Annotated in this window: 101 protein-coding genes, 1 tRNA gene, 1 pseudogene and 2 riboswitches (1 of these 105 running past the window's edge); of the genes and pseudogenes, 62 read left to right on the top strand and 41 right to left on the bottom strand. The window is 44.7% G+C overall.

All coding sequences use genetic code 11. The features are described 5' to 3' along the window. Positions 1-687, top strand: partial view of a hypothetical protein gene (locus L4D12_RS12205; RefSeq protein ID WP_428448119.1) — the 3' portion only. 174 nt of this gene lie to the left of the window's left edge; 687 of the gene's 861 nt are visible here — the last part of the coding sequence; its start codon lies beyond the left edge, outside the window; it ends in the stop codon at positions 685-687. 93 nt (positions 688-780) lie between these two features. Here the strand turns inward: L4D12_RS12205 and L4D12_RS12200 are convergent, their stop codons facing one another. The 4 genes from L4D12_RS12200 to L4D12_RS12185 are packed head-to-tail and all read right to left on the bottom strand — an operon-like array spanning position 781 to position 5,881. After that, entirely contained in the window at positions 781-2,478 is a 1,698-nt protein-coding gene (locus L4D12_RS12200; protein WP_428448118.1) for a hypothetical protein, read from the bottom strand. Between the two features lie 6 nt (positions 2,479-2,484). Then, positions 2,485-3,057: an ECF-type sigma factor gene (locus L4D12_RS12195; protein WP_428448117.1), complete on the bottom strand. Its 573-nt coding sequence runs from the start codon at positions 3,055-3,057 to the stop codon at positions 2,485-2,487. Next, a complete protein-coding gene (locus tag L4D12_RS12190) occupies positions 3,057-4,523 on the bottom strand; it encodes a chromosome partitioning protein ParA (protein ID WP_428448116.1) in 1,467 nt (488 codons plus the stop codon). Before L4D12_RS12190 ends, L4D12_RS12195 begins: the two co-directional genes overlap by 1 nt. A 20-nt stretch (positions 4,524-4,543) precedes the next feature. After that, positions 4,544-5,881, bottom strand: a complete 1,338-nt coding sequence (locus L4D12_RS12185; protein ID WP_428448115.1) for a serine/threonine protein kinase — start codon at positions 5,879-5,881, stop codon at positions 4,544-4,546. Positions 5,882-6,354: 473 nt separating this feature from the next. Between L4D12_RS12185 and L4D12_RS12180 the strand changes: the two genes are divergently transcribed. Next, positions 6,355-7,611 (top strand): NRAMP family divalent metal transporter, encoded by a 1,257-nt coding sequence (locus L4D12_RS12180; RefSeq protein WP_428448114.1) that lies wholly within the window; start codon positions 6,355-6,357, stop codon positions 7,609-7,611. Positions 7,612-7,968: 357 nt separating this feature from the next. Continuing rightward, positions 7,969-8,628, top strand: a complete 660-nt coding sequence (locus tag L4D12_RS12175; protein WP_428448113.1) for a Bax inhibitor-1 family protein — start codon at positions 7,969-7,971, stop codon at positions 8,626-8,628. A 98-nt stretch (positions 8,629-8,726) separates the two neighbouring features. On the opposite strand, the gene L4D12_RS12170 is transcribed toward L4D12_RS12175, so the two are convergent. Further along, positions 8,727-10,310: a Na+/H+ antiporter NhaC family protein gene (locus tag L4D12_RS12170; RefSeq protein ID WP_428448112.1), complete on the bottom strand. Its 1,584-nt coding sequence runs from the start codon at positions 10,308-10,310 to the stop codon at positions 8,727-8,729. 83 nt (positions 10,311-10,393) lie between these two features. Further along, positions 10,394-10,566, bottom strand: a riboswitch (Lysine riboswitch). 190 nt (positions 10,567-10,756) lie between these two features. Here L4D12_RS12170 and L4D12_RS12165 point away from each other — a divergent pair. The 9 genes from L4D12_RS12165 (at position 10,757) to chbG (ending at position 22,337) form a co-directional block, all read left to right on the top strand. After that, on the top strand, positions 10,757-12,679 hold the full coding sequence (locus tag L4D12_RS12165; RefSeq protein ID WP_428448126.1) for a BCCT family transporter: 1,923 nt from the start codon (positions 10,757-10,759) through the stop codon (positions 12,677-12,679). A gap of 221 nt (positions 12,680-12,900) precedes the next feature. Further along, complete coding sequence (locus tag L4D12_RS12160) at positions 12,901-13,905, top strand: LacI family DNA-binding transcriptional regulator (protein ID WP_428448111.1); 1,005 nt, start codon at positions 12,901-12,903, stop codon at positions 13,903-13,905. 303 nt (positions 13,906-14,208) lie between these two features. After that, a complete protein-coding gene (locus tag L4D12_RS12155) occupies positions 14,209-14,532 on the top strand; it encodes a PTS sugar transporter subunit IIB (RefSeq protein WP_428448110.1) in 324 nt (107 codons plus the stop codon). Positions 14,533-14,536: 4 nt separating this feature from the next. Next, positions 14,537-15,871, top strand: coding sequence for a PTS sugar transporter subunit IIC (locus L4D12_RS12150; RefSeq protein ID WP_428448109.1), 1,335 nt, complete (start codon positions 14,537-14,539; stop codon positions 15,869-15,871). Beyond that, positions 15,872-16,276, top strand: coding sequence for a PTS lactose/cellobiose transporter subunit IIA (locus L4D12_RS12145; protein ID WP_428448108.1), 405 nt, complete (start codon positions 15,872-15,874; stop codon positions 16,274-16,276). It abuts the gene before it with no gap. Continuing rightward, positions 16,257-17,138, top strand: coding sequence for a DUF7916 family protein (locus tag L4D12_RS12140; RefSeq protein WP_428448107.1), 882 nt, complete (start codon positions 16,257-16,259; stop codon positions 17,136-17,138). Before L4D12_RS12145 ends, L4D12_RS12140 begins: the two co-directional genes overlap by 20 nt. 160 nt (positions 17,139-17,298) lie before the next feature. Then, a complete protein-coding gene (locus L4D12_RS12135) occupies positions 17,299-20,079 on the top strand; it encodes a beta-N-acetylhexosaminidase (protein ID WP_428448106.1) in 2,781 nt (926 codons plus the stop codon). Positions 20,080-20,228: 149 nt separating this feature from the next. Continuing rightward, entirely contained in the window at positions 20,229-21,536 is a 1,308-nt protein-coding gene (locus L4D12_RS12130; RefSeq protein ID WP_428448105.1) for a 6-phospho-beta-glucosidase, read from the top strand. Between the two features lie 63 nt (positions 21,537-21,599). Further along, entirely contained in the window at positions 21,600-22,337 is a 738-nt protein-coding gene (gene chbG / locus L4D12_RS12125) for a chitin disaccharide deacetylase (protein WP_428448104.1), read from the top strand. 132 nt (positions 22,338-22,469) lie between these two features. Here chbG and L4D12_RS12120 read toward each other — a convergent pair whose 3' ends face one another. From L4D12_RS12120 to L4D12_RS12100, 5 genes are all read right to left on the bottom strand, one after another. Then, positions 22,470-23,429, bottom strand: a complete 960-nt coding sequence (locus L4D12_RS12120) for a DMT family transporter (protein ID WP_428448103.1) — start codon at positions 23,427-23,429, stop codon at positions 22,470-22,472. A gap of 53 nt (positions 23,430-23,482) precedes the next feature. Next, positions 23,483-24,658, bottom strand: a complete 1,176-nt coding sequence (locus L4D12_RS12115) for a UxaA family hydrolase (RefSeq protein WP_428448102.1) — start codon at positions 24,656-24,658, stop codon at positions 23,483-23,485. Next, entirely contained in the window at positions 24,658-24,987 is a 330-nt protein-coding gene (locus tag L4D12_RS12110) for a UxaA family hydrolase (RefSeq protein WP_428448101.1), read from the bottom strand. Before L4D12_RS12110 ends, L4D12_RS12115 begins: the two co-directional genes overlap by 1 nt. 386 nt (positions 24,988-25,373) lie before the next feature. Beyond that, the gene (locus tag L4D12_RS12105) at positions 25,374-25,823 is read right to left on the bottom strand and encodes a hypothetical protein (RefSeq protein ID WP_428448100.1); all 450 of its coding nucleotides are present in this window, start codon (positions 25,821-25,823) and stop codon (positions 25,374-25,376) included. A gap of 40 nt (positions 25,824-25,863) precedes the next feature. Beyond that, entirely contained in the window at positions 25,864-26,601 is a 738-nt protein-coding gene (locus L4D12_RS12100; protein ID WP_428448099.1) for a hypothetical protein, read from the bottom strand. 330 nt (positions 26,602-26,931) lie between these two features. Here L4D12_RS12100 and L4D12_RS12095 point away from each other — a divergent pair, with 330 nt between their 5' ends. Next, positions 26,932-30,234 carry a mechanosensitive ion channel domain-containing protein gene (locus L4D12_RS12095; protein ID WP_428448125.1) on the top strand — a complete coding sequence of 1,101 codons (3,303 nt, stop codon included), beginning with the start codon at positions 26,932-26,934 and terminating at the stop codon, positions 30,232-30,234. 36 nt (positions 30,235-30,270) lie between these two features. Here the strand turns inward: L4D12_RS12095 and L4D12_RS12090 are convergent, their stop codons facing one another. Then, positions 30,271-30,921, bottom strand: a complete 651-nt coding sequence (locus L4D12_RS12090; protein ID WP_428448098.1) for a GntR family transcriptional regulator — start codon at positions 30,919-30,921, stop codon at positions 30,271-30,273. A gap of 284 nt (positions 30,922-31,205) precedes the next feature. Between L4D12_RS12090 and L4D12_RS12085 the strand changes: the two genes are divergently transcribed. From L4D12_RS12085 to L4D12_RS11985, 21 genes are all read left to right on the top strand, one after another. After that, positions 31,206-32,219, top strand: coding sequence for a glycosyltransferase family 4 protein (locus L4D12_RS12085; RefSeq protein WP_428448097.1), 1,014 nt, complete (start codon positions 31,206-31,208; stop codon positions 32,217-32,219). A gap of 20 nt (positions 32,220-32,239) precedes the next feature. After that, on the top strand, positions 32,240-33,625 hold the full coding sequence (locus L4D12_RS12080) for an O-antigen ligase family protein (RefSeq protein WP_428448096.1): 1,386 nt from the start codon (positions 32,240-32,242) through the stop codon (positions 33,623-33,625). 194 nt (positions 33,626-33,819) lie between these two features. After that, complete coding sequence (locus L4D12_RS12075) at positions 33,820-34,536, top strand: acyltransferase (RefSeq protein ID WP_428448095.1); 717 nt, start codon at positions 33,820-33,822, stop codon at positions 34,534-34,536. A 9-nt stretch (positions 34,537-34,545) separates the two neighbouring features. Continuing rightward, positions 34,546-35,700, top strand: coding sequence for a glycosyltransferase (locus tag L4D12_RS12070; RefSeq protein WP_428448094.1), 1,155 nt, complete (start codon positions 34,546-34,548; stop codon positions 35,698-35,700). Continuing rightward, entirely contained in the window at positions 35,697-37,142 is a 1,446-nt protein-coding gene (locus L4D12_RS12065) for a GumC family protein (RefSeq protein WP_428448093.1), read from the top strand. The genes L4D12_RS12070 and L4D12_RS12065 overlap by 4 nt, the downstream gene beginning before the upstream one ends. After that, positions 37,139-38,224: a glycosyltransferase gene (locus L4D12_RS12060; RefSeq protein WP_428448092.1), complete on the top strand. Its 1,086-nt coding sequence runs from the start codon at positions 37,139-37,141 to the stop codon at positions 38,222-38,224. Before L4D12_RS12065 ends, L4D12_RS12060 begins: the two co-directional genes overlap by 4 nt. Before the next feature lie 42 nt (positions 38,225-38,266). Further along, positions 38,267-39,463 (top strand): glycosyltransferase family 2 protein, encoded by a 1,197-nt coding sequence (locus L4D12_RS12055; RefSeq protein WP_428448091.1) that lies wholly within the window; start codon positions 38,267-38,269, stop codon positions 39,461-39,463. Between the two features lie 55 nt (positions 39,464-39,518). Then, on the top strand, positions 39,519-40,157 hold the full coding sequence (locus L4D12_RS12050; protein ID WP_428448090.1) for a sugar transferase: 639 nt from the start codon (positions 39,519-39,521) through the stop codon (positions 40,155-40,157). 208 nt (positions 40,158-40,365) lie between these two features. Further along, entirely contained in the window at positions 40,366-40,674 is a 309-nt protein-coding gene (locus tag L4D12_RS12045) for an STAS domain-containing protein (RefSeq protein ID WP_428448089.1), read from the top strand. A gap of 68 nt (positions 40,675-40,742) precedes the next feature. Next, entirely contained in the window at positions 40,743-41,576 is an 834-nt protein-coding gene (locus L4D12_RS12040; protein WP_428448088.1) for an OmpA family protein, read from the top strand. Between the two features lie 11 nt (positions 41,577-41,587). After that, entirely contained in the window at positions 41,588-43,702 is a 2,115-nt protein-coding gene (locus tag L4D12_RS12035) for an SLBB domain-containing protein (RefSeq protein WP_428448087.1), read from the top strand. Continuing rightward, positions 43,702-44,460, top strand: coding sequence for a P-loop NTPase family protein (locus L4D12_RS12030; RefSeq protein WP_428448086.1), 759 nt, complete (start codon positions 43,702-43,704; stop codon positions 44,458-44,460). Before L4D12_RS12035 ends, L4D12_RS12030 begins: the two co-directional genes overlap by 1 nt. A gap of 30 nt (positions 44,461-44,490) precedes the next feature. Continuing rightward, complete coding sequence (locus L4D12_RS12025; RefSeq protein WP_428448085.1) at positions 44,491-45,366, top strand: phosphate/phosphite/phosphonate ABC transporter substrate-binding protein; 876 nt, start codon at positions 44,491-44,493, stop codon at positions 45,364-45,366. A 91-nt stretch (positions 45,367-45,457) separates the two neighbouring features. Continuing rightward, positions 45,458-48,520: a PAS domain S-box protein gene (locus L4D12_RS12020; protein ID WP_428448084.1), complete on the top strand. Its 3,063-nt coding sequence runs from the start codon at positions 45,458-45,460 to the stop codon at positions 48,518-48,520. After that, positions 48,517-50,082 carry a SpoIIE family protein phosphatase gene (locus tag L4D12_RS12015; protein ID WP_428448083.1) on the top strand — a complete coding sequence of 522 codons (1,566 nt, stop codon included), beginning with the start codon at positions 48,517-48,519 and terminating at the stop codon, positions 50,080-50,082. Before L4D12_RS12020 ends, L4D12_RS12015 begins: the two co-directional genes overlap by 4 nt. A 182-nt stretch (positions 50,083-50,264) precedes the next feature. After that, entirely contained in the window at positions 50,265-50,627 is a 363-nt protein-coding gene (locus tag L4D12_RS12010) for a helix-turn-helix domain-containing protein (protein ID WP_428448082.1), read from the top strand. Positions 50,628-50,946: 319 nt separating this feature from the next. Next, positions 50,947-51,261 carry a hypothetical protein gene (locus L4D12_RS12005; protein WP_428448081.1) on the top strand — a complete coding sequence of 105 codons (315 nt, stop codon included), beginning with the start codon at positions 50,947-50,949 and terminating at the stop codon, positions 51,259-51,261. 118 nt (positions 51,262-51,379) lie between these two features. After that, complete coding sequence (locus L4D12_RS12000; protein WP_428448080.1) at positions 51,380-52,375, top strand: dihydroxyacetone kinase subunit DhaK; 996 nt, start codon at positions 51,380-51,382, stop codon at positions 52,373-52,375. Between the two features lie 119 nt (positions 52,376-52,494). Then, on the top strand, positions 52,495-53,148 hold the full coding sequence (locus tag L4D12_RS11995) for a DAK2 domain-containing protein (protein ID WP_428448079.1): 654 nt from the start codon (positions 52,495-52,497) through the stop codon (positions 53,146-53,148). Between the two features lie 15 nt (positions 53,149-53,163). Next, positions 53,164-54,051 carry a 3-hydroxy-5-phosphonooxypentane-2,4-dione thiolase gene (gene lsrF, locus L4D12_RS11990; RefSeq protein WP_428448078.1) on the top strand — a complete coding sequence of 296 codons (888 nt, stop codon included), beginning with the start codon at positions 53,164-53,166 and terminating at the stop codon, positions 54,049-54,051. A gap of 11 nt (positions 54,052-54,062) precedes the next feature. Further along, a complete protein-coding gene (locus L4D12_RS11985; RefSeq protein WP_428448077.1) occupies positions 54,063-54,596 on the top strand; it encodes a DUF1097 domain-containing protein in 534 nt (177 codons plus the stop codon). A 154-nt stretch (positions 54,597-54,750) separates the two neighbouring features. On the opposite strand, the gene L4D12_RS11980 is transcribed toward L4D12_RS11985, so the two are convergent. The 4 genes from L4D12_RS11980 to L4D12_RS11965 all read right to left on the bottom strand — a co-directional run bounded on the left by L4D12_RS11980 (position 54,751) and on the right by L4D12_RS11965 (position 63,313). Next, the gene (locus L4D12_RS11980; protein ID WP_428448076.1) at positions 54,751-55,455 is read right to left on the bottom strand and encodes a phospholipase D-like domain-containing protein; all 705 of its coding nucleotides are present in this window, start codon (positions 55,453-55,455) and stop codon (positions 54,751-54,753) included. Between the two features lies 1 nt (position 55,456). Next, a complete protein-coding gene (locus L4D12_RS11975) occupies positions 55,457-60,406 on the bottom strand; it encodes a DNA repair ATPase (protein WP_428448075.1) in 4,950 nt (1,649 codons plus the stop codon). A 76-nt stretch (positions 60,407-60,482) separates the two neighbouring features. Further along, positions 60,483-62,615, bottom strand: a complete 2,133-nt coding sequence (locus L4D12_RS11970; RefSeq protein ID WP_428448074.1) for a peptidase — start codon at positions 62,613-62,615, stop codon at positions 60,483-60,485. 86 nt (positions 62,616-62,701) lie between these two features. Then, positions 62,702-63,313 (bottom strand): DUF1449 domain-containing protein, encoded by a 612-nt coding sequence (locus L4D12_RS11965; protein WP_428448073.1) that lies wholly within the window; start codon positions 63,311-63,313, stop codon positions 62,702-62,704. Positions 63,314-63,792: 479 nt separating this feature from the next. On the opposite strand from L4D12_RS11965, the gene L4D12_RS11960 reads away from it, so the two are divergent. Together L4D12_RS11960 and L4D12_RS11955 are read left to right on the top strand one after the other, a co-directional pair. Next, on the top strand, positions 63,793-64,182 hold the full coding sequence (locus L4D12_RS11960) for a hypothetical protein (protein WP_428448072.1): 390 nt from the start codon (positions 63,793-63,795) through the stop codon (positions 64,180-64,182). Positions 64,183-64,196: 14 nt separating this feature from the next. Beyond that, entirely contained in the window at positions 64,197-64,985 is a 789-nt protein-coding gene (locus tag L4D12_RS11955) for an ATP adenylyltransferase family protein (RefSeq protein WP_428448071.1), read from the top strand. Positions 64,986-65,152: 167 nt separating this feature from the next. Here L4D12_RS11955 and L4D12_RS11950 read toward each other — a convergent pair whose 3' ends face one another. The 8 genes from L4D12_RS11950 to L4D12_RS11915 all read right to left on the bottom strand — a co-directional run bounded on the left by L4D12_RS11950 (position 65,153) and on the right by L4D12_RS11915 (position 74,430). Continuing rightward, entirely contained in the window at positions 65,153-65,803 is a 651-nt protein-coding gene (locus tag L4D12_RS11950; protein WP_428448070.1) for a helix-turn-helix domain-containing protein, read from the bottom strand. A gap of 545 nt (positions 65,804-66,348) precedes the next feature. Next, on the bottom strand, positions 66,349-67,359 hold the full coding sequence (locus L4D12_RS11945) for an ornithine carbamoyltransferase (RefSeq protein WP_428448069.1): 1,011 nt from the start codon (positions 67,357-67,359) through the stop codon (positions 66,349-66,351). Positions 67,360-67,486: 127 nt separating this feature from the next. After that, positions 67,487-68,398: a carbamate kinase gene (gene arcC, locus L4D12_RS11940; RefSeq protein ID WP_428448068.1), complete on the bottom strand. Its 912-nt coding sequence runs from the start codon at positions 68,396-68,398 to the stop codon at positions 67,487-67,489. Positions 68,399-68,473: 75 nt separating this feature from the next. After that, positions 68,474-69,694, bottom strand: coding sequence for an arginine deiminase (arcA, locus tag L4D12_RS11935; protein WP_428448067.1), 1,221 nt, complete (start codon positions 69,692-69,694; stop codon positions 68,474-68,476). Between the two features lie 385 nt (positions 69,695-70,079). Continuing rightward, positions 70,080-71,540 (bottom strand): sodium:solute symporter family protein, encoded by a 1,461-nt coding sequence (locus L4D12_RS11930; protein WP_428448066.1) that lies wholly within the window; start codon positions 71,538-71,540, stop codon positions 70,080-70,082. A gap of 14 nt (positions 71,541-71,554) precedes the next feature. Beyond that, a complete protein-coding gene (locus tag L4D12_RS11925; protein WP_428448065.1) occupies positions 71,555-72,496 on the bottom strand; it encodes a DMT family transporter in 942 nt (313 codons plus the stop codon). Continuing rightward, positions 72,497-72,646, bottom strand: a complete 150-nt coding sequence (locus tag L4D12_RS11920) for a hypothetical protein (RefSeq protein WP_428448064.1) — start codon at positions 72,644-72,646, stop codon at positions 72,497-72,499. It lies immediately after the preceding gene. 551 nt (positions 72,647-73,197) lie between these two features. Next, a complete protein-coding gene (locus L4D12_RS11915; RefSeq protein WP_428448063.1) occupies positions 73,198-74,430 on the bottom strand; it encodes a serine/threonine protein kinase in 1,233 nt (410 codons plus the stop codon). 675 nt (positions 74,431-75,105) lie between these two features. Here L4D12_RS11915 and L4D12_RS11910 point away from each other — a divergent pair. From L4D12_RS11910 to L4D12_RS11900, 3 genes are all read left to right on the top strand, one after another. Beyond that, entirely contained in the window at positions 75,106-76,767 is a 1,662-nt protein-coding gene (locus tag L4D12_RS11910; RefSeq protein ID WP_428448062.1) for a cache domain-containing protein, read from the top strand. Between the two features lie 140 nt (positions 76,768-76,907). Next, entirely contained in the window at positions 76,908-77,186 is a 279-nt protein-coding gene (locus L4D12_RS11905; protein WP_428448061.1) for a hypothetical protein, read from the top strand. A 149-nt stretch (positions 77,187-77,335) separates the two neighbouring features. Beyond that, positions 77,336-78,547 carry a sugar efflux transporter gene (locus L4D12_RS11900; protein WP_428448060.1) on the top strand — a complete coding sequence of 404 codons (1,212 nt, stop codon included), beginning with the start codon at positions 77,336-77,338 and terminating at the stop codon, positions 78,545-78,547. Positions 78,548-78,659: 112 nt separating this feature from the next. Here L4D12_RS11900 and L4D12_RS11895 read toward each other — a convergent pair whose 3' ends face one another. After that, the gene (locus L4D12_RS11895) at positions 78,660-79,046 is read right to left on the bottom strand and encodes a DUF2541 family protein (RefSeq protein WP_428448059.1); all 387 of its coding nucleotides are present in this window, start codon (positions 79,044-79,046) and stop codon (positions 78,660-78,662) included. A 303-nt stretch (positions 79,047-79,349) separates the two neighbouring features. On the opposite strand from L4D12_RS11895, the gene L4D12_RS11890 reads away from it, so the two are divergent. Continuing rightward, the gene (locus tag L4D12_RS11890; RefSeq protein ID WP_428448058.1) at positions 79,350-79,820 is read left to right on the top strand and encodes a GNAT family N-acetyltransferase; all 471 of its coding nucleotides are present in this window, start codon (positions 79,350-79,352) and stop codon (positions 79,818-79,820) included. 73 nt (positions 79,821-79,893) lie between these two features. Here the strand turns inward: L4D12_RS11890 and L4D12_RS11885 are convergent, their stop codons facing one another. Beyond that, entirely contained in the window at positions 79,894-80,079 is a 186-nt protein-coding gene (locus L4D12_RS11885) for a hypothetical protein (RefSeq protein ID WP_428448057.1), read from the bottom strand. A 322-nt stretch (positions 80,080-80,401) separates the two neighbouring features. Between L4D12_RS11885 and L4D12_RS11880 the strand changes: the two genes are divergently transcribed. Next, positions 80,402-81,322: a DUF808 domain-containing protein gene (locus L4D12_RS11880; protein ID WP_428448056.1), complete on the top strand. Its 921-nt coding sequence runs from the start codon at positions 80,402-80,404 to the stop codon at positions 81,320-81,322. Positions 81,323-81,398: 76 nt separating this feature from the next. Here L4D12_RS11880 and L4D12_RS11875 read toward each other — a convergent pair whose 3' ends face one another. The 10 genes from L4D12_RS11875 to L4D12_RS11830 all read right to left on the bottom strand — a co-directional run bounded on the left by L4D12_RS11875 (position 81,399) and on the right by L4D12_RS11830 (position 90,600). Beyond that, positions 81,399-82,058, bottom strand: coding sequence for a DUF799 domain-containing protein (locus L4D12_RS11875; protein ID WP_428448055.1), 660 nt, complete (start codon positions 82,056-82,058; stop codon positions 81,399-81,401). Positions 82,059-82,061: 3 nt separating this feature from the next. Then, positions 82,062-82,409, bottom strand: coding sequence for a DUF4810 domain-containing protein (locus L4D12_RS11870; protein ID WP_428448054.1), 348 nt, complete (start codon positions 82,407-82,409; stop codon positions 82,062-82,064). After that, positions 82,406-82,729, bottom strand: coding sequence for a hypothetical protein (locus tag L4D12_RS11865; protein ID WP_428448053.1), 324 nt, complete (start codon positions 82,727-82,729; stop codon positions 82,406-82,408). The genes L4D12_RS11870 and L4D12_RS11865 overlap by 4 nt, the downstream gene beginning before the upstream one ends. Positions 82,730-82,731: 2 nt before the next feature. After that, entirely contained in the window at positions 82,732-83,709 is a 978-nt protein-coding gene (locus L4D12_RS11860) for a CsgG/HfaB family protein (RefSeq protein WP_428448052.1), read from the bottom strand. A gap of 267 nt (positions 83,710-83,976) precedes the next feature. Next, the gene (locus L4D12_RS11855) at positions 83,977-84,723 is read right to left on the bottom strand and encodes an ABC transporter ATP-binding protein (protein ID WP_428448051.1); all 747 of its coding nucleotides are present in this window, start codon (positions 84,721-84,723) and stop codon (positions 83,977-83,979) included. Beyond that, the gene (locus tag L4D12_RS11850) at positions 84,723-85,769 is read right to left on the bottom strand and encodes a FecCD family ABC transporter permease (protein ID WP_428448050.1); all 1,047 of its coding nucleotides are present in this window, start codon (positions 85,767-85,769) and stop codon (positions 84,723-84,725) included. Before L4D12_RS11850 ends, L4D12_RS11855 begins: the two co-directional genes overlap by 1 nt. Next, positions 85,769-86,935: a TroA family protein gene (locus L4D12_RS11845; RefSeq protein ID WP_428448049.1), complete on the bottom strand. Its 1,167-nt coding sequence runs from the start codon at positions 86,933-86,935 to the stop codon at positions 85,769-85,771. Before L4D12_RS11845 ends, L4D12_RS11850 begins: the two co-directional genes overlap by 1 nt. Positions 86,936-87,196: 261 nt before the next feature. Next, positions 87,197-89,686, bottom strand: coding sequence for a phosphoenolpyruvate--protein phosphotransferase (gene ptsP, locus L4D12_RS11840; protein WP_428448048.1), 2,490 nt, complete (start codon positions 89,684-89,686; stop codon positions 87,197-87,199). A gap of 15 nt (positions 89,687-89,701) precedes the next feature. Continuing rightward, positions 89,702-90,013, bottom strand: a complete 312-nt coding sequence (locus tag L4D12_RS11835) for a PTS fructose transporter subunit IIB (protein ID WP_428448047.1) — start codon at positions 90,011-90,013, stop codon at positions 89,702-89,704. A gap of 224 nt (positions 90,014-90,237) precedes the next feature. After that, on the bottom strand, positions 90,238-90,600 hold the full coding sequence (locus L4D12_RS11830) for a hypothetical protein (protein WP_428448046.1): 363 nt from the start codon (positions 90,598-90,600) through the stop codon (positions 90,238-90,240). Positions 90,601-90,845: 245 nt separating this feature from the next. On the opposite strand from L4D12_RS11830, the gene L4D12_RS11825 reads away from it, so the two are divergent. From L4D12_RS11825 to thiE, 8 genes and pseudogenes are all read left to right on the top strand, one after another. Beyond that, positions 90,846-91,355, top strand: coding sequence for a M23 family metallopeptidase (locus L4D12_RS11825; protein ID WP_428448045.1), 510 nt, complete (start codon positions 90,846-90,848; stop codon positions 91,353-91,355). 91 nt (positions 91,356-91,446) lie between these two features. After that, a riboswitch (TPP riboswitch) is annotated at positions 91,447-91,546 on the top strand. Between the two features lie 74 nt (positions 91,547-91,620). Next, positions 91,621-92,484 (top strand): bifunctional hydroxymethylpyrimidine kinase/phosphomethylpyrimidine kinase, encoded by an 864-nt coding sequence (thiD, locus tag L4D12_RS11820; RefSeq protein ID WP_428448044.1) that lies wholly within the window; start codon positions 91,621-91,623, stop codon positions 92,482-92,484. Continuing rightward, on the top strand, positions 92,474-93,229 hold the full coding sequence (locus L4D12_RS11815; protein ID WP_428448043.1) for an ABC transporter ATP-binding protein: 756 nt from the start codon (positions 92,474-92,476) through the stop codon (positions 93,227-93,229). The genes thiD and L4D12_RS11815 overlap by 11 nt, the downstream gene beginning before the upstream one ends. A gap of 115 nt (positions 93,230-93,344) precedes the next feature. Further along, positions 93,345-94,067, top strand: a pseudogene (locus L4D12_RS11810) (ABC transporter permease); the annotation flags it as partial. 18 nt (positions 94,068-94,085) lie between these two features. Continuing rightward, positions 94,086-95,090, top strand: a complete 1,005-nt coding sequence (locus tag L4D12_RS11805) for an ABC transporter substrate-binding protein (protein ID WP_428448042.1) — start codon at positions 94,086-94,088, stop codon at positions 95,088-95,090. 15 nt (positions 95,091-95,105) lie between these two features. Next, positions 95,106-95,789, top strand: a complete 684-nt coding sequence (gene tenA / locus L4D12_RS11800; protein WP_428448041.1) for a thiaminase II — start codon at positions 95,106-95,108, stop codon at positions 95,787-95,789. Beyond that, on the top strand, positions 95,780-96,580 hold the full coding sequence (gene thiM / locus L4D12_RS11795; protein ID WP_428448040.1) for a hydroxyethylthiazole kinase: 801 nt from the start codon (positions 95,780-95,782) through the stop codon (positions 96,578-96,580). The genes tenA and thiM overlap by 10 nt, the downstream gene beginning before the upstream one ends. Before the next feature lie 66 nt (positions 96,581-96,646). After that, positions 96,647-97,264: a thiamine phosphate synthase gene (gene thiE, locus L4D12_RS11790; RefSeq protein ID WP_428448039.1), complete on the top strand. Its 618-nt coding sequence runs from the start codon at positions 96,647-96,649 to the stop codon at positions 97,262-97,264. A 143-nt stretch (positions 97,265-97,407) separates the two neighbouring features. Here the strand turns inward: thiE and L4D12_RS11785 are convergent, their stop codons facing one another. Then, on the bottom strand, positions 97,408-97,656 hold the full coding sequence (locus tag L4D12_RS11785; protein ID WP_428448038.1) for a hypothetical protein: 249 nt from the start codon (positions 97,654-97,656) through the stop codon (positions 97,408-97,410). A 279-nt stretch (positions 97,657-97,935) separates the two neighbouring features. Between L4D12_RS11785 and L4D12_RS11780 the strand changes: the two genes are divergently transcribed. The 5 genes from L4D12_RS11780 (at position 97,936) to L4D12_RS11760 (ending at position 103,215) form a co-directional block, all read left to right on the top strand. Next, positions 97,936-98,532: a LysE family translocator gene (locus tag L4D12_RS11780; protein WP_428448037.1), complete on the top strand. Its 597-nt coding sequence runs from the start codon at positions 97,936-97,938 to the stop codon at positions 98,530-98,532. 17 nt (positions 98,533-98,549) lie between these two features. Continuing rightward, positions 98,550-99,368, top strand: coding sequence for an AraC family transcriptional regulator (locus L4D12_RS11775; protein WP_428448036.1), 819 nt, complete (start codon positions 98,550-98,552; stop codon positions 99,366-99,368). Positions 99,369-99,715: 347 nt separating this feature from the next. Continuing rightward, positions 99,716-100,138 carry an Hsp20 family protein gene (locus tag L4D12_RS11770; protein WP_428448035.1) on the top strand — a complete coding sequence of 141 codons (423 nt, stop codon included), beginning with the start codon at positions 99,716-99,718 and terminating at the stop codon, positions 100,136-100,138. Positions 100,139-100,312: 174 nt separating this feature from the next. Next, positions 100,313-102,205 carry a molecular chaperone DnaK gene (gene dnaK / locus L4D12_RS11765; protein WP_428448034.1) on the top strand — a complete coding sequence of 631 codons (1,893 nt, stop codon included), beginning with the start codon at positions 100,313-100,315 and terminating at the stop codon, positions 102,203-102,205. A 107-nt stretch (positions 102,206-102,312) separates the two neighbouring features. Next, on the top strand, positions 102,313-103,215 hold the full coding sequence (locus L4D12_RS11760) for a DnaJ C-terminal domain-containing protein (RefSeq protein WP_428448033.1): 903 nt from the start codon (positions 102,313-102,315) through the stop codon (positions 103,213-103,215). Between the two features lie 98 nt (positions 103,216-103,313). Here L4D12_RS11760 and L4D12_RS11755 read toward each other — a convergent pair whose 3' ends face one another. Continuing rightward, entirely contained in the window at positions 103,314-103,922 is a 609-nt protein-coding gene (locus L4D12_RS11755; RefSeq protein WP_428448032.1) for a TetR/AcrR family transcriptional regulator, read from the bottom strand. A gap of 109 nt (positions 103,923-104,031) precedes the next feature. Here L4D12_RS11755 and L4D12_RS11750 point away from each other — a divergent pair, with 109 nt between their 5' ends. From L4D12_RS11750 to L4D12_RS11730, 5 genes are all read left to right on the top strand, one after another. After that, positions 104,032-104,565, top strand: coding sequence for a dihydrofolate reductase family protein (locus tag L4D12_RS11750; RefSeq protein ID WP_428448031.1), 534 nt, complete (start codon positions 104,032-104,034; stop codon positions 104,563-104,565). Between the two features lie 242 nt (positions 104,566-104,807). Next, on the top strand, positions 104,808-105,752 hold the full coding sequence (gene melR, locus L4D12_RS11745; protein ID WP_428448030.1) for a transcriptional regulator MelR: 945 nt from the start codon (positions 104,808-104,810) through the stop codon (positions 105,750-105,752). A gap of 86 nt (positions 105,753-105,838) precedes the next feature. Then, on the top strand, positions 105,839-106,672 hold the full coding sequence (locus L4D12_RS11740) for a helix-turn-helix domain-containing protein (RefSeq protein ID WP_428448029.1): 834 nt from the start codon (positions 105,839-105,841) through the stop codon (positions 106,670-106,672). Between the two features lie 5 nt (positions 106,673-106,677). Next, positions 106,678-107,160 carry a GNAT family N-acetyltransferase gene (locus L4D12_RS11735; RefSeq protein WP_428448028.1) on the top strand — a complete coding sequence of 161 codons (483 nt, stop codon included), beginning with the start codon at positions 106,678-106,680 and terminating at the stop codon, positions 107,158-107,160. A 628-nt stretch (positions 107,161-107,788) separates the two neighbouring features. Further along, the gene (locus L4D12_RS11730; protein WP_428448027.1) at positions 107,789-108,454 is read left to right on the top strand and encodes a hypothetical protein; all 666 of its coding nucleotides are present in this window, start codon (positions 107,789-107,791) and stop codon (positions 108,452-108,454) included. 303 nt (positions 108,455-108,757) lie between these two features. Here the strand turns inward: L4D12_RS11730 and tyrS are convergent, their stop codons facing one another. Both tyrS and L4D12_RS11720 read right to left on the bottom strand, forming a co-directional pair. Next, complete coding sequence (gene tyrS, locus L4D12_RS11725; RefSeq protein WP_428448026.1) at positions 108,758-109,942, bottom strand: tyrosine--tRNA ligase; 1,185 nt, start codon at positions 109,940-109,942, stop codon at positions 108,758-108,760. Between the two features lie 129 nt (positions 109,943-110,071). Continuing rightward, positions 110,072-110,512 carry a PACE efflux transporter gene (locus L4D12_RS11720; protein ID WP_428448025.1) on the bottom strand — a complete coding sequence of 147 codons (441 nt, stop codon included), beginning with the start codon at positions 110,510-110,512 and terminating at the stop codon, positions 110,072-110,074. Positions 110,513-110,647: 135 nt separating this feature from the next. On the opposite strand from L4D12_RS11720, the gene L4D12_RS11715 reads away from it, so the two are divergent. Continuing rightward, complete coding sequence (locus tag L4D12_RS11715; RefSeq protein WP_428448024.1) at positions 110,648-111,538, top strand: LysR family transcriptional regulator; 891 nt, start codon at positions 110,648-110,650, stop codon at positions 111,536-111,538. 69 nt (positions 111,539-111,607) lie between these two features. Here the strand turns inward: L4D12_RS11715 and glsA are convergent, their stop codons facing one another. Together glsA and gadC are read right to left on the bottom strand one after the other, a co-directional pair. Next, a complete protein-coding gene (glsA, locus tag L4D12_RS11710; protein ID WP_428448023.1) occupies positions 111,608-112,555 on the bottom strand; it encodes a glutaminase A in 948 nt (315 codons plus the stop codon). 32 nt (positions 112,556-112,587) lie between these two features. Continuing rightward, entirely contained in the window at positions 112,588-114,108 is a 1,521-nt protein-coding gene (gene gadC, locus L4D12_RS11705; protein WP_428448022.1) for a glutamine/gamma-aminobutyrate antiporter GadC, read from the bottom strand. Positions 114,109-114,413: 305 nt separating this feature from the next. Between gadC and L4D12_RS11700 the strand changes: the two genes are divergently transcribed. After that, positions 114,414-115,112 (top strand): DUF4336 domain-containing protein, encoded by a 699-nt coding sequence (locus L4D12_RS11700; protein WP_428448021.1) that lies wholly within the window; start codon positions 114,414-114,416, stop codon positions 115,110-115,112. A 112-nt stretch (positions 115,113-115,224) separates the two neighbouring features. Next, a tRNA-Ser gene (locus tag L4D12_RS11695) sits at positions 115,225-115,315 on the top strand. Positions 115,316-115,343 lie beyond the last annotated feature (28 nt).

The raw sequence follows: 115,343 nt of genomic DNA, 5'->3' as shown, positions 1-115,343 counted from the left end.
TTGCTCAATACCGGCGGTCTTTATCGGATCAATGAGACTTTTGATTTTTCGATTGATGCCTTGGCCACGTTTTCACCAATGAGCACCTCAGAGTCTTGGAAAGACGGATCGGGGCAGGTCTATCAACGCAATCAATTTGAATACTCAAAGGCTGCCACCAATATTTTGCTTCATTATAAGTGGCGAGATAATTGGCGGTTTGTGGCTGGCCCATCGCTGACATATCAAACTTATACTCGCTATGGATTGCAAGGAGTGAATGGTTATGAAAACGCAGTATTCCGTGAAGGGGATACGTGGGAAGAAAAGTCGACCGATATTTTTGTCGATGCAGGTATCGCTTACGACAGCGGGTCATTGTTCAATGATGAAAAATGGCGCTTAAGTGGCCGACTTATTGCGGGGGTGCCAATCTGGAGTGTGACGAAAAATACCAAGTTTAAAGATACCACTTTTGATGATTTTGGTTTTCGTACAACGCTAGAAGGAACGCTCAGTTATGAGGTGATGAAGGGGTTACACCTAGGTTGGTACCTGATGGCAGGGTACGAATATCGGGCAGAGGCTGACCCTCAGAAAGTCACGTTTATTGACAATGATGGTAAGCCGCAACAAGGTTTAGCATGGTTGCCTGAAGCCCATATCTATACGCTCAATACGGGGATACAGGCACTATGGAGTTTTTGATACCGCTCTATGTATAACTCGTAAAGCATCATGGCTAGTCAGCAATAAGGGCATATATCGTCCCCTTATTGCTGGCTGATTCTGTGGTTAGTGCTATATGCCATCCGTCGCGAGTGGGCTGTTATAGTGTAAATTAATTTTAAACGTTTCGACGAGAGCGGCATATTCAGGTTTAGGCTTGAGTACGTAGCTGTATATTTCACCGGGAACAAAAAAATCATAGTTTTGATATTCCAAGTTCATATAAACATAGTTTTTCTTCCAGCCTGGATGAAAAGCCTCACCGCAGTCTATGGGGGCATTGTTAGTTGGGCTCACCGACGTGGAAATAATGTCACCGGTTTCCCCGACACCGGCTAAAACCGAACTCTGCCAGTAACGCAGTAGCTGATCACAACTGAGGTTGATCGTGGATGATTGCAGATTAAGATCTGAATCGAAACGGGTATAAGGGAGAGGCTGGCCATAATCAAAGATGTAATTACCAGCAATACCATGTACATAGCTACCATCAGGCTGTGGGAAGAGGTAGTCAAACATTTGCATCTGAAAGGCTGATTCACCGGTTTTAACGTTGAGTCTGGCTTCCATTGCCGATTTGTTTTTCTGTAGGGTATAGCTTTCAATGTGCTTACCATCATAGACGGTTGTAAATAGATTTTTTACGCCGAGTTGTTGTGATGAATCATATTCTTTTTTTACGACCCAGCGTTGCGGCGCATTGAGTTGTGATGTGGTGCTTGTGATCACAACATCATTATTTTTTGTGATGGTATATTGGCCAATCTCTTGTAGTTGAACATCCATCGGGCAGTGCGTTTTATTGTCAGCTGAGGCAAAGTAGACGATACCATGACGTAGTTGCCATGCTTCGCAATAGACAACGTCATAGTTGTAGTAAACCCCGGCGAGATATGGACCGGCTTCTAGTCGATACAGTGTGTCACCGACAAGAGGATGGCGTTCGTCGCTTGGCAGATGTTCGATAGGATCCAATTTGAATCTGGCTTTCACCCAAGCGGCATCGTCACTACCGTGGTGGTTGTCTCTTGCTTCAATAACCAACTCAGGTTGCGCGGTAGACGTTGTTGGAACGCCTTGGATATTGAGCAGAGGGCTGTTAATAACGTGCATACCTGCAATGGAAATAGCAGCTCGTGTCGTTAACGGATCGCCATCCGGATCGTCAAATAAGGCATCGATAGGGAGACGGTAATAGGCTGGCATATCTTGCGTAAAGGCCCATTTGTCGACCATGGATTGCAGTTGTCGCTGGATCTCAGCATTGACCCTTGGCGGTTGATTTTCACCTCCTGCTCCGTACTTGATCGCTTCTAATCGTACTTCAATATTATCGGCGGATGGCCGTTCTGCACCTGCAATGGTTGCCGTGTGTTGCGCCTGAGAGCGTGGCTGCTGGTGGGTCGCGGGTTGTTGCCGTTCTGAGGCTTGATTAGGTGCTGTACTGTCGTCTTGTTGCTGTAAATCTTCATCAGTTAATGATGATTCAAACGAATGACTAACCTCTGCGACAGGCTGATGGTTTTCCGTTTTGGAGACCACTTCAATGGTCGTCTGGGTTGTTGTTTTGACTGATGTGTGAGCACTCACCTTAGACCACGATGAGGGGGCTGAAGTGATAATGTTACCCGTCGTTGGCACCGGTAAGGATTGCGCGTGTTCAGACAATGGCGTCGCTGCTTCGCTGTAGGCATGGATGGCCCATCCCCCGCCAGCCGCTAGCGCTAACAAGGCCAGAGCTTTCCGATATAGTTTATTGGATTTTTGCATCGGAAATTATGCCATCCGCGATTGTAGCCAGCTGCGTGAGAACTTGAGGTCCTTTTCAATCAGGCTGGCACTGCATTCAAGCAATTCGCTGATCTCTTGGTTCTGCATTCCCATCAGGTATTTCAATTTCAGCGCACTTGATTGGCGTGGGTAGCGTACACTGAAGCTATCCAAGGCTTTGTCCATAATGATGAGCTGCTCAAATTGATCATCACTGGATTGATGGACAATGGTCAGTTGTTGCCGCTTTTGGGCTTGGAGTGTACGGGCATTGTCGATCAATATTTGACGCATGACCTTGGCGGCCATCAGGAAAAATGAACGCCTATCATGAATGTCATGTAATTCACTATTCGAAATTTTAAGGTAAGCATCGTGGATCAGTGCGGTGGTGCTATTCACACTGTCGGTCAGGACTTGATTATCAATACCATATTTCTCGGCGCTGCGAGCCCTTTCTTGTTCAGCAATTTTACGTAACTGCAGGTAAGCAAATTGATACAACTGACTTTCCGCCAATTTATCGCCGGCTTGCCAGTGCTGGATGATTTGGGTGAGATGGGATGATGATGGACGCATTATTGATCTCCAGCGACTTTTTTAAACTCTGATATGGCGTAAGTATTGATATCGTCAGAACCGTTAGTGTTCGGGGTAATGGTTTGCTGATAACGGTATAAGATACCTTGATCCCAGTGCTGGCCAGCGGGTAAGTATTCCCACGTTGTGTAGTGGGCGGGTTGCCCGAGTGGGTACCAACGCACGGTAACATTCATTTGTGCTAATTGGACATATGACGTTGAATTTTTTACCCACCACATATCAGCATATTCAGTTGTGACATTCCGGTTATAGGCTAATAGATCGGTTGGACAACTATCACCATTCAGGGGGGCTTGAAAAATCGTATGATCTTTTATCTGTAAGCAACTTTCCAGTATGTCTGTTTGTTGGTAAGTCGTTTGTTGCCATATGCCATTGTAATCAATCTGGCGGCCTTTATTTTCTGGATAGGTAAACCAGATCATTTCATTTTTATTGGCGTGTTGTATGCCAGCTTTAGGCCCTAATCCCTGTACTTTTTCCATGAAGAGCTGTGTCGTAGGGTCGAAACTAATGGCCATGGTGCGGTATTTCCAATCGCCTTCATCATCATGATCTTCCACGGCAAAGCCATTAAGATCGCTGCGTGTACATCCTGTCATACTGCATGCAGCCATACTCAACCAGTCATCAAAATTGGAGATAGGTTCTTTAATAACAGAGGTTATCGACTTATTTCGATCTAAATAGCAGCTATTAAAATAGTCACCAATGCTGGGATATTCGATCAGGTGAGTTGGGGTGATTTTATAACTAATTTCACCAATTGGCGTGTTATAAACAGGGCGGTCAATATACCTGAGATCAAGCACGCAAGCGCGTCCGAGGTGATTTTTTTTCTTGATAATGATATTTCGCAGTTTCACGTTGAGGGGAGAATAGATGACTTCATCAGAGGTAAAGTGGTGCTCGATATAATGTTGGCTCTGATTGAGGTGATCGACTGCCTCTTGGGTAGAAACCAGATCAAACGTTAACGAGTCTTTGATGCTATCAAGCACATTGAGATCGAGGCGGCGTAATTGTTGTTGAAAGGCAGGATCAGAGAGCATTTTACTGACCAGTTCAATCTCGGCTCTGTCTTGTGGGGTGTTATCCAGCGACAACAATAGCCGTGTCATATTGATGCTACGGCTGGGTGTTGAGGATGATAACGTAGGAGTGATCACCTCTTGTCCGGATAGCTGGGTGAGTAGATAGCTGTGCTCGTTGGTGCCGAGGAAGAAGCTGACGACATCCCCCGGATTATAGTGAAATGCCCCTTTGTCGGTGAATCCTTGTAAGTTAGAGCTGGTTTTATAGTACAACCCGGTTACTGGGGAATCGATAAAATAGCCAGTTTGAGGCAGCGGTGCGGTAGCTTTTTCCGTTGTCGGCGCGGCGGCGTGAGCGTGCTGTGCCAGTGAGCAGAATAGCAGTGTCGTGATGAGTTGTATTTTCATGTTTTTCGATGTTCCAGAACTTAAGCTTTAACGGGATCTTGAGTATTTGACTGCATGGGTACATCATGATTGGAATGATGCTGTGGTTTAGGTGTCATCATGATCAGCAGTAATCGCTGCTTAATATGCTTAGGGAGATCAGGGTTAGACAATATTCGCCGACGTGACAGTTCTAGCATCGCCCCAACGGATTTTAACGCGACATCACTTCCCTTGGCATGGAACATCATGCTGGTGACTTCAAACATCATATTTTCAGCAATGATTTTCTCTTCAGCCAATCGCTTGTTTTTTGCGGTTAAGGTGGCGGCGAAAACCATTACAGAGACCAGTAATAATGAGATCAAAAAAGAGGGGACTGGTCGACGCTGAATGAGTTTGCGGGTGCAATAAAACACTAAATGCTGTTTGGCTGATATTGGACGGCACAGTAAAACATGATCAATGTCTTGGCGTAGTTCGCTGACACTGGCATAGCGTTGGCTGGCTTGATGTTTTGTTGCTTTGACGATCACTGTGTGAATGTCTCCTGTTACGTCAGGAAAGAGCAATGCGAGAATTTTACCGAGTGAATAAAGGTCACTTTGCTGGGTGAGGAAATCGCCCGATTTTTGCTCTGGGCTGGCGAAATGCTCGCTAAATGCGACTAAACGGGCAGCAGGGGAGTCACTATTGAGATAGCCTGCCTGGGTCAGGTTAAAGTCCAGTAGTTTCGGGTGGTGGTCGTTATCCACTAGAATATTTTCTGGTTTGATATCGGCGTGTAAGATCTGATTTTGGTGTGCATGCTCAATCGCCTGACAGATCTGCTTAAATAGCGTCAGTTTTTCTGTTGCTGTGAGTGCATTGTCTTCGATAAAGCGATCGAGTGTCGTACCATCGACATGCTCCATGACGGTGTAGACGCAACCTTGATATTCTCCGCCATCGAAAACTTTCGCAATGCAAGGGTGATTGAGGCGTGCTAATAACTGCGCTTCAGCAAAGAGCGCATGCTTTCCCAATACCTGCGTGAGCGTGGGTTGGATAAATTTTATCGCCAACTGTTGCTCAAAGGTTTTATCAGCCCGATAGGCAGCATACACAACGCCCATCCCGCCTCGTCCTAACTCATGAGCTAGTTGATATTTGTCAATAGCATGATGGCTGAAATCAAGATCGTCATCGGTGGCGAGTTGAGCATGAAATCCCAAGAGTCCGGTGAAGGGTTGATCGGTATCAACGGCAAGCAAAGGCAATAGCTGCTGATATACCTCGGGATTGTCTGCTTGCAGCGTGATTAAAAACGCATGTTTTTCTGCGTCATCAAGATCAAGCAAATGATAGAACACTTGGGTGGAGGTAGAGTCTAATTGCACAGGTTACTACTTATTTTTTTGCTGTAGTGTAATCATAACCAGACATATTCCTGTGAGCAATGTCACATAATTTTTTGTGTAAAAAATTATTCTTTTTATTGGCTATTTTTGCAGCAACACATTGGTTTATTTGAAGAAAAATCGATATTTACCTGAGCGAAACGCAGCAAAGTTGTCCCGTTGATTCGGTAACATTGCCTTTAATATCGAGAGTCAGTATCTCCTTACTGAAATGCATGGTTGACAGTTATGAAAGGATGAAGCGGCGTGCGACCATGGATAACTATTTCCCTTACAACGGATGTTTATTGTTGACAGCTGTTGGCTAAGTCATTAATATCCGCGCCCAGCAAACGATTGCTACCGACAGACTAACTGTTGGTGAGATGTTCCGCCTGCCACATATCAGCTGATCCCGGTCAGTTGTTTTTCTTTTTTATAAAAGAGAGAGACAACATTTTTGGGGAATTGGCATGACCGTTAGCACAACATCCAGCTGTACAATATCAGCATCAAACACTGCATCCACACACGAATCAAAATCAACAACGTGGCAGAATAAAGCCATTTTAAGTGTCGCCTTTTTGATGGCTACGACTTCTGTTGGTCCTGGCTTCCTTACCCAAACAGCTGTTTTCACAAATATTTATAAAGTTGACATGGCATTCCCAGTATTTGCCTCGATGTTTATCACCTTCGGTATTGTGATGAACTTGTGGCGTATTGTGGGTGTTTCAGGTCTGCGTATTCAAGATATCGCTAATAAGATGGCGCCGGGGATGGGCTATTTTATCGGGATCTTGCTGGCGTTGGGTGCAGTGGCGTTCAACTTTGGTAATGTCAGTGGTTCAGCATTAGGTATCAATGTGCTTACCGGGGTTGATACGACCTGGGGTGCACTATTTACCGGAGTTGTTGGCAGTTTGCTGTTTGTGGTTCACAACGCTTCCAAGCGTATGGATCAGATGGCGCGCTATCTGGGTTTGTTCATGATTGTTCTTATCGCTTATGTGGCGATGACCAGCTTACCCCCTCTTGGTGAAACGCTGGTGGCAGCGGTAATGCCGACGGATATGGGCAGCCTGCTTCTACCAACCCTGACGATTGTTGGTGGCGCAGTAGGTGGTTACTACACGGGCGCTCAGCGTCTTGTCGATATCGGCCTGCAAGGTGAAGATAACGTAGGTGTAATCAAAAAAGCGGCGTGGGCAGGTATCTCTATTGCGGTCGTGATCCGTATCCTGCTGTTCTTGGCGGTGTTTGGGGTGATTGCAACTGGTGCTGTGTTGAATGGCTCCAACCCGGCAGCTGACGCCTTTCGTCACGGTGCGGGTGATGTAGGTTACTTCATCTTTGGCCTAGTATTGTTCGTTGCCTCTATCACGTCAGTAGTGGGTAACTCTTACATGGCTATCTCGCTGATCAAAACCTTGTTCCCAGTCGTAGCACGCAATGAGAAAGCATGGTGTGTCGGCTTTATCGTGCTGACCAGCCTGGGTACGGTATTCATGAACATGCCGATTCTGCTACTGATGCTGGCTGGTTTGGTGAACAGCATTATTCTGCCAATCGTACTGGGTATTGTATTGGCTGCAACCCGCCGTAAAGACATTGTCGGTGACTATAAGCATCCGATGTACTTGTCTGCGATTGGCGCACTGATTGTGGTGGTAATGGCGGCAGCAAGCTTCAGCAATATCGGTAACTTCATGAGTAAGTTTATCGGCTAATCGCAACACCTGATATAGCCTAAACACAAGAGTAAAAGCCGTCAACATGACGGCTTTTTGTGTTTTTGAATGGCTTGAGAGTATTTTATCCATGACACCCATATTTTTGTGATATTTTTGTGCTTTCCAGCCCTCTATCTTAGAGATTTCAAATGGGTGTCATGTTTGACTAGTGTTCTAACAAATAAACCAGATTCTCTTTAGCATGAATAAACCTGTTTCTTCGCTGAGGTAACTTGGGTATCTCTCGCAAATTGCCAATGTAGAGGATGATATTGGGAATAGAGTCATTATCTCCTTATTCTACGGTGGTAATATTTTGTCATATTTGCCGTTTTGTTAGGGAGAATACAAACAATGCTGGAATCAAATGTTTTTGATCGAACCGACTCTGACGAGCCAGAAATTAGTGCCAGACTGTATAACTTAACCATTGGCGCGGTGTTGTGCTGGGGGTTTGGGGTTAACTGGTGGATGGTATCAGCAATTTCGGTTGATACTGTACTTTCGGTATCACCGTGGGTGTTTTTTATCAGCTACTTTGCCAGCTGCCTATTTGGTGTTTATCTATTTAGCTCGTCTGATAGCCCCTTGATAAGTTTTGTTGGTTACAATTTTGTCGTGGTGCCGTTTGGTTTTGTTATCAATGTTGTTGTTTCCAACTATGACCCCGGCCTGGTGTTAGAGGCAATTAAAGTCACGGGCTTTGTTACCGGGTGTATGATGCTATTGGGAACCTTATTTCCAGCCTTTTTCAACCGTATCGCTGGCACTTTATGTATTTCATTATTAATGGTGCTATTGATTGAACTGTTCCAGATTTTTGTTTTGGGTATTCATCAAGCATGGATTGACTGGGTTATTGTGTTCATCTTCTGTGGTTACATTGGCTACGATTGGGGGCGGGCAAATCAGATCCCGAAAACATTCGATAACGCGGTAGACAGTGCCGCTGCGTTGTATATGGATATTATCAATTTATTCCTGCGGATCTTACGCATGATGGGGCGTAAGTAGGATCTAATACGGGTCTTTCGCAAAATGAAACGCTAGAGACACATCAAGCACCCAATGGGTGCTTGATGTGTTTTGGAGCGAAGGTTTTTACTGGAGCGTTATTTTGCTTCAGCCATGTCCATAATTGGTTGGTTCTTACGCATTGCAAACATGCAGAATCCGATAAACCATACGCCGCTGACAGCAAGGCCCGCCCATGCAGAGTGGGTGTAACCAATTGCGATATAGCCAAGTAGTGCACCAAAGGCAACAGATACCGCATAAGGTAGCTGAGTCAGTACGTGATCCATATGGTGACAACCTGCGCCTGTCGCAGACAAAATACTGGTACTTGAGATTGGTGAACTGTGGTCACCAAATACCGCACCTGCCAGTACAGCAGATAGCATAGGTAGTAACATGCTGATATCACTAGCTGCAGCAATGTCGCCTGCTAGCGGTAGCATGATGCCGAAGGTGCCCCAGCTTGTGCCAGTTGCAAATGCCATTGCACAAGACAGAACGAAGATAACAGCAGGCAGCATTTCAATTGGGATGTTGCCATTTGCCATCGAAGCCAGGTACATACCGGTTTCCATGTCACGTACCACACCACCGATAGTCCAGGCAAAGAACAGAATCACGATAGCAGGCAGCATCGCGCTGATCCCTTGGGGTGCGGCTTTAAGCCAGGTTTTAGCACTGAGTTTCAAGCGTAGTGCGAGTGCAATAGAAACGACTAAGCTACAGATTGCACCATATACCAATGATGAACCGACGTTAGTGTTTTCGAATGAGCCAATAACGCTGAACTCAAGGCCTTTCGCAGCCAGTACAGTTGCACCTGATTCGATCATGAAATAGACCGTCGCTGCAGTTAGCGTCAGGATAGGGAGTACCATATCAATCATGCTACCGTTGCTGCCTTCAGGTGTTTCGATATCAAGACCCGTTGGACGGCCACGAGACTCATCCCATAGTTTACCTTCCAGCGCCCACTCTTCGTGCTTACGCATTGGGCCAATATCAAGTTGGAATGCAATGACACATAGCACCATAACCAGCGTAAATACCGCATATAGGTTCATCGGTACCATCTCGACGAACGCAGCGATTGGGCTCTGGTCTGTCACGTTATGTGCCACCATGATCCCGCCAATCAGGGCGATGATATAAGCTCCCCAAGACGAAATAGGCATGAGTACACAAACTGGTGCTGCTGTTGAGTCCAACAAATACGCCAGTTTAGCGCGAGAAATTTGGAAACGGTCGGTAACTGGGCGACAAATAGCACCTACAGACAGGCTATGGAAAAAGTCGTCGATAAAAAAGATGAATACCATCAAACCTGTTAGCGATTTAGCACTGCGTCGATCTTTGCAGCGTACGGCTGCCCAGTCGGCAAAGGCTTGTGTCGCGCCAGAGGCACTCATCAGGCTGATCAATGCGCCTAGCAATAACATGAAAATGATCATATTAACGTTATCGCTGTTCAGGCTGCCGTTAGACCATACAATGCTAAGGACTTTCTCTGAAAGGTATTTTAGTGCGCCAACAGGTGAATAATCGGTCAGCATAAAGGCACCGGAAACGATACCTGCACCTAGTGATAATAGGACACGACGTGTTGTAACAGCGAGGATAACCGCTAACACTGGCGGGAGAATTGACCAAGCGGAATCTGAATAATGGATGAGGTTCATGATCTCTGTACACCTACAAAATAAGGTGGAGATCTACCGAAAAGAGGTGTAACGAAGACGTACAAAAGTGATGACTTGTTACCCCTTCAGGTAGCGCTCCATAGGAAAAAAACTATGGCAGTCTTACGCCTATTCGACGTAAGCCCAGCGACTGAGTGTGATAACAACAGTCACTTCGGCGCTGACTCCTTTCTCCGGCATCATCGGTATCATCCTCCGCACGGGTACTTATAGGCAGCGCGCCTCTACTGATTAAGGGTTTGCGTTAGCTATCTTATCAATAACCGACCACAGAGCAAGTGTTAAATCACAAAAAAGATAGATATTTGGCAACAATCTATTGTTCTTATCGTTACGATTAGGTTATTGGTTTGTGTGTCTGGTGTTTATGAATGATTATCGACTTATCTATGCATGGAATTTTCATTTGCTAAGGAGTTAGCATGATTAAAAAACACTTTGAATTGATCGACAAGCCGACCTTTTTTGGGGCGTTAGGGTTGTTGTTCTCCGTGATAATCCCCCTATTGTTGTTTCCAGCCCAAGGTGCAGAGTGGATTGCGATAGCCAAAACATTCATGACTGATAAACTCGGTTTCCTTTATTTGGCACTCGGCCTCGCTGCTTTCTTCTTTATGATTTATATCATTTTTTCAGATATAGGCCAGATTAAATTAGGTGATGCTGACGAAAAGCCGGAATTTAAAACCGCCTCTTGGGCGGCGATGCTGTTCTGTGGTGGTATCGGTGCCAGTATCCTGTATTGGGGGACTATTGAATGGGCATATTATTATCAGAGCCCCCCTTTCCAGTTAGAACCAGGCAGTGAGGAAGCGGTGCGTTGGGCGGCGACGTACGGTATTTTCCACTGGGGGCCGGTTGCATGGTCAATTTATCTGATCCCAGCCATTCCTATCGCCTATTTCTTCTATGTGCGTAAACAGCCAGTATTGAAAGTTTCTGCTGCGTTAATGCCTGTTATTGGTGAGGCGCGTAGCCATGGTAAATGGGGTAAGGTCATTGATATTTTGTTTATCTTTGGTCTGCTCGGTGGCGCGGCGACTACGCTGGGCTTGGCGGCACCGTTGATCAATGAGGGGATCAGCTATTTATTTGGGATCCCATCAACAACAACGACTCAGATTGGCGTGTTACTACTTTGTACGGCTTTATTTGCGTATTCATCTTATAAAGGGATGGATGAAGGCATTAAAGTGCTCAGTAATATTAACTTCTGGGGCGCGCTGGCACTGTTGGCCTTTGTTTTGGTGGCGGGGCCAACCTTGTTTATGCTGGAAACCGGACTCGATTCTATCGGTCGTATGTTGTCGAATTTCTTCATTATGGCAACATGGGCAGAACCGTTCGGTGGTTACGGCACGTTTGAAGATACTCACTTCCCGCAAGACTGGACCATTTTCTATTGGGCATGGTGGCTCGTGTTTGCACCAAGCATGGGCTTGTTCGTGGCGCGTATCTCACGCGGTCGGACGATTAAGCAAATGGTGTCAGGGTCGATCTTCTTCGGTTCACTAGGCTGCGCACTGTACTTCATGATTTTAGGTAATTTTGGCTTATCGCTACAGTTATCAGGTCAGTTGGATGTTATTGGCATTCTTAATAGTGAAGGTCCAACGCGAGCTATTTTCTCGATTCTTGAACAGTTGCCGATGAGTACCATGGTCATCGCGGTGTTTACTCTCTTGTGTATTATTTTCACCGCCACTACGTTTGACTCGATCTCGTTTATTCTGGCTTCTGTGGTACAGAATAACGTCACGGAAGATCCGTTGCGTTGGAACCGTCTGTTCTGGGCATTCACCTTGTCATTGATGCCATCTATTTTGATGTTCATGGGAGGGCTGGCAACCTTGCAAACCGCCGCCATTGTTGGTGGCCTTCCGTTACTTGTGATTGCCGTGATGTTGATGATTTCTGGTGTGAAAGCGGCAACACTCGATTTGGCCCATCAGGAAGGCTATATCGATCCGGTGATCAATATTGAAGAATTTCCGGATGTCGACCCATGGTCGAAAGAAGGCATGGCGATGGCACAATTTGAGCGCTTGAAAGATGAGGCAGTTGCAGCCGCGGAAGAAGAGCGTGAAAAACTGAACGCCATCTGGGATCTGAAGAAAGCAATCCGTGCCACTGCGTTGTCAAAAGGCGAGTCAGGGATGGAGTTGGGCGATGCACCGCAAGAGCAACTGGACGAAATCAGACGTCTGACTGATGAAGCTATGGCAGCCAAAGAACATAAGCTGCAAGCCTCTGAGCAAGCTCAGGAAGCACGTAAAGTATTCGATGATCTGATGCGTACCCGCCTAGAGCAAGAAGCGGCAGATGCGCAAGCAGAAGCGAAAGCGTAAAGCCATTTAATTCAATGATGTTAGTTGAATCGGAGAGCCGTCCTAACAGGGCGGCTTTTTTGACGACAGCGTTAAATAGACGTAGTCTCGGTCACACGGTGGTTGTGGCAAACTTAGACTTTCATGCAGCCATTTGTGATAATGAGCCTGTTATATCAATTCAAATCAGGTACGCTTTCTTATTTATGGGATGGGTACTTGCATGTTTGGCCGAGGGATGAATGGCAACAATTACTGATGTGTCGCGTATTGCGGGTGTATCGAAAGCGACGGTATCACGTGTAATTAATGGAACAGGGCAAGTCAGAGAAAGTACGGTGCTGATGGTTAGGCAGGTTATGTCTGATTTGAACTACAAACCTTGTTCTGTCGCACAAACATTGGCAACAAAACGAAGTAACAGTGTAGGGTTAGTGCTTTCTGATTTTACTGGTAGTTACTTTGGTATTCTATTAAAAGAAGCCTCAATGGGTGCCGATCGGATTGGTAAGCAATTATTGATTGCTGACGGACAGAATCAGGCTGAATCCGAATTAAAAGCCGTCTATTCTTTGGTTGATAAAAAGTGCGATGTGATTGTGCTTTATAGTCGCCAACTCTCACCAGAGCAGATCATTGCACTGAATCAGTCGATAGATATTCCTTTGGTCAATATCGGGCGTGCATTGCCCGTAGAAGCGGGTTATTCGATTGCCTTTGATCAAAAGCATGCTATTGAGATAGCCGTAGAGCATTTGGTTGAACTTGGCCATCGCATTATCATGTATTTAGGTCCCGATCCCACCACGCCAACATCGACGTTACGCTTGGCTGGCTTCAATGATGCGATTAATAGACGCTCTGAAGACGGTATCATTGCGTCTTACGCGACCAGTGAATTTGGCTATATTGAAGGCTATGAAGCCGCGAAGAAAATAGTGAGAGAAAATGCACTACCGTCGTCAATGGTGGTCGCTTCTGATGATATTGCTATTGGTTGTATCAAGGCACTAAGTGAGCAAGGTATTTCCGTTCCTAAAGATGTATCAATTATTAGCATTGATAACGATCCTTGTAGCCCATTCGTGACGCCGTCATTGACCACCATTGATGTGCCAATCCAAAAAATCATGGCGCAGGCTATGTCAGTCGCGCAACAGTTTGCCGAGGGGACGGATAAGGTTGAACCTGAAATTGTCTGCGGTACGTTGATTGTGCGTGAATCTACACAAGCCGTAAGTCTGTAACGTTATTCTCTCAAAGTGACCTAAAAGTACTAGCTCATTCCCGATGGGCTAGTTGTCGAGGTCTTTACAAATCATGTTGTGCTTAGAGGCCAATGCCTTTTTGTTTCTACTCTAAATATGCTCCCATTCTCTCATTTTTCGTAATGTTATCCATTTAGTTGCAGTATAAAAAACAGACAGCTGTTGCATTTGTAACCAATGGTTAGTGCAGTTAAATGTATCGCTTGGTATAAATGTAACCGGTCTCTGAAACCGGTTACATTCCAGAAAAGAACACATCATTACGACCCAAGGAGTGACAGTATGAATATATTTCTTTGTTGTGCTGCAGGCATGTCGACCAGCATGCTCGTCAGCAGAATGGAACAAGCCGCAAAAGATAAGGGTATTGAGTGTGACATATCAGCCCATTCTATTGCTGAGTTCGATGATTGCATTAAGTGGGGGGATGTCTGCTTAGTTGCCCCGCAAGTTAAATTTAAATATGAAGAATTTAAACGTATAGCTAATGAGCAAGGAAAAGGATGCGCGCTCATCGATATGATGAATTACGGTTTATTAAAAGGTGACGCGGTGTTGGATCAAGCGGTGGCTTTGTATAACGCACAGTCAACAGTGGAGGGATAATCTCATGGCTATATTTGATCGAGTACTCGTTTTTGTTGAAAATGTGGTTGCACCAACCGCCGGGAAAATATCAGCACAAAGGCATGTTAATGCGATTAAAGATGGTTTTGTTTCGACAATGCCGTTTCTCATTGTGGGATCGTTGCTGCTGGTATTAGCATTTCCTCCTTCGGAAGGTAATTTCTTTTTTGATGGTTGGCATGGACTGATTAACCTTATTGGTAAAGATAACATTCTGGCTCCTTTCCAATTAAGTATGGGTATATTTTCATTATATGCCGCATTTGGTATCGGTTTTAGTTTAGCGGAATCATATAAGCTACGTGCTATGAATACCGGCATGTTATCAATGTTTGCTTTCTTGCTCGCGGTAGCACCAATGATCACTATAGAAAATGTAGGAGGTGTACTGCCTGGTGCATTTTTAGGTGGTACAGGTGCATTTACCGCAATTATTTGTGGCTTATTTGTGCCTGAGATGCAGCGCTTACTGATCAAATATAATATTCGCATTAAAATGCCGGAGGCGGTGCCACCTAAGATTTCAGCGTCGTTTGATCTGCTTATTCCTATTGTATTTATTTCTATCATTATCACGATAATCAATGTGTTGCTCGGTGGGTATGATCTACAAATACCGTCTGCCATTATGAAATTATTCCAACCTCTTGTTGTGGCCTCTGACAGTTATATTGCCTGTCTAATCGCGGTATTAATGGTTCAACTATTGTGGTTTAGCGGTATTCATGGTGGTTCGGTTGTCGGCGGGATCATTGGGCCAATGCTTCTAATTAACCTTGGTTTGAACCAAGATGCCTTAGCCGCTGGTCAGCCATTGCCTGCAATCTTTATTAATCCGGTTATGGACTTCTTTATATTTGTTGGTGGTGCGGGTGGTACATGGGGCTTAGTCGTATTAATGATGCGCTCTAAAGCAACGCAGCTGAAAACCATTGGTAAAATGTCGATTGTACCGGGCGCCTTTAATATTAACGAGCCAGTGATTTTTGGTACACCTATCGTCATGAACCCCATTTATTTCATTCCGTGGTTACTGGCACCTGCGCTAAATACCACCATTGTGTGGCTAGCATTTAAAACTGGTTTTGTTGCAAAAATTATCGCCATTCCACCGTGGACAATGCCTGCTCCGATAGGTGCGATTATTGCAACTAATTCAGGCACTGCAGCACTGGTGGTTCTAAGCAGCCTTATCGTGAGCAGTATTGTGTTCTACCCATTCTTAAAAGTGCATGAAAAACAGTTGCTTGCTGAAGAGGGCGCGATGGCTGCTGCCACAGACAAAACGGATGGTCTCGTACCTACAGAGGCAAACTAAATGAATACTGTTATTCAATGCAGTGACGACATTACGGAAGAGTTCTTGATGACGCTGTTGTGTCAGGTCGGAGAGGCTCGTGCTGCCTGTATGGAAGCCATGCGTGCTGCCCGTCGGGGCGATCATCTTAAAGCACTTGAGTTACTCAAGGAGGGGGACCAAGCCCTGATTGCTGTACATAAAACGCAAACATCGTTGATTGGTTTTGATGAAGGGGCGGGTAAAGTCACCATGACTTTAATTCTCACTCATATTCAAGATCATATTATGACTACGATGCTGTGTAGAGAGTTGGCAGAAGAAGTGATTGCGATTCAGGAAAAATTGCATCATTTATTACAACGTGAATCTCAGTCTGAATTAACACATCAAGGGAATGAAAGTAATGCAGAAGCGAATATTTGATTATACCGCTCAAGATTTTAAGACCGCATCACGACAGCAGCTTGTCGACAGTATTCGAAACTCTGAAGGCCGTACGATCATGGTGGAAAATGTTGTTGGCATTACGCCACCGATAGATATGGTTTCTGGGGCAGAAATTGCCGCCGCTTTTGGTGCTGATATGATCACATTAAACTGTCTTGATGTGATGAAACCCGCCATTAAAGTGCTGTCAGAAACACCCGATGAAGTGATGACGGTTGAGCAAATAAAAGCGAGAACGGGACGTTTGATTGGCTGTAACTTAGAGCCAGTGCCTAGCAATGTAGAGCATGTTGATCTTGGCCGAACCGTGACTAAAGAAACGGTAGAGCAAGCCATTAAAATCGGACTTGATTATGTGATGCTAACGGGAAACCCAGGCAATTGCGTCACTCAGGAAACGATCCTTGATGCGATATCACTGGTGCGTAGTGTATCAAAAGACATCATTGTCATTGCAGGGAAAATGCATGCTGGCGGTGTAGGGAATGATTATAACTTAAGCATCGTTGAGCAGTTTGCTGAGGCTGGCGCTGACGTAATGATGTTCCCTGCCCCTTATACCACGCCGGGCGTTAATGATGAATTAGCGAGAAGCATGATGGCAGCGGTACATGATAGCGGGATGTTAGGTATGTTGGCGATTGGTACTTCTCAGGAAGGGGCAACAGAGTCATATATTGAGCAGGTTGCAATGGCATGTAAGGCCGCTGGTGCCGATATTGTTCATATTGGAGATGGGGGATATAGCGGTATAGCTCCTCCTGAGAATATTATGCGCCTAGGTATCACACTTCGTGGTCGCCGGCATCAATATAAACGGATGGCAAATCGGCGTTAAAATACAGTAAATATACATATAAAAGAACAGCGTTAAGTTGGTAAAGATAGAGGTATATGTTTATTTAAATATGCCTCTCTTTGAATATATAGAGCAAAAATTAATGTTCGTTTCACACCCATATGACTGACAATATATTATTTATCATGGAGTAGATGTAATGAAAAGCTTCAAATCACCATTGAAAGTATTAGCTATTGCATTAATGTCACAACTCGTCATTAATAATAGTGCTTTTGCTGATAGTTATCATCCAGAAGCCGATCAGGTTGAATTACTATGGAAGGTTATTGATCATGAAATTGGAGAGAATATATTTTTAGGAAGTCTGACAATAACGAATAATGGTATTGAACCTCTTGGTGACAAAGACTGGTCATTATTTTTCAGTTCTGTAAGACCGCCAGCGTCTGTATTACCTATTGATAGCATTGATGGGAATAATGCAAGAAAACAGATGGCAGATCAGTTTTTATCATTAAAAAATGCGGATAAATCAAAAAGTGGCGATTATTTTGTATTAGAGCCGGTGGTGGGTTTTGAACCTATTCAGCCTGGTGAGTCTAGAGAGATTATGATCACCGCTCAATATTGGCAAATGTTAAAAAATGACTCCCCATCCGGTTTTCATATTTCCTTTAATGGTAATGCTCCACATGCAGTATCGGTTGATGTGGTCATGGATCCTTCTGATCCAAAACAAACAAAACAAAGCGTTGATGATAATATGCCTGTTCAAACCGCATCTCTACGCTTTTCTGAGAATACAGCTACGGAATTAAATGTTCCAATTCAAAATTATGTCGTTCCACAGTTACAATCTGCAGAACTAAGTGATGCTGGGTTTTTAACGTTACTCGGTTCAACATCATCAATTAATGCACCAGATGATTTAAGTAAAGAAGCAGTATACTTACAGAGTGCATTAAAAGATCTTATTGTTGGTGAGTTCCCAATCAATAAAATTAAACCGAATGTTGCTGGACTAATTACATTAAAATTAAATCCTTTACTTGATACTGATTCCGATGGTGTTGCAGATAATGAAGGATATAAATTAAGCATAGATCCATTTAATGGCATTGTTATTGAAGGTAAAGATGCTAGCGGTGTTTTTTATGGCATACAATCATTGCGTCAGTTAATACCCAATGATGTTTACCAAGCATCTGTTGGTGATAATAAAATGCAGTATGCAGTGTTACCTGCAGTGACTTCTCTTGATGCTCCTCGATTTGAATATCGTGGTATGATGTTGGATGTTGCCCGTCATTTTCAAACTAAAGAGACAATTTTTAAATTAATTGATTTGCTTGCTTATTATAAAATTAATAAATTTGAAATGAATGTAGCTAATGATGAAGGATGGCGCTTAGAAATACCAGGTATTCCTGAGTTAACAGAATTTAGCGCCAAACGTGGTTATGATATCAATGATGCGTCGATGCTGCACATCGCTATGGGATCGGGTAATGAGTTCTCATCGGGTGATGGCATTGAAGGAAAACCAGAAAATATTACAGAAGCAAATAATGGTGTAAATCCTAACTTTCAGGGGTTTGAAATTGCACAACAAAACTTTTTAGGTAAAGGTTGGGGGTATTATACCGTTGAAGATTTTAAAGATATTTTAAAATATGCCGCTGATCGCCATATTGATATTATATTAGAATACGATTTTCCAGCACATGCCAGAGCAGCAGTTAAAGCGATGGAATATCGCTACAATAAATATAAAGATACTGATCTAGCTGAGGCAAATCGCTACCGTTTGATCGATCCACTTGATGAGTCACAATATTATACCGCTCAGTTCTATACTGATAATATTGTCAATCCATCATTAGAGGGAACCTATGCCTTCTTAAATAAAGTGATTAGTGAAACGAAGGCAATGTATGATGCCGTACCGGAAGCCGATATCACACGCTTGCATGGTGGTGGTGATGAATTACCGCCTCTTGGGGCAAATGAATGGTGGGCTAAATCACCAGCAATCCAGAAAAACCCCGAAACTGCAGGTAAAACAGATGCCGAACTATTCGATTATTTCTTCAGCCGTTGGATTTCCATTATTAATCAGAATGGTTTTAAAATGGCTAGCTGGGGTGATGTACTAACGCATAATGGTACCGGTAATGTTGATTATGGTGAGCTATACCCTATTTTTTGGAATAATGTGTGGGGTTGGGGAAATGAGCATCAATCATATGTATATGCAAATAAGGGATATCAGGTAGTACTGTCGCATGCAACAAATTTGTATTTTGATTTAGCGTATAACAAGCATCCTGATGAAATTGGCTATCACTGGGCTGGCTATACAGATACGAAAAAAGCGTTTGAATACCGTCCATTTAATATTTATGCCAATGGAAAAATAGATAAATTAGGTAATCCAGTCGAATGGAATCCAAACTGGGTAGAATTAACAGAAGAAGGCAAGCAGAATATTGTAGGGCTCCAAGGTCAGCTGTTTTCAGAAAATGCAAAATCACCTGAAATCATGGAGTACTTAGTTTTCCCTAAGTTGCTTGGTGTTGCAGAGCGAGCTTGGGTCACAAGTATGCCCGCTGAGTTGCCTATAGACCAAAGTGGTAAAACACCGATGGATCAGGCTTGGGACACTTTTGCGAATACTCTAGGGCAGCATGCCCTTGCGAAGCTAGAGTTTATTCAACCCGTCGATATTTATAATCAACTGCCACCACAACATGGTGTGAACTATCGAGTTCCCTTGCCTGGAGCTGTAATTGAAGGTGGTATGCTTAATATTAATACTAGATTCCCAGGGTTAGAAAACCAATATTCATTGGATGGCGGCCAGTCATGGGTTCCATATTATGCTCCTATTAATGTTAACCATGTAAAAACGGTTAAGACACGTAGCGTAACAATGTCAGGAAGAAGTAGTCGAGTAGAAGCAGTATCGCAGCAATAGATTTTCATTTGTTAGAAATAGCCAGTTGATTTCCCCCAACTGGCTTTTCTTTCAATGAGTCATACTAGCGGTAATGTCTTATTCACAAATCTGTCTATATCTCCTTGGACACGTTGAGATAAAATAATCAGAATTAGGATTTCATCATAATGAAAACATCAATAAAATTGGCCGTCATTGGCGGTGGTAGCAGTTACACTCCTGAATTGGTTGAAGGTATCTTAAAAAGAATTGACCATTTGCCGATTAAAGAAATTCATTTTGTCGATGTTGAAGCAGGTCAGGAAAAACTGGATATTATTGAAGCGTTGGTGCGGCGGATGATCGCCAAGGTTGGCGCGACGATCACAGTGAAAGCCTCGTTGGATCGCCGAGCTGCAATAAAGGGGGCGGACTTTGTTATGACTCAGTTCCGTGTCGGGGGTCTGATGGCTCGTGCCAATGATGAGCGTATCCCGCTTAACTATAATGTGATTGGTCAAGAAACCACAGGCCCCGGCGGTTTTGCCAAAGCCCTGCGCACGATTCCAGTGATCCTAGATATTTGTCGAGATATTGAAGAGTTAGCCCCCAATGCCTGGATGTTAAATTTTACAAACCCTGCAGGGTTAGTAACTGAAGCCATATTGAAATATACCAAGGTTAAAACCATTGGCCTTTGCAATGTACCTGTTTCTATGAAAGTCATGATTGCACAGATGATGAAGTGCTCTGCTGACGATTTATCTTTAGAGTTTGCAGGATTGAATCATCTAGTGTGGGTTCATAGAGCCTGGCTTGGAGCCAATGATATTACGGCGGATGTACTTGAAAAAATCGCCGACGGGGCCAATTTCAGCATGGCGAATATTTTTGAAGAGCCGTGGGATCCTCATTTCATTAAAGCGCTGGGTGCGATTCCTTGCCCGTATCATCGTTATTTCTACCAAACAGCAGCCATGTTAGAAGAGGAAAAACAGGCGGCTAAGAATGGCGGTACACGTGCAGAACAAGTGATGGTGACGGAGAAAGAGCTGTTTGAGTTATATAAAGATCCTAATCTTGCACATAAGCCTGAGCAGCTAGAAAAACGTGGTGGTGCATATTATTCTGATGCGTCACTGAATTTAATGGATGCCATATATAATAACCTCAACACCATCAATGTTGTTAACGTGCGTAATAACGGTACCATATCGAGTCTACCTGATGATGTGGTGATTGAATGCAGTGCGGTTGTTGGTAACTGGGGAGCTCGGCCTTTAACCGTTGGTCAATTGGAGCCCGCTATCAGTGGATTGATTCATCAGGTTAAGGCCTACGAGCAACTGGCAGTCGACGCAGCCGTGCATGGTGATTATGACAAGGGGTTAATGGCACTGGTAAGCCATCCCCTTGTTACTGACATTAAACAAGCAAAAGAAATATTCGATGATATATTGAGAGTGAATCGTGATTATTTGCCGCAATTTAATTAACGTTTGAGTGTCAAAATTTAGCAAGCGGGCAAGATGCCAGACATTTAATACATAGGAGATGTTATGCATGTTATTTTTAATGCTGATGATTTCGGCTTAACACCAGGTGTTAATTTAGGAATTATAGCGGCGAGCCAAACGGGAGTCGTCCGTTCGACCACCTTGATGGTGGGAATGGAAGCCGATAAGCAAGCAATTGATTTAGCCAAGTTAAACCCTTCGCTGAGTGTTGGGCTTCATTTGCGCTTTACAGCCGGTATATCCCTGACAGCTGCTCCCAGTTTGACGGATAAAAATGGGCGCTTTTTTACCTATAAGGTGTTTGATCAAATGAGGGGGCTCTGCGAACGGCAGATCGCCGATGAGATCATCGCCCAGATAGATTATTTTCTGGCAACAGGCATACCGCTGAGCCATATTGACAGCCATCACCATGCGCATACTCATCCACAAATATTGCCCGTAGTGAAAGAGATTGCGCGTGATTATCATTTGCCGTTAAGGGATTATGGTTATCCGGCCTCAGCAAGAAAACACACCAAGTATCATTTCAATAGTGACTTCTATGGCGAAGACATCAGTATTGATACGATTGTCGGGATCATTAATCAACATCAAAATGATACTGATATCTTAGAAATAATGTGTCATCCAGCGTATATAGATCAATGTTTATTAGATACCAGTAACTATAACCTGCCTCGGGCAAAGGAATTGGCAATATTAACGGACAAGGGGTTGATCACACAGTTAGATATGATGGGAGTCACGCTTGGCGATTATTCCATTTTTTCTGACTAAGCGAATGAAATTCGGGGGCAGCACCAGAAGCCAAAGCGTAACCGTAACGTTTAGGCGTTGGATAGATGAAGTATGTAACAAATAAAAAAGCGGTCAGTGCCTACACTGACCGCTTTTTTTAGAGGGGGGGGATTAAGCCGCTGATTTTTGAAGCGTAGGCTTTTTCTTGATGAACTTGTCACCCGCAGTGTAGATACACAGTGCGATAACGACGGTTACTACACCAGCCAGTTTCTGCAGCGTGATCGTCTCACCCAGCAGGAAGTAAGCCACGATCATCGCGAACAGTGGCAGTACGTTCAGAGCCATTGTGGTGATAACCGCATCTTGTGTTTTCAGTGTCGCCAGCTCCCATATCGCGTAAGCAAAACCTGAACACAACAGGCCAAGCGCTAGGATGCTGCCTAGGTTCTTGCCGTTTTCAACCAGTACGCTTGCAGAGCTGAAGTCAGCGCCAGTGATCAGACCCAAAATAAGTAGCGCAACAGTCGCAGACGCGAACTGGTAGAAGCTGCTTGAGTACAGGTCGTAACGTGAGTTCAAGTCAGAGCCGAACTTACCCAGAATGTAGTTGTAGGTCACAAAGCCAAGCACACCACACAGCGCGAATAAGTGACCGAGGTTGATACCTTGGATCTTGTTCGATGGGTCGTACGCGATGATACCCGCACCAACTAGTGATAGCACAACCGCGAACACTTTTGGTGCAGAAGGCTTAATTTTATCAATGATAAATACCGCCAGCATGGTCAGGAACGGTGCCATACCGTTGATCACACCGATTTCGCCAGACGAGGTGTATTCATACGCCAAAATAGTGAAGTAGAAGAACACCGCTTGTGCCGAGATACCAGCCGCCATCAGCAGGAATGCGTCTTTCTTGCTTTGGATCTTTTTCAGGGTGTGCTTCTTAGAGAACATGAACACGGTCACGAAACACAGCGTTGCGATCGCATAACGCGCGATAGCAAGCACCACAGGATCAAGCTTACCAGCCAGTACGCCACCCAGAGGGAATGATGCGCCCCACAGCGCCGCACAAGTCAGTGCGAGGGTTAACCCCAGTGATTTATTTGGAGCGGTTTTACTCATTTTTCTAATCTCACATAAAGGCATTCATGAACACCTTTTAAAAGCCACTATGATTATTGCGGACAAATCTGAATAACGTGTTCTAAACGCTGATCTTTTTGGTACAAAGATGCATATGCGTAGCCTACGCCTTCAAGGTTGGTTGGTGCACCGTCTGCCACAGCAAACACTTTCTCAAGGATCTTGTTTGATACATTGTCGATGGTGTCAGTGGCATCCATGATGCCGCAGGCGTTGATGTCCATGTCTGCGGTAATCAAAGCGCTGTTACCTGATACGCGGATCACTGGCACTATTGAGTTATTGAAACCTGCAGCGCCTGCCGTCCACAGGATCAACTGACAGCCTAGTGAGGCAAAGTGCATCGCGGCGCCACCACATAGCATGGTTGTTTCAGTCAGATAGAAACCCGGTGTGGTTGGCTTTTCACGGTGAAGATGGTTAATACGCAGGCAGTCTTGAATTGGACGGGTACCGGTTTTGTGCATCGCACCTTGTGATTTTTCATCGATGGTTGTTAGGCCTCCTACGCTATTACCGATCGACATGGTCTCCGTGCCTTCGATCACATGCCAGCGCTGCAAATCTTCACTGATTAGACGCGCAATTTTCTCACCCACTTCAGGGGTTACAGAGCGAGCTTTTAGGATCTCTTCACAGCCAAGTAGCTCAAGTAGTTCACCTGCCATGGTGGTTGCGCCCAAATCGACCAGTTTGTCAGAAGCGGCACCCACTGATGGGTTAGACGCAAGACCACTTGAGGTATCTGAACCACCACACTTAATACCAATACGTAGTGCTGAAACGGGCGCATCAACACGCTCAATGCTATCGGCGTAAGCTTTCAATTCTTTTGCTAGTTCGATACCGTCTTTGATCGTTTCGATTGTGCCTTTGTTTTTGATAACCGTTAGAGTATGAACCGGTAGCCCTTCGTTACGAACAGGCTCTGCAATCATTTGTGGATCAATCGAGCCACAGCCCATCGCAATCACCAGCACACCGGCGATGTTCGGGTTGGTTGCGGTATGGATGATGGTATCGATCATCTCCTCGTTACCGCCATACATACAGGTGTAGTGGTTGGTTACCACAACGGAGTTATCGATTTCTTTGCTGATGTTACGTGCAATACCTTCACAGCACTCATCAATCGCCACGATCATAATATTGTTACGAATACCGAATGACCCATTTGGGCGTGGGTAACCTTTGAATGAAGTTGTCATTATTGTTCGATTCCCATTTGTTTGATGATTTCTTCAATAATTGATTCTGGAATGTCCAGACGCTCACTGCGCACGTTCTGCACATGAACAAGTTGACCTAGCGGGATTTCAACAATTGACTTACCAATGGAGTGACCGCATTTCAAAATGTGCTCACCGTTTACGATGTTGTTTAGCGCAATCTTATTGCCGAAGGTGATTTTTTGCAGTGCTGTGATGTCTGCGATCACTTCGTTATCAGCTGAAATAATTTCAACTGATTCATGTTTTTCTACGTCGCCCAGTAATGTCGCTACGTTGTCTGTAGGAGAAAGTTTAATGGCTTTCATTGTTCATTTCCAAAATGTTGATTGTCTTATTGTCGGACAATCAGCATTATACAGTCAGACAAAAGTTAAAAGATGATAGATATCACACTTTTGAGTCGTATCTTGAAACAGTGTTACACAGACAGAATAATGCAGTCGGAAAAGGGAGAGATATCAATAGCCGATATTTAGATCAACATATTGATTTTTAAGGTTTATGTGTTATTTTCGAGTAAGGTAGTGCTGAGGGATAGCTGGTAGTGTACGCGACAAGTGCTCAATAAAAAATGTGAGCATTGTCACGTTATGTTTTCATAACGTTGAATGGACTATTGCATGATCATCTTGAGGTAACTTGGGTATAGTGTGTTTTAAGCGCAGTGAGTCGATGAGTGAACGCGATAGCGTTAAAGGAAGCTTGTTAAACTCTCTAAAGAGGCCTTGAATGATTTCAAGATGGTTTCTGGGTCATGGCGAGGATTTTTTACATTTTTCCAGATTGGTTTATTGTCAGCATAGATTATTGCTTCTTTTCCTAGATTGTCAGGATGATCATCATATACGACAGAGTACTTTAGTGGCTGGTTATCTTCAAAATAGTAACTGTATTCAATACCAAATAGACCTTTACTGACCGTTATTTTAGCCAGCTTAAGGTCATTATTGATATCAAAATAGTAAGTAATTTGGGGTGGTAATGATTCGAATTCATCAGTCGTGAGTGAGAGGTTCATTACATTATAATTGGCTATGTTGTCGTTTATTCTATTAACTTTTAAGTTAACATCTTTGGATGTAACCGCTGAGTATGAAGTATGGCTCCAGCATATAAATAGTATATAAGTAAGTAGTTTCATTTTATTCCTATAGAATGATGTTTTAATTTAGCTACTCTTTTTAGAGTAACTTATTGTATGTCAAAATACATAAGTAAATCATGCCCGTAAAAATTGCATATTTTAATAAAAGTCTAACCATATTAAATAGTGTCATTAATATCTTCATTTGAGGATTATTAAAATATTTACCGTAAACAAGTTGATCAAAATGACGGTCTCTATCAATGATTTTTTCAAAAGAAATCTTGAGGTTATTACTGTGTTTGTAGTCTCTAATTACGGCTTGTAATAGTTTCTTTAGTCGCTCATTTGGACCTGAATATTTACCCGGAAGTTGTGCGATATTAATACTTTTAATTTTTTGTACAGAGCCTTTTTTTTCTTGTGAGTGTTCGGTGTTTTCTAATATTAACCTTATATTTGTGTGATATCGTCTAACATGATTGCTTTTTATACTAAATTCATCGCAAAAGAGAGCGTTTTCAATATTATTTAAAGGGTAGACCTTCTCGATATTTAAAAAACTTATTGTCGTTAAAGTGTTATTTTTTAAATTAATTATGGATTTTTTTGGTGGCATATACGCTTTATAAAAAGATCGCATTAAAAACATGCCGGAAACAGAAAAAATTATTGCCATGATGAAATTATTAAAAAGTGCAAAACCAAAATAACCACCCATGAAAAAGGCGAGAAAGTAGAAAATAATATTATAAATGATAGAGCCTTTATTTTTAAAGCAAAGTTCATTTTTGTTTAATTCTACTGTAATAGGAAATATTATCGAGTATTGCATTTTATGCCTGTTATAATAATGCCATATGTCACCATTAGCTGATGCTAACACAAAGACTAAGTTATTGATAATAAACTTACATGTAAGAAAGTATCAGACACATTGTAGAATGCTTATACATATTACATTCTACATTTTCATCATCAGTTTGATGTCATTATTAATTGTGAAATTGATGGTTCATTTGAAACATCATTACGTTTAGCATGTTTTCGGTATTACAAGGTATTTACAGTTGTTGCCATTTTAACCACTAAAATGATGAATACATGAGGGTGACGCTGGCGAGGCGATGTGATGCAAAAAGTGAAGTGGCAGGGAATCCACGTGATGGTATCTTTACGCTGGCTTGGTGTGCGGCTGCTTGGTCTGTGGTTAGTCGGGTGGCTATGCGTGGGAAGCTCCCTCGTAGCGGCTGAGCTGCCTGAACAGCGCGATGTAGAGGCTGAGATCCGCCGCTTGTCTACTGCGACCCCGCAAGATACTGATCTGATTGCCAACTATCAAGCCTTGTCACAAACACTCAAAAACATCAAACAGCTGACGGATGAACAGGCTAAATTTAAAGCTCGGATCACCCAATATCCCCATCAACGAAATGTACTCACCGAGCAAATTGAGCAAGTCCGCCAGTTAGATTTGTTTAAGATTGACGCCCTGTCTACTAACGATGATTTAGCTCAAGCCTTAGCGTCATTACGGGCGGCGGTGAGCGAGTGGCGGGCAAAATATAAAGCCAACGCAGAAAAAGTTATACAGCTTGATGCTTCACGCCTGACATTGCCCAAGCAAATTGCCGCCGTGAATAACCAAATCGATGACGTGGCGTTGGTGAACAACAGTAGCACTGATCAGTTGCAACAGTGGGTGGCGTTGGCCAATCAGCGGCATTTGATGCTGGAGAAAGGGTTATTGGTGTTACAACAGCAAACCCTGGAAGATCGAGAAGGGTTATTGAAACAGGAACAGCAGTTACTGACTACCCGTATGCAATTGGCTATGCCAATTCAAATCACCTTGCAAAACCGGCTTGCGCAGGTGGAACAGGACTCGGCTAAAGAGATGATCTTGCAAGCGACCCAGCTAGAAAGCGTGTACGGGGAAGGGGATGTTGGCACGGATACCGATACCCAGAAGGACATTGCTACCAGTCAGATGCTGGCCAAAGAGTTAGAACAAGTGCTGGTGGATATTGAAAATGCTCGGCGTAAAAGTCAGCAGTTTGAAGCCGAACGCCAGTTACTGTCGGACGAGCAACGGCTGATCAAAGAGAACCTCGATTGGTTGCGGCAAAGTACGGCGTTTGGGGCATCGTTACGAGCGCAATTGCAACGCTTGCCAAAACACATAGGGGATAGCAATGTGCCCGATGATATCGCTCAAAGCCATATTCGTATTTATGAGATCAGCCAGTTACGTAGTCGCATGGCGGCAGAGATGCCTGCCACTTCGCGGCCTAGCGATGCTGAACTTGCGGCCGATCCGAAGAAAAATGCCCGTTACCATGTGCATCAGTTTCGCCGAGAATTACTGGCACGCTTGGGGGAGGAATACGATAAGCTCATTGTCGAGTTAGGGCGGTTGCAAGTTGTCAAAAGCCAGTATCAAAATGAGATAGATAAAGAGCGGGTATTCTTGCGTGAGCAACAATTGTGGATCCGCAGTAATCCACCGCTATGGCGAAGTGTTGCACGATGGCAAGCGGTGCAATGGGATAACATTGTGCCCACGGTGCAGGCGACATTCAGTACTTTTTCCATATCACAACGATATTGGGCGCTGGTGGCGATTTTGCTCTATAGCGCGGCATGTTGGTTTGTCTATGCGGCGTTATCAAAACGAGAATACACGGTCAGTGTGACGGCTAAAAAAGTACTCGGTCACCCCATTAAAGACCGATTCAGCCACACCATGGCTTTGGTGTTGGTGTCGATGTTACAAGCGTTGATTTTACCGTCATGGTTCATATTGATGACGCTGGGGATGCATTGGTTGTGGCCAGCTTTCATCGCCGGGGATCTCTCCTCGTTAGTACTGACCAGTGCGTTTGGTTTGTTTGTGGTGGAGTGGATTTATCAGCTGACTAAATGGGGCGGGGTATTGAGTCTTCACTTGCGTTGGCCGGATGATATATGTACCTGCTTGCATCAGGCGATTCGTCGCCTGCGCTGGGTGTTTGTGGTGTTGCTGTGGTCCATTTATGCTACCGAGTTAGTGTCAGGACAAAGTGCGTCAGAGTTATCGCGTTTGCTGTTCTTACTGCTGATCGGCTGTATGTTGTATATCTACGGTTTGTTGCTTAAACACAAACACTTACCAGCGGTGATGCCGTCACCCTTGAATCATCGCTGGGCATTATGGGCGACTCAAGCGCTGTTGGTGGGATCGCTGCTTGCCATCATCGTGGTGGCAGCGATGGGGTACTATTTGGCAGCGTGGATTTTACTGACTTATCAGCAGGCGAGTTTGTTTATTGTGCTTGGGGTGTTGATGGCATATCAGCTGGGAGAGCGGTGGTTCAAGCTTGAACACCGTCAGCTCAACTACCAGCGTTTGCTGGCACGCCGTGAAGAGCTAATCGCCCAGCAACGAGAACAGGCAGGGCAAGATCCGGAACTGGCAGATTTGCGTGAAGAGCTGCCAGACGTTGAGGAGAGTGGATTGGATGCAGAGCAGATAAGTGAGCAATCACTTACGTTGTTGCGGGGATTATCACTGATTGGCTTTGTCATCGCCATGCTCACTCTGTGGTCCAGCGCTTTAGAAATGGCACGTTGGCTCGATAGAGTTGTTGTGTGGCAAGTGAGTGAGATGGGGGAGAGCGGCCTTGTGGTTGTGGATATTACTCTGCAAGCGTTGGTGTATGCTTTGATTATGGTGATGGTCACGGTGATTGCTGTGCGTAACTTACCCGGCCTGCTGGAGCTGCTGGTCTTACGGCGATTAGATCTCGCGCCCGGTACGGGGTATGCGGTCACAACCTTGATCCGCTATTTGCTTGTGATGATAGGGGTGCTCAGTGCCTGTTCGATTGTCGGGGTACAGTGGTCAAAGTTGCAATGGCTGGTGGCGGCGTTTGGGGTTGGATTAGGGTTTGGGTTGCAGGAGATTTTCGCCAACTTTATCTCAGGGCTGATCATTTTGTTTGAGCGCCCGATTCGGATTGGTGACATTGTGACGATTAACGATCTATCCGGTACGGTGAGCAAAATAAAAACCCGGGCGACCACTATCATTGATTGGGATAACAAAGAAATTGTCGTGCCCAATAAATCCTTTTTGACAGAAAAACTGATCAATTGGTCGCTCACCGATCCCATTACCCGAATCGTGATCCCGATTGGGGTTGCGTATGGCTCAGACGTCGATAAAGTGGAGAAGCTACTCTATCAAGTGGCTCATGAGCACCCATTGGTGTTGAAAGAGCCATCACCGACGGTGTTCTTTTTGGCGTTTGGGGGCAGTAGTTTGGATTTTGAATTACGGGTTTATATCACTGCGATAGATTACCGGTTATCGACCATTCACTTGCTGAACAAAAACATTGATTGTCTGTTCCGTCAGCATCAGATTGAAATTGCTTTTCCACAAATGGATATTCATGTGCGGGATATGCCAAAAGACAGCGGGTAATCACCCCCGCCAATGCGGGAGTGATAGGATAGTATATTAACCCTGTTTGAGGATGCTGCCCATTTGGGTAAACGGGGTGATATTGGCCTTGGCTTCTTGCCATGCGCGTTCTACATCGCCATTGCAAATAGCATCGATCATTGCTGCGTGGCTGAGGCCACTCTGGGCGAGATCATAATCTTCATGCGTGATGCTTAAGTAGCTTTGCAGTTGGTTGGCTATCTGGTTGTAGATTTTCTCCATCCGCTTGCTATGACTGGCTTCCACAATCTTTTTGTGCAAGTTGAAGTCAGCTTCACTGATTGCTTGACTGTCAGTTGGGTTGTTTTCACACAAATGGCAGTAGTTTTGATAAAGCTGGCGCAAGGCGTCTTTGTCTTGCGCTGAGGCTTTTTCTGCCGCCATTGCCGCAGCTTGACTCTCGAGCGCGACACGTAGGTGATAAAGCTCCCACAAATCTTCGTCATCAAGCGAGATCACCTGCCAACCCGCATACGGTTTTTGTACGATCAGCCCTTCATGAGCAAGGGAATTTAATGACATGCGTACAGTGCTGCGAGATAGCTCTAGATCTTTCGCGAGTGTACTTTCGACAATTTTCTCGCCTTGGGCCATTTCACCGTTGACGATTTTTTGTCGCAGGTAGTCGGTCGCTTGTTCTTCCAAGCTCTGTTTATTGATTTTCATGGTTATCGAAGGATCTCTTTGATGTCATGCCGGTTGCTGTCCATACGGATGACGGATACTTAAGCACCTAAAAAATAGTGTGGTTGCTTGGTTATATTACCCTTTTATCATACCAGATAGTGATTTTTATCCGCAGCATCACGCGATAAATGCCGACTTATGTATCAGTTCCCAGTGACACATTACGCTTTGATACTAGTCTGCATCTGAAGGTAACGAGGAGAGGATTATGTTTGGCATGGCATTTGCTGTTTATTTTCTGCGGAGAAAAAACGGAGAAGATAATGACGGTAAGAAAAGAGATATGGTTATTGGTCGATAGTCGCGGAAGTGGCGGGATAGAGTCCCATATCCTTCAATTGGCCTCGGGGCTAAATCAGCATCATTTTCCGGTTTCCGTGGTCTTTATTGCTGACTATGGTTCGCATCCCCTGAAAGACGCCTTGACTGAGCACGGTATTCGAGTGATCACCTTGTCTCATGCTATATCGGGGTTATGGCGACTGGTCAAGAAAGAGAAGCCCCGTTTACTGCATAGCCATGGTTATAAAGCGGGCATTATATCGCGGTTTATCGGGATGTTGCGTGGGATCCCTGTTGTCAGCACTTACCATGCTGGCGAAGCGGTAACAGGAAAGTTGGCGGTCTACGACTTCATCGACAGGCATACAGCAATGCTGGCAGCGCAATGTCTGACGGTCAGTCAGCCCATTTCACAGCGTTTACCAGTTGCCTCATTAATGCTCAATAATTTTGTCCATACTGAGAGTGTGAGTATGGGGAGTGGAGAAAAATATGCTTTTGTGGGTCGCTTGAGTGAAGAAAAAGGGCCGCATATCATGCTGGATATTGCGCGCAAACTTCCCGATATTCAGTTTCATATTTATGGTGATGGACCGTTGTCCGCGCAGCTACAGCAGCAGGCATCGGTGAATGTCACCTTTCATGGCGCTCAACCAGATATGAGTAAAATCTGGCCAGAGATCGGCTTATTGATCATGCCATCACTGTTTGAAGGGTTACCCATGGCGGCTTTGGAGTCCATGAGTAGAGGTATTCCGGTGGTGGCCACGCACGTCGGTGCACTCCCTGATTTGATCAATAATGGCGTTAATGGCTGGTTACTGCCAGAGGCTGACAGCGATGATTTTATTGACTATATCCAACAATGGCAGCTCATGCCTGTTGATCAGCAGATGCATATGCGACTTCATGCGCGCTATCAGGTTGCAACAAAGTTTTCGGCTGATACGGTGATCCCGCAGTTAATTTCAATTTATCAAAAAGTGAGCTGCTGATTGCAATGTGGTGTTGCAAATTGCAGAAAACCAAGCCTGATAATGCTTATTTGAGACCGAAAAACATCGGTTTGGCGATGGTCTCTTCCCTGCTTATAGGAGCGGTATGGTATTGGGTGCCTCATCCCATTGTGGCATTGGCATTGGCATTGTTACCAATGGGAATATTAGTGGTACTGGGCTATCCGTTCGTGATGGTGGTGTTTTTTGTTGTGTTTTCTTTTTTCCGGATTCATGAAGCCTTTCCGCAGCTATATTCGTTGAAAATTCCCTTGTTGCTATCGCTCGCCTCGATTGTCTCGCTCTTTTGGCATTTGATGATCAGCCAAAAAATAAAAGTTTATTGGCGGTTTGAATTGAGTGTGATGTCGGCTTTTTTTATCTGGGTCACGCTGGGCGTATTCATGGCGAGTAATAGAGCCGTTGCTATGAGCTATTTCATGGGTATTTATTGGAAAATTGCTCTGATGACATTTGCGATTGCCTGGTTAACTCGTACGGTTAAAGATTTTGCTTTTGCTTCGCGTTTATTCATTGGGGCGGGGTGCCTGATCGCGTTTGTGGCGCTAAATAATAAAATTGCCGGTATTGGTTTAGTGGAAGGATCCCGTGTCACCATTGGGCGCACAATGGGATCGGTATTAGGAGATCCGAATGATTTAGCGTTGGTTTTACTCTTTCCCGCGGCTTTTGCGCTTAGCTTAATGCTGAATAAAAGCATTGGTTGGGGTAGCCGATGTATTAGCGTGCTCTGTTTTATATCGTTGTTTTCTGCCGTGATTGCGACCCAAAGTCGCGGCGGATTGCTGGGGATCTTAGCGGTTATCGGGGTGTTTGCTTACTGGCGGGTCCAGTCAAAAAGCCTGTTGTTGTTCGGTGGCGCATTGGTGGGTGCGCTGCTGTACGCTGTTGCAGGTATATCAGGGCGTTCATCGGGTGGAGCTGCAGAAGATGGTATTGATGAGTCAGCCATGGGCCGTATCTATGCCTGGGAGGCGGCATATAACATGGCGTTGGATAACCCCTTGTTTGGGGTGGGGCTGGATAACTTTTTTTATAATTACTTTTTTTATTCAAAGCATTGGGATGGGCTAAATCATGCTGTTCATAGTACTTGGTTTGGGGTGTTGGCAGAAACTGGGTTTGTTGGCTTTATCATTTTCATTACGATGATCACGGTATTAATTCGCAGTGCTTTACGTAGCCTCACAATAATTGATGCGCAAGCGACCCCCGTTAGTCCTGAGATTGTCGCAACGGCGCAAGCCGTTTTAACTGGCCTTATCGGAACGGTGGTGTCAGGTACATTTTTAACGCAGGGGTTTACTTGGCCAATTTATATATTATCAGCGTTAGTGTGCGCCATTGCTCAGTGGGTGAGTAAGCATACGGCGAGTAGCGAGTAGCGACTGTGGTTTTGCTATTTTACACGGGATCGCACGCCATTTTGCATCTGAATATATTTCATCCAGTACAAGCAAATTAATGAATTATCTTATCCTGCTGATAAATAAATATTATTTTGTTTTAATGTCATTGGCTTGAATTCTGCATACTAAGGACATAAGAAAACTATGTGACTGAGTTTGAGTCGGTGATTATGACAAAATTATCTGTTGCAACAGCAAAGCGTTGGATCAAAACCAGTGAGCACCCGTTGGCCCTGCGTGTTAAACGGCTTTATTTTGAGATGCGTTTTTTTGAACTGCCGGCTCCAAAACTGTTTGTGAAACCTATTTATGCCTGTTATCGGGCCGGGCATTTACTGTGGTGCTCTCTGAGCCGAGTTGTCTTGTGCACTCCGTTATTTAAAAGTCAGCTTAGCACTTATAAAGGCCAGCTTTATTTGTATGGCGGGTTGCCGTATTGCGCTGGGCCGCTTGATATCCATGTCGGTAATCGAGTCCGAATGTCAGGGCAAACCACATTTACTGGCCGAGTGTCTTCATTAGACAGACCACAGTTAGTCATTGGTAACAATGTGGATGTTGGCTGGATGACGACGATAGCGGTAGGACGGCGAGTGGTCATTGGTGACAATGTGCGTATTGCAGGACGTACATTATTAGCAGGGTATCCAGGTCATCCGCTCAACGCGGCAGATAGGGCTGCTGGTTTTCCTGAAACTGAGCAGCAAGTGGGTGACATTATTCTCCAGCGAGATGTGTGGCTGGCGACGGGTGTTACCGTTACTGCGGGGGTGTGTATTGGTGAAGGAACCATTGTGGCGGCAGGTAGTGTGGTGACCAAGGATTTACCACCTTATGTACTTGCTGCAGGGGTGCCGGCTCGGGTTGTTCGGCCTATCGAGCGATAGGGGGAAGTCATGGCAAAGGATCTCATTGTGTTTGGGGAGGATTGGGGAGGACTGCCAAGCAGCACTCAGCATCTGATCCGACAATTGTTGATACATTCAGATCGTAAAGTGATTTGGATAAATTCAATTGGCCTGCGCAAACCTCATTGGAGCAGGAAAGACATGACTCGCTTGTGGCGGAAAGCCACAGCCAAAAAGGTGGCAGGAAAGTACGTTCAATCCGATGAACTAAACGTAGTGGATGGACAACAATTTCAAGTCATCAACCCTAAGACGATTCCGGTGCCTGATGGCTGCATACAACGGCAGATTGCGGCCTGGTTATTAGCGTGGCAGATCAAGCCGATGATGCGAAAGATGGGCATTGAACAACCTATTTTATGGGTGTCATTACCTACCGCAGTGGATATGGTGGGGCACTTCGGGGAATCAGCGGTGGTTTATTACTGTGGCGATGATTTTTCTGCGTTGGCGGGGGTGAGTCATCAGCTGGTTTGTCAACGAGAAACCCAGTTGCTCACACGGGCGGCATTGATCCTCGCGGCGAGCCCTGCTTTGTATCAAAAATTTCCGTCTGATAAAACCCAACTATTAAGCCATGGCGTAGACTATACCTTGTTTGCGACACCATGCCATCGCGCCACGGATCTTCCTCATGATGGTAAACCGATTGCCGGGTATTACGGATCTATTTCTGATTGGCTTGATCTGACACTGCTAGAGCGGGTGATCCAGTCTTTGCCTGACTGGCATTTTGTCTTTATTGGTCGGCAAGATATTGATTGTTCAGTATTAATGCAATATCCCAATGTGTATTTTCTCGGTCCAAGGGCCCATCATCAATTACCTTCTTACGTTCAACATTGGACGGCATCCCTTTTACCGTTTGTGAATAATGCGCAGATCCGTGGGTGTAACCCCTTAAAGCTGCGCGAATATCTCGCCGCAGGGCAACCGATAGTGTCAACGTGTTTCCCTGCTGTTGGTGAGTATCACGATGTCATCTATCAAGTGACGACGCCGCAACAGATGGTAGCGGTGCTGAGTCATGTGAAATCAGCATCCATTCAGGCATCTACCCCGATCAAGTCGCGCGCGGCGGTAGTGAAAGAGAGTTGGCAAAGTAGGGCGGTGCAGTTGGCGAATTATCTGGAGGCATTATGAACCTGCATTATCGCTTTTATAGCATTCTGGATTCCGCATGGCGGCGGCGTTATTTGATCGTTCTACCTATGCTGATATTACCGATAATCGGGTTGGTGATTGGCAGCATCGCCCCTAAGCGTTATCAGGCTCACACCAGTATGTTGATCCAAGAAACCTCAAAAATGAACCCATTTTTAGAAGACTTAGCGGTTTCTGCGATGCTGAAAGAGAGAATGGCTGCATTGAAAACCCTATTGCATAGTCGCCATATTTTAGGTGCAGTTGCGTTAGAACGTGGTTTTACGCAAAAGGACACGCCAGATGCCGAACGAGATATCATTATTCAGCAATTGTCCTCTGCTCTCTCGGTTCAGATGATAGGTAAAGATTTGATCCGTATCGATTATCGCTCGAATTCACCTGATGGCATGGCACAAACACTGGACGCGGTCAGCACGCATTTTGTTGAGCAGCTTCTGGCCCCTGAGCGTTCATCGATGCGAGATTCGAGTCATTTCTTATCATTAATGCTAGAGAAACGACGACTTGATCTTGAGGCAGCAGAGAAAAAACTGGCTGAGTTTCGTGATAAAAATACGGCCCAACTGCCAGAATACCATGCCGCGAATATAAACCGTTTAGCGTCGCTCAGGCAGCGCTTATCAGAAAAGGAAGCTGAAATGGCGGGCGCGAGCAAAAGTTTGGGTGGATTGGATCAGCAACTCTCTAAAACGAACCCTGTAGTGGGTCGAATAGAAGAGCAAATTGTCACGATTCGTAGTGAACTTGCTATGTTAAGAGCCCGCTATCACGATAGTCACAGTCAAGTACAAGGGGCATTGCGTAATATGGCACGGTTGGAATCGGAACGGTTTCGCATTCTACAGCAGGGGGATAAATATATTGATAGTGAAAAGTTATGGGATATCGCCAGTTCAGGGATTCTTGAGCAAGCAGAGCAGAAAAAACAACCATTGCTGATATCGCAACTTGATCGATTACAACAAGCCAGAAGTCGTGTCGATGGTCTGCAGGAAGAGATTCTCCGTTTGAAGCAGATGATCCAGATATTGGTCGTTTCAACATCGGATTTTGGTGAGCAAGAACGCCTGCTTGAACAGCTAAATCGCGAGATAGCGGTCAAAAGAGAACTTTATTTGGAGTTATCAAAACGCCATGAGATGGCAAAAGTCACCGGTTCGCTCGGTGATTTTGAGCAAAGTAAACGAGTGAAGGTGATCGACCGCCCTTTCACGCCTACCCAGCCGATTAATTTGCCCAGTTGGCTCTTTGCTCTGTTGGGTATGGTTGCAGGGGGGGCATTAGGGGGCGGTCTTGCCTTAATGCTGGAACTTCTTGATATCACCGCAAGACGAAAGAAAGACGTCGAGCGGTGGACCGGGGTAAAGGTACTTAGCCGACTATCGAAGCAGGACTTTAGTGTAGGAGTGGTAGGATGAAAACTGTGATTCAAGTGGTACAGCATTTACAGCCTGGGGGGATTGAAACGTTAGTACTTGATTTGCAGCGATTTAGTCATCCGGAGCAGAGTAGCTATATTGTAAGCCTTGAAGGTTCGATGGATGAGGCCTTACAAAATTGGCCTCGATTACAATCGTATGCCAGTAAATTAATTTTTTTGAATAAACGTCAGGGCGTGGATTATTACTCGTGTTGGCAATTAATACGGATATTTAAAAAGCTCAAGGTGGATGTGGTACATACCCATCATATTGGTCCGTTGATCTATGCGGGAATCGCGGCCCGTGCTGCAGGGGTTAAGCAACTGATTCACACCGAACATGATGCTTGGCATCTAGCGAACGATCAGCATTGTAAACTACAAACTCGTGTGATCCGCTTATGTAAGCCGATTGTGGTGGCAGATGCAGAAGATGTCGCGAAGGGAATGAATAAGCATTTGAAGATGGAGCCTGATCTTATTATTACCAATGGGATTGATACTGAAAAATTCTCGCCGGGATGCCAGCAAACGGCAAGAGCACAATTGGGGTTGCCGGAAGAGGTGACAATGATTGGTTGCAGTGGTCGACTAGAGTGGGAAAAAGGCCATGCATATTTGATCGCAGCACTAGCTCGGCTGCCGCCTAATGTTCATCTAGCGCTCGCGGGAAATGGCAGCCTAAAATATAAATTGATCAAACAGGTTGAGGATTTGCAACTCACGCCGCGCGTACACTTTTTAGGCCATATAGATGATATGCCAACGTTTTATCGTAGCTTGAATGTTTTTTGTCAACCGTCGATCAATGAGGGAATGCCACTGGCTCCGTTAGAAGCTCAGGCGTGTGGGATCCCAGCCATTGTGACGACTGCCGGTGGTTCTAGAGAGTCATTGTGCCGTGAAACCGGGCAAGTGGTTAAAAAACGTAATTACCGAGCATTGGTGTCTGCTATTTCCGCGACGATGAATCAAGAAAGCCCTAGCCCGAGAGCATTTGTGACGCAAAAGGGCGATATACGAAAAACCGTGATGGCTTACGCTATGTTGTATCAGGGTCGATTACCCCAAGGCATGTAATTATCTCAGCGCGTTATCCGTTATTTTCACCCAGGAGGCTCTATGGTCATGCAACTGCTCGCCATCTTGGTGCTGATAGCTATTCTGTATCATCATCTGTTGTATCCGTTATTGTTAAAATTATGGGCAAGCCAAGCCCCAAAAAGGGTCAGGGGGGCAAGGTCTGAAAGGCGAGCTAATCAGCCTGCAATTACACTTATTATTCCTGCATATAACGAAGCAGATTTTATATCGGAAAAGATTGCGAATTTAGGTTTTATTGATTATCCGGCAAACAAGTTGCGGATCATCATCGCTTGTGATGGCTGTAGTGATAACACGGCACAATTAGCTCTGGCCGCGGCAGCACGACCTGAAAATAGCCACTTAAATCTCGACGTTCGCGAGTTTAAGAAAAACCGCGGTAAGGTCGCAGTTGTGAATCAGATAGTTACATCTACGGATACGTCATGGGTGGCATTGAGTGACGTGTCAGCATTGATTTCTATTGATGCGTTTAACGTTGTTTCTCCACATATGAATACGCCAAATATTGGGGTAATTTGTAGCCATTATCAGTTACTGGACCCAGGTTCAGAGGGAGAGGTGGCCTATTGGAAGTACCAGAATCAGATTAAAGTTGGTGAGGCGTATACAGGAGCGACGTTGGGTTCTCACGGTGCCTGTTATCTGTTTCGGCGAGAGGCATTTCAGGTGTTGCCTGACGATACAATTAATGATGATTTTGTGCTGCCAATGATGATTGTTGGTCAGGGTTATCGTGCTGTCTATGAGTCAAATTTGCATGCGCTAGAGCTTGAAAAAGCAAGCTTAGGGATGGACTTCCGGCGCAGGATCCGCATTGCTGCTGGTAATTTACAGCAAGTGTGGCGACTCAAACAGTTACTCTTACCGCAACACGGCGCCATTGCGTTTAATTTTTTTTCTGGGAAATGTCTTCGGGTATTGATGCCGTATTGTATGTTGTTGTTACTGATACTCTCCGTATTGTTGAGCCGTGATAGTTGGTTATGGCGAGGGATCTTACTGACACAAATGATTGTTTATAGCTCTGCGGTGTGGGTGCACTTTATTCAGGGCGGTAATGAGTCAGAAGCTTTAAATGTTGGCTTATTTGCTACTCTTAAACATCGAATCAATCGAGTGATGAAATTGTTCTATTATCTGGTGGTAGGGCATGTTGCCAATTTAGTGGGATCATTACGGTATATGCTAGGGTTTGAAAATGGACGTTGGTAATGGTCCGCTTAGCCGGTGTGGTGAAGGCAACTTGATGTAGATACGAGAGGTAACGATGGGGGCTCAATACATAGACCGTTCAACCCAAATCGGCAAAAGAGCATTCGATGTGCTTGTTGCCGTGGTTGGGTTATTGCTTTTTTTGCCATTATTTCCTCTGATAGCTCTAGCGATCAAATGGGATTCAAATGGGCCCGTTTTTATTTCTCAACATCGGATTGGACGTGCTCGGCCAGATAGAACAGAGCTTTTTTTTATGTTTAAGTTTCGCTCCATGCGTCAAGATGCAGAAGCTGGATCTGGTGCAGTGTGGGCCTGTAAACAGGATCCTCGTATTACCCGGGTTGGGCGTTTCTTGCGTAGAACCCGTTTAGATGAGTTGCCTCAGTTGCTAAATGTTCTTAAAGGAGAGATGTCATTAATCGGCCCCCGCCCGGAACGGCCTGGTTTTTATCAGAAACTTGAATCCCAAATTCCTTTTTTTGCCGAACGTACTTACGGTTTAGCGCCGGGTATTACTGGATTGGCTCAGGTTAACCAAGGGTATGATACCAGTATTGACGATGTGCGGGCAAAACTCGCTTACGACCATGGTTATGCGATGGCACTTTCCAGTTTTACATGTTGGCTCAAGATGGATTTTACGATTGCATGTAAGACGATTGTCATCATGGTAAAAGGGGAGGGGCGATAATCATTTCGAGATGAAAAAATAATTACTGATAGTCATTTGCAATATGCAAAAGTAGTTAACATCTTCGTGTCTATTTTCAAATACCCCCTGTCTATTTAATCTAACCACTTCATATCTCCTTGAATAACATGACGATTATGTTTGGCATGTTTTTGGCATGTTTACTATCTAAATCCACATTGTGAATCACAATAACAAGGTGAATGTTATGGAGATAAAACGCTCTGTCACAGAATGCGGCGATCTCATTGTCAAAATCTTCGGCGATTTAGACGCGTTGAGTGTATCTGAGATTCGGCCTGACTTTGAATTGATAGCTGAAGACAAACAGCAGCAGCAAATTATATTAGACCTAGAGCAAGTTGGGTTTATTGATTCATCCGGTATTGGTGCCATTGTCTTTTTATACAAGCGCTTAAAAGCGGATGGCCGTGAATTAGAGTTAATGGGCGCGCGCGGGCAGCCTAAACATTTATTGGAACTATTGAGAATTCATCAGGTTATTTCAATTCGTTGATGGTGCTATACCCAAGTTACCTTAAGGACAAACCGTGAGATTGCTTGGATATATAGGGAGCCGTGAATATGCGATATACAACTTGGATTTACTTATGTGGGGTGCTGCTTGCGCTAACAGGGTGCAGCCAGCGTTTTCCACCGGAAGGGGCTGGTGGTTTTGCTGAGCATCACTACCAGACTATTTCACCGGTTGAGGTGAATGGGCCTCTGACTCCAGCGCATGGTTTACGGTTCGATTTTGAGTTAACACGGCAGATGTTAAAGCTATTGGTGATTGATGGTGCTGAGCTCTGTTTTCCTGCATCAGTCGCGCAAGCAAGGGAAAGGGAACGACGTATTGGCCGTGAGTTGGCTGGGGGACTTGAGTTTGATGCCGCCAATGACATCCTTGTTCAGCGCGATCAATTACACCGAATAGAGCGTCAGCTTTCTACCGCTTTACTTATTCAGGCATGTCGTTTGGATCAGCCTCAAGCCGGGCAGACGCTGATCTCTGCTGTTATCGAAATTGAACAACTGCTTAATGCCGATAATCAGTTTGCCTTTGGATCGAGTGAGTTAAATCTTAAATATGCGGGACGGCTGGCACAGGCTGTGATGCGACTAAGAGAGTTTCCTCAGTACAGTTTACAAGTCATCGGACATGCCGATGTCATAGGTTCACCAAGTTATAACCAGCAGCTATCGATGTCGCGCGCGCAGCAAGTAAGCCGTTATTTGCAAATTTTCGGTTTTGAGAAGAGTAAAATTGAAGTCTCAGCGGTGGGAGATATCGCGCCTTTGGTGAATGGGACATCAGCGACTAATCGATTAGTTAACCGTCGAGTTTCGATCACGTTAGTAGAAAACGTAGTAGACAATATCGAGATTCAGCAAAGTACAACGGCCATTTATAAATAAGGGCACCGTATATGCTGCGATTTATTTATCAAACGTTTTATATCAGTTTGCTGTTTATTTCTTATTGGACGCAGGCTTCAGATCCCCCACTTCCCAAGGTGCAAGTGGGGGATCTGATAGCTGTGTATCTACCAGGTGAGGAGCATTTACAGCAGAACTTGAATGTCGACAGACAAGGGCGAATTACCCTACCTGAAGTTGGGGCGGTGACGGTGGTTGGTTTAACGGAAGCTGAGCTTAAATCTCGGGTGAAAAAAAAGTTAAGTGTTGCCTTTCGTGATTTAGACCATCTGTCGGTTTATATCAAAGAGACGCGGGTATTGGTTCAAGTGCTCGGTTATGTCGCTCAGCCTGGTCAAGTGTTGTTACATGCAGGTGCCGGTATTCAAATGGCGTTACGACAAGCGGGCGGGGTGAGGTCCGGAGCTCAGCTTGATAAGCTGCAATTACGACGAGATGGTTCGATGCAAGTGTTTAATTATAAAGCATACTTGGATTCGGGCGAAGAAAGTCATCTTCCACCTCTGCGTTCACTCGATACGCTGTTTGTGCCAGCCTCACCGATGATCGGTAATATTGAAGTGGAATTTGATGCCGCAAAAATGACCGATGCCGGCGATGCCGCAGAAGATCGCAATGCGGTGAAGGTGTTTGGTGAAGTGAATAGTCCCGGTAGCTTTTCCTATAAACCCAATATATCGCTAGTTGATTTACTTATGCGTGCTGGAGGCGTGACGCGTTATGCCGGGGTTGAACAGATCCGCGTGATTAATAATGGTCAACCCACCCTGTTTAATTTAAAGCGATATTTAGACACCGGAGATGCGAAATTTTTACCCACATTGTCATCGGGGGCCACTATTTTTGTACCCATGCAGGAGGAAGAGATTAAATCCGGTGCTAATACCGTGTATGTCATGGGAGAAGTCTTTAAACCTGGCGCATTTGAAGGTAAAGCTGGGGCTACATTCATGGATATTTTGGCCAATGCGGGAGGGCCAACACGTTTTGCTGAATCGCGCCAAATACGGATTATTCATGCTAATGGAAAAGTCCGGCCATTTGATTTAGCAGCATACACTGAAGGTTTGGTTACAACGCTCCCTAACATTCGGGCAGGCGACGCGATTTTTGTACCCGAAAAAACCGATATCAATGAAAAATCCTGGCTAAAAGTCTCTCCTAATCGCGCCGTTCGGGTAATTGGGGAAGTGGTACGCCCCGGACGGTTTGAATGGGCTGATGAAATGAATCTGATGGATTTACTGGCCCACGCAGGAGGGCCTAAAGGACGTGCTGATACCGAGAATATAGAAGTGCTGATCCCGGATGGTGCGGGTAACAATCGGATGGTAGTGTTTAATTTAGATAAATTCATTAAACAAGGTTATAGCGACAACCGCTTACCAAAAATCAGGGCAGGAACGGTAATTAGAGTTCATGATTTGCCACAAGATCCCTCCGATAATAAAGCGCAATGGGTACGCCAGTCTTCCGATAAATCTATTTATATTCTTGGCCAAGTAGGGGCGCCAGGCCGTTATCGATTTAATAATGATATGACATTTCTTGATATTTTGGCAGCCGCTGATGGGCCGACAGGAAATGCCGATATCCATAATATTCGGGTGAGTCACAGTAATAAGGGACATGCTCAAGTCACGAAGATAGATCTCGGGTTGTATTTTGAAACGGGTGACGGGCAGTTATTGCCAGATATATCCACCGGTGACACCATTTATATCCCAGAGAAGGACCGAATTTGGTTGAATGAATCGAAGGAAAATACCGTTCGCGTGCTTGGCGCGGTTAACCGTCCGGGGCGCTATCGGTTTAATGATTCGATGACGATATTAGATTTATTGGCTGAGGCCGGAGGTACCAATGCAGAAGCCTATGTCAGTAATATTACGGTAGTGAATGTTTCTTGTTGTAAAGATCAGGCCCGTAGTTTTGATTTGACGAAATTTACCAAAACGGCTGATTTTTCCAGTCTGCCTGTTATTCGAAATGGTGACACGGTGTATGTGCCAGACCGGAAAGACTCGACCCCATATCAGGCGCGGGAGGCTTTGAGTGATATCTTTCGTTTGGTCTCGCTTGCAGCGTTGTTAGGATTGATTTAATGAGTGCTGGGCACTATCAGCAAGAGGTTGAACAACTGTATTCATGCACGTTAGCGCAAGGTATCCGGTCGCTTGCGATTTGTTCTGCATTGCCTAAGCAGGGGGCAACAACGATATTGAGGTTGCTCGCTCAACGTAATGTTTTAGCCGGGGCTTCAACGTTGGTGGTGGATTTTAATTTGTCTCGTCCGGGTGTATTCAATGTGATTGATTTCCCAAATCATTGCGCTGAGGTTTCTCTGGATGGCAGCCAAGAGGTTGGATTACCGCTTTCAGAGATGCCGACCCCACAGCTGGTATCCGTTGGTGCTGGCGATTCACAGTTTGAGTCATTGTTTAATGGCATCTGTATTCCTCAGGATAAAAGCACGCTATTGAAGTTACGAGAAACAGATGTCTTACGACGGCTTATTCAACGATGGTTGCAAGAATACGATACGGTGTTAGTTGATACGACAGCATTATTGGCTACCGATGGTTATACCATTCCGGCTCAGCAGGTTGCGAGTGTCTGCGATGGGTGTTTATTGGTGGTACTTTCTGGATATTGTACGCAAGCACAGTTGACAGATGCCGTTGAATGCCTCAATCAGCAGCAGGTGAATCTGATTGGAACGGTGATGAATGATCAATATCACCCCAGACTGATTGATGAAATGAAGAGAGAGCTAAACCGCTTAAATTGGTTATGTCCGAGGCTGGTACGTTGGACGATTAAGAAATTAAATAGAGTGTCATTGCTTTCGATGGACATCTAGCGGTCAGCATAACGAGAGAAATGGAGAATCATGATGGTAAAACAGTCATTCATTCAATGGGGATTGCGAATATTGCTTCTCGTGGGGTTAACGGCAGAGGCAAAAATAGCTGAACCCCAGATACAGGAGGTGCAACATTCCGAGGAACAAACATATACTTTTGGTATTGTTCCTCAGCAATCTGCCAGCCGACTTGCAGCGCTTTGGACCCCGATTATGCAGTATTTAAGTGAGCAGACCGGGCTGAATATCCAATTTTCGACTGCGCCCAATATTCCTGTTTTTGAACAACGTTTGGCTGCGGGTGAATATGATTTTGCTTATATGAATCCGTACCATTTCACGGTATTTCATCAAGAGCCAGGTTATCACGCGTTAGCCAAAGGAAAGAACAAGCAGATCAAAGGCATTTTAGTGGTACATAAAGACAGTGATATTACGGCCCTGGAACAACTCGATCAGCACACCCTTGCATTTCCTGCTCCTGCGGCATTTGCCGCGAGTATTTTAACCCGTTCTTACCTGAGCGAAATCGGCGTCGATTTTACAGCTAAATATGTCTCCTCTCATGATTCCGTTTATAGCACTGTTGCCAAGGGGTTATACCCTGCCGGTGGAGGGGTCATACGCACCTTTAATAATATTCCTGAAGCGGTCCGCAATCAGCTGCGTGTGCTATGGACAACCCAAGGTTATACACCCCATGCGTTTGCTGCACACCCCGATGTAAATATTGAAGATCAGCAGAAGTTACAGCATGCTCTTATTCAGATGGAGTATACACTTAATGGCGTTGCACTATTGCAGTCAATCAAACTTAAGGGAATTGAAACCGCAAAAAGTAGTGACTGGGATGATGTTCGGGGGCTAAAAATAGAATTACTCGAAGATCTGGTTCATCCTTAGATTAAATGATTTGAGCGTGGTGAGCTGGCTCTGAATCCTGCATTTTGAGGTAACTTGGGTATAAGCTTTACTTAACAGGGATGGGATCGTAATGAGCTTTAGATTAAAAACCATTGTCGGTATTGCTGTCATCGAAACCGTACTGCTCGTTATTCTGGTGTTGAGTGGCTTAAATTTTTTGGCTGAATCAAATGAAAAGCAATTGCAGCAGCGCGCGATCACCACCACACAATTGTTTGCCAGTGCGGCCAAAGACGCGGTTTTGGCAACCGATCTAGCCAGTTTAGCCAGTATAACCCAAGAGGTCGCTGACAATTCTGATGTGGTTTACGCCCGGGTCAGTAATCGAGAAATAGTACTGGCTGAGTCGGGCCAGCCAGAAGCATTAAGCCGTAATATTCAAATTGATACTGATTTTTCATCCATTAAGGATGGTATTTTCGATGTACGTTATGAAATCAAGGAAGCGGGTTATGTATATGGCGTGATAGAGCTGGGCCTGTCAACTCATTCAATCCAACAATTATTAGTGCAGGCCAGACGGTGGGCGGTGGGGATCGCATCTTTAGAAGTCATGCTTGTTGCTTTTTTTTCTTTTATTTTAGGAACGTATTTAACTCGACAATTGCAGCAATTAAAACATTCATCAGTCAATATCCGCCGATTTGGTCCTGGTTTTCAATTGCCAGTGAGTGGCAGAGACGAACTGGCTGATTTAGCCGATGAATTTAACCGGATGTCTGTTAGCTTGGCGCAGTCATATCAGGAGCTGGAACAGTCGTCGAACGAACATCGTGTTTTGGCCGAACGGGCCATCCGTAATGAGGCAATGAGCCAAGCCATCTTGTCCGCATCCTTAGATGGAATCATCTCAATTGATCAAGATGGGACAATTATTGAATATAACCAAGGGGCAGAAGGCATTTTAGGCTGGTCGCAACACGAAGCGGTGGGGCAAAATATGGCTCGGTTGATAGTACCGGAACATTTTCGAGCTGCGCATCTTAAAGGGATGGAACATTATCAAAAAACCGGAGAAGGTCCCGTACTGGGTAAGCGATTAGAGTTGGAAGCTTTACATAAATCTGGTCGGGTATTTCCAATCGAAATTGCCATATCGCCGATTGATCTTGGTGAGCATGTGTTTTTTACTGCCTTTTTTCGCGATCTTTCTGTGCAGAAGAAAGCAGAAGAGGAGCAGCGTCTTGCCGCTCAGGCGTTCGAGTCTATCGAACCGATATTTATTACCGATGCCAAGGGGGCGATTCTTCGCGTTAATACTGCGTTTATCCTGGTAACGGGTTATGAGCGGCATGACGTTATTGGTAAAAACCCTCGAATACTCGCCTCTGGCCGTCATGATGAGGCATTTTTTACATCGTTATGGAACGAGTTATTAACTACCGGGCAATGGAGTGGTGAAATTTATAACCGACGTAAAAACAGTGAAGTTTATCTGCAACGTTTGACGATTACCGCGGTGTGTGATGAAAGTGAGGTTACCAGCCATTACATTGCACATTTCATTGATATTTCGGAGCAGAAAGCGACAGAAAAGAGCTTAAAAGAGGCCAGTGAAGCGAAGAGCCGCTTTTTAGCGACCATGAGTCATGAAATTCGTTCGCCGTTAAACGCGGTTGTCACCATGAGCAGTTTATTGCAAGAGACAACATTGAATCCAGAACAAAAACATTTTGTGGACATCGTTAATCAAGGTGGTCAAACACTGATGGCGTTGATCAATAACATATTAGATTTCAGTAAAATAGAGTCAAATCATTTGGATCTGATGGTTGCAGAGTTTGATTTGGCATTGACAATCGAATCTGTTGTTGAGCTGATTTCATGTCAAGCTGACGTTAAAAATATAACCCTTCGTTTCGAGGCCTCACCGCAGATTGCACGTTTTTATGAGGGGGATGCCTTGAGAATTCGCCAAATTGTGACGAACTTGATCAGCAATGCGATTAAATTTACCGATCATGGCGGGGTTATGGTGCGTTTGTATACGGCGAGTGGTGGCGATGTAATTATTGAGATAGAAGACACCGGGATTGGTATTGATATCAAGTACCAGAAAGATATTTTGGCGGAGTTTGTCCAGATTGAAGATGATGATAGTCGGCGTTTTGATGGCACCGGATTAGGACTGGCAATTACGCAACGTTTAGTAGATAAGATGCAAGGTGAGCTTTCTATTGCCAGTGAGTTAGATAAAGGGACATGCATTAAGGTAAGGCTGCCTCTTCCACGTAAAGAACACTCACACCTTACAGAAAAAACATCGCGGGATAATGGGCTGGATGACGCAAACCAATCTGAGAATACAAGTCTTGCACTGAAGCAGATATTGTTGGTTGAGGATAATCCAACCAATCAAGCGGTGGCATTGGCTTTATTGAGTAAAGAAGGCATAGAGGTTGATATTGCAGAAAATGGTGAACAGGGCGTCAAGCAAGCGGCAGGAAAGCAATATGATTTGATTTTGATGGATTTGGCGATGCCTGTTATGAATGGCATTGATGCGACGAAATTAATCCGGTCGCAGTCTGGTATCAACCAGTCAAGTCCTATTATGGCGATGACAGCCAATGCGTTTGCCGAAGATATACAGCGGTGTTTGAAGTCAGGAATGGATGATTACATATCTAAGCCTTTAAATATTAAAGATTTTAGAGATAAGTTGCGTTATTGGCTTGGGCAGGGTGATGCACCATCAAAGACGATTGAATCCAGCCTGAATCTCAAACAAGAGCAACAATCTAGCGTAGCCACTGTGCATAATGAAGCGGCAGATGATTACCGGACAATGCTTGACCAAGATGTGATGAAGCAGCTTATGGCGGATCTGAATTGGGATATATTGCTGCATATTATCAAACTGTATATCGAAGAAACCGAACGGCGAATGACGGTAATGGTAGAGGCTGTCCATAAGCAGCATTGGTCGTTGCTTGAATCCGAGGCCCATCAACTCAAAAGTAGTTCTGGCAGTGTAGGCGCTATTTTACTCCAGCAAAAGGCACTGGCCATAGAGATGGCATCTCGGGCTGAAAATCAGACTGATATTGAGCGCCATAGTGGTGACTTGTTATCGCTGTGCCAGCAATCAATACTGGCGTTAAAACAGTTTATTGATCGGGAAGAAGCATGATTAAACGGCTGCTTTATGAAACGGAAAAAAAAGCCACACTGGAATCGGTGCGTGAAATTCGGATCGTGCTGCAGCGTTTACTGAGTTTAAAACATGTGGATGAGGGACTTTCCAATCGGATTTGTTTGGCTTTTGCTGAAGCGGCAACCAATTGTGTTAAACATAGTCATCCAAGTCCCACGACGATACAAGTATCCTTGAGCCAAGATGGCGCATACTTCTACGTGATGTTGATGAATGACGGCCAAGTCTGGGATATGACTGAGCAGCGGTATCAAGGAATTGATAGTTTATTTCAAGATAATGAATCAGGACGGGGACTTGAACTGGTTAATGCATTTTCTGATAAGGTCGAATATCAGCCAAATTATGCAGATAGTTTCCATTGTTTAACGATGTCGTGGTGTTTGCCAGGAAAAAGCCAGCAACCACGAATACTCATTATTGAAGATGAACGGGTGGCGCAAAATTTATATTACAGTTATTTGTCTGAAGATTATCAGGTTGATATTGTAGATGATGGTATGCAGGCTTTAGCAAAACTCAAAACAAAAAGTTATGAGCTGTTGCTTTCTGATATCAACATGCCGGGAATGGATGGAATAAGCTTTCGCGAACAAATTTTAAGTCAAAAGAAAGAGCAACTAGTTTCATTTATATTTCTAACGGCTGCTGAAAACACACAATTAATCGAACGTGCGAATGTGCTGGGGGTTGATGATTACCTGCAAAAACCTGTCAATAAAAGCCAACTGTTACAGTCGGTTGATCGAGCGATAAACCGTTCCTCTCAATTTAAAAAAGCCATGGGGGAAATGATTGATGAACGACTTTGCAGTGCGTTGTTACCTCAAATCCCTCATGACATCCCTTATTGGCAGTGTCATCAGCAATATAGTCACAGTGGTCGAGGTGGTGGTGATATTTTTCATTATTATCCTTTTATCGATGACACCGGGCTCGATGCCGGATTAATCATGCTGGCTGATGTCGAAGGCCATGACGAAACTGCCAAGTTTTTCTCCCATGCTTTTTCTGGCTATTTCCGAGGAATGATCCAAGGTTATCTCGATGGTGTCTCTGCTGCTTTTTCTGAAAATACTCAGTCGATTGAGTATCTGATGCAAAAGATTTCAGATGGGATCTACACCGATAAGCTGCTGAATCAATCTACCATCACGCTATTATTGGTTACTATACATAGTGGGGGAAAAGTGCGTATTGTGTGTGCTGGTCATCCACCTCCGCTGAGACTCAGCGCGGAAGGTATTGATCAATTAGAGGTGGGAGGCTTGATTCCGGGATTAATTGAAAATACCCAGTATCAAATGTTAGAGATGGATGTGAAGCCATCAGAGCGCCTCGTACTCTATACCGATGGCCTGTTAGAATCAAAAACACCGACTCAGCACTTTGTTGAGTCAGAGATTTTACAGCAGTTAAATCTGAGTAGGACTCAGCCGTTAGATCGCGCTGCACGTTTGCTGGTTGATCATTTTAAGCAACAGGTTGATCCAGCCCTGCAAGATGACGCCACCCTTGTTTTATTGCAGACGAAATAAAGTTGACCCGTCGAAGAAAGAGACGCCCCCATAGAATACTACCTTGACTAGCAGCCAATACATTCTCGCTGGTTCGAGCATATTGTGGTTGCTTGGCTATATTTCTCGACAATGATTTTACTCTCACAATAATCCCTTACGTTAACGTTTATATTATTACGGGGCTTATTGTGGAGGCGATTATGTATAAGCAGTTAACAGAAGAACATCGTTTACAGATCTGGGCATTAAGGAAAGAAGGCAAAAACCAAACGAAAATTGCTTCGTTGCTTAATATTCATCGTTCTACAGTCAGTAGAGAGTTAGCGCGAAATTCAGGTCCTTATGGTTATGATCCGCAATTGGCGCATAAACTGGCCTCCTACCGTAAACAGTTTCACCAGCAAATTGTCGAGAAGCAATACGAAGAGTTGGTACTGAAGCTACATCAAATGGGGCTGAATAAAATTCAGATCCAGCAATTTATTACGTATTACCATCCTGAACTCTCCTTGGGGCAGTTAAATGAGCTAATGCAGATTTATCATTGTATCCCGGAAAAATAAGAATATGTGGTGTGAGTCACATGTTGCACTTGCCCGATCACTGAATATCCGGGTTAGTTTTGTTCTGTTGCACTTGCTATAACCGTTCCGCTGTTTATTGAGTTTATGCCCTCATCCCATGTTGCACTTGCCGTGAATGTTAATTGCTGAACGAGTGTTGCGGTTGATATTCAAATTCAACGAAATGATTTTAACATGTTGTTTTTATTGTTATTTATTGTTTATTTTAAGAGTGATTAATATCACGGTATTACCTCATTTCTGTCTCTATAGTGATTTTATTAAAAGAATAACGTGATAAATGAGCAAGGAGCCCGAAATGAAAATATTCAACCACATTGGTATTCCTACTGCAATTAAACATGAAGGTGAACATTTTAATGCAGATATTGGCTTGTATGCGACGGACTTTGAGAAAAGTGAGCATCGTATAGAATGGCTTCGATTTTTAGATAATAGCCCAATGCCAGAGACACTTAAACACACGGCGCATATTGCCTATGAGGTTGATGACCTTGCAGCGGCAATGGTAGGTAAAGAGGTATTGCTCGAACCGTTCAGCCCTAATGCATCGCTAAAGATAGCATTTGTCATGGAAGACGAAGCACCCGTCGAACTCATGCAATTTCTCTGATGAAACGAATGAAACTATATAAGCGATTCCAATAAAGTTATACCTATGAATCTATACCAATGATTTTACGTCAGAGAGTTCAGGCCATTATTTATTCTATTAAGGTTAAGGTATCGATATGAAAAAGTTTATCAATCAGCCAGAGAATATTACTAGTGAATTACTTCAGGGATTCGAAATGAGCTTCCCCAAACATATTCAGGTGGTGTCCGATAAGATTGTCGCAAGGGCTACACCTAAAGATCCGAATAAAGTTGCTATCGTTTCTCTTGGTGGTGCTGGGCATGAGCCTGCGTTAAGTGGTTTTGTCGGTGAAGGTATGCTGGATTATTCTGTTGTCGGGGATGTGTTTGCGGCACCTGGAGCACCAAAAGTCTTTGAAGCGTTGAAAATGGCAAATTGCCCAGCAGGCGTCTTGTTGGTGGTGCTTAATCATGAAGGCGATGTGATGTCTGCGAAGATGGCGATGGAGCTGGCCAAGCGCGATGGCATTAACGTAAAAATGTTGCTCACCCATGAAGACATTAGTGCAGGCCTACAAGTTAAAGCGGAAGATCGCCGTGGCTTAGTTGGGTGTATTCCCGTGTATAAAATAGCAGGAGCGGCCGCAGAGGCAGGCTTACCGCTGGATGAAGTGTACCGTATTGCCGGCTTGTTGAATGACAAGATGGCCACTCTGGCTGTTGCCATGAGCAATGCCTCACACCCACAATCTGGGATGGCGATTGGTGATCTGGCCGATGATGAAATGGAAATTGGGATGGGGCAGCATGGTGAAGGGGGCGGTGGACGGATGAAAGTGCAATGTGCCGATGATACCGCCAATATTATGCTGGAGCAGCTCTGTCTGGCGATTGATGCCAAAGTGGGCGATAAACTCATGCTAATAATCAACGGAACAGGTGCTACGACTTTCATGGAGATGTTTATTGTGTCTCGCGCCTGCCATCTGGCTTTGAAAGAGAAGGGCATTATTGTTGAACGAACTAAAGTGGATGAGTTATTGACCGTGCAAGAAATGGCGGGATTCCAAATGTGCTTGGCTAAGTTTGATACTGAAACACTTACCTATTGGGACAAACCTTGTTGTACACCGTATTGGACACAAGCCTAGCGGCCTAATCTCTGCCTGACGGCCATTGTAATGATGATGGCCGTCAGGTTATTTCCCTTCATAAAGCAATGATACGTACTGGCGTAGGGTGTCTTATACCCTAAATTCAGGAGGCAAATATGGATACCTTCAATGCACCTATGTTTTATCGGATGCTCGATGCTGCCACGATTGCAATTGGTGATAATGCGGCTTGGTTGAATGAGCTCGATGGAAAAACGGGCGACGGCGATCATGGCACCACCATGCTGCGGGTAAAGCGATCGATAGAAGAGATGTTAATTAAGGCAGATAAGGCACCTGTGAGTCATTGGCAACAGGCCATTGATGATCTGGGGTGGTCGATATTAAGTCAGGATGGCGGATCCGCAGGGATGTTGATTGGTAATTTATTTATCGGATTAGCGGAAGGTTTGACTGAAGAACAATTATCGCCTCAACAAACCGCAGCCGCTTTTCGGGCGGGCTTGGACAAAATGCGCCATTTTAGCGGAGCACAGCAAGGGGATAAAACAATGCTGGATGCATTGATCCCTGCTGTTTCAGCCATGGAATCTGCCGCTAACCAGCCGCAGATTTCAATCGATACGCTCTTTCGTATCGCCGCTCAAGCGGCCGATGAGGGCGCGCAAGCGACAATTGCGATGAAACCCACCCGGGGACGGGCGAAGAATATGGGAGAAAGGGCGATTGGCTTGATTGATCCCGGCGCGACAAGCATGTCGTTGGTATTCGGTGCGTTTTCTTCAGTCTCTACGCCAGAGTTAGTGTAATACATTAAGGATAATATGATGGCAGATAAAGATGGTATGCAGTTAGCAAAAAACTATGGGCTGGATATTCCTCATCATCAAAATGGTTATTTTGTTAAAGGGATGGAACATGTTGACTGGGGCATGAAAGATCGCTTAAGCCGGATCTTTCGCCCTAATACGGGTAAAACAGTGATGCTGGCGTTTGATCATGGTTACATCATGGGGGCAACGGCAGGTCTTGAGCGGTTAGATTTAGCGATTGAACCTCTTGCGCCTTATGCCGATGCATTAATGGCGACGCGTGGTGCACTAAGAAGCTGTATTCAACCCATTCATAATAAACCCGTCATTTTACGGGCGAGTGCTGGCAGTACGGTATTACAAGACGATATGAGCCATGAAGTGGTTGGTGTTGATATTGATGATGCGATTCGCATCAATGCCTCTTGTTTAGCGATTCAGGTTTTTGTTGGGGCATCTGGGGAGTGCCAGAGCCTGAATAATCTGGTTAAAACCATTGATACTGGCGCTAGATATGGCATTCCTACGTTGGGGGTGACGGCCGTTGGTAAAGAAATGGAACGCACTACACGTTACTTCATGCTTGCCTCTCGGGTATTGGCTGAGCTGGGGGCGCATATTGTAAAAACATATTATTGTGATGATTTTGAGCACGTTGTCGCAGCGTGCCCGGTGCCCATTGTAGTGGCGGGTGGTAAAAAAATTCCAGAATATGATGCGCTTGACTTAGTCTACCGTGCGATGCAAGCAGGGGCTGCGGGGGTCGATATGGGACGCAATGTCTTTCAAGCTCAATCACCACTAGCGATGCTTAAGTCGATTAATGCGGTGGTTCATGATGGGTTGACTGTCGTGCAGGCATACGATTTGTATCAAACAGAAATTAGCGAAAGCGCTTAAGGATGGCTAAGATGAACTTTCAAAAATTTATCATAATCCCAATGATCGTTGCATTTCTCGCTTTTACTATTCAAGCATTAGATCAAATTTTAGCCGGGTTGATGCCTGTGCCTGGCAATGTTGGTTTTGGTTGGATTGCTTTTATCGCCTGGGCGATGTATTTCATGGCGGGTTGCACTGTTGAGGGGGCAAAAAAAGCGTTATTGGGTTATATCAGTGGCATCGTTGCTTCAATAGGCATTATGCAACTTGGCGGTGCATTAGGTGAGTTTGGCTTTTTTGCCTTGCCCATTGCCGTATTTATCATCGTGATTCCCTGTATTTGCTTAGAACGGATCCCTCCGATGGATTTTGTTCCTGCGCTATTTGTCGGGGCCGGGACATTCTTTGGCTTTATGTCATATGTCCCTGGTGCAACTTATACCAGTGCCGCTGTGACTGAATTGGTTTATTGCGTTATTGGATTAGGTTACGGGTGGATGACGGTGACACTTCGTGGTCGTTATGAGTCGTCGGTATCAAAATCGGCTGCAATATCGCGTTGATAAAGCGGGACAGATTTATTCTGAGATATCCTTATCAAGCTGGTTGAATCTTTACACTATGCATACGGCCTCAAGCTTATACTTGAGGCCGTTTTTCATTGCCTTAGCGAGGCTGTGATGAGGTCAATCTCAGTCTCAGTTGTAAAGCATCCGGTTAGCGCACGCGGTAGTCAGGGAACTGACGCCATAACGCTTCGAAGTGTGTGCAAAATGGGTCGAGATGACGCTTATCATCGGATAAGGTGACATTTTCTGAGTTAAACCGAGAAGCGCTACGAGTCCAGTTGAAGCTACCGTTAATTAAGCGTTGTTGGTCGAAAATGGCGAACTTGTGGTGCATGTGATAGTCGGTATCATCGGTTTTAATGGCTAAGCCTTTACGGGCCAAGTACCCAATGTCACTGCCACTGTCATTCACTTTATCATTATCGGTAATGATACGGACTTTCACTCCTCGCTGGTGGGTTTTGAGAATAACGTCCGTTAGGTTGTCATCGGCAATGGTAAATACACAGATATCAACCGTGGAAGATGCGCGGTTGAGCTGATTTTTAATGCCATCAAAGCAGCAATTACCTGGCGAAAACCATGATTCTGCCAGTAGGCCCGTTTCCTGTGGTTTGGCCTTATCAAATTGCTTCGTGACGTGCTCTAGCCATTTTAGCGCCGCGAGTGGCTCGCCCTCATCACGAATATACTGCTGAACATGGCCAAAAGCACGATTACGTAAAAAGGCGAGATCTTCGGCTTGCATCTCGGCTTCGATTAACTGCGATGCTAATGCTCGCCGCTCGGTATTATCGAGCTTAACGTCCTCAAAGCTCGCGATCAGCAATTTCTCTAAACTAAATTTATCCATATTATTTCTTGCTCCCTATTAATGTACTGGCGACATGGTGGATATTCTGATTCAGGGCCACCATCTGCTGTACTATTTGTCCTGCTCTATCGCCATCATCCCCGGATTGTTGCTTACGGTAATACCCCTCTTTGATCTGCTGCCATCGCGCTTGCTGCTCTGGCGATAAATTGCCACGCAGCTCAGCCAGCTTTAACAGGTTCTCTTCGGTTCCAGAAGTGAGTGTCTGAGCTTCACCTTGGTAATGGTCTTGCACTAAGGTTTGCAGCTCGTTGTCGGTCATAACGGAAGAGACTTTCTCGGCCAGCTTATTCATATTCCGGTAGGAGCCTTGAAGCTTAAAGGGCGGCTCTACGCGATAAGCGTCAGCCGTCGCGGCTGATGCGATGTATTGCTGGTTAACCCTAAGTACGGTTTGTTGGATCACCAGCATCTTCTGTAATGTGGCGACAATTTCATTCGCTTCAGTGGCGGAGTATGGATGGGTTAAGTCACTTAATGCGACTTTCTCACCCTGAGCCATATTGATCAGTTGGTACAGATCATTCAAGTCACGGGTGGCTAGTGGGGCTAATACTGGGTTAGAGGTCAGTGAGTTCTCGATAAAGGATAACTCAAAGGCATTTTTCTGATCTGATAGCATGTCACCCAAGTTGTAAATATCGGCACGGTTAGCCAGCATATCGGGGATGGTAAAGACATCACCGGATTCAGTATATGGGTTACCCGCCATGACCACCGCAAACTTTTTACCACGCATATCGTAGGTTTTGGTTTGCCCTTGCCAGGTACCTTCCACGCGACGGGTGCCGTCACACAGCGAGATAAATTTCTGTAGAAACTCAGGGTTGGTGTGTTGAATATCATCAAGATACAACAACACATTATTACCCATCTCAAAGGCGAGGTTAATTTTCTCTACCTCACGAGCCGCATTTTGATCCGGCGCATCACTAGGATCGAGAGAGGTGACCTGATGACCAATTGACGGGCCATTGATCTTCATAAACACCAAGCCCAGTTTATGTGCCACGTATTCGATTAAGGTGGTTTTGCCATAGCCCGGCGGAGAGATCAGCAACAGCATCCCCATTAAATCGGTACGTTTATTCGCACCCACTGTACCCATTTGCTTGGCAAGGTTGTCACCGATTAAGTGCAGGTAGCTATCGCTGATCAGCTTGTTGCGGACAAATGATGTTAAAGGCCGAGGGAGAAACTCATTCAATCGAAGCTGCGATTTCGCGTCAGTGAGCAGAGCTGCCCGCTGAGTGAGGTAGGCTTCATATTGCGGTAGTGTGTGGTGTTGATGATGTGAACCGCGCTGTAAGAACTCATCCAAAACCAGTGTCATCCCACCATCAACCACACGAGGATGATCGCCAAGCAGACCGGTTAAGTGTGCCAGTAAGGAGAACTCAACGGCTTTGATATCCATCTTTGAGAGCACGGAAGCGTCATTCGCGACAGAGGATTTCAGAACCGCGAGCATGCTGGCTTCAACCACAAAGGCCTGGCTTAGCGTATCTTGTTGGGTGGTTGCTTGGTGTGCGGTGTAGGCACACAGCCATTGATAGTGTTCCGCGAATGCAGTCTTGGTTGCGGTGGTATCGGCTTGCCAACCTAAGCTGCGGCGGAATGATAAGTAAACGTCACACAGTTCGATGGCATCGCGACTGACATCGACAGATAGCAGTGATGATGCGCCATCAGCGGCTAGTACCGCAATGGCATACTCAGCACTGCTGGTGAGGTCGGCATTGGCCATGCTCGGGATCAGGGCGGATAACTCAGTTTTGACTGATTCAAAAGCGGTGTTCGCCCCAAGATGCTGCTGCATCAAAACGGCATTTCGTGCAGTCTGGTGCCAGTGGCTGTAATCACTTTCGGTTAAGTTGGCTAGCCACAGCAGCGTGGACGCGCGTTCCGCTTGACCGAAGCGTAATAGTCCTGCTTGGGCATAGCAAGGTAAAACCGCGGCTAAGATCTTTTCTGCATCGTGATCGTGCACCCCTTTGACATAACCTTCACGGTAACGTGGCGCAGCAAATTGCTGGATGTCAGCGAGTAATTGATTATTTTGCAGTGCGACTTGTAAGCCATCGATAGACCAGCCATCACTATGACGCTGGGCAGCGTCAAGAACCAAATAAGCCAGGTACTCTGCACGATAGACTGCCGGGGTCTCGGAGGCGACATCCATCTTCGCCATTGCTTGCAGGGAGAGAAACTCTGGTGCAGTGACAGGCTGATAATATTCGGTGCCTGACACATGTAGCGAGAGGGTGTCTTGATAGTCGACCAGAGTGAGATCGAGTGCCTGCTTGTTGACGCTAAAGCGGTGTTTACCCAGCCTGAGTATATTGCCGCCTTGTTCAAAGATATCTTGGTTATCGCGCAGGGCACGCAGTGATTGGTCTTGTACCGCTTTTAGTTTGCTATCTATTGCGTCAGCTTTAACGCTGTCGCCCAAGTTACGCATCGACTCCGCGAGCTGACGTAGCTTCATTACCATATTATCTGTGGCAAAGAAGCTGTTGAGTGCAGCGACATCATCGAAGCGAGTAACACGTTTTTCGATACTGGTAAAGGTTACCGTAGCCGCTTGGTTAAGGTTTTGGACTCTGCGTTGTTGGGCTGAGATCAGCTGCTGTTTATGGCCTTCCAGCGTGGATTGAATTTCATCCCGCTTGGTGTAAATTTCGGCCAGAAATTCATCAAAGTCAGCAAAGCGCGATTCCAGTTTTTCAAGCAATCCGATCAGTTTAGCGAGCTGCTCATCACACTGTTCCGGTGACTGTGATTGCTCCATTGCGCTGTTGACCGCTTGAGCGAGTAACTTAAACTGTGAGCTGAACTCGGCCTTTGCCTCATGACCGCGTAATGACTGGTGTTTTTGACGTAAGCGGGCTGATGCTGCGTTGAGCATTGAGGTGACTTCAGTAGTCAAATCCAGAATGCGGGTTGCCTGAGTGGGATCGTCAGTTTCGATTTCCGCGACTTCTTCGGTAACTAAGGCCAGCTCGGTTCTGACTTGATCTGTCTGTACCTGTAGCTTATTGAGCTCAGCGGTTTTATCTACCGTCTTTAGCTTGTCTTCAATAGCGGTAATCGCTTGTTTATACGGTCGGTAGGCTTTTTCCTCTTGCAGTAGTGTCAATAGCAAGTTATTCATCAGCTGCCGTTGATCAGCCAAGGTCGCTAACATAGTGTCAACAGGTGCTTCTGGCATATACCGATGCTGACGTAGCGCCATGACACAGCCCACTTCGGCTTTGAGTTCGGCTAATAGCGCCAGTAATACATTGGCCTCGTCGCGGGGGGCCAGTTTTAAGCGACCAACTAAGTCCTGAACCGTTGCTGATTGTTGCGCTAGAGCAGATTCCGCATGCTGCTGAAGTTGGCGAACTTTCGCGAATTCATCAATGATGGAATCAGCGGTAGCCATTACGGCGGTGACGGCATCACTGAGCCCTAATGCGGCGTCATTGTCTAACCAATCATAGTGATCCAGTGTGGTTTGGCAGGTTTTTAAGAGCGTTTCAAATGCGGCTTGGCTTACCTCGTTGGTTTGAGCTAATTGGCAAATCGTCAGTAATGATGATAGCGCTCTAACCAGTTCAGTATTACCCAGATTAGCAAGAAAAGGATCCGCGCCTTGTTTTTGTTGCTGGTGGTGGTGGGCGTAATGCTCAGGCACCATAAATGGTGTGTTCCAGATGCGCAACGGATGGATGGTTGAGGCTTCGGCGTTTTCTGATACACGGAACATCAACATCCGCCCGTCAGGATACAGGCTACAGCCGTGACTGTGCATTGGAGCAGAGAAGGCTTTTTCAATCAGGTTATAGACATAAATAACGTAGTAGCCTTTTTCCACGTTAAAGAAAAAATAAAGTACGTCTTCACCGTTGGGAGAGGCGATTTTGTGAAAGAATCGCAGGTGTTGCCAGTCGCCATCAAAGTGCTTGTGTTCACCCCCCGTCAGCACGTAGCCCCGGGGATATAGCAAACCATGATTTTCGGGTAAGGCTTTACCACTAACGCTTAATGCATCAGTACGGATCACCTGTTGATTGATGGGGTTGTAAATAAAATAGCGAGTATGTTTCTCACGATTAGGCAGTACTTTCAGTACGATAAGATCGCCCACAAAGGCATAACTAATCTCAGCGTCGGCGACACTTTGGTGGGCGTCTTCAACGAGTTCACGATAGATGCCTTGGCCTTCGTCAGTATTGTCTTCTATCTTGATGGTCAGGTCGCCGCCGACACATTCCACAAATAGTTTATCTGCAATAGAAACATGCGGGTGATCGCCATTGATATGATCGTTACGCCCGGTAGCTACCCAGCTGAAATCATGTTGCGGAGCATCGTTAAGAGAAACCTGGCCCAGGCTGTCGAGATAGCGTACTTTTTCGGCCGTGATTTCAAATCGGAAGACTTTGCGGTCTTCTGAACGCATGCCGATTTGGAAGGCGAGATAGAGAATGTCTTCTTGCCGTGAAATCTGGGATAACCGAGCGTCTTTGTAATAGGTAAACAGCTCGGAGAATTCATGAGTAAATTGTGCATCATTAAGGAATGAGGCCTCAAGTTGAATCGGGTCAAGGCGATATGTCCCGTCGCTCTCATTGAGAGTATAAACACCGAACACGTCGCTCAGTGCCGGGCTGGCTTTTAAACCGACATAGACTTGATAGCCGAAGAGGATCTGGCCGTTAACTTGCGCCATATCGACGGGAACACAACGAGAGTTCGTCTGAACATTGGCTTTGCCAATTAACGCGAAGTCGCTGCCGCCAAAGGTTTGTTGGCGTTTGAGATTAAATTGTTGTGAAAGGTCTTTAAGGGTTTCGCCTTGTTGGGAAAGTCGGGCTTTTAATACTTCGTAGGCCCCACCTTCACTTACCGCATCATCAATAGCATTATGAGTCGTTTCTGTCACTGTCTCATATCCTCAGAAAAGCACACCCTCTAAGCGAGGGTGTGAGGTAATTTAAACTGATGTTTTATACGCTTGATTAGTTATCAAGCGACGAGCCGTTTTTGCCCGATAAGCTCTCTTTTAGTGAGGCAAATAAATCATTTGCGCCACCTTTGCTATTGAGCATATTGGCAATAGCGATGCTGCTGAGATCACCACTATTCACATCGGTTTTTTCCAAGATATCTTTCAGATCTTGCGGTAGGCTGCGTTCACCGTTGATGTATTCATTGACCAGCGGAGAGAGTACTTCTGACCCCTTGAAGCGGTTATCCATCGCAGCAGAATCAATTACAGTACGACGTAATTGCTCCATGCCGTCACCACCGAATAGTTTGATGTCTGCCGCTGACAAGGCTTGAGCTAAGGCTTTAGCATTTTCACTAGACACTTCTTGTTGTGCCTTGATACGGGCCATTTCCAGTTCTTTTTGTTGCTGTAACTGCATAACCCACTTGTCATGCTCTCGGGTTTCATCATCGTACTGACGAGCGGCTTCAAAGCGTGCGGTTTGTGCTTCTGCTTCTGCCAAGCCTTTCGCACGGAGCGCGCCAGCTTCTGCTTCACCGGTTGACTGTAGGGTGTAAGCTTGCGCTTCGCCTGTCTCTTTAATCGCGATCGCACGCTCACGTTCAACTTGAACTTCGGCCAAGCCAGTTGCACTGATGTGCTCTTTCTCTGCCTGTGCCATGCGTTCTTTCGCTGCCGCTTCACGATCTTGCATAATAAATTGTGCTTCGGCTTCTTTCTCTTTGGCAATAAATTCCGCTTCTGCCTGCTTCGCTTTTACAACATAATCCGCTTCGGCTTGACGTGTTTTCACTGCCAGATCATTTTCAGCATCACGGGTGCGAATTTTGATTTCAGTTTCATTTTCAATGAGTTTGCGATCCGCTTGTTCTTTCGCTGCTTCTTTTTCAGCTTTAGCAATAACCAGCAGATCGATTTGTTTCGCTTCGGCTTCGGCTTCGGCTTCGATCAGTTTCACTTTTTTCTGACGGTTGACTTGCTCAGTGGCACGTAAGTTCGCCGTTTCTTCTTCTTCTCGTGCAATCTTGCGCTCAATCTCGACGCGTTGAGATTTGGTTTCTGCCACCGATTTTAGTGCTTCTTCAATGGTGGTCTCTTTTTCCATCTCTTTCTGAGCCACTTCCGATGTAGTACGAACTCTTTCTGTTTCTACTGCACGGTTAAGTTCTTCTTGCTGAATAGCCACTTGACGCTGATTGGCGATACGGGTCATTTCTACTTCCATATCGACACTTTCTTTGCGCTTCGAGACCGCTTCTTCAGTCTCAAGTTGGGCCAATTTTTCAGCACGCTCAAATTCTTGACGTTTCTCTTCTGCCAGCGCATGTTCTTGAGCTTGGATAATCTCAACTTCACGACGGGTGCGTGCAATACTCTCTTGTTCTTGCTTGTCTAATTGCAGACGGTTTGCTTCTGCTTCGACATCTTTCTTCTTAATTGAAGTACGCTCGTCTTGGCGTATTGCATTGGTTTCTGTGTTTTTCACTGAGGTAATTGAGGAAATCTTGCGGATCCCTTCAACGTCCAAGATGTTGTTTGGATCGTGCGCATCCAGCGCGGTTTGGTCGACTTTATCGATAACCACATCATAAATTTTGAAACCGTCCATTTCACTGCCAATGACATTAACAACAGCGTCACGGAAAGCACGACGATTGGTGAGGAGTTCTTCAAATTCAAATTGTTTGACGGCGGTTTTTAGCGCTTCAGAAAATTTAGGCTGGAAATGTTCTTTTAGGCGATCAAGATCAGAGGCACCACCGGCGGTGATCAGTTTGGCGACTCTGACAATATCTTCTTCTTCGTGATTGACACCTATATAGAAATCAACTTTCAAATCGGCACGGATATTATCTTTACAATGCAACCCTTCGTATTCTTCACCTTCTTGATCCTTACGACCGCTACGAATAACTGAAATCTTCTTGCGGGTAATATCCATGTATTCGGCGCGGTTGATTACAGGCCAAACAAAAGCACCGGTGAGCGATGCATTAGTTCTCTGAATACCATTAATGATAAGTGCTTCACCTTCGTTTCGTACTTTGCGATAACGTGAGGTTAAAAAAAGCATAATCAGTATGAACAGACCCACACCCACAAGAATAAAAATCATGCTCGGTGAAAAGTTTATTGGCATTGTTGTCTCCTTAATATGTGACAAAATTGATCAGTTTTGATAAATGATTTTTATATTGAGTAAATTCCCGAAAATATTGTGTTTATTTACGGCTCTAATCGAGAAACGAGGTAGCGCTGAGTATCCTCGTTTTTTGAAATAATAAGTACTTCATCACCATAATTAATATCTTCATTGAGGCTGTTGTAAGCATCGATTTGAATTTCATTTCCCCCTTCAACGATCACTACTTCGCCCTGCTCTTCGTTGACTGTCACACTTCGAACAAAAGCGCGTTTGCCATTAAAATCAATGGCGGCAAAGGCATTGGCTTGATTCAGTATAGGGGCCAGTGGCCGTAATACGATGGCGGAAATATGTAGTGCGAGGTAGTAAATGCCTATCAGTGATATCGCAATGAGGACACCTGTGAAATTACCACTAATATTTTGGAATAATAGGGTTTCCGCGTAATACATAAGAATGGTGGCTGCAAATGTACTCAGGCACAGCATAATCGGAAGTGGGACAAGGGTTAAAACTGATGGCAAGAATAATTTAGCGGCTAACGAGCTATCCATGTCACCAATATCATTACTTAAATGCCCGTCAGAAATATTGAATAGGAAGTCAATAATCATCAACACGCTAAAAACGCAAAAAGGAATAAAGAATACAATGACAGGATAAGAAAGCAGCGTTGAAAGGAAAATATTCATTGTTATTTAATATCTGATATTAAGTGCCAAGCATTATAACGACTATATCTGAACCTTACCAGAAGATTGGTAGATAATTTGTGCTTTTCGGTGCACTTCTCAAAATTATTGTATCACGCGTTAATCATGAACATAAATATCCAGTTAAAACGCTGTGGACTAAGTTGGTAAGTCGCGCTTCGGTATATTGATGAAACGGGTATACAGAGGGTAAATGTTGCTAAATCTTATTCACAATAAGACGGTGAGTTATTTGAGATGCATGTTATTTAACGTCAGTGCATTTTGTATAACAGATAGGTTAAAGCTGAAGTGTCGCTGTCGACGGGCATTGATACATCGGCGCACTGTGTTGCCCCTTTTCGCCATGGCACGCCTTTAGTTAGCTTATTGAAAAGCGACATTTCATTTTTATCGCTAGTATTTGATAAGAAAATCAGCATAATCTTGGTATATATCACACAGAGAAAACCATTCCGATGACCAATTTTCAATATTTCTTTCATAAACTACCTTGTTTTAACTGTAAAAAAACCAAGGTTGATACCGACCTTGGTTGGTTAACGGCTGCGATGAAAGAGGAAATTTTAGAGCAAGTAAATGTGATTGTGGCTGAAGGGAATGTTGCGGCTGATTTTACGGTGAACGTGACCTGTACTGCTGAAGAAGCTCGCGATTACTTGTTGTTGAACTACTTTGGCTACTCTGAAGAAGAGCTTGAAAGTGGTGTTGAGGCCGAAGATGCAGAAGAAGTTGCAAATGAGATTGCAGAGAGCCTGACGGCTGAAGGTGTTATTGTGTTTGAACATGAGATCGCGCTACAAAGCTGTACAGATTGCGGCGTGTTTGACGATGAGTCAGAAAATTAATCGGACAAATATCAATGCTATGGTCTCTTGCTGAGCACATATCCCAAAAAGCATTGCTGGAGGGGGAGTTATTCCCCCTTATTTCAGAGGATACTTTGGTTGAACAAGACGGGATTGTGTATGTTGGGAATGTGATTACTGGGAATATGAAAAAAAAACATTCGCCAGACATTACGCAACATGATCCTTTTTTACCGCCCTATAATCCGGACATTTATTTGGGGGATATGGGAACAGAGCATGTATGTTTACTCAATAAGTTTCCCATTACAGTCCCTCATATATTAGTTTGTGCTAAGCACTACATTCCACAAACTTCGCCATTAAGTCAGGCTGATTTTAGCGCTTGGGTTACCGTTTTTTCTCATCCGGATGTACTTGGTTTTTTCAATTCAGGTCATATTGCCGGTTCAAGCCAAATGCATCGCCACATGCAATTAGTGCGTAGTCAGATCCCGCTTGAGTCACAGATAGTGGCTCGACGTCTGCCTTTTAAACATGTGTTGTCTTGTTTTGAGTCGCTGGATGCTGAGGTATTATACCAAGCCTATATTTCAGCCATGCAACAACTAGATCTTTATACTGACACAATAATTGATGGTTATCCTGAGTGCCATCCTTACAATATATTATTAACTCAACGCTGGATGCTGGTGATCCCCCGAACTAAAAATCAAGTGGAAGCAATATCTGGGCATGGTATCAATTTTAGTGGCCGTTTTTTAGTCAGTTCTGAATTAGAATTAGCATGGCTTAAAGAGTTTGGTTTTATTCATTTTTTAGCTGAATGTAGTGTTTGCTAGTAACTGGACAGGTTACCCTCTTATTTGACGGTAACCTGTTGATAATAGTGTAAATACTTGTTTTGTTGTTATTGGTTAAAATGGCTGATAACGTTGTTATAAATGTTGCAATTAGAATAATGAGTCTTTCTGCATGTATATAGTTTTTCTGGTTATATTTGATGTTATCAAGCCAGTTGATTCTGCAGTTGCCCAACCACACTGCGGTGGGTTGCAAGATAGTGATGTTTATTGAGGTGGCTCGCTCTGTATTCACGAGGAGTCACCCGTATTACGCTTTTGAATTTGGCATTAAAATTAGATAACGAAGAAAAGCCCACCTCAGCGCCGATGCGCGCGATACTCCAGTCTGTGGTCACTAAGTAACGTGCTGCCTGGCGTACCCGTTGTTCAATGAGATATTGCCTGAATGTCACCCCGAGATTGGCGTGAAAGAAGCGAGAGAAGGTACTGTCTGCCATATAGAGCTGGTCAGCTACCATTGTTACGGAAAGCGGCTCGGCCAGATTATCGGCAATGTATTTCAGCACTATGCGGACTTTATCTTCAATCCGCTGGCTATTGACGATGTCGAAATTATAATCGGTCAAGCAAGTATGAGTTTGCTTTGATAGTGCCTCTAATAAACTGAGTAAATTCAGGACCTGAGAAAATTCATAAGTATTATTGACGGCTTTTAGGTAAATGTTAACGTAGGAATCAGCATCAATATTAAATAGAGAGCCATTACGTGCATTTTCAAGCATCAGTTTAATATCACTAAATTGAACACTGTCGATGAATGTTTGCCCCAGGGCATTAAGACGAAAATGCAGCACATCGCATTCTTCTCCTTTCGAATTATCTCCAGCTGGCTCAAATTCAAAGCGGTGGGGCGAAAAGGGGGTTAGCAGAGCGAGCTGGCCGGGTGAGAGGTGATGGACAGACGCACCTAGATAAAGAGTACAGCTTGTGTTGCGGGGCCAAACGAGAACATAATCCGCACAAAAAAGCAGGTGCTCGGTTTGCTCGGCTGACTGTAAATCAAATAGTAAAAATTTAGGTGTATTTGCTATAACACGTTGGCACATATTATTGACCTCTTATTTACCTGTCACTATTTTCTCTTTTGATGCATCAAAGCACCACGGTATAAATAACGAAATGTGATACGCAACAGGATGTGCATCACAGGGTGAATGAGAATATAGGGCTATCAAATACCGAAGGGTATATTTATGCTTTTGGTGTAACTTCGTTAGGGTGAGCGTTAGGAAGAGGAATGTTTATACTGGGTGTATTCCTACGCACAATAGGCGGAGTGAAAAATACCGGCCAAAGGCCGGTATAGATAAAAGGGTTGTGGTCGATATCAAAGTACTGATTACTGACCTAATGTGGCGACCATCACGGCTTTGATAGTGTGCATGCGGTTTTCTGCTTCATCAAAGACAATAGAGTGCTCAGACTCAATCACTTCATCAGTCACTTCGACACCTTTTCCCAGGACAGGGTACGCTTTCGCGAGTTCTTTACCGACGGTGGTATCTTCACCATGGAATGCTGGTAGACAGTGCATGAATTTTACATGTGGGTTGCCTGTGGCTTTAATCATGTCCATGTTAACTTGGTAAGGTAGCATGAGGTTAATACGCTCTGCCCATGCTTCTTTGGCTTCGCCCATTGATACCCAAACGTCAGTGTATAGGAAGTCGCAACCTTGAACGCCTTCTTTGACATCTTCAGTCATTGAGATTTTTGCACCTGTTTTTTCAGCAATTGCAAGACATTGAGCGACTAGTGCTTCTTCAGGCCAGAAGGCTTTGGGAGCTACGAGGCGAATATCCATGCCCATTTTGGCAGCTCCGACCATGAGTGAGTTACCCATGTTATTACGTGCATCACCCAGGTAGGCAAATTTGATTTCATGAAGTTGTTTACCACGAGCGTGCTCTTGCATGGTCAGAAAGTCAGCCAGAATCTGAGTGGGATGGAATTCGTCAGTTAGCCCATTCCATACGGGAACACCAGCATACTGACCGAGTTCTTCAACGATCGCTTGGCCAAAACCGCGGTATTCAATACCATCGTACATACGGCCTAGTACGCGTGCAGTGTCTTTCATTGATTCTTTATGACCAATTTGAGATCCAGATGGGCCTAAATAAGTGACTTGAGCGCCTTGATCAAAGGCTGCCACTTCAAAAGCACAGCGTGTTCTAGTGGAGGTTTTTTCAAAGATCAGAGCAATATTTTTACCCGTTAATTGAGGTTGCTCGTAGCCATTATATTTGGCTTTCTTTAATTCTGCAGAAAGTGCTAATAAGTGGTAAATTTCACGAGGTGTGAAATCTAAAAGTTTTAGGAAATTACGATTGCGAAGATTAAAAGCCATGATGATTATCCTCTTTAGAATCTATATTTAATTGAGGCGCATAACCTAAGCACAATTAATGGTTTGATTGTGTGCCTCGTGGTTATTTATTGTTAGTGTTATTGCAAGTTCGGCAATGATTGCAGTGTTATGCCGCAATAATATTTGTACCACATTCACCTTTTAATATACGTAGTCCATCTTGAAGTGATCCGATGCCAACCAATTTGCCACCTTGCTTGATAAATTCACAAGAGGCTTCAATTTTTGGGCCCATTGAACCTGCATCAAAAGTATATTTCGCCAGTTCAGAAGGGGTTGTTTTGCTTAATGCTTTTTGTGTGGTTTTTCCCCAATCCAGGCATACCGCATCGGCGTCAGTGAGAATTAATAGCGCGTCTGCTTCAAGTTGTTTTGCTAAGAATGCTGCGGACATGTCTTTGTCGATAACCGCTTCAACCCCAACAAGCTTGCCATTTTCGTGTTTGACTGGGATACCGCCGCCGCCGGTACAAATCACTAAATGATTTTGTTGAATGAGGGCGGTGATCGCATCGTGCTCAATAATGCCTGTTGGTTGTGGGCTTGGAACAACGCGACGGAAATATTGACCATCAGGTTTGACAGTCCAAAAATATTTCTCAGCCATTTCACGTGCTTCAGTTTCATTATATACCGGGCCAATGGGTTTGCTTGGGTCGGCAAAGGCCGGATCATTAGGATCGACACTCATTTGTGTCAGCATGCAAGAGACGTTTTGTTTTGGTAGTAAATTTTTGAGTTCTTGCATCAGTATGTAGCCGATCATCCCTTGTGTTTCAGAGCCTAAAACATCAAGCGGGTAGGGCGCAACTTTCTTATAGTCTACGTTTTGCAGGGCAAGCAAGCCGACTTGTGGGCCGTTACCATGCACAAGAACAACGTTGTATTCTTTCGCAATTTCCGCAATGGTCTGTGCCGCTATTGCAATATTTTGGCGTTGGATATTTGCTTCTAATGGCTCGCCACGACGAAGTAGTGCGTTACCACCTAATGCAACAACAACTGTTTGCTTGGACATGAATTTTACCTCTCAAGATGTTCTCTGAGGTCGGCACCGTAACGCCGACCGATTATTATGGGTAAAGGTTTCTGGTTAGATGTCATCACGTTCGATTGGGCAGCTCATGCAGCGAGCCCCGCCACGACCACGACCAAGTTGATCGCCAGGGATAGGCAGAACTTCAATACCGGCTTTATCATATTTTTCATTGGTATAGGTATTGCACTCATAACCGATAACCACACCGGGTCTTACCGCGAGAACGTTGTTCGCATCGTTCCACTGTTCGCGCTCAGCTTCGAAGGTATCACCTCCTGTCGTGATTAAATTCAGCTTATCAAGCCCCAGCGCTTTTTCGATGGCGGTGACAAAGTATCCTTCTTCAGTGGCTCTCACGGTGCCAGATTGATCACCGGTTAGGCTCCAGCACTTAACATCTTTACGGACAACTTCTGGGTAAACAGAGAAGGTATCTTCACGCATGTGTGTCATGACGGTATCAAGGTGCATGCAAGAGCGATGTTTAGGCAGCTGTATTGCAATAACTTGTTTTGCCTGGCCATGTTTAAACAAGTTTGAAGCTAACTGTTCAACGCCTTGTGCTGTTGTGCGCTCAGACATACCAATCAGGACGGAACCTTTACCGATGACTAATACATCACCACCTTCAATGGTTGAATTGTCGTAGCTCTTTTCCTCATCACCGTAATACTTAATGAAATCACCATTGGCAAATAGCGGGTGCCAGCGGTAGATGGCGCGCACATGGTTAGTTTCACGTTGCCGAGCCGGTTTTGCCATTGGGTTGATTGATACGCCACCGTATACCCAACATGAGGTGTCACGGGTAAATAAGTGATTGGGCAGAGGTTCAATAATGAAGTCACAAGGTGAGTGAAGTGCTTGCATCATTGATGATGATTTATAGGGCATTTCGGCATAGCTTAGACCGCCAAGTAAAATGGAGGCTAATTCAGTATTGGGTAAGTCGGCCAGAAAACAACGGATGTCGTTGGCAAATGTTGGCCCGAAGCGGTTCGCTGAAATTTGAGATGTTAGTAACCAGTCTTTTGCTTCTGGCACGGAGAGGGTCTCGGCCAGTAAGTCTTGTAGAAGAAGGACTTCAACACCTTGATTACGGAGTGTATTGGCAAAAATATCATGTTCTTCGTCGGCGCGATCAACATCCAATACATCATCGAATAAGAGGTCATGACAATTAGATGGGGTTAGATGAATCAGTGCACGCTCTGGACGATGAAGAATAACACGGCGTAGTTGACCAATTTCTGAGCCTATATAGAGCTTACTCATAATCGTATCTCACTATTATTAGTTGTTTTAATTCAGTTGACTTTATATTGGTGGGTGCTCTTTTTATTGGTGAATGAATTCGTATGTAAAATTCAAAAGACAAACAAATATAAAGTCGTTCAGTAACATGATGAATACAATGGAGCTTGTTAAGTAGTGATATCATAATAGGAATATTGATGTTAAATCACTAGCTAAAATCTGCCACAATAATGCCAATTCCTGCTTGGTTTATTTGTTATATGTTTTTATTAGAGATCTAATGTTGGTCGTATATTGTGATCAATAGCTTGCGAGTGATTTTTTAATATTAAAAAAGCCAGAGATTTACGTTCTGACCTTTTTGATGATTATTTTACTGTTAATATGTGAATTTTGATGTTAGTTAGCGTGGCATAACATTATGCTCGATAGGATGAAGCTGATAGAGTTTGGCAATAACAAAATATGAAATGCACGCTAATAACGAGGCGTACATGGGGGCTTCAATCCAGCCAAGATCAAAACGAAGGAACAACGTACACCCCGATATAAAACCGATAATGATAGAAAATAAGGCTGCATAGATATTTGCATGAATAAAGTGAGCAAATAATGTCGGAGCCACCAAGGCTGCCATCAATGTCCCTGATCCTAAAATAGCCAACATGGATAACATAAAGGGGGGCGCGCATAACATAATAATGAAACCGGCTCCACCTAAGACCCAAACCGAGAAACGGTTGAGATATAGCAGTGCTTTGGCGGAAAGCTTACAGTCGGGCCAAATTGCCTGACGAAGATCGTGTGATACTGAGCCTGCAATAGAGTGTAACACTGAGCTGGTGGTGGATTTCATGGCAAACAGTATGAATAATGTCACAACGGCAGAAACGGTGGGTGACAGAAACATGGTTAAAAATGTCGGCATTGCCTGATCGGGGTTTTCAAGTCCGGGTACTTTAACGCGGATATACAGTCCTGCAATGGGGACTAAGCTGAGCAGGCAAGCCATCGGTGTCATGTAAGCCGCGACATGGTGTAATTTGGTCTTGGGTGATAACGCCATAAAACGTACCGACATGTAGGGTAAGGTTGCCGTGTAAATAAAGGCATAGGGCAATACCATTAGTACGTGCCATACCGATGAGCCATACGGGCCAGAGTGACTGGGGGCGAGCAGGTCGGGGTCAATTGCATTCAGGCTATCTAATAGTTCGGTAACGGGCATATCAGTGAAAATCGTCCAGACAATAATCAGTGCTGAAATGCACATCCCGATAACCATAAAGGCATCCGTCAATGTAACCGCCGCAAGCCCGCCGATGGAGGTATACACCACAATAATTGCGATCATTAATAGCGATGCTGTATTTGGATCAATACCTAGCCATGGTGCAGCCAATAAGCCTAATGCTTTGATTTGACCGACAAGAAAGACCAACAACAGCACAATAGTAATGATCGCCACAAAAGCTTGGGTTATCCGTTTGATTGAATCAGGCCCTTCATGGCTTCGGGCGACGAATTCCGGTAGCGTTAAGCTGCCAATCTGCTGTGCTTTTTGATGTAAAAAACGGGCACAAAACAGCACTGCAAACACCATTGCCGGAGCAAAAAAGAAGTTCCCCAGTAGCTCAATGGCGCCGTATTTATAGGCTACACCGGGTGATCCCATAAATCCCCAGCCAGAAAAGCCAGTTGCCACGATGGAGGCTCCCCCGACGAAGGCCCCCAAACTGTTGGCTGCCATTAGGAAACCTCCCTCACCCTTGCTCGAATGTACAATCTTGCTACTGTATATCGCTAAACCGATCATGATCGTCACGGTGGAAATTAGCAGTACCCAGTTCAATAAGATGGTCATCGTAACCTCCAAGGTTATGGTTGGATCGTCGCTTTCGCCTGTTTCATTGTCCGGTGTTTTTTCATCATGGATAGCACGATTTCCCCCATGCCCCCGCCGATGACAAGGATCCCGCCCAGCGTTTGCAATGCCGTCAATGATTCGCCAAACATACTGATACCAATAGCCGCACCGACAACCGTCTCTAGGTAAGAGACACAAGCCAGTTCGGCGGCTTTCAGGTGTTTAGCTGCAATGGTGAGGAGTGATAGTGCGCCAAAGCCAATGAAAAAGCCCATTGAAATCAACCAAATCCAAGAGCTGGTATCCATATCGGTCAGTGATGGGGGATTGATGGCAAAACAAATACCAATGGCAATGCCACCAAAGAAAAAGTTATAGAATGAGCGAGAGTCAGAGGTGACATCGGTACGATAGCGACTGAAAAACAGATACAGGCCATAGCCAATGCCGGACGCTAAACCGAGCATATCCCCAACGAAGTTCTCTTTTGAAAAGGAGAGGGACACGGTTAAACCAGTGGTCGGATCATAATTAATGATGCCGATAATGAAGAGACAGCCGATGAAAACAGCGGTGAGTAAACTTGCTGTCAGTCGTGAAATTTTTTCCGTCAGGAAAATCGCTGCCAAGATGGTAGAAAAGACAGGGCCGGTATAAATAAGGAATACCGCATTTGCTAGTGTTGTGTGTTGTGTTGATGAAACATAAGCCGCTAAACAAAGGCCTAAACATGTTCCGCTAGCAACGATAGAAGGGGTGAGTTTCGTCGATTTGATAAGTAGCGCTTTTCCTTGATAATACATCAGAGCAAAGACACAAATAGCACCTACTGCCATCCGGGTAAAAGCAATAACATCACCACTTGTATTGATATTACGTGCAAATAATCCGACACAACCCATTAAGGTTGCTGATATGATCATGGTGGTATAACCTAATGTTTTAATATTCATTTATTCACCTTTACTATTGTTATTACTTGATTGCTCATTAAGCATTCCACCGCCTGTAATATGGTGATAGCCAAAAATAACAGCAACGATTCCCCATAGCAGCAGGTTGGAAATGATAAATACATCAACTGACCAATATTCAGTAAGCATTTTTACCCCTTATACAAGAACACAATAGGCTGATAAAAATGAGTAGGTGTTTATGGTAATCAAACAAATAGCCGTTTGCTGGTACTTAGATTGAATCACAATAGGAAAGATAACTAGTCAAAAACTGCTGGTTACTTGCTAATTACTGCTGATGGATTTAGTTTGTGAAAAGAGAAGGAGTCGAGGGTATAAAGTCAGCACGAATTGATATTATGATGGCAGTTTTTAGCTAGTTGGCTGAATTCAATATTTTAATATCACAGTGAGAGTATCTCAAATTTCATTAGAATACTGACATAACGTGATATTTGAAAAATAAGGGGATCGGCACATGACAAAGATAGTTGTATGTAACGGGTATGATACTCAGTCGCCAATGTCATCTCTTGGCGATCCTTAAATAAACGAACTGGATCACGGTTAGGTGCATTTACAGAGATAAATCTTGAGTTGTTGACAAAAAACCGGAATCCAAGTGGATTCCGGTTTTTTATTGGTAATTAGGACTGTTTCCATCCATAGAATGTCCTAAAGGAGATATATTATAATAATTAATACTCCCAGTGGCTGATATTATGTGCACCTGTAAATTGATTAGGGAAGTAATCCTCACATGTACCTTCACGCCATACATCCGCAGTGGCACAGTGTAAGCCGCCGCCGAAGGCGTAAGCATCACGCAAATCAACAGGAATAACGTCAAAACCAAGCTTATCAAATTGCTCTTGTTGGGCTTTTTCTGACGCTTCGACACACACTGTTTTATGGTCAATAATCAGTGTATTCATTGATAGCCATGTACTTGAGTAGCATAGTGGTGGTGGGGTATCCCAAGCTGGGTTAACCGCTTCAACAATCTGCCAGTCATTCTTTTCAAAGATTTCGCGTTGCCCCTTGAACAATGGACGGTGGGGGTTAAGCAGCATTAGTCCAGGACGAAGCGGACAGAATGTTGCATCAATATGGATTGGGTGGTTATCTTCAAAGCTTAAAGTATGAACACGGTAGCCCTGTGGCTCATACTTACGCTTGATCCAGTGAATACCTGCCAAGTTCGTTGTTAGCCCGTGCTGAACAAAGATATCTTTACCTAAACGCATCACATCTGCAGCATCAAAAAGAATATCGGTTTCTTTGGTGCTGTATTCTTTACGTAGTGAACGAGCCATAGTTTCTGCATCAGAAAGGTGCTCATAAGCCGCAACATAATCCATGCGGAAGCTATCATCGGAAAGACGAGGGCGTGGTGCTTGTTCAATTAAGCAGTTAGGATCGGATTCGAAATATTCACGAAGCAAATCAACATAAGCCAGATATTCAAAATAACGGCTACGGAAGCTCATTGGTGCCATGATAATATTTTTACCCATGGTTAATAGGCAATCACGTGGCGGCATGACACCAAAACCAGAGCTGATGGTAAAATCAGGGGTAGAGATACGCTGATGCCAATCTACCGCTCCCGGACGGTCAACAATAATGCCGCGATCTTCCAGTAGCTTAGCAAAGCCGTTCAAGCACTCATTGGCGCGATCTATCGTCTCTTGAGTTCGGCGGCCAGCTTTTCCACCCCGCATTGGAGAGTCAGCAGGAATTTTTTCATTACTGGCCGGGCAGGCCTCTGGGATATGTTGGTTATCTGCAATACCAACAATAACATGACGGAGAGGATCGAAGTCATTATAAGATTCAACATGGAGGCCGGGACGAACATAGGGTACGCCACTGTCTTTTCTTTCGAGTGGTGTAGACGCATTTGGATATAGATCGTTGGATATACTCATTACATAATCTCCAAGAGAAGTAATATGAACAACATAATAGGTATATTAATAACTATCGTCCCATGAAAACCATATTTGGCCGATCGCTAATAGAAGTTATCTATAATATACGTATTAATAATCAAGTGGCCGATATTTTCAATATAAAGTAACAAGTCTGACTTTATTTGAAGAGCTTAAATGGTTTGGCTCTTCAATGGTTATAATATGCCGAGTTAGCTTGGTGAAATATAGTCATTTTATGCTGATAAATAGCTGTTCTCTGCTCTCACCGTGCAATGTTTAACCCATATCTAAAAATCTATTAGAGACGGTATCTGAACATTAACGGTGGTCATCATCAGAACAGAATCCACTAAATCCAGAACATGAGAGGTTCAGTGCTTAGCATGTTTTCACCTATAATGCCATTGCTTTTGTCGTTAATGGGGCTTTCTATCAGCGTCAATGATAACCAATTCGAGTTTGCTATATGCATAATGAAATGAACGCTGCCTAGAAATCAATGCTAAGGTTGGCTATATAGCTTGTTCTGCAGAGAATCGAAACTGATCCCTAGTATATCGTAAGTATTTATCGTTATGATGAAAATTCTTGTTGGGCATTCTATCAATATGTAATTAGCTTCATTATAATCGCCTAGTTGTTGTTATTGAAATCAGTTTGGCGTGTTGGATGAGAAAACTTCCTATTTCCGAGATTAAGTTCTTTTTTTTCCGCTTTGTTGCTGTTTTTCTAGTGCTGGTGTCGATTTTTGTTTCCATTTTTTCTTACGACTTGCTATCAGAAATGGAGCTGCGAAAAAGCAATGTGAAAGTTCAGCAAAAGGCATTACTCGCAGGGAAAAAAGAGTATATCGAATGGGTGATGGGCTCTATTGTTAAAGAAACGGTGTTGTTAGCGGATTTGCTTAGTCTGCAACAAATTTATCAAATTGAGTCATTGCCTGATACTGAATCAAAGCAACGGTTGCAGCAGCAAGTGGGAAAAATGTTGCAGCAAGTGAGTCAGAGAAAGGAAATATACGATCAAATCCGTTACCTAGATATCAACGGTAATGAGATTGTGCGGATTAATTTCAAGAATGGCCAAGCCATTGTGGTACCACAAGAACAGTTGCAGAATAAGTCTCACCGTTATTATTTCACTGAGGCACTCAAGTTGCAGTGCAATAAAGTCTATATCTCTCCGTTGGATCTCAATATTGAACATGGGAAACTGGAGATCCCTTATAAACCTGTAATTCGCTTAGCTCTTGCCGTCTATGATAAAAAAGGAGATAAGCGAGGGGTGGTTGTCATCAATTATTTGGCTGATTACCTAGTGAAAGGGATGAATATCTTTAACCTTGACAGTGGTACTAACTACATGATGATCAACCGGGATGGTTATTATTTGTTTAATAATCAGTACCCAGACCTTGAGTTTGCTTTCATGTTTAAGTCTAAGTTATCAGAGACGATCTACTCTCAATTTCCTGCCCTGAAAGAGACAATCCAATCAACACGATCCGGGCAAGTAGAAACAGACCATGGGATCATGACTATCGAATCTGTCGGGGCGGCAAGCCAGTCAGATCCCTATTGTTTTCAGGAATTTCATATTGCAGACAACGGTGCGACCGCGTGGAAACTCATCTCATATGCGGATTATAATAAGCAGCTAGACTTTGTTGCTTTGCTCTCACGTCATCAGACCTTCATGGGGTTGAGTATATTACTCAGTCTTGTGTTGGCTTACTTCATCGCACGATATCAATTATGGAATTATAGAGATGATAAGCATATTAATTATCTGGCGCATAATGACAGTCTAACAGGCCTGATTAATCGTGTTGCATTTCAGAATCAGGCTAAAAATTTGCTTAAGGCCAATGCGAAGGCCGGAAAAGCCGCAGGGTTGATTTATATCGATCTGGATGATTTCAAACGGATTAATGATGCATACGGGCATGCTGTTGGCGATCAAACCCTTCAGCAAGCTGCTGCGGCGATGAAAGCGGTATTCGGCCACAATGCCTTGTTGGCGCGTTTAGGAGGCGATGAGTTCGCTGTTTTATTGCATCATCCTAAACAGATGGAAAATCCGGAGCATTACGTGAGGTCGTTATTACAGTTGTTACGGCAGCCTATGGAAATTGCGCCTGGCGTTTTTCATCCCATTAACGCGAGTATCGGGGGGTATATCTTCACTGAGAGTGAGGAAGATCTCAATGTATTGATGAATAAGGCAGACATGGCAATGTATGAAGCCAAGCGCAAGGGTAAAAATCGATATTTCTTTATTTATTCTGAATGCAATGCCGGAGAGAAAAAGTCAAAGATATCCATTTGCTGATAGTCGTATGCCGTTTACGTAATGTGGACGGCAGCCATCCTGATAGTTAGGATAAATGACATTTTGCAGGCGATGTCAAAGTACGGGTAGGACGCTTGGCGTAGTCTTGATAAACATATCATCAGGAAGGGTGAGTTATCATGAATACATCGTCTCGCAGTAAGTCGATAGCGTTAATTTCTGGATTAGTCTTTATTGCAGGTTTAGGTGCGTTTTATATGAATGCGTTTGGCCTGCTACCGATATTTGTCATTATTATTTCGTTTTTTATGCTAGTCGTGCATGGCGTGTTATACCTCTCTGGCCATCGAGAGGAAGGGGTGTTCGAGGCTTATCAATACTCAAGGAAGACAATGGCAGGAGCAATGCATTTGGGGATGAATGATAAAGCTTCGGATGACAATAACGATCCTCGATAAGCATCCAATTTTGTGTTGAGCTTTGTTCGATTCTCCAAATATTGTAGGTACACTACACAATGCAGGCATAAGTCTGATAATTGATTAATCTTGAGCGTAATTTTAGCCCGCTCAAGGTGATGTGGTCATCCTCATGGAGAGATGGATGTATGGTAAATCGTCGGTTTGCATTGTTTCGTGGCCAGTCAGGCATTATTTTTGTTTCTAACGGGCTGACGGCATTAGCATTTGCTTTCATCCTTCCCATTATGAGTTTGTTTCTCGTTAAATCGTTACATGTGGCACCGGCTTTAATTGGCGTTTATACCACTGTCACATCAGTGATGACTATCCTGGTCAGCCAAAAGTTGACAGGGCTGGTTGATAGCGGTGTATCCAGTAAAAAGCTATTTATTCTGTCACTCACCGCAATATGTGGCGCTGCTATCGCTTTTTCTGTTGCCAGTGAGTTCTGGCATGCGTTAGTGATTGGGGGTCTTCTGATGCCCGTTGCCTCATCATCCATTCCCTTGATGCTTGCGATGATCAGAAAATATGCTGATACGATAGGTACGGATAGTACAAAATTAAATTCACAGATGCGGTCCGCTGTTTCTCTATTGTGGATATTTGGCCCGCCATTAGCGTTTCTGTCAGTGGAACATTTGGGTTTTCGCTATAATTTTATGTTGTCTGCCGGGATTGCATGCGTTGTGATTGCGATAGCGGTGTATTCCATGCAAGAGCCCGTAGTGGATCCCGTGACAGTGGAGCGGAAGGGGCGGTTAACAGGGAATGACCTGCCAAAAGAGTTGTGGATCCTGGCTTTGGTGATATTTTTTGCTAACATGGGGCACACGACTTACAACAATGTTATGCCGCTTTATATCACCAGCGACTTAGGATTACCGACCTCTTACCCTGGATTTTTATTTGGGCTGACGGCTGCCGTTGAGATCCCTGCGATGCTGCTGGCGGTAAAGTGGTCCAATGATTTTGGCAAAATAAGGGTATTACAATTTGGTTTTATATTAGCGGCAATATTTTACAGTGGCATGTATTTTACTTCTGCGCTACCTACATTATTAGGGCTTCAACTGCTTAATGGTATTTTTTACGGCATTTTTGTGGGGCTAGGTATTACTCTGATGCAAGATGCAGCTCCTCATTGTATTGGAAAAGCCTCCGCTTTTTGTACTAATGCGATGCTGATTGGTACCATGATGGGCACAAGTCTGATGGGGGTAATATCGCAATATTATGGATTTAAAGCCCCTTTATTGTTGAGCTTGAGTGCAATTACATTAGCAGTACTAGGGCTTATTGTTTTTGAAATGCGTTTGGCAAAAAAAGAATTGCTGAATATTGAGGCTGGAATATAACAGCGGTACACTCGATATTATTTCTTTTTATTACTTATCCATTAAATCGTTATCAAAAAGCCCAGTAGGTTGACGTTACTGGGCTTTATTGTATTTGGTTATTTAATGTCGCTTATTTCTGGCGGCCATAGACACGTACGCCCGCAGAGGAATTATCAGCTTTTCCGAATACTTCAATATGTTTCACGCAACGGGTATAAGCAAATTTACGCCAGTCTGTTTGCTTATTTTTGTCCAGAGCACGGTAGAAGTTAATGGTTTTGGTGTCACCATTTTTAAAGGTCACTTTTACACGCTCAAGACGCAGGTCGCGATCAGCTTTTACGCGAATTGCATCCACTCGACGACAGACGAGTAACGGGATCTCTGCGCCATGATTACTCTTACCCAGTAAAATGGTACGGCCTAGCGTGATTTTGTCATCGGCATGGGCCAGATTGGATGCCCCGAGCAGGCTCAACCCCAGACATAATGTGGCGATCAATGTTTTTGTATTCATCAGTTCTACTGCATCAGAATATAGAATAAAGCAGGCTTTTGACTAGGCTGCAAAATCAGTCCCTCAATCATCGCTTGCCAGTAATTGATGGGAATGTATCCTCCCTGTTCAACAGGCAGAGCTTACCACTAGCGAGATGAGATTAAGACAAATCTATGTAAATTTTCGCATGTGTTTCTCATTATGTATTGAGTGTGCTGAGGTTACTTGGGTATAACAGTGTTAGGCTTTGTAGGGCTCTCTGTTATTTGATCAAATAGGGGATGAGTTGCAATGCAAAGTGTTAATCATGAGGAGGTTTCCGTGAACATAGTTAACGTCGATGAAAGTAATCTGGCGGTATATTTACATTTAAGTCAGCCCTATGAAGCGGAGTTCTCGGTATATACCAAGAAAACCCCGGATGAAGCCGGGTTGTTTGCGATGGATACCGTGATTGGTGGCAATGTAAAAGGTTTTTTGCTGTATATCGATAATGCTCCTGCCGGATTGGCGGCGATAGCAGAAACGGCGTCCGGGCATTATGAGGTGTGTGATTTCTACGTGGTGCCCGTGTTTCGACAAAACCGTATGGGTCAGCAGTTTGCCCACCAGCTCTTTACGATGATGCCGGGAGAGTGGGAAAGCAAACAAATAGAAGGGGCGGAACATGCGATCGCATTTTGGCGCAGAGCTATCGGTGATTATACCAATGATCACTTTGTTGAAGATATTTACCCAGATAGTTATTGGGGGCCAGTGACCAGACAATGCTTTTCTACTCAGAAACGCTGAAATAAACCGGGCGTATTACACAATCAGTCGGTGATTCAGAATAAAGCAACGCAGACTATCGCCTGCGTTGTCGTTAGCAGTTGCCTTTTTTGGCTTGACCTGGAGGGCAGAAGCTACCATTACCGTGTCCGTGATTACTGCTCTCATTGGTTGATGCCTTAATATTCACGCCGTCAAGTTCCCCTTCAATATGGGTAAGCTGGCATCCGGTTAAAGACAGGGTTGCTAAAAAGGTAAGGCAAAGGAAATATTTCTTCATTGTTTAGGCCTGAAAATGGATAACTAGAATACTGAAAGTGCAAATTGTAGTGTTTATTTCACCATGCGTGTCAAAACAACGTCAGGGGCAACAAATGCCATTGGAACATGTATTGGGCAAAAAATAAGCAATGCGAAGATGAATAAGTACCCTAAAGTAGTGGTATGTTGATGATCCGCCATAAAAGATGTCTAACTAGCTAGATAAATGGTGGTAATATCTTGTTACATTTTAGTGAGTGATATTCATTGCTGCATGTTTTTCGGCAAAAATGGCAGCACTCGCTACTGTTAACAATAAATAGAAAAATTTGAGGTGCCAAGTGGCTGGAGCAAGTTTATTAACCTTGTTAGATGACATCGCTACCGTGCTTGATGATGTTGCTGTGATGACAAAAGTAGCAGCAAGAAAAACGGCAGGCGTCTTAGGGGATGATTTAGCGCTGAATGCTCAGCAGGTCTCTGGGGTGCGGGCAGAGCGAGAAATCCCCGTGGTTTGGGCGGTGGCTAAAGGGTCATTACGTAATAAGCTGATATTGGTACCCGCAGCGTTAGTGATCAGTGCTATTGCTCCATGGTTAATCATGCCGATGTTACTGCTCGGCGGTTTATTTCTGTGTTATGAAGGCTTTGAGAAGATAATGGAGAAAATTCTCCATTCTCATCGACCTGAAGAATCTGACATGCTTGAGCAGATGGATGGTGTAGAGGATTTGGTTGAGTTTGAGCGTACCAAAATACAAGGTGCGATTCGGACGGATTTTATCTTGTCGGCAGAGATCATTGTGATTGCCTTGGGTACGGTTCAGGGAGCCCCTATGATGACTCAAGTGGTGGTCGTGAGTATAATCGCACTGATTATGACTCTTGGTGTATACGGCTTAGTCGCGGGCATTGTTAAGCTTGATGATCTTGGGCTATATATGGTGCAACACAGTCAGCCGGGTACTTTTAAGCAAGGTATTGGCGAAGCATTAATAAAAGCGGCACCTTATCTGATGAAGTTTTTGGCTGTGGTCGGTACCATTGCAATGTTCCTCGTCGGCGGTGGTATCGTAGTTCACAGCATTCCGAATTCCCATGTGTTGCTTGAGCACCTTGCTCAGCAAGCAGCGGTTGTACCGGGAGGCTCAATGATGCTCCCAATGGTTGTGAATGGTGCCATTGGTATCTTCAGTGGGGCAGTGGTGTTGATTGTTGTATCACTGCTTAGCCGAATAAAGGCGATGGTGAAACCGGCGTAATTTGTCGATAGTATCTGTTTATATAAAAAGCCGCACCTTACTGATTAAGGTGCGGCTTTATGTTAATTGATTATAATTATAGTTCTGTTGTTTTTTCTTTCGTTAAATATGGACCATTTGGAAGATAAGAGCTTGGATCTTGATAGAATACTTGGTAATTAGCCATACGAGTCAATGGCATATAATCAGGTGCAATTCTATTGATAGTTGCTGAAATGGCTGCGCTGACTAGATCAACGATTAAATTACCTGATGAAGAATTTTGTGGGGTATATTCCAAATGCTTTGTTGTCTGCCAAATAGTATTGCCATCTTTATCTTTGAATTCATAATTAAAGTCTACACTAGTCGTGCTTGACAATAAAAGCCAGGTTGTATCCCACTTATTGATAGTTACATACAAAATAGCATCAGCTCCAAATAGTTGGCTCATTTTTTTTGTGTCAACTTTGTGGATCTCTGCTGGTTCGTATAGGCCTTCTTGTTCTAATATTGTTTTCACTGTGTTTATTGGGTAAACATAGTAGCCTTTTTCGGCTAAAACAACAGGTAAAGAGCTGTAAACGGCCAGTGATGCATCGACATCTACACTGTTGTTAACTACAGGTAATATCAATATAGAACGTGGTTTATGCTGTTCAAAACCAGTTTGTCGTTCTACTTTTGTCGTCTGACATGCAGAAAGAATCACTGTAAAAAATAAGATGCTGAAAAATTTAAAATATTTTGATGGCATTATTTAAATCCGTTTTGACAGGTTGTTGATTAATGTGTCCATTAAAGGTTTACTTTCTGGCCAATATGTTGCTTCTTTTTTGTATAATTCTATTGCTTGTGAAATATTACCTGAATTTAAAAGGAATGTACCTGCTTCTGCACACAGACCTGGAGCCGGCTTTTGTCCTTGTAGTTCAACTTCTTTTACGTGTTCAATAATGGTTACTGGAAATTCTTTTGATGCAACCGGGTCGTGATAATAGTTATACATACCTTCATCATAATTATTCCAATTGTATAATGTATTTGATTGACAACCTGATAATAGTAAAACAATAAAGCCAAGTGAGATTTTTTTATATGTTATCATCGAATTGTAAATCCTTTAGTTACATCATCACCGATAAAAAATTGTTCTTTAGTCTTTATTTCGTTATTTTTTCTTATTTCAATGATATGAGTACCAGGGATGATACGAAGGACATTTTCGGTTGTTATATATTGATCTGCGGAACCCATGTTTAATCCATCGATATAAATAGTATATTCAGATAGATCAATATTATCACTGGCAGATGAAAATGAAATTGATGCTTGGCTGTCAACAGTTGAACTCGTTGATGTCGGTAATTGAACACAACCAGAAATAATAAAAGCAAATAGGACACCAGTAATTATATTTTTTTTCATTATTATTTTTCCTCCATGACACTTAATGTTTCTAAGCTATAATTGTTAATGTTTCCAGAAGTAATAATTGATATAGCACCTTCATTTGTCTCATTTTCACCAAATGTTTCTTTAACTTCTATCTCAGCAATCTTTTTTCCTGGCAAATCAATCATAAAACCAGTTTGTTTCGATTTAACTTTTCGTCCTTCTTGTATGATATCAAAGCTCATTCCTGCTTTAATACCTTGGCTCTTACCGCCACTGATATATACATATCCATCTTCTATAGCGAGTATGTCAGCTTTCCATGGTCGTTTTTGTAATTCTTGAGTCAGTTTATTTACAGCATCAGAAATCGCATTAGATATTGCAATATCGTTTAGTGTACCGTCGTAAGATGCTTTGGATCCAAATCCAGCCACTGACGCTGACTCTGTTGTCGCTTCACCAATACCCGAAAATGAATAGAAGACATGGCTTGTTTTTGAGTCAACTAAGCGTAGGTCGACTTTTGCATGCGCTATTTGTTTTTTAGTCGAGGATAGAAATCCGCTTTCTCCTACTGTCTTTCGTCCAAATTCAGTAAGGGAGCCAATAAGTAATGTATCAACACCAACAAGGTTTAATTTTTCACCGGTAAGGTTAGCTTCATCTTCAAGACGTTTTATATCCGGACGCTCAAAGACGAGATAATTCTCACTTTCGGTTAAAGCCTTTGATAGCATATCTGTTACTTGTTTACCGAGGACATCATTGTTGTCATCACGAAGTAGTGATTTACCATATGCAGTTTCATTCGTGATTCGGCCTAAGGCCACTTTGCGCTTTAGGCTAGGTTTTGTTTGATGTAAAGAGTCAATTGCTTGCTTTTGAGCTTCCTCTTGTTTTTGAATTGAATTCGGATTTTCTATTATATTTTCTTGAGGGGTTTGAGTTGCACACCCAGAGGTAAGGCTAGCGGTTAGCAATGTACTTATGAGTAACGTTGCTTTTTTCATTATGATTATTCCAAATAAATGAAAGTTAAATAGTATGTTATCCTAACATTCAGTGTTATTTTGGTGTATATGTTTGAAGGTGATATGCATCATGTTTTGATTCTGATCATACTATTCTCAATATTAAATGAGATATTCATTGTTTATTTTTGGATAGTTAGGGTTTTGTCTCTTTATGACAAAAGAGACAAAACAAGATGTTAATTATTGTGTGGCTGTGAAATGTTTTATAGAAGAAGATTGTATTCGTTTAACATGCAGGTATGATTATTTGCTCATAACGACTATGGGCCTGTCATCAAAATGAATGATCTGCGAGTCAATATTAAATAAAGTATCGATTAATTCGGACGTGATGATGTCTTTAGGTTGGCCATAGGCGAACAATTTACCCTCATGAATCGCAGCAACTTTGTTTGAGTGCTGTATGGCTAGATTTAAGTCGTGAATCACCATTATTGCACACGCATTATAGTGTCGCGTATACCATGAAATATAGTTCAGTAGTTTAAGCTGGTTACTCATATCCAGTGCTGACGTCGGTTCATCGAGGATCAGTATATTAGGCTGATTAATGACGGCTTGAGCTAGGCCGACCATTTGACTTTCCCCGCCAGACAATACGTTACATTGCTTATTCGCTAAATGAGCGATCTCCATCTCTTGAAGCAGTGATACCGTGCGTTCAACACTATTTTTTTTGGTAAATAGAGATCTATTTCCGATATTAAGCGTTGTCACCAAAAGTTCGATAACACTGATGTTGGCATTAATTTGATGGTTTTGTGGTAAATAACCGATGTCATGGATTGATACTTTCGTATCATTTAGGGTTGCATCTATTTGATGTAATCGTAGCGGACTTGTCATCTGCTTCAGTAAAGTGGATTTACCCGCCCCATTTTTACCAATCAGTGCGATCACTTCACCGGCTTTGATGACTGGGATCGACAGGCCATCCAGCACCATTTTATTGCCGAACGATACAGAGACATGGTTTATCTTAAGCTGCATTAGAACTTACCGCCTTTTTTAATGATCAGGAAGATAAAGAAAGGAACCCCGATCATTGACATCACAACTGTGAGGGGGAGGATGGTTCCGACCATGATTGATTTACTGGCAATTGATGCCAGTTCGAGAAGAATGGCTCCAATAATGAAAGATGCGGGCAGGAAGTATCGCTGATCTTCGCCGATTGTCATTCTGGTGATATGTGGGGCAACTAACCCTACGAAGCCAATGGCCCCGACAAAGGATACTGATAGCGAGGTGATCACCGAGACCAGTAGTAGTGTTTTAACGCGTAGACGTTTTACGTTGATCCCCATGGATTCTGCGCGTTCGTGACCGATTTTTAATGCGGATAATTTCCATGCATCATTCATCATGATAGCGAGTACGATTGGAAGCATGATCGCGAGAATAGCAATTTTTTCCCAACTGCCTCGATCCAACGACCCCATTTGCCAGAACACCAGTGTTTGTAGCTGAGTTTCGCTGGCGATGTATTGCATCATGGTCAGCAGACTGTCGTAGGCAAACATGATAGCAACACCAAACAGCATAACGCCTTCAATTGATATGCGTTTTAGCGATGAGATCCCCGCGATCAGAAACGTGGTTAATAAACACATCACAAATGCCATGCATGCCACTTGATATTCTGTCGGAATAAGAGGGATCGCGATGACATTGGTGATGACCAGTGAGGCTCCAAAGCCAGCTGCGGCAGAAACGCCAAAGGTATACGGATCTGCCAGTGGATTACTGAGCGTTGTTTGCATCTGGGCTCCCGCCAGAGCTAATGCTCCGCCAACCAATGGGGCCATTAATGCCATCGGCATTCTGATATCCCAGATAATGATGCGGGTTGCAATATCGCTATGTGAGGGAGCGAAAACGCCACTAACCACCTGACTGAAGCTTAAACCGTGGGACCCAATGATAATATCCGCGAGAAGGCACATCACACTTAACAGTAGAAATAGCGTAAGGGCAATATTTTTCTTTTGGCTACGACGATGATGCACGTCCAGCGCGCGAGTCACCGAAGCCATTACTTCATTACCGCGCTATTTTGTTGGCCAAATGTACCGGATACTGCCCGGCCAGTGAATTGTGAATGCATCTCTTCAAAGGTGTGTTCAGGATGCAGTGATTTAAATTGTTCTGGATGAATCCATTTTGCGAAATATTCCATGGCGATTAAGTTGTATGGCGAGTTATAAAATGGCATGTAAATGGAATAAATATTTTTGCTCTGGTAGCTACTGAGTGCCTGCATCCAGTGGCGATCCATGAGCTTGCTGGTGGCTTGACTGATCGCTTGTGTCTTGGTTGGCGCGTATCCCAATGGAATGCCATTTGATGGATTTCCGTTTTTATCAATCCAACCTGTGGTTAACATGATATAGACATCCGGTTGTGACACGATCACTGTTTCTGGTGACATATTTCCAGTGATCGCACCTTTAAGGGGTTTATCCGCAACATTAATCGCATGAAGGAAGGGGATATAGGTGCCCATATTGCCTGTTGCAAAGGTGCGGCAACAGGAATTACCGTAGCCCGCCGCGCGTTCTATAAATACTCGTTTGTTTTTTTCTGATTCAGGTAGCGCTGAAACTGTGCTTTTTAGATGATCAACATGCGCCTGATAATAGCGGGTAAAGGCGTTACCTTCTTGTTCTCGGCCCAGTGCTTTTGAGAGTGAATTGATTGATGATACGGTGTTATTGAGTGGATCTTCTTTAAAATCAATGGCAATAACGTTAATACCAGCTCGTTCTAATTTATCTAACAGGCCTTTGTCTTGTGCAATTTTGATACTCGATAGATCCACAATAAATAAATCTGGTTTTGTTGGTAGATTGATGAAGGATTCCACATCAAATTCACCGGATTTAATCTTACCGATAGTGGTTATCTTGAGGAGGGAAGGGTAAGCCTTGGAATAGTTCGCGTACATACTGGGGGCTGAAATACGCATATCGTCACCCCACGCGACGAGATGTTTTGCAGCATCTTGTTGATAGAGTATTTCAAGCACAGGGAATATACGCCCCACTGATAATGCGACATTCTCAGGTTGATGATCTATTGTGATGTGCCTACCTGCTACATCAGTGACGGTGACAGGAAACTGAGCAGAAAATGCGTTGAATGAGAATAGTGCAGATGTGAAAAGGGATGTAAAAACAAAGGATTTGATGTTGCGTTTCATGGGATAAGCCTAACAGTGCCAGTTTTCGCTAATGGTAATAACAATGCTTATCATTTAGTATCAGTAAAAATGCAATATTATAGACCGTATATGATGTGCTTCAGTTGGCGTAAATCTCGGCGAGAGGGTTGTGAAAGTCGTTGAAGCGTTGTGATCACAAGTGCTTGCTGGCAATCAAGCGAAGATGAAGAGAATTGGTGACTAAGAATCCTAAAAGAAAAGGGCACAGACAGAGCTGTGCCGCGATTATTTAAGGATTAATTATAACGCCAGCTCTTGCTGTAGTAGGGAAATGATTTCAGCGGCACTGTCACAGGCTTTCAGGCTGTCACGGAAGCTTTGGTGGATCAGCTTACGGGCCAGGCTTGAGAAAATACGCATGTGTTGATCACCTTGATCCTGGTTCAAGGTCAGCATAATGATAAAGTCGACATCACCGGAATCGGACTGCCAGTCAATCGGATTCTCGAGTTGTGCAATACTGATACTCGAATGGCGAATATTGGCTGATTTGGTGTGTGGGATGGCAAAACCATGGCCAAGGCCCGTTGAGAATACCGCTTCACGAGCCCATATGTCGTCTTCCAGTTTATATGCATCATCGGTACGGCTAGTGATCCCTAGATTGCCGACAAGCGCCTGAATGGCTTCTTCCTTGTTGGCAAAATCTGCATGTTTAAAGACACATTCAATGTCGAGCAGCGATTTAGGGCTTTCTGTATTCATCGCGCTATTAAGCAGGGCGGTTACATCCGCAATCGTTGGACAGGCACAGGCATCGTTAAATAGCTGCTGGCAGTGTGCATAATTCAGAGAATGTAATGCAGTTTTGGTCGCGGCAATTTTGGGTGCACCCATACTGATTTCGTCTAACCCTGCGCCGACCAGCAGTGGCAGCACGTTGGTATCTGCACCTAATTCACCACAGAGACCCACCCATCGACCATGCTGATGAGCGGTGTCAACCACCTGACGTAACATACGCAAGAAAGCTGGTGATAAGCTGTTATACAGATGCGAGACCTGATCATTATCGCGGTCAACGGCCAGTAGATACTGGGTCATATCGTTTGAACCGATACTGAAAAAGTCCACTTCTTGGCAGAATTGATCGATGATAAAGGCCACCGATGGCACCTCGACCATGATGCCTAGCTGAAGGTGACGGCAATAGTCGACTCCTTCTTTATCGAGTTGTGCCTTAACAATATCGAGCTGTTGTTTGACCCAGCGGATTTCCTCGATGCTTTGGATCATCGGGATCATGATTTTTGCTTTGCCATACACTGAGGCGCGTAAAATTGCACGAAGCTGAGTATGGAACAGAGCCAGAAATTGCGGGTAGATCCGCACCGCACGGTAGCCAAGAAACGGATTGTGCTCGTGAGGCAGATTAAGGTAATCAATCGGCTTATCACCACCAATATCCATGGTACGGATGATCACCGGCTTGCTGTTGGCAGCTTCTAATACATCACGGTAATGCTGGAACTGCTCGTCTTCATATGGTGCTTGATCGCGGTCCATAAATAGCATTTCAGTACGGAAGAGACCTACCCCTTCTGCGCCATTGGCAAAGGCTGTTGGTGCTTCAATAGAGCAGGCAATATTGGCTGCTACTTCAATGCAATGGCCGTCAGCTGTGCTAGCTTGTTGATGAGCAAAAGCTTGCTGTTTTTCTTGTTGGTTCTGGTTAAGCAGTAGCGCACGATTAAAATATCGCTGGACGCCCTCATTCGCATCAATGGCTAAGACGCCCAGCTGGGCATCAAGGTAAACACGAGAGTTAATTGCGGTGGCGCATTGGCTGATATCAATCCCAGACAGCGTTGGAATGCCGAACGCTCGGGCAAGGATCACTGTGTGCGAGGTGCTGCCTGCGTGAGTCAGTACTAATCCTTGCAGGTAGTTTTTGTCCAGTCCGAGAAATTGACTCGGTGTGAGATCATTAGCAATGACGATGCTGGGTTTGGTTAACGTGAAATCTTGCTGACACGGTACATCGGGATAGGCGGCGATCAGTAATTGGGTTGCTACGTCCTTGATGTCGACAACTCGCTCTTGTAGGTACGTACTAGCAGATTGCTGCAGTTGAGCCGACAGTTTCTCCACCATTGCCAGAATAGCATTGGCGGTGGAGTTCGTCGGTAGTAAGGCTTCAATACCCTCGATAAAGCTGCTGTCATTCAAGATCGCCAAGTGAGCGGCAATAATATCAATTTCAAGTTGACCTGCTTGCTCTATGGCCGCTGATAACTGATCGGCCACAAGCTGATGGGCGTGACTAAAGCGGGCTGCTTCGTTGTCGCAAATTTCGGTTGCAAACACGCTGAGTTCAGTTTGGCTGAAGCTGATTAATTCCCCCGTTGTAATCCCTGTTGCTAAGCGTTTTCCATGCAGCAAGGTAGGAGAATGGCGTAGTAATGATTGCGGTAGCACCACCGCGTGAGTGTCAGCAATAGTTTCTATGGCTTCATCACAGTGTGGAAATTCTTCAGCGAGGTATCGGCTTAATGCTTCATGGGCTTGCGGGCTATCGCAACCTTCAAATGTCATGGTGCATTGGTCGTTTAGCAGGGTGTCCGTACCGACAAGTGCCAGCACACTTTTTGCGTTGCCGGTATTGCCGTTACGGCCGTTAGTTAGACTGATGTCGCAAGCAAACTGGCGACAGATTTTTTCTAGATGAGTCGCTGGACGCGCATGAATGCCATTGGGAAGTTCACAGCGGAAAGATAATTCATGTTTCATGGTAACTGCCTGTAATTAATTCGCTAACTGTTGCTGACATAGAGAAAAGATATGACGAGGTTGCTGTAATGCATCTTGAATGGAGACCTCAATACAACGGTGATTTTTAAAACGATCACTGTGTTCAATATTGATATCAGCGGCAAGAATGACGATGTCGGCCCGCTGGATATCTTGCTCGGTAAGGCGGTTTTCAATCCCCATCGCACCTTGGGTTTCAACTTTAATGCTAATACCCAGTTTTTTAGCAGTCTCGGTTAGTTTATCCGCTGCCATATACGTATGAGCAATGCCTGTAGGGCAAGCTGTAATCGCGACCACTCTCATTCTTTTCTCCTGTCATGGAAAGTCCTTATGCTGACAATATAGGGAGAGGAGAGCAGGTTCGATAGAAGAGAAAGCAAGCTTTTACTGGATATTTGTAACGGTCGTCAGCAAGCGTGATAGGGATCGCACTTCAGAGCCCCGGTATAACGGGGCAACTGAACTTGTGCATGTTGGGGAATGTTGAACGGTCGTAGGGTACCAGTTAAAGATAATAAGTAGCATTTTTAATGCGGGTTTTTGGCATTGAGGATGTCTGCCAAAGGCATTGCTTGCTCGGTTAACTGGTTATCACGGTAGTGATAGCTTAGGCACTCATTGGCACTGGGGTCACTGAATGATTTATTGATTTGGTAAGGTGTGCCCTTGGCAAAGTGCCACAGAAAGCGTTCAAGTGCCTGGTCGAAAATCATGGTTTTTAATGACGGGGAAGGGGATGAGAAGGTGAACTGAACCAGATCGACGGGCGCGCTTTGTTCTATGCGTTTTTTCTCTATGCGTTTGAAACCAAATTGTGCGGCTTGAGGAATAATCCCTCCCGGTAGAAGATGAGCCGGAACGGTTAACGCCGCTTGTATCAATGTCATCATGGACTCCCTGTATGATGCCTTGCGGACACCCATATTGGCATGAATTCGTGATCGAGTTCAATGAGATTGTGTCGATAAAAATCACCCTGCGCCTAAAAATTGAACCGTCGCTATGAAATGATTACGTCGACTGATATTTTAAGCCTAGTCGCTATTAATCATGGGTGTTTTGGTATTGAGTACAGTGAGTATGCTCAGCCCTTTGTGTTGGCGGTAACCCTCTTGTAATGAAAGGATTTATTACAGTGAAAAAAGTATTTTTAGTCGCATTTATTGTCATTTTTATTGGTCTGGTTTTTCCTGCGGCTTCTCTCATTCCCGTCGATAAGGCGAGTTGTAATGATTGGAACCATCAAACCTTTTGGTATGAGCCGTGGGGCAGTTCAGGGGTGCATAAAGGCATTGATATCTTTGCCAAGAATGATACACCCGTTGTAGCGGCCACCAGTGGGATCGTGCTGTATAGCGGTACCCTAGCAAAAGGCGGCAATGTTATTGCGATACTAGGGCCGAAATGGAGTATTTACTATTATGCCCATTTAAGTGTGATTTCAGATAACGCCACTGGGTGGGTAACGCAAGGAACACACATTGGTAAAGTCGGTAGTACCGGTAATGCCAAGGGCAAGCCCGCCCATCTGCATTATTCAGTTTTATCCCTGTTTCCGTATGTGTGGAACATCACTACAGAAACCCAAGGGTGGAAAAAAGCCGTTTATTTAGACCCTGCCAGTACTTTTGTTGCATGTGATTAGTAGTGGACACTAATTATGCGATAACCCACAGAATCCACATTCTATACAGCAAGATATATTGTTCTTTTACTCAAACTTGGTACTATCACAGCATATATAGTCGGGGGGCCAGTAGGCTGAGATCGCATGTTGCGAGACCCGTTGAACCTGATTCAGTTAATACTGGCGTAGGGAACTATCCATCTTGCTTGTGACGATTTGATCTCTTTCCCGCTTAAATCTTCAGCTTGATAAAAGTTCCAGCGCGCCAGCTATAGGAGCTTTTATGCCAGACGTTATCGTAACTTCTACCTCTCACCCCCACTCTCATGCCGCAGCAACCCCGATTGTGTTAACCATTGCCGGATCAGACAGTGGCGGTGGCGCGGGTATCCAAGCCGACATTAAAGCGATATCCGCCACGGGCAGCTATGCCTGTTCGGTGATCACCGCCATTACTGCGCAAAATACCCTGGGCGTGTCCGCCATTTTCCCCATCCCCCTTGAACATGTTGAAAAGCAACTTGATGCGGTGTTTTCAGATTTAGATGTGGTTGCGGTCAAAGTCGGTATGTTGGCTGATGCTGACATTATTCATGTTGTTGCCGCCAAAATTAAACAATATCGCCCCCAGTTCTTAGTCGTTGATCCGGTTATGGTCGCGACTAGCGGCGATTTGCTATTGAAAGCATCGGCGATTAACACCCTGAAAGCGGAGCTATTGCCGCTGGCTGATGTGATCACGCCTAACTTACCTGAAGGTGCTGCGCTAATTGGCAGCGAAGTACCAACAACAGAAGCAGAAATGACGGCTATGATCACCGATCTTCGTTTGCTTGGTGCGCATACGGTACTGCTCAAAGGCGGTCATTTAGAGCAGGATGAAAACAGTAAAGATTTGCTCATTTTCGCTGATGATGTCGTACCGTTCAGTGCAAAACGTGTCAATACGCGTAATACGCATGGCACCGGATGTACCTTGTCTTCAGCGATAGCCTCTTATCTCGCGCAGGGTAACGGCTTGCAGCAGGCGGTTGAACTGGGTAAGCAATATATTTCTCAGGCTATTGCGCATGCTGACGAACTCGACATTGGCAAAGGGCACGGTCCGGTTAACCATTTCTTTGATGGTCACGCGAATGTTCGCTAACGTGTCCGTCGGTATTGATATTTCTGGCGGTTCGCTTCGTTATCACGACAGTCAGGTTGCGACGCTGGAAGGGGTGAATATGCACATCCCCGCTCAGCGCTGGACTTGTATTCTCGGTCGAAGCGGTTGCGGCAAAAGCTCGCTTCTGAGATACCTTGCGGGATTACTTGGCGGCAAAGTGACGTGGTCGGGGGAGCTGATGATAGAGCCTGCGTGCGACCTCAATCATCAGGTGGCTTATATGGCGCAGCAAGATCTGTTGATGCCGTGGCTGTCGGTATTAGATAACGTCATGCTGAGCACTCAGTTTGGTGATCGGGCGAGTGCTGATCAGCAAGAAAAAGCATTGGCGTTATTAGATAAGGTTGGACTGGCTGAGCACGCCAAGGCGTTACCCCAGCAGCTATCGGGCGGCATGCGGCAACGGGTCGCGCTGGTAAGAACCCTGTTGCAAGATAAGCCAGTGGTATTAATGGATGAACCCTTTTCTGCATTAGATGCCGTGACACGTTATCGGCTGCAAAATCTGGCCTGCGAGTTACTGGCCGATAAAACCGTTGTGCTGATCACCCACGATCCCCAAGAGGCCCTGCGTTTAGCTCATCAGCTTTATATCATGCGGGGTCAGCCAGCCTCTGCTGAATCACTGTGCCTGCCTAGTTCATCGACACCACGTACGTTTGATCCAGAATGCGCACTATTGCAGCAAACGATCATTGATCGGTTGGAGCAAGACTATGCCTAATACGACCCCTTCGACATTTACCACCACAACAAGCCACTGTTCCCGCCTAGCCTCACCGCATTCAGGTGCATTGAGACAGAATAATCACAAAGTACGCCTTGCTAGTCCGATGGCACGAGTAGTCATCAGTACGTTAGTGATCATTGGCCTGTGGCAAGCGGTAGTGGTGATCTTTGATATGCCCGCCTTCATTTTGCCCACGCCTTTTGAGGTATTTGATCGCCTGATCCAGCGGCATGAGGTGTTGCTCAAGCATACCTGGGTGACGGCGCAGGAAATACTACTCGGTTTATTGCTTGGGCTCTCAATGGGATTGTTTTTTGCGCTGCAAATGTTGCTGTTCAAACCCGTTAAACGCTGGCTGCTGCCACTGTTGATCGCCAGTCAGGCCATTCCTGTGTTTGCGATTGCGCCGGTTTTGATGCTGTGGCTTGGGTATGGCATGGCATCCAAAGTGGTGATGGCCGCATTAATCATCTTTTTTCCCGTGACGACTTGTTGCTATGACGGTTTACGTAATACGCCATTAGGTTATCTCGATCTGGCTAAAACCATGGGGGCGACTAAGTGGCAGATGTTACGTCATATTCAGCTACCCGCATCATTACCGACGTTAGCCTCGGGCCTTCGGGTCGCGGTGGTGATTGCGCCAATTGGTGCAGTGGCGGGGGAATGGGTCGGTTCCAGTGAAGGCTTGGGGTATCTGATGCTGCAGGCCAATGCCCGAATGATGATTGACGAGATGTTTGCTGCCCTGTTTATTTTATCTGCATTGTCTGTCGCGCTGTATTCCGTGACCGATCAAGTGCTTAAAAAACTGATCCCTTGGGAATTGTGATACAACAAAGGACTTTGAATGAATAAGAAAACCGTATTACGCGCAACTGTACTGGCTACCGCCATGATGTCAGTGAATGCCTTAGTCACAACTGACGCGATGGCCGCAACAGAAACCAAGACAGCACCAGAAACCAAGACGCTGACCTTAATGCTGGATTGGTTTGTGAATCCCAATCACGGGCCAATCGTGATTGCTGAGCAGCGAGGGTATTTTAAAGAGCACGGGCTGGATGTGGAAATTCAAGAGCCGGCTGATCCAAGTATGCCGCCCAAGCTGGTGGCGGCGAATAAGATAGATTTAGCTATCACTTATCAACCTAACCTGACCATTGATGTTGCGGCGGGTTTACCGTTGATCCGCTCTGCGACCTTGATTGCCACACCGCTCAATACCTTGATGGTCTTGGATAACCCAAAGGATAATAATCAAATCAAAACGTTGGCGGATCTTAAAGGCAAGAAAATAGGTATTGCGATTGCCGGTAATGAAGAAGCCACCATCGGCACCATGTTGAAAACCAGTGGTGTGAATTACGACGATGTGAAAATCATCAATGTCGGCTGGGCGCTGTCGTCTTCACTAGCGTCCGGCAAAGTGGATGCCATTTGGGGTGGTTTGCGTAATTTTGAAACTAACCAGCTGGCCTTAGAAGGGTATCAGGCCAAAGCCTTCTTCCCAGAGGAGCACGGCGTACCTGCGTATGATGAATTGGTGTTTGTCGCCAATGCCAACACCTATGATAAAGCCGCCATTAACGCTTTCAATCAAGCTCTGGAACAAGCGACAACGTATATTGTGAATCACCCTCAAGCCTCATGGCTGGAGTTTGCAGCATACGCGCCAGATACATTGGATAACGAACTCAATAAACGTGCGTGGAACGATACCCTGACCCGTTTTGCGCTTCGCCCAGCGGCGGTTGACCTCAAACGTTACGATGATTACGCCCAATTTATGTATTCACAGCACATCATCGAGACGTTACCGAAAGCAAAAGACTATGTTCCGACTCTTCAATAACGCCGAGAATTTATTATGAATCATCAAGATTTGATTAACGCATGCCATGAGGAATGGGATGCCTATACCCAGCATGCGTTTGTGCAGCAATTAGCCCGAGGCACATTAGCACAACCGTGTTTTCTGCACTACCTTAAGCAGGATTTTCTGTTTCTCAAGCAATATGCCCGTGCTTATGCGTTGGCGATTTACAAAGCACGCACTCTGGCGGATATGCGTAAAGCCCTGCCGAGTGTGCATGCGCTGCTGGACTCGGAAATTGCCCACCATGTGACTTATTGCGGGCCGTGGGGACTGACTGAATCTGATCTGGAAGCGGAAACGGAAGATTTTGGTACGGTGGCCTATACACGTTATGTGTTAGATGCCGGCATGACGGGTGACATTGTTGAGCTCTATGCCGCATTAGCACCGTGTTCAATGGGGTATGCTGAAATTGGGCGCAATCTTGCTGCGGATCAGCACACTCAGTGGACAGGAAACCCCTTTGTAAGTTGGGTGCAGCTCTATAGCGGCGATGAATTTCAACAAGGCGTTGCACGTGGTACCGCCCATTTGGATGAGTTATTGGCTGACATTGATATCAATAGCCAGCGAGGACGTAATGTGATCGAGGTGTTCAGAACTGCAACCCGCATGGAGATTGCGTTTTGGCAGCAAGGCTTAGATGCGATGAAGGACGGAAAAGTATGCAAGTAGATAATGAGCAAGTAAACAGCATTGTTGCGGCGCTCAATGCCGTTCGTCAGCAAAAGCCATTGGTGGTGAATGTCACCAACTATGTGGTGATGAATAACACCGCCAACGCTCTGTTGGCGATAGGTGCATCGCCAATCATGGCCCATTCCAGTGATGAAATGGCGGAGATGATGGGGTTTGCCGGCGCATTAGTGATTAATATTGGCACCTTAGACAGTGTATGGACGCCGCGGATGGCCTTTGCTGTTGAGCAGGCTAACCTCAAAAAGAAGTTAGTGGTGCTTGATCCTGTCGGCTGCGGGGCCAGCGCGTTACGCACTAAAATTTCCCGCCAGATTGCCAATGCTGCTAATAAATTGATTATCCGGGGTAATGCCTCTGAAATCATTGCATTAGCCGGTGATAAAGGCCAAAGCAAGGGCGTCGATGCGCTTGATAGCAGTGATGCTGCGCTCGGTGCCGCTCAATATCTGGTTAACGCTTATCAGTGCAACGTCGTGGTGTCTGGTGAAACCGACTTTATCGTGACCCGTGAAGGGTATACCCGGTTACACAATGGTCATGCCATGATGCCGTATGTGACAGGCATGGGATGCACTTTGACGGCATTAACGGGAGCATTTGCCGCGGTGGGTGACGATACCGGACTGGCAGCGGCCGCCGTGCTTGGCGTCGCCGGGGAAATCGCGGCAGAGCAGTCACAAGGGCCTGGCAGCTTACAGCTTCATTTGCTGGATGCGTTATACCAGCTAGATGATGCGACGTTGGTCCAGCGCTTAAAATTATCGTAACCCTCTGAGCGTGAATGTCATGAGGATACAGTAGAAATAGAATTCAGTAGAAATGGAGAAAGCGGTGTGAATCCATACCGATTATATTTAGTCACCGATGATCAGCAAGATCTTGCCACGTTAAAATGGGTGGTAGAACAAGCGGTTGCAGGTGGTGTGACCATGGTGCAAGTGCGTGAAAAACAGGGTGATATACGCGTGTTTATTGAGCGGGCTTTAGCCGTGAAAGCACTTTTACAAGGTACTGGGGTTCCCCTGATCATCAATGATCGGGTCGATGTCGCATTAGCGATCGATGCCGACGGCGTGCATTTAGGTCAATCAGATATGCCCGCTGCCACCGCGCGACAGTTAATTGGTGACCATAAAATTCTGGGGTTATCGATCGAAGATGAACAGCAACTCATTGAGGCAGAATCGCTACCCGTGGATTATTTAGGCCTGAGTGCGATTTTTTCAACGCCAACCAAAGCCAATATTAAGAAAGAGTGGGGTATTACCGGGCTGGCTAAAGCCGTGAGAGAGAGTTCATTTCCCATTGTTGCTATCGGAGGAATTAATCCGTCCAATCTGGATGCCATTATTGCCACGGAGGTTGATGGTGTTGCGCTCGTTTCTGCCATTTGCCATGCCGCTTCACCCCGACAGGCGGCCAGCGACCTTATCTCTCAATTAGGCGTTTAAATCGCGAAGTGCTTGTTGGTTTGCCCATATACCCAAGCTCACTCTGAATCCTGCGCCTTGAGGTAACGTGGATATAAAATAACGCCATCCCCATAATGCGGATGGCGTTATTCTTTTACGCTTTTTAGCGAAAACCGAGCTGCTTAGTGCATGCGCTGTGCGCCACCACGTACAAGGTCTTTACCGTTGTCGAACACTTCTTTGGTGACCCAGCGTGCTAGCAGAAGCTGCTGCTTGTTATCGAATACGGCAACAAAGTGACGGCCATCGGCGTTATTGGTCGCCATGCCAATCCCTTCTACATTTTGTAAACCCAAGCCACCATTTTCGATGGATTTGAGAAAGCGCGCCAGTTCTTCCAGATTGTCGATAATATCAAGTTCATTATTCATGGTTAACACTCATTCTTGCATTGTGACTCCTCCCGCTCATAACGTTTTCTCATGGCTATACGGCAGCATGAGAAAGACAAAAGGAGGAGGGTAAATATGCCGTGTACTTTACCGTTGATAGGGATTGATTGGAACCATCAAGCAAGATTGCGTGAGGCATTATTCATCGCTCTCGATATGTGTAGACTCGTGAAAACCAGTCATCACATGCAATTTTGTTCAATATCTCATTGCCGCTTCTGAGTAAGCTGGTTTTCTTTTGGATGAAGGAAATCAGTGATGATTACTGAAGTGGCGGCAATGGGTGTTTTTGCCTTGGTAGGCTCAGTCTCTCCCGGGCCGGTAAACATTATTGCCGCAACAGTTGGCATGAAACTGGGTTATCGCCGCGCGGTCAGTTTTGTCTTGGGTACCTCAATCGCGTACGCCACCGTGGTGTTATTGTGCGGGCTAGGGTTGGATGTGGTGGCGCAGTATTTGCCACAAGTCACTTCTTATCTAAAAGCCGTTGGCGGGGTGTTCTTACTGTATATGGCGTTTAAGATTGCCATGAGCGCTAAGGTGAGTAACACCCAACAAGCGATGGATCTCCGTCCCTCTTTTTCCCATGGTGCGCTGGCACAATGGCTCAACCCCAAGGCGTGGTTGGTGGCGATGTCGGGGGTGAGTGTATTTGTCATTAATCATCAGCCTGTGAACGCGTACATATTGGTTTTTACGTTAATATCACTGATGCTCTGTTTTGTCGGTGTCTCTGTGTGGGCACTGCTCGGTGATGTGATCCGCCGCAAAATGTCGAATGATAAGTATCATCAGCGTATTCATTGGTTGATGGCCTGCCTACTGGCAGGTACGGTAGTGATGATATGGCTATAAGTTAAGAAGGATCTGCGGTGAAACACGATGGAACGGTACATATACAACAATCCCGCTTGCTACCTATGGTTGAACTGCGTCAGGCGAAGAACTCGAACGCCTGTTATCACCGTCACTCTCATGATGAATTTTCATTTGGAGTGATTGATAGTGGTTCGGCGTGTTATCAAAATTTGGGTCAGTCGTACGCCGTATCGGCTGGTGATAACGTAACCATTAACCCGGGGGATATTCATGCCTGTAATCCTGATGAAGGGGAATGGTCTTATCGGATGCTGTTTGTCGATAGCCTTTGGATAGGTCTGTTGCAGCAAGAACTCTTTGCGACATCAGGCTTTGATTATCATGGTTTTCCTCATCATTATGAGCAAGGCCTCGTGTATTCTCGTCAGTTTGATCATCTGTATGCGGTATTACAGGACAATGTTGACCTGTTAGCCGCTGAAACCGCACTTATTGAGTATCTTGCAACGATTTTTATACCTAATAAAAATCGCGAGGCTAAGCATGACACGCTTCCGACGACACAGCTGAAGCAAGCGCGAGAGATCCTTTGTGATGAACTGGATGTCAACCGGAGTGTTACCGAATTAGCCGAGCAAGTTGGATTAGGGCGCTTTCAACTGATCCGTAGCTTTACCAAGCAATACGGCACATCACCGCATGCTTTTTTGCTGGATGAAAAAATCAAGCGGGGGCGAGCTTTATTAAAGCAAGGGACGTCAATTAGTGAGGCGTCGTTGCAGTTGGGATTTGCCGATCAATCGCATTTTCACCGCCATTTTAAGAAACGTGTCGCGTTGACACCCAAGCAGTTTCAGGCTTTTTTTGAATAAAACACTCAGCTTGTCTCGCCATGTAAAGTGAGGTAATCTAACTATTAATACATTGTTTTATTAATTAAATTATTGATTTTAATGCATTTGAAAAGTTTTTTTCAAAAAATCAGCAAATAAGGTATTGACCCGCACTTTGCGGAAGCATATATTGATTACACGAACTGCCAGATGGAGTTCGTATTCCCATTGACCTTCGCCTTATTAGGGTAGGTACAGTGGAATTTTAACCCCATGAATCACATGTCCCCGAGCATTAGGTGCCAGCGGAGTGTCCGGTTCATGACTTAGTACGAGTATCACGAGATGACTCTGCTAAGGCTATTGCTTCTTATGAGGATAGTATTATGCGTAACACAGATTTTGCCCCTTTATACCGCAACGCCATTGGTTTTGATCGCCTGTTCAACATGGTTGAGGCGAGTGCCAAGAAATCCCAATCAAGCGGATACCCTCCGTACAATATCGAGCAGAAAGATGAGCACAACTATCGTATTACGATGGCCGTTGCTGGTTTTGCTGAAGAGCAGCTCGACATTACTCAGAAAGAAAACATGCTAGTGATCACTGGTGAACGTCAACCAGAAGAGAGCAAGAACTTCATTTATCAAGGTATTGCAGAGCGTAACTTTGAACGTAAATTTCAATTAGCAGATTACGTGAAAGTGCTAGGCGCAAGCTTGGAAAATGGGTTGCTTCATATTGATCTTGAGCGCGAGCAACCAGAGGAAATGCAACCTCGTAAAATTGCTATTGGTCAGCAAGCATAAGCTTCAGCGACCACATAAACGCGTATAAGCATTGTTTTTAGAGTCGCAGCCTGTTGTTGCGATTCATTCCAGCCGAATAATCGGCAGTCAAATTCTATCGTGGTGATGGGTGGGGTTATTTTATCCCTCAGGCCAAGTGCATCTCATCATCACGAATAATGAGGAAGTTTTCTTATGAGTAAAATTATTGGTATTGATCTAGGTACAACTAATTCATGTGTTGCTGTTTTAGACGGCGATACTGCCCGAGTGATTGAAAATGCTGAAGGTGAGCGCACTACAGCATCGGTAATTGGTTATACCGACAGTGAAACCTTGGTTGGTCAGCCTGCTAAGCGTCAGGCTGTTACGAATCCAACGAATACTCTATTTGCCATTAAGCGATTGATTGGTCGTCGTTTTGATGATGAAGATGTGCAGCGTGATATTGAAATTATGCCGTTCAACATTGTTAAAGCGGATAATGGCGATGCGTGGGTAGAAGCGAAAGGTCAGAAAATGGCCGCGCCGCAAGTCTCGGCAGAAGTGCTGAAGAAAATGAAGAAAACTGCGGAAGAATATTTAGGTGAAAAAGTCACTGGTGCGGTGATCACAGTACCTGCTTATTTCAATGATGCGCAGCGTCAGGCAACAAAAGACGCCGGACGTATTGCCGGATTGGAAGTTAAGCGTATTATCAATGAGCCGACAGCTGCAGCCTTGGCGTATGGTTTAGACAAAAAAGGCGGCGATCGCACTATTGCGGTTTACGATCTCGGTGGTGGTACGTTCGATATTTCGATCATTGAAATTGATGAGACAGATGGCGAACAGACGTTTGAAGTGCTGGCAACCAATGGTGATACCCACCTCGGTGGTGAAGATTTTGATAACCGCTTGATTAATTTCTTGGTTGATGAATTCAAGAAAGAGCAGGGTATCGATCTGAAAGCGGATCCACTGGCGATGCAGCGCGTTAAAGAAGCCGCCGAAAAAGCGAAAATTGAGCTATCATCAGCGCAGCAAACGGATGTTAATTTGCCGTATGTTACCGCAGATGCAACGGGTCCTAAGCATATGAATGTGAAAGTGACTCGCGCTAAGTTGGAAGCGCTGGTGGAAGATTTGGTGACGCGCACCTTGCTGCCATTACAAGCGGCATTGGACGATGCGAACCTGACCATTGATGCGATCACTGATGTGATTTTGGTGGGTGGTCAAACGCGTATGCCAATGGTACAAGCGAAAGTCACAGAGTTCTTTGGTAAAGCGCCGCGTAAAGACGTTAACCCGGATGAAGCAGTTGCACTGGGTGCGGCTATTCAAGGTGGCGTATTGGCCGGTGATGTGAAAGATGTGCTGTTGCTGGATGTCACCCCACTGTCGTTTGGTATTGAAACCATGGGCGGGGTAATGACGAAGCTGATTGAGAAAAACACCACAATTCCAACGAAAGCGGATCAGGTATTCTCAACAGCAGAAGACAACCAAAGCGCAGTGACCATTCATGTTATGCAAGGTGAGCGTAAGCAAGCGATGCATAACAAGTCACTTGGACAGTTTAACCTTGAAGGTATTCAAGCCGCGCCGCGTGGGATGCCTCAAATTGAAGTGACGTTTGATCTGGATGCAGATGGTATTCTAAAAGTTTCTGCGAAAGACAAAGCCACGGGTAAAGAGCAGAAGATCACGATCCAAGCATCAGGCGGTTTAACCGATGCTGAAATCGAAAAAATGGTACAGGAAGCGGAAGCTAACAAAGACGCAGATATCGCATTTGAAGCTTTGGTTAGTGCCCGTAACCAAGCTGACCACCTGATCCATTCAACGCGTAAGCAGATGAATGATGCGGGTGAGCAGTTACCAACCGATCTTAAAGGCTCACTTGAGGCTGCCATAACAGCACTTGAAGCAGTAAAAGCGGGCGATGATAAAGCCGCGATTGAAACCAGCACGCAAGCGTTGATGGCAGAGGTTCAAAAATTGGCTGCGATTGCACAACAGCAAGCGCCATCAGGCCAGCAAGCTACAGGCAATGCGAGTAACAACGACGATGTCGTTGATGCTGAATTCGAAGAAATGAAGTAATCGTGATTTCCCGTTTCTTTCACTCAGAAGGAAACGGACATGATTTTTCATGATGTAGCGGGCGTCGGAGTTTACCTCTTACGCCCTTTTTTCAGAGGTGTGTGTTTATGTCAAAACGCGATTATTATGAAGTACTTGGTCTCGCAAAAAACGCGTCTGAAAAAGAGATCAAAAAAGCGTATAAGCGCTTAGCCATGAAGTTTCACCCGGACAAAAATCCGGATGACCCTTCTGCGTCTGACAAGTTTAAAGAAGTGAAAGAAGCCTATGAAATCTTGACCGATAAGGAAAAGAAAGCGGCTTATGATCAGTTCGGTCATCGTGCTTTTGAACGTCCTGATATGGGCGCGAACCGTCAGCAATATGGTTCATACGGTGGCGGTTCTCATGCGGACTTTGAGGATATCTTTGGTGGTGCCTTCGGTGACATGTTCTCTAATGCCCGAGGCGGTTCGCAGTTTCATGGTTTTAACCAGCGTCCGCGCCGTGGTCAGAATGTTCAGTTCCATATGGATATCGACCTTGAAGAAGTGGTGCATGGGTGTTCGAAAGTGGTGGAGTTGCCTGTGTATGAAGGCAATGTTCAAACCACCAAAAAGCTTAATATCAAAGTACCGGCTGGTATTGAAGATGGCGGTAAAATTCGCCTAGGCGGCAAAGGGGAACCAGGGACAAATGGTGGCCCTGCCGGCGATATTATGATCCAAATCACCGTGCGCCCACACTTGCGTTTCACCCGTGATGGCAACAACTTGGTGTGTAATGTGAAGACCGATTTTGTCACCGCCGCACTTGGTGGGCAAGTTGAGGTCGTGACAATTGAAGGTACGCGTGTGAATTTGAAAATACCGGCGGAAACTCAAACCGGTAGTAAATTCCGCATGAAAGGCAAAGGTATCACAGATCGTAAAGGGCATGTTGGTGATCTGCTGGTTCAGGTCAACATCGAAACCCCTCGTAATATCAGTGAGCGACAGAAAGAGCTGCTTAAAGAGTTCGCGGCGTTATAACGCTGGTGGAATACTTTTGTCGTAAATCGGTAATAGAAAAGGCAATGGGTGTACCATTGCCTTTTCTGTTTCTGCTACTTTTTCTTCTGCATTCTTTTCTAACACGTTGCTTTCTTAGCATGCATCAGTGCCAGGCTATAAAGTTCAAGCGGCCCTTTCAGTAAATCATCAACCGTCACTGATGGGTCATCTCTGCAGTTCAATGCCAGCGCGAGGCCATGAAGGTAATCAACCAGTAAGTCCAAAGCCTGTTTTGCCGCGTCGTCATCAAGGTGCAAGGGAGCAATGACCCTGTTGAAGCGTTCAATAAAGACTTCTGCTGGACTGACTGATTCCATTCCAAGCAATGTTTCTAATAAACCAGGATAATTATCCAGCAGGGTCAGGTAGCTAAGGCATAATTGGTGAAGCTCATTTTTCCAGTAATGACAACCCTGCTGATCATTCATCACCTTGTCGAGTTCGGTAATGGGCTGATAAATATCTTGTATTAATGAGGTGGTGATTGCTTCTAATAGTGCATTCTTATTGCTGAAGTAATGATAAATCGCCATCGCATCCACATTCAGATTCATTGCTAATTGTCGAATACTTGGGATTTTTCCATTATCTCGCATCATTTGTTTTGCCATTACCAAGATGGACTGTGCACTGAGCTGGGTGCTTGTTCCTTTGGGCCGGCCGCGTTTTTTATCCTTGACAGACATTCAATGCTCTCGCTAAACTCATATTAATTTCTACAGTGTAGAATTATTTTATACAAGGTGAGAGATAATGCCAAGTTTTCATTGTCTTCATGCCATATCGGAGTTGAAAATGTCAAATAGCGTGTTTATCGCCACCAGTTTAGATGGGTATATTGCCGATAAAAATGGCGGAATTGATTGGTTACAGATGATCCCGAATCCCGATGGTGATGATATGGGATATGGTGAACATTTTGACCGAATTGATGCGATGGTGATGGGGCGTAATACCCTTGATATTGTGTTGAGCTTTGGTATCGAATGGCCCTACAGTAAACCGGTCTTTGTGCTGAGCAACACAATGACAGCTGTGCCAGAAGGTTATGAAGATAAAGTTTTTTTGGTTAACGGCCCGTTGAAGCAAGTGCTTCGGGCGATCAATGATAAAGGGTACAACAACCTCTATATCGATGGGGGCGTGACTATTCAGAATTTTTTGAAAGAAGATTTGATTGATGAGCTGATCATCACCACTATCCCAATCTTACTCGGAGGCGGTTCGCCGTTATTTGGTGATTTAGTTTCACCCCTTCATTTCTCATTAGTGAAGAGCAAAACGTTTCTGAATGCGATTGTACAAAGCGAGTTTATTCGTGTGCGTTAATCTCACGGCTTTTGTCGTGATATTGTTCTACATCGTTACGTTGGACCGTTCTTATATTTACAATGTAAATTTCATTGCTCTTCCGGAGTAAACAGAGTGGTATCGACGTAATGCATATTGCGTCGATTTCTCATGATATTCTCTCAGCTCAGCATCACAAATCGGAATAATATCCCCCCATCGGATGATTAAGATGTCGTATATTTCGTTTCAAATTGTATTGTTCAAAGGAATGGATGCTTATGGTGATATCAATTAACGAGAACCCGCAGGATAGCTCTGATGCTGATGCTATCGGACCACTGAGCTTGTTCTCATCTTATGAGCCAGTCCATATTGAGCTGCGCAAGCCTCATAAAATGCCGTGTTACCACTGGCATGGACAGATAGAGGTGAATATTCCATTTGGTGATGATGTCGATTACGTCATAAACGATCAACCATTTACCATTAACAATGGCCACATTGGCTTGTTTTGGGCAACTACGCCGCATCAATTATTGGATCCGGGAAAGTCGAGTAACATGGGTATTTTGAATATCCCCATCCATTACTTTTTGTCTTGGCCGCTGGATCAGGCTCTGCTTAATCAGATCACCCATGGTGTGGTGGTGCAATCCTCATTGCCTAACCTGATCACTGAACAGCAGATTGCTTTCTGGATGGAAGAGAGTAAAAGCAGTGAAATTAGTTTTCGCCAGTTAGCCGCTGATGAAATGTCATTGATGTTGAAGCGTGTGTGCTTGACGGGGTGGGACAAGTTAACCAGTACCATGGACAGCAAATCGAACATGAAAGGGCTGTCTAAGCATTCTCAGTTCCATGTTCAGAAAATTTTAGAATATATCGCCTGCAACCATGATACGCCGCTGACGGTCAAATTAATTGCAGAGCATGTCGGTCTGCATACTAACTATGCGATGAACTTATTCCAGAGTGTGATGAAAATGACAATCAAGGAATACATCACCTCAATGCGAATCAATCATGCCCGAGCATTGCTGACTGATACAAACCGCACCATTTTAGATGTTGCTTTAACCGTGGGCTTTAATTCTAGTAGCCGTTTTTACGAAACCTTTCACCGCTATATGAATATGACACCAACACAATTTCGTGAATTTAGCCGTAAAAATAATAGTATAGCCTTGCATGGTGGCAATCCGGTGATGATGGCTGGTGTTTGAGTGTCCGTGTTTTGAGGTAATATAGCGGCTGTTAAGACACAACCGCTTAGATTGACAGAGCGAGCATTAAGATTATAGAGAAAGGCATGGTTAATTGGCTGCATTCACCTCATTCATCAGATATAGCAAAATATGTTGAATGCTATTGGTTTATTGAGAAAAAAGCCGGCATTGAAAGCTTTCCTAGATTGAATCCAGATCCAAACGGGCATTTGATTATTGCCCCTAGCGATCAGCCGTATCAGTATGATTCTGCTAATCTGTCAACGAAAGGGCATGGGAGTCATTGGCTGTTTCCACACCGTCAAACCTATCAAATGGATCATACTCAGCCATTTTGTTTATTAGGAATAAAATTTCGAGTTGGGGCGCTTTACTCATTAACGGTCGTACCTGATCAGCCTGTACTTGATCTGGTTACGCCATTGAATGGGGGGGCAACGTTTCCTCTCTTGGGGTTCAATGACGGTGAACTCATTGACAGCGCTAGGTACGATGTTGAAGTATGTTGGCATAAGATTGAGACATTGCTATTACCCTGGCTGTTAAATGGGCAAGATGATAAGCACAGTAGCTTTACACAGAAGGCCCTACCTTTTCTTGCTAATACGCCAATTTCAAAGATTGGAGCAGAGCTGCATTGTTCCCAGCGAACACTTGAACGCAGCTTTTCACGTGTAACAGGAATGACTCTGAAACAGTGCCAGTCAATGCAACGTTTGGATGCCATGCTAGAGTATCTCTACCCACTTAAAGGCCAGGATATTGATTGGAGCCAAGTGGCTTACCTGTTTGGGTTCAGTGATCAACCTCATTTGATCCGTTATCTTAAAAATGGCTTGGGTCTTACACCCGGTGAATACGCTAAACAACGCAATTTTACCATTGACGTTTATGGCGGGGTTGAATCGTCACAATGAGAGTAATGATTGATATGAAAGACAGCGTCATGCTGAACCCGAGTAATCTCACCATCAGATCTTATCAAGCGAGTGATCTTGATGCATTAATGGTCGTGTGGGAATCAGCGGCACGGTTTGCCCATCATTTCTTGGCTGAATCTATTTTTGAACAAGAACGGCATAATATCCCTAACCTCTATTTACCGTGTACAGATACCTGGGTCGCGGTTGTTGACCAACAGGTTGTTGGCTTCCTTGCGTTAGTGGGGAATCACGTTAGTGGATTATTTGTCGCACCAGAGCTACATGGTCAGGGCATCGGCCTCGCGTTAATGAATAAAGCGCAAGATTTACACGGCGATCTCATTGTGGAAGTTTTTAAAGACAATGTTATCGGCCGCCGATTTTATGACCGCTATGGCTTTACGTTTGAGCATGAAACGATTTTTGAACGTACAGGTGATGCACTGCTGCGATTAGTGTTTACAGAGCAAACACAAGAGTAAAGATGACATATATGTCTTGATTATCTGATTACCTCCGCTTTTTCGTCACGGTTAACTTATTCCCGTATAGACAGTGACAGTACACTGACTGGTGAGCGAGTGACGTATGAAAACTACAGCCTGGATGCACAGTTTTACTTTTTTCTGAACAAGCACTCAGGTCTTATATTACTGGAGGGATTGGTGAAACCTTACTTGATTTAGACAGAGAGACAACAACCTTCCAAGTTAACGGGGGGCTCGGTATTCACTACCAATTTGATAAAAATTGGGCGAGGAGAAAAATAACAGTGCCAGACCTGATGGCTAGGCACCGTTTGCCGATTTTTTCTGTGAATTACTTCAATTCAATCTTAGCGATGCGGCGTTTACCCACCTGATAAATCGCTTCATCATGAGTCGGCACGTACTGGGGATCGTCCATACGTTCGCTAACAGCACTTTAATCTCTTTCGGGTTGCGTCCTGCCGCATGTCAGTGATGTTTAATCGCATTTTTCCAACGCATGCTGGTAATTGATATCAATACAGGGCAACAGTGTGATCATTTATGAATTTTCTATCAACGTTGCATAATATTAATCACCTGTTGAGAGAAGTAAGCCCACAAAATCACAACACCCCATGTTATGTCTTTTAAAATCATGTATTTTTTCCTTTATTTAAAAGGATTTTTAACTATGGGTTTAACCGTTTTAAGTAGCGCTGAAAGGCATAAAATTAAACAAATATGTAATACACGCCATAATTGGACCGATGGCGGACACTGGGTTGGAAGAGGAAAGCAGCCAAATTGTTATGCCCCTATGGTTACAAGGAATACATTAGTTACATACCTGACTATGGATACTGATGAAGCAGCAATGGCATGGAATAGTGACTGTGATAAAAATATGCGAATAGCTGGTTATGCAACAGCTGCTGGAATTAATGTTGCCCTTGTTTTTGTTCCTCATTTAATCCCGTTGCGGATATCTAATGCTGTAAGTTCTGCTTGGGGTTCGATTGTTACTAGTACAACAATGGGGGTGATAAGTGGAGAGGTAATAGCTAAAATCCCTTATCCCGAAGTGGCAAAAGGCTGGAAGATTAAATTAGAAATTAGTCATGAGGTTAACTGGAGGGCAATGGTAGGTAGTAAAAGTACATTCACTCAGTCACTTACGATTTCGTCAATAGATACGCAGAGTAAGGAACGCTATAAAGCATCAACTAGGCGCCAGCTGAGAATTGATGATATGCTAATTAGTATTAAAAGTCGTACGGCTAAAATACCTTACACATGGGAGAAATAACAATGGGGGAGAACGATTTCAATTGGAAGTCAGAAATACTGCGTTCAGCACTCCCGCCTAGTGTGTTTTATTTGTCATCCCTTTTTTACCAAATGTGGAGAGGTTACGAGTATGAATATTTGTTTGAACCTCGCATTATTGGGATTACCCTATTCACATGGATGGTTATCTTCCTAATTTCTTACTTACGATCAAAAGGTAAAAGTGAAAAAAAGTAAGGTTTCAATCTCAAAAGCAGATTTACCGGAATAAATACAGTACCCACTCAAAGACTGGGCACCGTTTGCCGATTTTTTCTGTGAATTACTTCAATTCAATCTTAGCGATGCGGCGTTTACCCACCTGATAAATCGCTTCATCATGAGTCGGCACGTACTGGGGATCGTCCATGCGCTCGCCGTCAATTTTCACCGCGCCTTGCTTAATCAAACGCATTGCTTCAGAGGTGGAGCTGGCAAGCCCTGCTTCTTTCAGTACATTCGCTAACGGTAAGCCTGTTGACAGTGTCATTGTTGCCAAATCTTCAGGTAGCGTATGATGTTTGAAACGGTTATCGAAAGCTTGCTCAGCAAGATCGGCGGCTTCTTCATTGTGGAAACGGGCGACAATCTCTTTCGCCAGCAGCACTTTAATTTCTTTCGGGTTGCGTCCTGCTGCCATGTCAGCTTTGAACTGAGTAATCTCTTCCATTGGGCGGAAAGAGAGTAGTTCAAAGTAGTTCCACATCAAATCATCAGAAATCGACAGTAATTTTCCGTACATCTCATTAGCTGGCTCGGTTACACCAATGTAGTTATGGGCGGATTTCGACATTTTCTTCACGCCGTCCAAGCCAACCAGTAGCGGCATGGTGATAACGACCTGTTGGGCCATTTGGTTCTGCTTTTGCAGCTCTCGTCCCATCAGTAAGTTAAAGGTCTGGTCAGTGCCGCCCAGCTCAATGTCAGCTTCTAAAGCGACAGAATCATAGCCTTGCAGAAGCGGGTACATGAATTCATGGATCCCAATAGCACGGCCTGATGCAAAGCGCTGTTTGAAGTCTTCACGTTCCAGCATGCGGGCCACAGTCTGGCTGGCTGCCAGTTTCAGCATGCCTTCAGCACCGAGTTGAGACAACCACTCTGAGTTGAATACGATGTCGGTTTTAGCTGGGTCTAGGATCTTAAAAACTTGTTGTTGATAGGTTTCAGCGTTAGCCAGAACTTGCTCTGTTGTCAGCGGTGGGCGGGTGGTGTTTTTACCTGATGGATCGCCGATCCGGCCAGTGAAGTCACCGATCAAAAAGATCACCTGATGCCCAAGATCCTGAAATTGACGCAGTTTATTGAGGATCACGGTATGGCCAAGATGAATATCTGGTGCCGTTGGATCGGCCCCGAGTTTTACACGAAGCGGACGGTCTAGCGCCAGTTTTTCGAGTAAGGAGGCTTCTGGAGTAATGTTGTCCACTCCACGTTGAATAATGGCTAGGCTGTTCTGGATAGTCATAGGAGTCCTAAAATTCAAGATAAAATATAGAAAAAGGAAGCCAACCGTGGCTGGCTTCCTTGTTATTGTTTGGGGGATAGTTTGGATGTTAGTGAGGTATCGAGTTGATACTACGAACATCGACTTTGCTTAATGGTGTACTGCAGTGCTATGGAGCTGGCGACGACGGATAATGGCCGCACGTAAGTGGTCATAGCAATAGTTGAAGGCAAAGGCATAGCCAGCAATGAAGATGGTGACGCCGATATCCATCATAAACGCTTGCCATAGGCTAACATTCAGCATCCAAGCCATAAGTGGCACGGTGATCAGCAATAAGCCACCTTCAAAGGCAACGACTTGCAGGCAACGCACAATAAACCCACGGGCTTCACGATCTCCCGGGAAAAAGCGGTCGAAGATGGCGTTGAAAATCATATTCCATGCCATGGCAATAGTTGCTACAGCTATCATTGTTCCTGATAGGCTGCTGACGGGGTGATCCGTGAGCAAAACAAGACCTAGAATTGAGAATAAAACCGCCAAAACTTCAAATAATACCGCATGAAAAAGGCGTTCAATCACAGACATGTTACGGTATCTCTCTAAAATTACGTGTTACATAAACCGTAAGCATACCAGCGTTATTATGTATGCAAAGTTAGCAGGTATCACTATATGTGATACCCTGTGAGTGTATGCGTTTTACGAGGAAATATCACGGTGATGTATAGTTTCGAACAACTGAAAATATTTGTGACGGTGTGTGAGTGTGGGTCGTTTTCTGCGGCGGCCAGAAAGCTGAAACGGGCTCAATCGGGCGTTAGCCAGTCGGTGTCGAATCTGGAGATCACTCTCAATCAGACATTATTTGATCGCAGTGGCAATTTACCCGTTTTAACCGTCGCGGGTAGTGCGCTGTTACCCTTAGCCCAATCCATTTTACTACAGCAGCAACGACTGGATCAGAAAGTAATGGCACTGGATGCCGATGAAGAGCATGACTTGATCATCGCGATTGATGAAAGTTTGATCGAACCAAGCCTACTCAGTCAGCTTGCGGTTTTGGCAGAGCAATTTCCGATGACCAGCATTGAGATTATTTCGGATTCGACGTTTGATATCAAAACCTTGATCGCTGAAGGTAAAGCGCACATTGGTTTAGTGTATACCGATGGCACGATGCAGGAAGATGTGGAATTTAAGAGCTTAGGCCATAGCCGTTTTGTGACATTAGCGGCACCATCGCATCCGCTGGGACAACTTCCCTCGTTGAAAGACACAGATTTACGCACTTACCGCCAGATAGTACAGCGCTCTTCCACGGGGAAAGAGTTATGGTTCAGCTACGCGATCAGTACCCAAATTTGGTATGCCAATACACACCAATTGTTACTCGATCTTGCCGCAGAAGGGATCGGTTGGACCATTGTGCCCGATCATCTTGCCGCACCTTATTTAGCCGATGGGCGACTTACCGAATTGAATGTGGAGTACGAACCAGAAGGATGGGTGACGACGGTGGACGTGATAGAAACCCGTCGTCAAAAGGGGGGGCCGGTACGTCAAGCCATGCTGGATTTATTGCACAAAGCCTTTGAACAACACCGGTTGTAAGCCGTGCTGTGGCGAGAGAGATAAGAGAAAGGGACATGACGTCCCTTCGTAATATTGCGTATTTTCGATTTAGGTGGAGGGTGAACAGTTGAAAATATTCCAGCCCAGTGTTTTGGCAACTTGCTTGATCATCCGCTGGCCTTTGACACTGTTGCCGCACTCATCAAGTGGTGGCGCAAAGGCAGCGATGCCACCTACATTTGGGATCACAGCGATTAATCCGCCGCCGACACCACTTTTGCCGGGAAGGCCGACGTCGTAAGCCCAATCCCCAGAGCTCTCATACAAGCCTTCCATCATCATTTCTGCCAAGATATGAGGCACATTGTGCTGGCTTACCACTTGCTCTTTAGTGATTGGATTGAACCCGCCATTGGCCAATGTTGCCCCCATAGTGGCCAGTTGCACACTGGTGACCAATGTGGAGCACTGCCGGGTATACACATCACACGCTTCAAGCGCATCAGAGTAGATACGCTCGGATGATTTGAGTAATAGCGAGATGGCTTGATTGTGGCTGTTAGTGGCTTGTTCCGACTGGTTCACTTCATCAGACAGAGCTATTTTTGCCCCCATCAGCCTTGATTGGTAATTCAATATCGCTTGCCAGCGCGCTTCTTTATCTGCCGCTTTGATTAGACTGACGGTTGAAATTGCTCCGGCGTTGACGAGTGGTGTCAGTGGTTTCCCCTGATGTAATTCCAGTGCCATGACCGAGTTAAACCCGAGCCCTGTTGGTTCAGCCCCGACTTTTGCGTGCAGTTCATCTGCCCCTGATTGCTCTAACGCTAATGCCAGCGTAAGCACCTTTGATATTGATTCAATCGCAAACGGGTATTCGGCATCACCTGCGGTGTAAATCTCACCTTGAGTCGAGACAAAAGCCAGTCCAGTGAGATCCGCAGGGACGGAGGCAAGAAAGGGAATATATACCGCATTCTGGCCCTCGGTTTTTTCTCTATGGGTTGCAAAAGCCTCATCAATGGCCTTTGCTATTTCGGTGTCAATTTGACTCATACGCTATAGTCTCCGCGGTTGTTCAGCGACAGCTATTTAGGTTGATGTAAAGTATGGGTCACTTTATCTGACGGGTTGATCACCCCTGGGTGCTTGTCCTCGATTTCCCAGGTGAATGGGGCGAAATCTGTGACTTCCGGATCTTTCCAGTGTGGTTTTCGTGCTTTGTAAATCAACAATGGCATGATCACAAAGGCGATAGTCAAAATCACTAAAATGCCGACGAACATTTCGGGACTACCCACTGCGATCTGCGCAGGAGGAATAAATGAAAATAAAAAGGCAATCAGTGATCCTGCAAAACCTAGCCCGCCAATTAGCCACATCCCTGCATTACCACCGGGAATTTTATAAGGCCGAGGGCGATTCGGTTGGCTGTAGCGGAGGTAAATTGCGGCAGCAAACATAATCAGGTACATGATCAGATATAGCACAATCGTGAGCTGACTTAATATTTGATAAGCTGCTTGTACCGATGGTAATACCACAAACACCGTTGAAATCATGGTAACTAAGATAGCTTGTGCCAGCATGATGTGTGTGGCCATACCATGCTGGTTGGTATATTGCCAAAAGCGTGGCAGGTAGCCCCCTTTAGCGACGACAAGCAGCGCAGAAGAAGGGCCCGCGACCCAGCCGACCACCCCCGCTAACACCCCGAGTGCCAAACAGGCTGCCATGATAGGTGCTGCCCAGCTGATCCCAGCCCAGGCAAACATATCATCGTAGGCCACTAACAGGCTCTGGGTTAAATTAATGTCTTTTTGTGGGATCACAAATGCAATCGCCAGTGTGCCCAACACGAATACACACACCGTACCCAACGCAGCAATACCAATCGCGATCGGGTAATTACGTGGTGCGTTATCCACCTCTTTTACGTGGATGGCATTCATTTCCATCCCTGCATAAAACAAGAAGATACTGGCGGCTAAGACGACATTATTGAAATTAGAAAAGTCGGGAATGAGTTTGTCCCAAGATAGATCGACTTGCGGGGTATTACCCGCAAAGAGGTAGGAAAATCCGAGGATAATAAGAATGACTCCAGGAATGACGGTTCCGATCATTCCCCCCCATTTAGCGAGTTTTGAAAAGGCTTCTGTCCCGCGAAGAGCGACAAAGGTAGCCAGCCAGTAGATGGCTAACACGATACCGAGTACGAAAAACTTATTTTCTGAGAGCGCTTGGTCCCAAGTCTGATCCGGGCCCATAAATGCCAGAGATACCGATCCAAAGGTGAGGGCGGTTGGAAACCAAACCGTGACTTCTATCCACAACATAAAAATGGCGATTAAAGCCAGTTTTGGGCCGAATGCTTCCCCGACCCAGCGAAATACCCCGCCTTTTTCTGACCAGCCAGTAGCCAGCTCAGCCGCCACTAATGAGACGGGTACTAAAAAAACAATGGCAGCAAAAATGTAATAAAATATCGAACTTAGTCCGTACTCCGCCTCGGCTGGCAGTCCTCGTAAACTGACAACCGCAACAATATTTAGCATTGCCAGAGCAAAAATACTGATGCCTTTTTTATTATCCCGTATCTGATTCATAGCAGTACTCTATCGTGTTTTGTATTCCTATTTAGGCTGTGTCCGCTAAGCTTACGAATCAACATTGCTAATAAAAATACACAGGTCGAGCTCCCCAGAAGGGAACGGTACAGATAACTATAATGAAAGTCTGTAAACGGTGATTAGCAAAAGTAAGACTGAACATGGTTGCTGGAATGTTGCATCTCGCTAAGTACGAATCAGATGATGAAATATTGCAGTGGCTAAATGTGAACTAACAGAGTGCCTTTTTCTACCGCTCTGGCAGTATAGCTATATATCCACATTCGGTTAGTGAGGCTAGCATGCGACAGATAGATAGGAATATTTGGGTTCATGAAGACAGCATGAATATGATGGGAACCCAGCTAGGCTTACGAATGACGGTGATCCGCTTGGCTGATGGCAGTGTATGGGTGCATTCTCCTACCGCAATATCTCCTGAACTGCAGCAACAAGTGAATGAAATAGGCCCGGTAAAACATCTGATTGCCGCGAATAATCATCATTGCAAATGGTTGCAAGACTGGAGCGAAGCCTACCCGGATGCTGAATTGTATGTCAGTGCTGGTATACCGAACAAAATCCCATTGTCTAATTTTCATATTCTACAGCCAGGCATGGAAAATGTCTGGCCTGAAGATCTTGACTGGGAAACCATGCCCTCGGTGCCGATGTTTCATGAGACAGTTTTTGTTCATAAACCCTCACAGTCGCTTATTGTGACCGATTTGATCCAAAACTATCCGGATACCTCTCACCTTACTGGAGTGGTCGGGTTCATGAGCAAGTATGTGTTCGAGCCCATCGGCTTCAAAGGATGTTGTATCGCTCCGCCACTTAAAATGGGCTTTATCATTAAAGACAAGGCTGCTTTTAAGCGCTTTATACAGTTGATTCAGAGTTGGGATTTTCAGCGAATAATCGTTACGCATGGCGACATTATTGCAGAAGAAGCCAAATCTGTGTTCTCAGAGTTAATGCATCGTTTTCTAGTGAAATAATGATGTGAGTATTTTTGATAAACAGAGTGGTTAAAATTAAGGCTGTTGAGTTATCTTCTTGAAATTAGTGCTTTACAGTATGACGATTGGACCGTATTATCCATCGCACTCAGGAGAGATGGCTGAGTGGTTTAAAGCACCGGTCTTGAAAACCGGCGTGGGTTTATAGCCCACCTAGGGTTCAAATCCCTATCTCTCCGCCACATTCTAGAAATCGGGTTTACCGGGTTT

The organism is Photobacterium nomapromontoriensis (genome assembly GCF_050336815.1).
GTDB classification, from domain to species: domain Bacteria; phylum Pseudomonadota; class Gammaproteobacteria; order Enterobacterales; family Vibrionaceae; genus Photobacterium; species Photobacterium nomapromontoriensis.
This window is presented reverse-complemented; position numbering and strand designations above follow the sequence as displayed.

Coding starts and splice junctions, on each gene's coding strand:
- L4D12_RS12200 (WP_428448118.1), bottom strand. CDS start 2,478: ATGCAAAAATCCAATAAACTATATCGGAAAGCTCTGGCCTTGTTAGCG.
- L4D12_RS12195 (WP_428448117.1), bottom strand. CDS start 3,057: ATGCGTCCATCATCATCCCATCTCACCCAAATCATCCAGCACTGGCAA.
- L4D12_RS12190 (WP_428448116.1), bottom strand. CDS start 4,523: ATGAAAATACAACTCATCACGACACTGCTATTCTGCTCACTGGCACAG.
- L4D12_RS12180 (WP_428448114.1), top strand. CDS start 6,355: ATGACCGTTAGCACAACATCCAGCTGTACAATATCAGCATCAAACACT.
- L4D12_RS12175 (WP_428448113.1), top strand. CDS start 7,969: ATGCTGGAATCAAATGTTTTTGATCGAACCGACTCTGACGAGCCAGAA.
- L4D12_RS12170 (WP_428448112.1), bottom strand. CDS start 10,310: ATGAACCTCATCCATTATTCAGATTCCGCTTGGTCAATTCTCCCGCCA.
- L4D12_RS12160 (WP_428448111.1), top strand. CDS start 12,901: ATGGCAACAATTACTGATGTGTCGCGTATTGCGGGTGTATCGAAAGCG.
- L4D12_RS12155 (WP_428448110.1), top strand. CDS start 14,209: ATGAATATATTTCTTTGTTGTGCTGCAGGCATGTCGACCAGCATGCTC.
- L4D12_RS12150 (WP_428448109.1), top strand. CDS start 14,537: ATGGCTATATTTGATCGAGTACTCGTTTTTGTTGAAAATGTGGTTGCA.
- L4D12_RS12145 (WP_428448108.1), top strand. CDS start 15,872: ATGAATACTGTTATTCAATGCAGTGACGACATTACGGAAGAGTTCTTG.
- L4D12_RS12140 (WP_428448107.1), top strand. CDS start 16,257: ATGCAGAAGCGAATATTTGATTATACCGCTCAAGATTTTAAGACCGCA.
- L4D12_RS12135 (WP_428448106.1), top strand. CDS start 17,299: ATGAAAAGCTTCAAATCACCATTGAAAGTATTAGCTATTGCATTAATG.
- L4D12_RS12130 (WP_428448105.1), top strand. CDS start 20,229: ATGAAAACATCAATAAAATTGGCCGTCATTGGCGGTGGTAGCAGTTAC.
- chbG (WP_428448104.1), top strand. CDS start 21,600: ATGCATGTTATTTTTAATGCTGATGATTTCGGCTTAACACCAGGTGTT.
- L4D12_RS12120 (WP_428448103.1), bottom strand. CDS start 23,429: ATGAGTAAAACCGCTCCAAATAAATCACTGGGGTTAACCCTCGCACTG.
- L4D12_RS12115 (WP_428448102.1), bottom strand. CDS start 24,658: ATGACAACTTCATTCAAAGGTTACCCACGCCCAAATGGGTCATTCGGT.
- L4D12_RS12110 (WP_428448101.1), bottom strand. CDS start 24,987: ATGAAAGCCATTAAACTTTCTCCTACAGACAACGTAGCGACATTACTG.
- L4D12_RS12105 (WP_428448100.1), bottom strand. CDS start 25,823: ATGAAACTACTTACTTATATACTATTTATATGCTGGAGCCATACTTCA.
- L4D12_RS12100 (WP_428448099.1), bottom strand. CDS start 26,601: ATGCAATACTCGATAATATTTCCTATTACAGTAGAATTAAACAAAAAT.
- L4D12_RS12095 (WP_428448125.1), top strand. CDS start 26,932: ATGGTATCTTTACGCTGGCTTGGTGTGCGGCTGCTTGGTCTGTGGTTA.
- L4D12_RS12090 (WP_428448098.1), bottom strand. CDS start 30,921: ATGAAAATCAATAAACAGAGCTTGGAAGAACAAGCGACCGACTACCTG.
- L4D12_RS12085 (WP_428448097.1), top strand. CDS start 31,206: ATGACGGTAAGAAAAGAGATATGGTTATTGGTCGATAGTCGCGGAAGT.
- L4D12_RS12075 (WP_428448095.1), top strand. CDS start 33,820: ATGACAAAATTATCTGTTGCAACAGCAAAGCGTTGGATCAAAACCAGT.
- L4D12_RS12070 (WP_428448094.1), top strand. CDS start 34,546: ATGGCAAAGGATCTCATTGTGTTTGGGGAGGATTGGGGAGGACTGCCA.
- L4D12_RS12065 (WP_428448093.1), top strand. CDS start 35,697: ATGAACCTGCATTATCGCTTTTATAGCATTCTGGATTCCGCATGGCGG.
- L4D12_RS12060 (WP_428448092.1), top strand. CDS start 37,139: ATGAAAACTGTGATTCAAGTGGTACAGCATTTACAGCCTGGGGGGATT.
- L4D12_RS12055 (WP_428448091.1), top strand. CDS start 38,267: ATGGTCATGCAACTGCTCGCCATCTTGGTGCTGATAGCTATTCTGTAT.
- L4D12_RS12050 (WP_428448090.1), top strand. CDS start 39,519: ATGGGGGCTCAATACATAGACCGTTCAACCCAAATCGGCAAAAGAGCA.
- L4D12_RS12045 (WP_428448089.1), top strand. CDS start 40,366: ATGGAGATAAAACGCTCTGTCACAGAATGCGGCGATCTCATTGTCAAA.
- L4D12_RS12040 (WP_428448088.1), top strand. CDS start 40,743: ATGCGATATACAACTTGGATTTACTTATGTGGGGTGCTGCTTGCGCTA.
- L4D12_RS12035 (WP_428448087.1), top strand. CDS start 41,588: ATGCTGCGATTTATTTATCAAACGTTTTATATCAGTTTGCTGTTTATT.
- L4D12_RS12030 (WP_428448086.1), top strand. CDS start 43,702: ATGAGTGCTGGGCACTATCAGCAAGAGGTTGAACAACTGTATTCATGC.
- L4D12_RS12025 (WP_428448085.1), top strand. CDS start 44,491: ATGATGGTAAAACAGTCATTCATTCAATGGGGATTGCGAATATTGCTT.
- L4D12_RS12020 (WP_428448084.1), top strand. CDS start 45,458: ATGAGCTTTAGATTAAAAACCATTGTCGGTATTGCTGTCATCGAAACC.
- L4D12_RS12015 (WP_428448083.1), top strand. CDS start 48,517: ATGATTAAACGGCTGCTTTATGAAACGGAAAAAAAAGCCACACTGGAA.
- L4D12_RS12010 (WP_428448082.1), top strand. CDS start 50,265: ATGTATAAGCAGTTAACAGAAGAACATCGTTTACAGATCTGGGCATTA.
- L4D12_RS12005 (WP_428448081.1), top strand. CDS start 50,947: ATGAAAATATTCAACCACATTGGTATTCCTACTGCAATTAAACATGAA.
- L4D12_RS12000 (WP_428448080.1), top strand. CDS start 51,380: ATGAAAAAGTTTATCAATCAGCCAGAGAATATTACTAGTGAATTACTT.
- L4D12_RS11995 (WP_428448079.1), top strand. CDS start 52,495: ATGGATACCTTCAATGCACCTATGTTTTATCGGATGCTCGATGCTGCC.
- lsrF (WP_428448078.1), top strand. CDS start 53,164: ATGATGGCAGATAAAGATGGTATGCAGTTAGCAAAAAACTATGGGCTG.
- L4D12_RS11985 (WP_428448077.1), top strand. CDS start 54,063: ATGAACTTTCAAAAATTTATCATAATCCCAATGATCGTTGCATTTCTC.
- L4D12_RS11980 (WP_428448076.1), bottom strand. CDS start 55,455: ATGGATAAATTTAGTTTAGAGAAATTGCTGATCGCGAGCTTTGAGGAC.
- L4D12_RS11970 (WP_428448074.1), bottom strand. CDS start 62,615: ATGCCAATAAACTTTTCACCGAGCATGATTTTTATTCTTGTGGGTGTG.
- L4D12_RS11965 (WP_428448073.1), bottom strand. CDS start 63,313: ATGAATATTTTCCTTTCAACGCTGCTTTCTTATCCTGTCATTGTATTC.
- L4D12_RS11960 (WP_428448072.1), top strand. CDS start 63,793: ATGACCAATTTTCAATATTTCTTTCATAAACTACCTTGTTTTAACTGT.
- L4D12_RS11955 (WP_428448071.1), top strand. CDS start 64,197: ATGCTATGGTCTCTTGCTGAGCACATATCCCAAAAAGCATTGCTGGAG.
- L4D12_RS11945 (WP_428448069.1), bottom strand. CDS start 67,359: ATGGCTTTTAATCTTCGCAATCGTAATTTCCTAAAACTTTTAGATTTC.
- arcC (WP_428448068.1), bottom strand. CDS start 68,398: ATGTCCAAGCAAACAGTTGTTGTTGCATTAGGTGGTAACGCACTACTT.
- arcA (WP_428448067.1), bottom strand. CDS start 69,694: ATGAGTAAGCTCTATATAGGCTCAGAAATTGGTCAACTACGCCGTGTT.
- L4D12_RS11930 (WP_428448066.1), bottom strand. CDS start 71,540: ATGACCATCTTATTGAACTGGGTACTGCTAATTTCCACCGTGACGATC.
- L4D12_RS11925 (WP_428448065.1), bottom strand. CDS start 72,496: ATGAATATTAAAACATTAGGTTATACCACCATGATCATATCAGCAACC.
- L4D12_RS11920 (WP_428448064.1), bottom strand. CDS start 72,646: ATGCTTACTGAATATTGGTCAGTTGATGTATTTATCATTTCCAACCTG.
- L4D12_RS11915 (WP_428448063.1), bottom strand. CDS start 74,430: ATGAGTATATCCAACGATCTATATCCAAATGCGTCTACACCACTCGAA.
- L4D12_RS11910 (WP_428448062.1), top strand. CDS start 75,106: ATGAGAAAACTTCCTATTTCCGAGATTAAGTTCTTTTTTTTCCGCTTT.
- L4D12_RS11905 (WP_428448061.1), top strand. CDS start 76,908: ATGAATACATCGTCTCGCAGTAAGTCGATAGCGTTAATTTCTGGATTA.
- L4D12_RS11900 (WP_428448060.1), top strand. CDS start 77,336: ATGGTAAATCGTCGGTTTGCATTGTTTCGTGGCCAGTCAGGCATTATT.
- L4D12_RS11895 (WP_428448059.1), bottom strand. CDS start 79,046: ATGAATACAAAAACATTGATCGCCACATTATGTCTGGGGTTGAGCCTG.
- L4D12_RS11885 (WP_428448057.1), bottom strand. CDS start 80,079: ATGAAGAAATATTTCCTTTGCCTTACCTTTTTAGCAACCCTGTCTTTA.
- L4D12_RS11875 (WP_428448055.1), bottom strand. CDS start 82,058: ATGCCATCAAAATATTTTAAATTTTTCAGCATCTTATTTTTTACAGTG.
- L4D12_RS11870 (WP_428448054.1), bottom strand. CDS start 82,409: ATGATAACATATAAAAAAATCTCACTTGGCTTTATTGTTTTACTATTA.
- L4D12_RS11865 (WP_428448053.1), bottom strand. CDS start 82,729: ATGAAAAAAAATATAATTACTGGTGTCCTATTTGCTTTTATTATTTCT.
- L4D12_RS11860 (WP_428448052.1), bottom strand. CDS start 83,709: ATGAAAAAAGCAACGTTACTCATAAGTACATTGCTAACCGCTAGCCTT.
- L4D12_RS11855 (WP_428448051.1), bottom strand. CDS start 84,723: ATGCAGCTTAAGATAAACCATGTCTCTGTATCGTTCGGCAATAAAATG.
- L4D12_RS11850 (WP_428448050.1), bottom strand. CDS start 85,769: ATGGCTTCGGTGACTCGCGCGCTGGACGTGCATCATCGTCGTAGCCAA.
- L4D12_RS11845 (WP_428448049.1), bottom strand. CDS start 86,935: ATGAAACGCAACATCAAATCCTTTGTTTTTACATCCCTTTTCACATCT.
- ptsP (WP_428448048.1), bottom strand. CDS start 89,686: ATGAAACATGAATTATCTTTCCGCTGTGAACTTCCCAATGGCATTCAT.
- L4D12_RS11835 (WP_428448047.1), bottom strand. CDS start 90,013: ATGAGAGTGGTCGCGATTACAGCTTGCCCTACAGGCATTGCTCATACG.
- L4D12_RS11830 (WP_428448046.1), bottom strand. CDS start 90,600: ATGATGACATTGATACAAGCGGCGTTAACCGTTCCGGCTCATCTTCTA.
- thiD (WP_428448044.1), top strand. CDS start 91,621: ATGCCAGACGTTATCGTAACTTCTACCTCTCACCCCCACTCTCATGCC.
- L4D12_RS11815 (WP_428448043.1), top strand. CDS start 92,474: ATGTTCGCTAACGTGTCCGTCGGTATTGATATTTCTGGCGGTTCGCTT.
- L4D12_RS11805 (WP_428448042.1), top strand. CDS start 94,086: ATGAATAAGAAAACCGTATTACGCGCAACTGTACTGGCTACCGCCATG.
- tenA (WP_428448041.1), top strand. CDS start 95,106: ATGAATCATCAAGATTTGATTAACGCATGCCATGAGGAATGGGATGCC.
- thiM (WP_428448040.1), top strand. CDS start 95,780: ATGCAAGTAGATAATGAGCAAGTAAACAGCATTGTTGCGGCGCTCAAT.
- L4D12_RS11785 (WP_428448038.1), bottom strand. CDS start 97,656: ATGAATAATGAACTTGATATTATCGACAATCTGGAAGAACTGGCGCGC.
- L4D12_RS11780 (WP_428448037.1), top strand. CDS start 97,936: ATGATTACTGAAGTGGCGGCAATGGGTGTTTTTGCCTTGGTAGGCTCA.
- L4D12_RS11770 (WP_428448035.1), top strand. CDS start 99,716: ATGCGTAACACAGATTTTGCCCCTTTATACCGCAACGCCATTGGTTTT.
- dnaK (WP_428448034.1), top strand. CDS start 100,313: ATGAGTAAAATTATTGGTATTGATCTAGGTACAACTAATTCATGTGTT.
- L4D12_RS11760 (WP_428448033.1), top strand. CDS start 102,313: ATGTCAAAACGCGATTATTATGAAGTACTTGGTCTCGCAAAAAACGCG.
- L4D12_RS11755 (WP_428448032.1), bottom strand. CDS start 103,922: ATGTCTGTCAAGGATAAAAAACGCGGCCGGCCCAAAGGAACAAGCACC.
- L4D12_RS11750 (WP_428448031.1), top strand. CDS start 104,032: ATGTCAAATAGCGTGTTTATCGCCACCAGTTTAGATGGGTATATTGCC.
- melR (WP_428448030.1), top strand. CDS start 104,808: ATGGTGATATCAATTAACGAGAACCCGCAGGATAGCTCTGATGCTGAT.
- L4D12_RS11740 (WP_428448029.1), top strand. CDS start 105,839: ATGGTTAATTGGCTGCATTCACCTCATTCATCAGATATAGCAAAATAT.
- L4D12_RS11735 (WP_428448028.1), top strand. CDS start 106,678: ATGATTGATATGAAAGACAGCGTCATGCTGAACCCGAGTAATCTCACC.
- L4D12_RS11730 (WP_428448027.1), top strand. CDS start 107,789: ATGTCTTTTAAAATCATGTATTTTTTCCTTTATTTAAAAGGATTTTTA.
- tyrS (WP_428448026.1), bottom strand. CDS start 109,942: ATGACTATCCAGAACAGCCTAGCCATTATTCAACGTGGAGTGGACAAC.
- L4D12_RS11720 (WP_428448025.1), bottom strand. CDS start 110,512: ATGTCTGTGATTGAACGCCTTTTTCATGCGGTATTATTTGAAGTTTTG.
- L4D12_RS11715 (WP_428448024.1), top strand. CDS start 110,648: ATGTATAGTTTCGAACAACTGAAAATATTTGTGACGGTGTGTGAGTGT.
- glsA (WP_428448023.1), bottom strand. CDS start 112,555: ATGAGTCAAATTGACACCGAAATAGCAAAGGCCATTGATGAGGCTTTT.
- gadC (WP_428448022.1), bottom strand. CDS start 114,108: ATGAATCAGATACGGGATAATAAAAAAGGCATCAGTATTTTTGCTCTG.
- L4D12_RS11700 (WP_428448021.1), top strand. CDS start 114,414: ATGCGACAGATAGATAGGAATATTTGGGTTCATGAAGACAGCATGAAT.